Source organism: Mycobacterium sp. ZZG, from assembly GCF_054786995.1.
Genome location: NZ_JBTBFV010000002.1, coordinates 113,299 through 226,681, shown reverse-complemented (window position 1 = coordinate 226,681; position 113,383 = coordinate 113,299). Strand labels below are relative to the sequence as shown.

At 69.2% G+C, this 113,383-nt stretch carries 108 protein-coding genes, 1 tRNA gene and 1 pseudogene (2 of these 110 running past the window's edge); 42 read left to right on the top strand and 68 right to left on the bottom strand.

Annotated features, from left to right (window positions below):
- The 3 genes in view from ipdE2 to ACXMYJ_RS02580 are tightly spaced (at most 51 nt apart) and all read left to right on the top strand, a layout consistent with a single transcriptional unit that may run on beyond the window.
- Nucleotides 1–830, top strand: partial view of an acyl-CoA dehydrogenase IpdE2 gene (ipdE2, locus tag ACXMYJ_RS02590; RefSeq protein ID WP_260755546.1) — the 3' portion only. 112 nt of this gene lie to the left of the window's left edge; only the last 830 of its 942 coding nucleotides appear in the window; its start codon lies beyond the left edge, outside the window; the stop codon is at nt 828–830.
- Nucleotides 831–881: 51 nt separating this feature from the next.
- Nucleotides 882–1,994 carry a pyridoxal phosphate-dependent aminotransferase gene (locus tag ACXMYJ_RS02585; RefSeq protein ID WP_460353805.1) on the top strand — a complete coding sequence of 371 codons (1,113 nt, stop codon included), beginning with the start codon at nt 882–884 and terminating at the stop codon, nt 1,992–1,994.
- On the top strand, nt 1,982–3,157 hold the full coding sequence (locus ACXMYJ_RS02580) for an MFS transporter (protein WP_460353763.1): 1,176 nt from the start codon (nt 1,982–1,984) through the stop codon (nt 3,155–3,157). The genes ACXMYJ_RS02585 and ACXMYJ_RS02580 overlap by 13 nt, the downstream gene beginning before the upstream one ends.
- 262 nt (nt 3,158–3,419) lie before the next feature.
- Here ACXMYJ_RS02580 and ACXMYJ_RS02575 read toward each other — a convergent pair whose 3' ends face one another.
- Complete coding sequence (locus ACXMYJ_RS02575; RefSeq protein WP_260755548.1) at nt 3,420–3,653, bottom strand: polysaccharide deacetylase family protein; 234 nt, start codon at nt 3,651–3,653, stop codon at nt 3,420–3,422.
- A gap of 596 nt (nt 3,654–4,249) precedes the next feature.
- Between ACXMYJ_RS02575 and ACXMYJ_RS02570 the strand changes: the two genes are divergently transcribed.
- From ACXMYJ_RS02570 to ACXMYJ_RS02560, 3 genes are read left to right on the top strand one after another with little or no spacing between them, the layout of a single operon-like run.
- On the top strand, nt 4,250–4,951 hold the full coding sequence (locus ACXMYJ_RS02570) for a hypothetical protein (protein ID WP_260755549.1): 702 nt from the start codon (nt 4,250–4,252) through the stop codon (nt 4,949–4,951).
- 1 nt (nt 4,952) lies between these two features.
- Nucleotides 4,953–6,347 carry a xylulokinase gene (locus tag ACXMYJ_RS02565; RefSeq protein ID WP_443188306.1) on the top strand — a complete coding sequence of 465 codons (1,395 nt, stop codon included), beginning with the start codon at nt 4,953–4,955 and terminating at the stop codon, nt 6,345–6,347.
- Between the two features lie 59 nt (nt 6,348–6,406).
- A complete protein-coding gene (locus ACXMYJ_RS02560; protein ID WP_460353760.1) occupies nt 6,407–7,702 on the top strand; it encodes an HNH endonuclease signature motif containing protein in 1,296 nt (431 codons plus the stop codon).
- On the opposite strand, the gene ACXMYJ_RS02555 is transcribed toward ACXMYJ_RS02560, so the two are convergent.
- Genes ACXMYJ_RS02555 through ACXMYJ_RS02545 form a run of 3 tightly spaced genes read right to left on the bottom strand, consistent with a single transcriptional unit; the run spans nt 7,683 to nt 11,691 of the window.
- Complete coding sequence (locus ACXMYJ_RS02555; protein ID WP_460353757.1) at nt 7,683–9,593, bottom strand: acetoacetate--CoA ligase; 1,911 nt, start codon at nt 9,591–9,593, stop codon at nt 7,683–7,685. The two genes, ACXMYJ_RS02560 and ACXMYJ_RS02555, sit on opposite strands and share 20 nt — an antisense overlap.
- The gene (locus ACXMYJ_RS02550; protein WP_260755553.1) at nt 9,578–10,324 is read right to left on the bottom strand and encodes a 3-hydroxybutyrate dehydrogenase; all 747 of its coding nucleotides are present in this window, start codon (nt 10,322–10,324) and stop codon (nt 9,578–9,580) included. Before ACXMYJ_RS02550 ends, ACXMYJ_RS02555 begins: the two co-directional genes overlap by 16 nt.
- Nucleotides 10,321–11,691 carry an MFS transporter gene (locus ACXMYJ_RS02545; RefSeq protein ID WP_313901345.1) on the bottom strand — a complete coding sequence of 457 codons (1,371 nt, stop codon included), beginning with the start codon at nt 11,689–11,691 and terminating at the stop codon, nt 10,321–10,323. The genes ACXMYJ_RS02550 and ACXMYJ_RS02545 overlap by 4 nt, the downstream gene beginning before the upstream one ends.
- Before the next feature lie 69 nt (nt 11,692–11,760).
- Between ACXMYJ_RS02545 and ACXMYJ_RS02540 the strand changes: the two genes are divergently transcribed.
- Complete coding sequence (locus tag ACXMYJ_RS02540) at nt 11,761–12,714, top strand: LysR family transcriptional regulator (RefSeq protein WP_460353753.1); 954 nt, start codon at nt 11,761–11,763, stop codon at nt 12,712–12,714.
- Nucleotides 12,715–12,801: 87 nt separating this feature from the next.
- Here ACXMYJ_RS02540 and hsaB read toward each other — a convergent pair whose 3' ends face one another.
- Genes hsaB through hsaA form a run of 4 tightly spaced genes read right to left on the bottom strand, consistent with a single transcriptional unit; the run spans nt 12,802 to nt 16,398 of the window.
- Nucleotides 12,802–13,368 carry a 3-hydroxy-9,10-secoandrosta-1,3,5(10)-triene-9,17-dione monooxygenase reductase subunit gene (gene hsaB, locus ACXMYJ_RS02535; RefSeq protein ID WP_260755554.1) on the bottom strand — a complete coding sequence of 189 codons (567 nt, stop codon included), beginning with the start codon at nt 13,366–13,368 and terminating at the stop codon, nt 12,802–12,804.
- A gap of 32 nt (nt 13,369–13,400) precedes the next feature.
- Nucleotides 13,401–14,303: an iron-dependent extradiol dioxygenase HsaC gene (hsaC, locus tag ACXMYJ_RS02530; RefSeq protein WP_460353751.1), complete on the bottom strand. Its 903-nt coding sequence runs from the start codon at nt 14,301–14,303 to the stop codon at nt 13,401–13,403.
- Nucleotides 14,300–15,214: a 4,5:9,10-diseco-3-hydroxy-5,9,17-trioxoandrosta-1(10),2-diene-4-oate hydrolase gene (gene hsaD, locus ACXMYJ_RS02525; RefSeq protein WP_260755556.1), complete on the bottom strand. Its 915-nt coding sequence runs from the start codon at nt 15,212–15,214 to the stop codon at nt 14,300–14,302. The genes hsaC and hsaD overlap by 4 nt, the downstream gene beginning before the upstream one ends.
- A complete protein-coding gene (gene hsaA, locus ACXMYJ_RS02520) occupies nt 15,214–16,398 on the bottom strand; it encodes a 3-hydroxy-9,10-secoandrosta-1,3,5(10)-triene-9,17-dione monooxygenase oxygenase subunit (RefSeq protein WP_260755557.1) in 1,185 nt (394 codons plus the stop codon). Before hsaA ends, hsaD begins: the two co-directional genes overlap by 1 nt.
- A gap of 161 nt (nt 16,399–16,559) precedes the next feature.
- Between hsaA and ACXMYJ_RS02515 the strand changes: the two genes are divergently transcribed.
- Nucleotides 16,560–17,630 carry a ferredoxin--NADP reductase gene (locus ACXMYJ_RS02515; protein ID WP_260755558.1) on the top strand — a complete coding sequence of 357 codons (1,071 nt, stop codon included), beginning with the start codon at nt 16,560–16,562 and terminating at the stop codon, nt 17,628–17,630.
- A gap of 22 nt (nt 17,631–17,652) precedes the next feature.
- Nucleotides 17,653–18,231 (top strand): hypothetical protein, encoded by a 579-nt coding sequence (locus ACXMYJ_RS02510; protein ID WP_460353747.1) that lies wholly within the window; start codon nt 17,653–17,655, stop codon nt 18,229–18,231.
- Nucleotides 18,232–18,237: 6 nt separating this feature from the next.
- Here the strand turns inward: ACXMYJ_RS02510 and ACXMYJ_RS02505 are convergent, their stop codons facing one another.
- Nucleotides 18,238–20,361: an acyl-CoA dehydrogenase family protein gene (locus ACXMYJ_RS02505; RefSeq protein WP_460353744.1), complete on the bottom strand. Its 2,124-nt coding sequence runs from the start codon at nt 20,359–20,361 to the stop codon at nt 18,238–18,240.
- A gap of 194 nt (nt 20,362–20,555) precedes the next feature.
- Here ACXMYJ_RS02505 and kstR point away from each other — a divergent pair, with 194 nt between their 5' ends.
- Together kstR and otsB are read left to right on the top strand one after the other, a co-directional pair.
- Nucleotides 20,556–21,263 carry a cholesterol catabolism transcriptional regulator KstR gene (gene kstR / locus ACXMYJ_RS02500; RefSeq protein WP_460353742.1) on the top strand — a complete coding sequence of 236 codons (708 nt, stop codon included), beginning with the start codon at nt 20,556–20,558 and terminating at the stop codon, nt 21,261–21,263.
- Nucleotides 21,264–21,266: 3 nt separating this feature from the next.
- The gene (gene otsB, locus ACXMYJ_RS02495; protein WP_260755562.1) at nt 21,267–22,028 is read left to right on the top strand and encodes a trehalose-phosphatase; all 762 of its coding nucleotides are present in this window, start codon (nt 21,267–21,269) and stop codon (nt 22,026–22,028) included.
- 10 nt (nt 22,029–22,038) lie between these two features.
- Here otsB and ACXMYJ_RS02490 read toward each other — a convergent pair whose 3' ends face one another.
- From ACXMYJ_RS02490 to ACXMYJ_RS02475, 4 genes are read right to left on the bottom strand one after another with little or no spacing between them, the layout of a single operon-like run.
- Complete coding sequence (locus ACXMYJ_RS02490) at nt 22,039–23,139, bottom strand: LacI family DNA-binding transcriptional regulator (RefSeq protein WP_260755563.1); 1,101 nt, start codon at nt 23,137–23,139, stop codon at nt 22,039–22,041.
- 11 nt (nt 23,140–23,150) lie between these two features.
- Entirely contained in the window at nt 23,151–24,023 is an 873-nt protein-coding gene (locus ACXMYJ_RS02485) for a metal ABC transporter permease (protein ID WP_260755564.1), read from the bottom strand.
- Complete coding sequence (locus ACXMYJ_RS02480; protein ID WP_260755565.1) at nt 24,020–24,805, bottom strand: metal ABC transporter ATP-binding protein; 786 nt, start codon at nt 24,803–24,805, stop codon at nt 24,020–24,022. Before ACXMYJ_RS02480 ends, ACXMYJ_RS02485 begins: the two co-directional genes overlap by 4 nt.
- Nucleotides 24,792–25,745: a metal ABC transporter solute-binding protein, Zn/Mn family gene (locus ACXMYJ_RS02475; RefSeq protein ID WP_460353738.1), complete on the bottom strand. Its 954-nt coding sequence runs from the start codon at nt 25,743–25,745 to the stop codon at nt 24,792–24,794. Before ACXMYJ_RS02475 ends, ACXMYJ_RS02480 begins: the two co-directional genes overlap by 14 nt.
- A 97-nt stretch (nt 25,746–25,842) precedes the next feature.
- On the opposite strand from ACXMYJ_RS02475, the gene ACXMYJ_RS02470 reads away from it, so the two are divergent.
- The 4 genes from ACXMYJ_RS02470 to ACXMYJ_RS02455 all read left to right on the top strand — a co-directional run bounded on the left by ACXMYJ_RS02470 (nt 25,843) and on the right by ACXMYJ_RS02455 (nt 30,070).
- Nucleotides 25,843–26,607: a LamB/YcsF family protein gene (locus ACXMYJ_RS02470; RefSeq protein ID WP_260755567.1), complete on the top strand. Its 765-nt coding sequence runs from the start codon at nt 25,843–25,845 to the stop codon at nt 26,605–26,607.
- Nucleotides 26,608–26,705: 98 nt separating this feature from the next.
- Entirely contained in the window at nt 26,706–27,914 is a 1,209-nt protein-coding gene (locus tag ACXMYJ_RS02465) for an MFS transporter (RefSeq protein ID WP_260755568.1), read from the top strand.
- A 9-nt stretch (nt 27,915–27,923) separates the two neighbouring features.
- On the top strand, nt 27,924–28,838 hold the full coding sequence (locus ACXMYJ_RS02460) for an MBL fold metallo-hydrolase (protein WP_460353735.1): 915 nt from the start codon (nt 27,924–27,926) through the stop codon (nt 28,836–28,838).
- A complete protein-coding gene (locus ACXMYJ_RS02455) occupies nt 28,829–30,070 on the top strand; it encodes an SLC13 family permease (protein WP_460353731.1) in 1,242 nt (413 codons plus the stop codon). The genes ACXMYJ_RS02460 and ACXMYJ_RS02455 overlap by 10 nt, the downstream gene beginning before the upstream one ends.
- A 10-nt stretch (nt 30,071–30,080) precedes the next feature.
- Here the strand turns inward: ACXMYJ_RS02455 and rlmB are convergent, their stop codons facing one another.
- The 4 genes from rlmB to carD are packed head-to-tail and all read right to left on the bottom strand — an operon-like array spanning nt 30,081 to nt 33,461.
- Complete coding sequence (gene rlmB, locus ACXMYJ_RS02450) at nt 30,081–31,022, bottom strand: 23S rRNA (guanosine(2251)-2'-O)-methyltransferase RlmB (RefSeq protein ID WP_460353728.1); 942 nt, start codon at nt 31,020–31,022, stop codon at nt 30,081–30,083.
- On the bottom strand, nt 31,022–32,413 hold the full coding sequence (cysS, locus tag ACXMYJ_RS02445) for a cysteine--tRNA ligase (protein WP_460353803.1): 1,392 nt from the start codon (nt 32,411–32,413) through the stop codon (nt 31,022–31,024). Before cysS ends, rlmB begins: the two co-directional genes overlap by 1 nt.
- A gap of 47 nt (nt 32,414–32,460) precedes the next feature.
- Nucleotides 32,461–32,949, bottom strand: a complete 489-nt coding sequence (gene ispF / locus ACXMYJ_RS02440; protein WP_460353800.1) for a 2-C-methyl-D-erythritol 2,4-cyclodiphosphate synthase — start codon at nt 32,947–32,949, stop codon at nt 32,461–32,463.
- A 23-nt stretch (nt 32,950–32,972) separates the two neighbouring features.
- Nucleotides 32,973–33,461 (bottom strand): RNA polymerase-binding transcription factor CarD, encoded by a 489-nt coding sequence (gene carD / locus ACXMYJ_RS02435; protein WP_067954270.1) that lies wholly within the window; start codon nt 33,459–33,461, stop codon nt 32,973–32,975.
- A 260-nt stretch (nt 33,462–33,721) separates the two neighbouring features.
- Here carD and ACXMYJ_RS02430 point away from each other — a divergent pair, with 260 nt between their 5' ends.
- The 3 genes from ACXMYJ_RS02430 to disA all read left to right on the top strand — a co-directional run bounded on the left by ACXMYJ_RS02430 (nt 33,722) and on the right by disA (nt 36,916).
- Entirely contained in the window at nt 33,722–34,309 is a 588-nt protein-coding gene (locus ACXMYJ_RS02430; protein ID WP_443187185.1) for a hypothetical protein, read from the top strand.
- Between the two features lie 69 nt (nt 34,310–34,378).
- Nucleotides 34,379–35,767, top strand: a complete 1,389-nt coding sequence (gene radA, locus ACXMYJ_RS02425; RefSeq protein WP_443187186.1) for a DNA repair protein RadA — start codon at nt 34,379–34,381, stop codon at nt 35,765–35,767.
- A 69-nt stretch (nt 35,768–35,836) separates the two neighbouring features.
- Nucleotides 35,837–36,916 carry a DNA integrity scanning diadenylate cyclase DisA gene (gene disA / locus ACXMYJ_RS02420; protein WP_396885337.1) on the top strand — a complete coding sequence of 360 codons (1,080 nt, stop codon included), beginning with the start codon at nt 35,837–35,839 and terminating at the stop codon, nt 36,914–36,916.
- 18 nt (nt 36,917–36,934) lie between these two features.
- On the opposite strand, the gene ACXMYJ_RS02415 is transcribed toward disA, so the two are convergent.
- Together ACXMYJ_RS02415 and ACXMYJ_RS02410 are read right to left on the bottom strand one after the other, a co-directional pair.
- Entirely contained in the window at nt 36,935–37,708 is a 774-nt protein-coding gene (locus tag ACXMYJ_RS02415) for a hypothetical protein (RefSeq protein ID WP_260755576.1), read from the bottom strand.
- 59 nt (nt 37,709–37,767) lie between these two features.
- Entirely contained in the window at nt 37,768–38,388 is a 621-nt protein-coding gene (locus ACXMYJ_RS02410) for a carbonic anhydrase (protein WP_260755577.1), read from the bottom strand.
- Between ACXMYJ_RS02410 and ACXMYJ_RS02405 the strand changes: the two genes are divergently transcribed.
- Complete coding sequence (locus ACXMYJ_RS02405) at nt 38,387–39,289, top strand: A/G-specific adenine glycosylase (RefSeq protein ID WP_313901346.1); 903 nt, start codon at nt 38,387–38,389, stop codon at nt 39,287–39,289. The two genes, ACXMYJ_RS02410 and ACXMYJ_RS02405, sit on opposite strands and share 2 nt — an antisense overlap.
- Nucleotides 39,290–39,298: 9 nt before the next feature.
- On the opposite strand, the gene ACXMYJ_RS02400 is transcribed toward ACXMYJ_RS02405, so the two are convergent.
- Complete coding sequence (locus ACXMYJ_RS02400) at nt 39,299–40,279, bottom strand: GlxA family transcriptional regulator (protein ID WP_260755578.1); 981 nt, start codon at nt 40,277–40,279, stop codon at nt 39,299–39,301.
- A gap of 72 nt (nt 40,280–40,351) precedes the next feature.
- On the opposite strand from ACXMYJ_RS02400, the gene ACXMYJ_RS02395 reads away from it, so the two are divergent.
- The gene (locus ACXMYJ_RS02395) at nt 40,352–40,603 is read left to right on the top strand and encodes a hypothetical protein (RefSeq protein ID WP_443187187.1); all 252 of its coding nucleotides are present in this window, start codon (nt 40,352–40,354) and stop codon (nt 40,601–40,603) included.
- Here ACXMYJ_RS02395 and ACXMYJ_RS02390 read toward each other — a convergent pair.
- Nucleotides 40,586–41,341 carry an alpha/beta fold hydrolase gene (locus tag ACXMYJ_RS02390; protein WP_460353722.1) on the bottom strand — a complete coding sequence of 252 codons (756 nt, stop codon included), beginning with the start codon at nt 41,339–41,341 and terminating at the stop codon, nt 40,586–40,588. The genes ACXMYJ_RS02395 and ACXMYJ_RS02390 overlap by 18 nt on opposite strands.
- 39 nt (nt 41,342–41,380) lie before the next feature.
- Here ACXMYJ_RS02390 and mhuD point away from each other — a divergent pair, with 39 nt between their 5' ends.
- Together mhuD and ACXMYJ_RS02380 are read left to right on the top strand one after the other, a co-directional pair.
- On the top strand, nt 41,381–41,701 hold the full coding sequence (gene mhuD / locus ACXMYJ_RS02385; protein WP_260755581.1) for a mycobilin-forming heme oxygenase MhuD: 321 nt from the start codon (nt 41,381–41,383) through the stop codon (nt 41,699–41,701).
- A complete protein-coding gene (locus ACXMYJ_RS02380; protein WP_260755582.1) occupies nt 41,685–43,046 on the top strand; it encodes a serine hydrolase in 1,362 nt (453 codons plus the stop codon). Before mhuD ends, ACXMYJ_RS02380 begins: the two co-directional genes overlap by 17 nt.
- Nucleotides 43,047–43,056: 10 nt before the next feature.
- Here ACXMYJ_RS02380 and ACXMYJ_RS02375 read toward each other — a convergent pair whose 3' ends face one another.
- The 6 genes from ACXMYJ_RS02375 to lysS form a co-directional block, all read right to left on the bottom strand.
- On the bottom strand, nt 43,057–43,611 hold the full coding sequence (locus ACXMYJ_RS02375; RefSeq protein ID WP_260755583.1) for a histidine phosphatase family protein: 555 nt from the start codon (nt 43,609–43,611) through the stop codon (nt 43,057–43,059).
- Nucleotides 43,612–43,617: 6 nt separating this feature from the next.
- Entirely contained in the window at nt 43,618–44,409 is a 792-nt protein-coding gene (locus ACXMYJ_RS02370) for a CbtA family protein (protein ID WP_260755584.1), read from the bottom strand.
- Nucleotides 44,410–44,432: 23 nt separating this feature from the next.
- Nucleotides 44,433–44,648 (bottom strand): CbtB-domain containing protein, encoded by a 216-nt coding sequence (locus ACXMYJ_RS02365; RefSeq protein ID WP_260755585.1) that lies wholly within the window; start codon nt 44,646–44,648, stop codon nt 44,433–44,435.
- Nucleotides 44,649–44,849: 201 nt separating this feature from the next.
- Nucleotides 44,850–47,393: an ATP-dependent protease ATP-binding subunit ClpC gene (gene clpC1, locus ACXMYJ_RS02360; protein WP_443187188.1), complete on the bottom strand. Its 2,544-nt coding sequence runs from the start codon at nt 47,391–47,393 to the stop codon at nt 44,850–44,852.
- A 289-nt stretch (nt 47,394–47,682) separates the two neighbouring features.
- Nucleotides 47,683–48,024 (bottom strand): histone-like nucleoid-structuring protein Lsr2, encoded by a 342-nt coding sequence (gene lsr2, locus ACXMYJ_RS02355; protein WP_260755587.1) that lies wholly within the window; start codon nt 48,022–48,024, stop codon nt 47,683–47,685.
- Between the two features lie 107 nt (nt 48,025–48,131).
- Nucleotides 48,132–49,637 carry a lysine--tRNA ligase gene (gene lysS / locus ACXMYJ_RS02350; protein WP_443187189.1) on the bottom strand — a complete coding sequence of 502 codons (1,506 nt, stop codon included), beginning with the start codon at nt 49,635–49,637 and terminating at the stop codon, nt 48,132–48,134.
- Nucleotides 49,638–49,660: 23 nt separating this feature from the next.
- On the opposite strand from lysS, the gene ACXMYJ_RS02345 reads away from it, so the two are divergent.
- Nucleotides 49,661–50,929: an amino acid deaminase gene (locus tag ACXMYJ_RS02345; protein ID WP_460353716.1), complete on the top strand. Its 1,269-nt coding sequence runs from the start codon at nt 49,661–49,663 to the stop codon at nt 50,927–50,929.
- Here ACXMYJ_RS02345 and ACXMYJ_RS02340 read toward each other — a convergent pair.
- From ACXMYJ_RS02340 to ftsH, 11 genes are all read right to left on the bottom strand, one after another.
- Entirely contained in the window at nt 50,926–51,735 is an 810-nt protein-coding gene (locus ACXMYJ_RS02340; RefSeq protein WP_260755590.1) for a type III pantothenate kinase, read from the bottom strand. The genes ACXMYJ_RS02345 and ACXMYJ_RS02340 overlap by 4 nt on opposite strands.
- A 4-nt stretch (nt 51,736–51,739) precedes the next feature.
- Nucleotides 51,740–52,147, bottom strand: a complete 408-nt coding sequence (panD, locus tag ACXMYJ_RS02335; protein WP_260755591.1) for an aspartate 1-decarboxylase — start codon at nt 52,145–52,147, stop codon at nt 51,740–51,742.
- Nucleotides 52,147–53,088 (bottom strand): pantoate--beta-alanine ligase, encoded by a 942-nt coding sequence (panC, locus tag ACXMYJ_RS02330; protein ID WP_443187192.1) that lies wholly within the window; start codon nt 53,086–53,088, stop codon nt 52,147–52,149. The genes panD and panC overlap by 1 nt, the downstream gene beginning before the upstream one ends.
- Nucleotides 53,085–54,032, bottom strand: a complete 948-nt coding sequence (locus tag ACXMYJ_RS02325) for a Rossmann-like and DUF2520 domain-containing protein (protein WP_260755593.1) — start codon at nt 54,030–54,032, stop codon at nt 53,085–53,087. Before ACXMYJ_RS02325 ends, panC begins: the two co-directional genes overlap by 4 nt.
- A 77-nt stretch (nt 54,033–54,109) precedes the next feature.
- On the bottom strand, nt 54,110–55,264 hold the full coding sequence (locus ACXMYJ_RS02320; RefSeq protein ID WP_443187193.1) for a DUF6779 domain-containing protein: 1,155 nt from the start codon (nt 55,262–55,264) through the stop codon (nt 54,110–54,112).
- A 73-nt stretch (nt 55,265–55,337) separates the two neighbouring features.
- On the bottom strand, nt 55,338–55,814 hold the full coding sequence (locus ACXMYJ_RS02315) for a DUF3180 domain-containing protein (protein ID WP_460353711.1): 477 nt from the start codon (nt 55,812–55,814) through the stop codon (nt 55,338–55,340).
- A complete protein-coding gene (gene folK, locus ACXMYJ_RS02310) occupies nt 55,814–56,344 on the bottom strand; it encodes a 2-amino-4-hydroxy-6-hydroxymethyldihydropteridine diphosphokinase (RefSeq protein WP_443187195.1) in 531 nt (176 codons plus the stop codon). The genes ACXMYJ_RS02315 and folK overlap by 1 nt, the downstream gene beginning before the upstream one ends.
- On the bottom strand, nt 56,341–56,748 hold the full coding sequence (gene folB, locus ACXMYJ_RS02305) for a dihydroneopterin aldolase (RefSeq protein WP_260755596.1): 408 nt from the start codon (nt 56,746–56,748) through the stop codon (nt 56,341–56,343). Before folB ends, folK begins: the two co-directional genes overlap by 4 nt.
- Nucleotides 56,741–57,547: a dihydropteroate synthase gene (folP, locus tag ACXMYJ_RS02300; protein ID WP_260757832.1), complete on the bottom strand. Its 807-nt coding sequence runs from the start codon at nt 57,545–57,547 to the stop codon at nt 56,741–56,743. Before folP ends, folB begins: the two co-directional genes overlap by 8 nt.
- A gap of 44 nt (nt 57,548–57,591) precedes the next feature.
- Nucleotides 57,592–58,200, bottom strand: a complete 609-nt coding sequence (gene folE / locus ACXMYJ_RS02295) for a GTP cyclohydrolase I FolE (protein WP_260755597.1) — start codon at nt 58,198–58,200, stop codon at nt 57,592–57,594.
- 18 nt (nt 58,201–58,218) lie between these two features.
- The gene (gene ftsH / locus ACXMYJ_RS02290; protein WP_460353707.1) at nt 58,219–60,576 is read right to left on the bottom strand and encodes an ATP-dependent zinc metalloprotease FtsH; all 2,358 of its coding nucleotides are present in this window, start codon (nt 60,574–60,576) and stop codon (nt 58,219–58,221) included.
- A 208-nt stretch (nt 60,577–60,784) separates the two neighbouring features.
- On the opposite strand from ftsH, the gene ACXMYJ_RS02285 reads away from it, so the two are divergent.
- From ACXMYJ_RS02285 to ACXMYJ_RS02275, 3 genes are all read left to right on the top strand, one after another.
- Entirely contained in the window at nt 60,785–61,735 is a 951-nt protein-coding gene (locus tag ACXMYJ_RS02285) for an alpha/beta fold hydrolase (protein ID WP_460353703.1), read from the top strand.
- Between the two features lie 61 nt (nt 61,736–61,796).
- Entirely contained in the window at nt 61,797–63,209 is a 1,413-nt protein-coding gene (locus tag ACXMYJ_RS02280) for a PE-PPE domain-containing protein (RefSeq protein ID WP_460353700.1), read from the top strand.
- 72 nt (nt 63,210–63,281) lie between these two features.
- Complete coding sequence (locus ACXMYJ_RS02275; protein ID WP_443187199.1) at nt 63,282–64,019, top strand: SIMPL domain-containing protein; 738 nt, start codon at nt 63,282–63,284, stop codon at nt 64,017–64,019.
- Between the two features lie 6 nt (nt 64,020–64,025).
- Here ACXMYJ_RS02275 and ACXMYJ_RS02270 read toward each other — a convergent pair whose 3' ends face one another.
- Genes ACXMYJ_RS02270 through dacB form a run of 5 tightly spaced genes read right to left on the bottom strand, consistent with a single transcriptional unit; the run spans nt 64,026 to nt 70,236 of the window.
- A complete protein-coding gene (locus ACXMYJ_RS02270) occupies nt 64,026–66,248 on the bottom strand; it encodes a molybdopterin-dependent oxidoreductase (protein ID WP_443187200.1) in 2,223 nt (740 codons plus the stop codon).
- A 15-nt stretch (nt 66,249–66,263) separates the two neighbouring features.
- A complete protein-coding gene (gene hpt, locus ACXMYJ_RS02265; protein ID WP_260755602.1) occupies nt 66,264–66,848 on the bottom strand; it encodes a hypoxanthine phosphoribosyltransferase in 585 nt (194 codons plus the stop codon).
- Nucleotides 66,849–66,851: 3 nt separating this feature from the next.
- Nucleotides 66,852–67,826, bottom strand: a complete 975-nt coding sequence (tilS, locus tag ACXMYJ_RS02260; RefSeq protein WP_443187201.1) for a tRNA lysidine(34) synthetase TilS — start codon at nt 67,824–67,826, stop codon at nt 66,852–66,854.
- The gene (locus tag ACXMYJ_RS02255; RefSeq protein ID WP_443187202.1) at nt 67,805–68,866 is read right to left on the bottom strand and encodes a zinc-dependent metalloprotease; all 1,062 of its coding nucleotides are present in this window, start codon (nt 68,864–68,866) and stop codon (nt 67,805–67,807) included. Before ACXMYJ_RS02255 ends, tilS begins: the two co-directional genes overlap by 22 nt.
- Entirely contained in the window at nt 68,863–70,236 is a 1,374-nt protein-coding gene (dacB, locus tag ACXMYJ_RS02250) for a D-alanyl-D-alanine carboxypeptidase/D-alanyl-D-alanine endopeptidase (protein ID WP_460353696.1), read from the bottom strand. Before dacB ends, ACXMYJ_RS02255 begins: the two co-directional genes overlap by 4 nt.
- 118 nt (nt 70,237–70,354) lie before the next feature.
- On the opposite strand from dacB, the gene ACXMYJ_RS02245 reads away from it, so the two are divergent.
- The 3 genes and pseudogenes from ACXMYJ_RS02245 (at nt 70,355) to ACXMYJ_RS02235 (ending at nt 72,718) form a co-directional block, all read left to right on the top strand.
- The gene (locus ACXMYJ_RS02245) at nt 70,355–70,840 is read left to right on the top strand and encodes an inorganic diphosphatase (RefSeq protein WP_260755606.1); all 486 of its coding nucleotides are present in this window, start codon (nt 70,355–70,357) and stop codon (nt 70,838–70,840) included.
- 156 nt (nt 70,841–70,996) lie between these two features.
- Complete coding sequence (locus ACXMYJ_RS02240) at nt 70,997–71,518, top strand: 2-oxo-4-hydroxy-4-carboxy-5-ureidoimidazoline decarboxylase (protein ID WP_260755607.1); 522 nt, start codon at nt 70,997–70,999, stop codon at nt 71,516–71,518.
- A gap of 40 nt (nt 71,519–71,558) precedes the next feature.
- Nucleotides 71,559–72,718: pseudogene (locus tag ACXMYJ_RS02235) on the top strand (serine hydrolase domain-containing protein).
- Here the strand turns inward: ACXMYJ_RS02235 and ACXMYJ_RS02230 are convergent.
- Both ACXMYJ_RS02230 and ACXMYJ_RS02225 read right to left on the bottom strand, forming a co-directional pair.
- Nucleotides 72,700–73,065 (bottom strand): hypothetical protein, encoded by a 366-nt coding sequence (locus tag ACXMYJ_RS02230; protein ID WP_443187204.1) that lies wholly within the window; start codon nt 73,063–73,065, stop codon nt 72,700–72,702. The pseudogene ACXMYJ_RS02235 and the gene ACXMYJ_RS02230 overlap by 19 nt on opposite strands.
- A gap of 101 nt (nt 73,066–73,166) precedes the next feature.
- Nucleotides 73,167–74,204: a TerC family protein gene (locus ACXMYJ_RS02225; RefSeq protein ID WP_260755609.1), complete on the bottom strand. Its 1,038-nt coding sequence runs from the start codon at nt 74,202–74,204 to the stop codon at nt 73,167–73,169.
- A 220-nt stretch (nt 74,205–74,424) separates the two neighbouring features.
- Between ACXMYJ_RS02225 and ACXMYJ_RS02220 the strand changes: the two genes are divergently transcribed.
- The 5 genes from ACXMYJ_RS02220 to ACXMYJ_RS02200 are packed head-to-tail and all read left to right on the top strand — an operon-like array spanning nt 74,425 to nt 83,765.
- On the top strand, nt 74,425–78,384 hold the full coding sequence (locus ACXMYJ_RS02220) for a Pls/PosA family non-ribosomal peptide synthetase (RefSeq protein ID WP_460353691.1): 3,960 nt from the start codon (nt 74,425–74,427) through the stop codon (nt 78,382–78,384).
- The gene (locus ACXMYJ_RS02215) at nt 78,381–79,727 is read left to right on the top strand and encodes a M1 family metallopeptidase (RefSeq protein WP_460353688.1); all 1,347 of its coding nucleotides are present in this window, start codon (nt 78,381–78,383) and stop codon (nt 79,725–79,727) included. Before ACXMYJ_RS02220 ends, ACXMYJ_RS02215 begins: the two co-directional genes overlap by 4 nt.
- Complete coding sequence (locus ACXMYJ_RS02210) at nt 79,724–81,004, top strand: polysaccharide biosynthesis protein (protein ID WP_460353685.1); 1,281 nt, start codon at nt 79,724–79,726, stop codon at nt 81,002–81,004. The genes ACXMYJ_RS02215 and ACXMYJ_RS02210 overlap by 4 nt, the downstream gene beginning before the upstream one ends.
- Nucleotides 81,001–81,993: a UDP-glucose 4-epimerase GalE gene (galE, locus tag ACXMYJ_RS02205; protein WP_260755613.1), complete on the top strand. Its 993-nt coding sequence runs from the start codon at nt 81,001–81,003 to the stop codon at nt 81,991–81,993. Before ACXMYJ_RS02210 ends, galE begins: the two co-directional genes overlap by 4 nt.
- The gene (locus ACXMYJ_RS02200) at nt 81,990–83,765 is read left to right on the top strand and encodes a hypothetical protein (protein WP_460353797.1); all 1,776 of its coding nucleotides are present in this window, start codon (nt 81,990–81,992) and stop codon (nt 83,763–83,765) included. The genes galE and ACXMYJ_RS02200 overlap by 4 nt, the downstream gene beginning before the upstream one ends.
- A 28-nt stretch (nt 83,766–83,793) precedes the next feature.
- Here ACXMYJ_RS02200 and ACXMYJ_RS02195 read toward each other — a convergent pair.
- Nucleotides 83,794–83,869 (bottom strand) — tRNA-Thr (locus ACXMYJ_RS02195).
- Nucleotides 83,870–83,916: 47 nt separating this feature from the next.
- Entirely contained in the window at nt 83,917–85,140 is a 1,224-nt protein-coding gene (locus ACXMYJ_RS02190) for a DNA polymerase III subunit delta' (RefSeq protein WP_460353682.1), read from the bottom strand.
- An 81-nt stretch (nt 85,141–85,221) separates the two neighbouring features.
- Between ACXMYJ_RS02190 and ACXMYJ_RS02185 the strand changes: the two genes are divergently transcribed.
- The gene (locus ACXMYJ_RS02185; RefSeq protein ID WP_460353680.1) at nt 85,222–86,823 is read left to right on the top strand and encodes an adenylate/guanylate cyclase domain-containing protein; all 1,602 of its coding nucleotides are present in this window, start codon (nt 85,222–85,224) and stop codon (nt 86,821–86,823) included.
- 15 nt (nt 86,824–86,838) lie between these two features.
- Here ACXMYJ_RS02185 and topA read toward each other — a convergent pair whose 3' ends face one another.
- The 3 genes from topA to ACXMYJ_RS02170 form a co-directional block, all read right to left on the bottom strand.
- Nucleotides 86,839–89,643, bottom strand: a complete 2,805-nt coding sequence (gene topA, locus ACXMYJ_RS02180) for a type I DNA topoisomerase (protein ID WP_460353678.1) — start codon at nt 89,641–89,643, stop codon at nt 86,839–86,841.
- Between the two features lie 134 nt (nt 89,644–89,777).
- Complete coding sequence (locus ACXMYJ_RS02175) at nt 89,778–90,368, bottom strand: hypothetical protein (protein WP_460353676.1); 591 nt, start codon at nt 90,366–90,368, stop codon at nt 89,778–89,780.
- 131 nt (nt 90,369–90,499) lie between these two features.
- The gene (locus tag ACXMYJ_RS02170) at nt 90,500–90,703 is read right to left on the bottom strand and encodes a cold-shock protein (RefSeq protein WP_003882601.1); all 204 of its coding nucleotides are present in this window, start codon (nt 90,701–90,703) and stop codon (nt 90,500–90,502) included.
- A 279-nt stretch (nt 90,704–90,982) separates the two neighbouring features.
- Here ACXMYJ_RS02170 and ACXMYJ_RS02165 point away from each other — a divergent pair, with 279 nt between their 5' ends.
- Nucleotides 90,983–93,331, top strand: coding sequence for a DEAD/DEAH box helicase (locus ACXMYJ_RS02165; RefSeq protein WP_460353673.1), 2,349 nt, complete (start codon nt 90,983–90,985; stop codon nt 93,329–93,331).
- Between the two features lie 84 nt (nt 93,332–93,415).
- On the top strand, nt 93,416–94,501 hold the full coding sequence (locus ACXMYJ_RS02160) for a PAS domain-containing protein (protein WP_460353671.1): 1,086 nt from the start codon (nt 93,416–93,418) through the stop codon (nt 94,499–94,501).
- Between the two features lie 19 nt (nt 94,502–94,520).
- On the opposite strand, the gene ACXMYJ_RS02155 is transcribed toward ACXMYJ_RS02160, so the two are convergent.
- From ACXMYJ_RS02155 to ACXMYJ_RS02085, 15 genes are all read right to left on the bottom strand, one after another.
- Nucleotides 94,521–95,750: a serine/threonine-protein kinase gene (locus ACXMYJ_RS02155; protein ID WP_460353668.1), complete on the bottom strand. Its 1,230-nt coding sequence runs from the start codon at nt 95,748–95,750 to the stop codon at nt 94,521–94,523.
- Nucleotides 95,751–95,805: 55 nt separating this feature from the next.
- Nucleotides 95,806–96,243 (bottom strand): Rv3654c family TadE-like protein, encoded by a 438-nt coding sequence (locus ACXMYJ_RS02150; protein ID WP_396884655.1) that lies wholly within the window; start codon nt 96,241–96,243, stop codon nt 95,806–95,808.
- On the bottom strand, nt 96,143–96,457 hold the full coding sequence (locus ACXMYJ_RS02145; protein WP_460353795.1) for a TadE family type IV pilus minor pilin: 315 nt from the start codon (nt 96,455–96,457) through the stop codon (nt 96,143–96,145). Before ACXMYJ_RS02145 ends, ACXMYJ_RS02150 begins: the two co-directional genes overlap by 101 nt.
- 14 nt (nt 96,458–96,471) lie before the next feature.
- Nucleotides 96,472–96,675, bottom strand: coding sequence for a DUF4244 domain-containing protein (locus ACXMYJ_RS02140; protein ID WP_443187210.1), 204 nt, complete (start codon nt 96,673–96,675; stop codon nt 96,472–96,474).
- A gap of 24 nt (nt 96,676–96,699) precedes the next feature.
- Nucleotides 96,700–97,272 carry a type II secretion system F family protein gene (locus tag ACXMYJ_RS02135; RefSeq protein ID WP_460353665.1) on the bottom strand — a complete coding sequence of 191 codons (573 nt, stop codon included), beginning with the start codon at nt 97,270–97,272 and terminating at the stop codon, nt 96,700–96,702.
- The gene (locus tag ACXMYJ_RS02130) at nt 97,269–98,051 is read right to left on the bottom strand and encodes a type II secretion system F family protein (protein WP_460353663.1); all 783 of its coding nucleotides are present in this window, start codon (nt 98,049–98,051) and stop codon (nt 97,269–97,271) included. Before ACXMYJ_RS02130 ends, ACXMYJ_RS02135 begins: the two co-directional genes overlap by 4 nt.
- Nucleotides 98,048–98,224, bottom strand: coding sequence for a conjugal transfer protein TrbB (locus ACXMYJ_RS02125; RefSeq protein ID WP_460353660.1), 177 nt, complete (start codon nt 98,222–98,224; stop codon nt 98,048–98,050). Before ACXMYJ_RS02125 ends, ACXMYJ_RS02130 begins: the two co-directional genes overlap by 4 nt.
- A gap of 103 nt (nt 98,225–98,327) precedes the next feature.
- Nucleotides 98,328–98,762 carry a DUF6262 family protein gene (locus tag ACXMYJ_RS02120; RefSeq protein ID WP_011782546.1) on the bottom strand — a complete coding sequence of 145 codons (435 nt, stop codon included), beginning with the start codon at nt 98,760–98,762 and terminating at the stop codon, nt 98,328–98,330.
- A complete protein-coding gene (locus tag ACXMYJ_RS02115; protein WP_011777823.1) occupies nt 98,759–100,984 on the bottom strand; it encodes a tyrosine-type recombinase/integrase in 2,226 nt (741 codons plus the stop codon). The genes ACXMYJ_RS02120 and ACXMYJ_RS02115 overlap by 4 nt, the downstream gene beginning before the upstream one ends.
- An 8-nt stretch (nt 100,985–100,992) precedes the next feature.
- Nucleotides 100,993–102,192, bottom strand: coding sequence for a tyrosine-type recombinase/integrase (locus tag ACXMYJ_RS02110; protein WP_460353657.1), 1,200 nt, complete (start codon nt 102,190–102,192; stop codon nt 100,993–100,995).
- 22 nt (nt 102,193–102,214) lie between these two features.
- A complete protein-coding gene (locus ACXMYJ_RS02105; RefSeq protein WP_308212981.1) occupies nt 102,215–103,462 on the bottom strand; it encodes an ImmA/IrrE family metallo-endopeptidase in 1,248 nt (415 codons plus the stop codon).
- Nucleotides 103,463–103,508: 46 nt separating this feature from the next.
- Nucleotides 103,509–104,231, bottom strand: a complete 723-nt coding sequence (locus ACXMYJ_RS02100) for a hypothetical protein (protein WP_011777820.1) — start codon at nt 104,229–104,231, stop codon at nt 103,509–103,511.
- Nucleotides 104,232–104,653: 422 nt separating this feature from the next.
- Nucleotides 104,654–105,061, bottom strand: coding sequence for a hypothetical protein (locus ACXMYJ_RS02095; RefSeq protein ID WP_011777819.1), 408 nt, complete (start codon nt 105,059–105,061; stop codon nt 104,654–104,656).
- A gap of 12 nt (nt 105,062–105,073) precedes the next feature.
- A complete protein-coding gene (locus tag ACXMYJ_RS02090) occupies nt 105,074–105,853 on the bottom strand; it encodes a hypothetical protein (protein ID WP_011777818.1) in 780 nt (259 codons plus the stop codon).
- 5 nt (nt 105,854–105,858) lie between these two features.
- Entirely contained in the window at nt 105,859–106,122 is a 264-nt protein-coding gene (locus ACXMYJ_RS02085; protein ID WP_011777817.1) for an SHOCT domain-containing protein, read from the bottom strand.
- Nucleotides 106,123–106,276: 154 nt separating this feature from the next.
- Between ACXMYJ_RS02085 and ACXMYJ_RS02080 the strand changes: the two genes are divergently transcribed.
- The 4 genes from ACXMYJ_RS02080 to ACXMYJ_RS02065 all read left to right on the top strand — a co-directional run bounded on the left by ACXMYJ_RS02080 (nt 106,277) and on the right by ACXMYJ_RS02065 (nt 109,461).
- Nucleotides 106,277–106,654 carry an ArsR/SmtB family transcription factor gene (locus ACXMYJ_RS02080; protein ID WP_011782545.1) on the top strand — a complete coding sequence of 126 codons (378 nt, stop codon included), beginning with the start codon at nt 106,277–106,279 and terminating at the stop codon, nt 106,652–106,654.
- Nucleotides 106,647–108,629, top strand: a complete 1,983-nt coding sequence (locus ACXMYJ_RS02075; RefSeq protein WP_011777815.1) for a heavy metal translocating P-type ATPase — start codon at nt 106,647–106,649, stop codon at nt 108,627–108,629. The genes ACXMYJ_RS02080 and ACXMYJ_RS02075 overlap by 8 nt, the downstream gene beginning before the upstream one ends.
- 17 nt (nt 108,630–108,646) lie before the next feature.
- A complete protein-coding gene (locus ACXMYJ_RS02070; protein WP_011777814.1) occupies nt 108,647–109,054 on the top strand; it encodes a DUF302 domain-containing protein in 408 nt (135 codons plus the stop codon).
- A 176-nt stretch (nt 109,055–109,230) separates the two neighbouring features.
- Entirely contained in the window at nt 109,231–109,461 is a 231-nt protein-coding gene (locus ACXMYJ_RS02065; RefSeq protein ID WP_233209490.1) for a hypothetical protein, read from the top strand.
- A 73-nt stretch (nt 109,462–109,534) separates the two neighbouring features.
- On the opposite strand, the gene ACXMYJ_RS02060 is transcribed toward ACXMYJ_RS02065, so the two are convergent.
- The 3 genes from ACXMYJ_RS02060 to ssd form a co-directional block, all read right to left on the bottom strand.
- Nucleotides 109,535–110,011, bottom strand: a complete 477-nt coding sequence (locus ACXMYJ_RS02060) for a hypothetical protein (protein WP_011777812.1) — start codon at nt 110,009–110,011, stop codon at nt 109,535–109,537.
- A gap of 244 nt (nt 110,012–110,255) precedes the next feature.
- Complete coding sequence (locus ACXMYJ_RS02055; RefSeq protein WP_460353650.1) at nt 110,256–111,359, bottom strand: TadA family conjugal transfer-associated ATPase; 1,104 nt, start codon at nt 111,357–111,359, stop codon at nt 110,256–110,258.
- Nucleotides 111,356–112,456, bottom strand: a complete 1,101-nt coding sequence (ssd, locus tag ACXMYJ_RS02050) for a septum site-determining protein Ssd (protein ID WP_460353647.1) — start codon at nt 112,454–112,456, stop codon at nt 111,356–111,358. Before ssd ends, ACXMYJ_RS02055 begins: the two co-directional genes overlap by 4 nt.
- 456 nt (nt 112,457–112,912) lie before the next feature.
- Here ssd and ACXMYJ_RS02045 point away from each other — a divergent pair, with 456 nt between their 5' ends.
- On the top strand, nt 112,913–113,383 hold the 5' portion of the coding sequence (locus ACXMYJ_RS02045; protein ID WP_460353644.1) for an HAD-IB family hydrolase. It continues 387 nt past the right edge of the window; 471 of the gene's 858 nt are visible here — the first part of the coding sequence; the start codon lies at nt 112,913–112,915; the stop codon falls past the right edge of the window.

Below are 113,383 nucleotides of genomic sequence, written 5' to 3'. Positions count from 1 at the left end.
CGCTGTGGAGGATGCTCTGCGAACAGGTTGGAGCCGCCGCGCTGGTGGTTCCCGAGGAGCTCGGCGGCGCCGGAGGCGAATTGGGCGATGCCGCAGCAGTTCTCGAAGAGCTGGGGAAGGGTCTGGTGCCGACGCCGCTGCTCGGCACCACGCTCGCGGAACTGGCGCTGCTCTCGGTCGACGAGCCGGACGCCGATCTCCTGGAGGGGCTTGCCGAGGGGTCGGCGATCGGGACGGTCGTCTTCGACCCCGGGTATGTGATCAACGGTAACGTCGCCGATGTCGTGATCGCAGCCGACGGCCAGACGCTGACCCGTTGGACGTCGTTCACCGCCACGCCCGCGGTGGCCATGGACATCACGCGGCCGCTGGCCTCCGTCGAGGCCGGCGACACGGCACCGCTGGGTGCCGATCCCGGGCTGGCCGACACGGCGGCCATCCTGCTGGCCGCCGAACAGGTCGGCGCCGCGACCCGCTGTCTTGAGCTCACCGTGCAGTACACCAAGGACCGCGTGCAGTTCGGCAGGCCGATCGGCAGTTTTCAGGCGCTCAAGCATCGGATGGCCGACCTCTTCGTGGCCGTGCAGTCGGCCAAGGCCGTGGTCGACGAAGCGGTGTCCGAGCCGACCCCGGCCGCTGCGACGTTGGCGCGGCTGGCGGCGAGCGAGGCGTTCTGCAAGGTCGCGGCCGAGGCCGTCCAGATGCACGGCGGCATCGCGATCACCTGGGAGAGCGACATCCAGCTGTATTTCAAACGCGCGCACGGCAGTGCCGCGCTGCTGGGACCGCCGAGGGAGCAGCTCCACCGGCTCGAAGCCGAGGTGTTCTAGCCTGGCGAGGTGACTCCTTCGCTGCGATCGGGTATCCCGCCCTTCTATGTGATGGACGTGTGGCTGGCCGCAGCCGAACGCCAGCGCACCCATGGTGACCTGGTGAATCTGTCGGCCGGCCAGCCCAGCGCCGGGGCTCCGTCGGCGGTCCGCGACGCGGCCGTCGCGGCGTTGCACCGCAACGATCTCGGCTACACCGTCGCGCTGGGCATTCCTGAGCTGCGCGCCGCCATCGCCGATTCGTACTCGACGCGGCACGGACTCGCGGTCGATCCCGGCGACGTCGTGGTGACGACCGGGTCGTCGGGCGGGTTCCTGCTGGCGTTTCTGGCCTGCTTCGACGCAGGGGACCGGGTTGCCATCGCCAGCCCCGGCTACCCGTGTTACCGCAACATCCTGTCGGCGCTGGGCTGCGAGGTCGTCGAGCTGCCCTGTGGGCCCGAGACGCGGTTCCAGCCGACGCTGCAGATGCTGCAGGACCTCGCTCCTCCGGTGGCCGGCGTCATCGTGGCCAGCCCGGCCAACCCGACCGGCACGGTGATCGCGCCCGAGGAACTCGCGGCGATCGCGTCGTGGTGCGAGTCTTCGGGGGTGCGCCTGATCAGCGATGAGGTGTACCACGGGCTGGTCTATCCGGGTGCGCCGCAGACCAGCTGCGCATGGCAGACTTCTCGGGAATCCGTTGTGGTGAACAGTTTCTCGAAGTACTTCGCGATGACGGGGTGGCGCCTCGGTTGGCTGCTCGTACCGGACGAGCTCAAACGTGCGGTGGACCGCCTGACCGGCAACTTCACCATCTGCCCACCCGCACTGCCGCAGATCGCCGCCGTGTCGGCGTTCACTCCCGAAGCCGTCGCCGAAGCCGAATCGCTGCTGCACGGCTACGCCGCCAACCGCGCGCTGTTGCTGGACGGTCTACCGAAGATCGGCATCGACCGGCTGGCCCCTGCCGACGGCGCTTTCTACGTGTACGCCGACGTGTCTGATCTGACCACCGACTCGTTGTCGTTCTGTTCGAAGTTGTTGGACGACACCGGGGTTGCGATCGCGCCGGGAGTCGACTTCGACACCGTGCGCGGCGGAGCCTTCGTGCGACTGTCGTTCGCCGGTCCGTCCTCGGACCTCGACGAGGCGCTGCGCCGCATCGGGGCATGGCTGGCCTGAGGCCCGCAACTGCGCGGGCGCCGCTGCTGGCCGCCGGTTTCACGACCGCGTTCGGCGCGCACGCCGTCGCGGGCACCCTCGGCACCACCACGACGGGTACAGCGGCTTCGCTGCTGACGCTCGGTGCGCTCCTGGCGATCTACGACGGCGCCGAAGTGGTGCTCAAACCGGTGTTCGGCTCGCTGGCCGATCGGATCGGGGCGCGCAAGGTGCTGATCGCCGGTCTGGTGATGTTCGCGACGGCCTCGGCGGCCTACGCGGTGGCCGACGACACCGCATGGCTGTGGGCGGGACGGTTCGGCCAGGGTATCGGCGCGGCGGCGTTCTCCCCCGCCGCGTCGGCGCTCGTGGCGATGCTCGCCCCGCCCGGCGGACACGGCGGCGCGTTCGGCACCTACGGCTCGTACAAATCCGTCGGCTACACCCTGGGGCCGCTGCTCGGCGGTGCCATCGTCGCGCTGGGCGGTATGCGCTCGTTGTTCGCCGTGATGGCCGTATTGGCGGCTGTCGTCGCGGTGTGGGCCGCCGTCGCGGTGCCGGTGGTGACGCCGCTGCCGCGGCCCCGGCAGACCCTACTCGACACGGTGCGCCGCTTCTCCGAATCATCGTTCGTGACACCGACACTCGCGCTGGCAGCCGCCACCGCGGCGTTATCGGTCGGGGTCGGGTTCCTGCCGGTGTTGGGCACTGCGGCCGGGCTGTCACCGGTCGTCACCGGGGCTGTCGTCTCGGTGCTGGCCCTTACCACCGCGATCGTGCAGCCCGCCGCCGGACGGGCTCTGGACGCGGGGCGCATCACCGTCACCGGGGGCATCACCAGCGGGATTGCGGTCACCGCGGTGGGTTTGGCGACCGCTTTGATCCCCGGTGTGGCGGGCCTTCTGTGCGCCGCGGTGGTCATCGGCGCCGGGTGCGGGCTGATCACTCCGCTGGCGTTCACCATGCTGGCGCGGTCGACACCGCAGGAGCGGCTGGGCCAGACCATGGGGGCCGCCGAGGTCGGCCGTGAATGCGGCGACGCGGCGGGCCCTCTCATGGTGGCGGCCATCGCCGCGGCGGCCGGGGTGCCGTGGGGCTTCATCGGGCTGGCGGCGGTCGTGGCGGTATCGGGGGTGGCGACCCGCGGAGTCAGTCGAGCTCGCGGCCGTACCGAACCTCTCTGACGGATGTATCGCCGATGACCTCGACGCGTGCCGCGCCGTCGAGTGCCGCCCGTCGGATTCATAGAACCTGGCACCTTCGTTGCGTTCCATGCCCAACAGCGTCGCTACATGGAAATCGCTGTCCATCAGGTGTTTCCGCGCTGCCACGACCAGCGCGCCGCCCAGACCCGACCGCGAGGATCGCACGGGGGCGGTCCGGCAGCATCCGGTCGAAGGTGTACCGGCCCGCCCGCTGATGATGATGGCGGCGACCCGGCCCGGTCTACACCGAGGAGTACATCTGGCCCGGCGGCTTAAGCGCGAGCAGTTCACTGACGGTGATAAATCGGTAGCCGTCGGACTGCAACCGGTCAATGATGTCCGGCACGGCAGCGCGTGACGCAGCGCGGCCTTCAGCCATAACATGCAGCAAGATGATCGAGCCTGGGCGGACACTCTCTGCGGTGTCCTGCACGATGTGGTCGGCGCTACGAGCACCGACGGAATCTGATTCCACATCCCAGGTGTCCGCATGGCGTCCGTGTCTACCAGAGCGCTACACGCTTGGCACGAATCAAGATCGAGGCGCCCGGCCGAAGGCTCACACAGACCCTGACACAGCAAGCCTGACGTCATTCAAGGTGGCGGCGCACCTGGGGGATCTCCTCGTCGACGCGGGATCGAGCAGCGTCGGCATCGACACAGCGGGCGGGGCCCAAGATGAGGGTGTCGTCGTCGTCGCACTGGACGGGCGTCAGTGGCCACCAGTCGTTGGAACCGTCGATCGCCGATTACCCTTCGAGGACCCCACAGGCGGCGGCCGAGGCGAGGACGGCGACGACGCCGGTTTCGACAGCACCGGTCGTGGTAGAGGACGTGCGGAAGATAAGCGGTGGGGGGTCACCTGATCGTCGTGCGGGTCGGGTCGGGCACCCACTTCGGCGCGGCTGCGGGCGCCGATGCGCTTGCCAAGTCCCGAAGGAGATCTTTTCCGCACGCTGGGGGCGGCGCTTCGAACGCGGGACGCTGGACTGCAATACAGTCATCGGGAGGCTCCCAACAACAGGAGCTGGTTTTTGTTTCCCGTGCGAACATAAGAGGTGGTCTGCGCCAGTGCCAAGGCTTGATACGAAGGGGTATCGCGGGGTCAGAGACGAGCGAAGCCCGCGGACCGCGACGGCGGGCACCAACACCGACGACGTCCGCCGCCGCAACCTGTCCAGGGTGCTCACGCTGGTGGATCGTCGGCGCTGCGTCAGCCGAGCCGAATTGACCCGTCACACCCGACTGTCGCGCTCCATCACCAAGGACCTCGTCGAAGAGCTGATCGCTCGCGATCTGGTCGAAGAGTCGCCGGCACCGCCGCCGTCTCAGGTCGGTCGCCCCAGTCCTGTTGTGCGGCCGACTGATTCACTACTTGCGCTGTCAGTGGCCCGCGAAGTGGACGCCATCACGATGGGTGTGGTGTCCATGGGCGGCGTCGTCCGTGAGGCGGTGCGGATACCGAACGCCCAGGTGCCGAGCCCTTCGGAAACCGTGCGAACCGCCGACCAGGCGATCGGCCGCATCCGTGACGGCTTGGAGTCGACGGCAGCAGGCAATGTCACTGCGGCAGCGTGGGATGCCTGGAGACCTAGGTGGTCCAGAGGCGGCTGGCAGGACTGTTCGCCGATCTCGACGGACCCGCGCCGTTCCATGGCGGCGCCGCGGGATCTGGTGCGCGTCGTCCCCGCCACGCTGGGTGCGGACACCTTGGTCATCAGGGTGGCCGGGCTGGCTTTCGCCCCTGCACTCGCCGACCCGGGACGGTGCTGACATGACGCTCGTCGCCGGAGTCGACTCATCGACGCAATCGTGCAAGGTGGTCGTCTGCGACGCCGCCACAGGCCGGCCGGTGCGCTGGGCGACGACGCCGCACCCCGGCGGCACCGAGGTCGATCCCGAGTTGTGGTGGGGCGCACTGCAAGACGCGATCACCGCTGCGGGCGGACTCGACGACGTGGACGCAGTCTCTGTGGGGGCACAGCAGCACGGCATGATCTGCCTGGACGACGCCGGCCGGGTGGTCCGAGACGCGTTGCTGTGGAATGACACCCGATCCGCGGGCGCTGCGGCGCAACTCATCGACGAGCTGGGTGGTGCCGCGGCATGGGCCGAGCGGGTCGGCGTCGTTCCGGTGGCTGCCATCACCGCGGCCAAGCTGCGGTGGCTGGCCGATCACGAACCGCGCCATGCCGAGGCCACCGCGGCGGTGTGCCTACCCCATGACTGGCTGACGTGGCGGCTGCGCGGCTCATCGGAGATCGCCGACCTGCACACCGACCGCAGCGATGCCAGCGGGACAGGGTACTTCTCGGCTCGGACCGACACATATCACCACGACCTGCTCGAGCTTGCGCTGCGGGGACGGCGGCCGATGGTGCCCCAGGTGTTGGGACCTTCCGCACCGGCGGGCACGTCGCCGCGGGGCTTCACCCTGGGACCGGGAGCAGGCGACAACGCCGCTGCCGCACTGGGTTTGGGGGCGTCTACGGGCGACTGTGTGGTGTCCCTCGGGACATCGGGCGTGGTGAGCGCGGTGGGTTCCGTCGGTGCGCGGGATCCCGAGGGGATAGTCGCCGGCTTCGCCGACGCGACCGGACGCCAGCTGCCGTTGGTGTGCACCCTCAACGGCGCGCCGGTACTGGCCGCGGTCGCGAACATGCTGCGGGTGGAGTTCGACGAGTTCGACCGGCTCGCACTGTCGGCGCCTGCCGGCGCCGAAGGCTTGGTTCTGGTGCCCTACTTCGAGGGCGAACGCTCCCCTAATCTGCCTGACGCCACCGGCGCCCTCCACGGCGTCACGACGCGTAACTTCAGCTCCGCCAACATCGCCCGTGCCGCCGTCGAAGGATTGCTCTGCTCGATTGCCTTCTGCATGGACAAGATCCGTGAACAGGGAGTCGATGCGCAGCGCATCATCCTCGTGGGAGGCGCGGCCCGATCAGAGGCGGTCCGGCAGATCGCACCGGCAGTGCTGGGTGCGGCGGTGGATGTACCGGCGCCTGCCGAGTATGTGGCGCTCGGTGCGGCGCGGCAGGCGGCCTGGGTGCTCTCCAGGCAGGACGCACCACCGCCGTGGTCGAGCGCAGGCCGCGCGCGATACGAGGCCGACCCAACACCACACGTTCGCGATCAATATGAGATGGCAGCGCCGCTGACCTTGCGATAGATCAGCGGATTTCGGTTGGTGGGGCGGGGTTGTCAGAGGCGCGGGGTAGCGTCGGGTTTATGTTCGAAAGTGTGTTCGATATCGATTTCGATGTTGATGAGGGGGCGTCGCAGGCCGAGTTGCGGGCGGTGGTCGAGCGGTGTGAAGCACTGAAATCGGCCGCGGCCGCCGCCCAGGCCCGCGCGACCGCGTTGTGGGCGGCCAAACGCCGCGCCGCCGAGGACGCCGCCGGGATCCGCGCCGATCGGCGCGGTAAAGGGTTGGCCTCCGAGATCGCGCTGGCCCGCCGTGATGCCCCGGTGTGCGGGGGACGCCATCTCGGGTTCGCCCAGGCCCTGGTCGAGGAGATGCCCTACACGTTGGCCGCGCTGGCGTGCGGGGCGCTCTCGGAATGGCGGGCCACCCTGATCGTGCGGGAATCCGCCTGCCTGAGTGTGCAACATCGCCGCCAACTCGATGAAGAACTGTGTGCCGATCCGTCGCGGTTGACGGGGTGGGGCAACAAGCGCGTGGAGGCCGAGGCCAAGAAGATCACCGCCCGCCTGGACGCCGCGGCGGTGGTGGCACGGATCAACCGCAGCGCCGCTGATTGTGCGGTGTCCTGTCGGCCCGCCCCCAACACCATGGTCTATGTCACGGTGCGGCTGCCGCTGGCCCAAGGGGTCGGGCTGTACGCGGCGTGCAAACGCGCCGCCGACACCAGCGGTGACGGGCGCCCGCGCGGGCAGGTGATGGCCGAGACGATCTATGAACGCGTCACCGGACATCCCGCTGCCGGGCCGGTGCCGATCGCACTGAATCTGGTGATGGCCGACACCACCCTGGCCGGCGATGACGACGAGCTGGGCTGGCTGGACGGGTACGGCCCGGTCCCGGCCGGGTTCTGCCGGGCCTTGACCGCCGATGCGGTTGCTGATGCCCAACCCAAAGCCAGCCTGCGCCGGCTCTACCGCCATCCCGACAGTGGGCAGTTGGTGGCGATGGAATCGGCCGCCCGGATCTTCCCGAAAGGACTGGCGCAGCTGCTCGAGCGCCGCGACCGCACCTGCCGGACCCCGTACTGCAACGCCGTGATCCGCCACCACGACCACGCCATACCCGATCGGGCCGGCGGGCCGACCAGCGCACGCAACGGCCTCGGGATGTGCGAGGCCTGCAATTACGCCAAAGAAGCCCCCGGCTGGCAGGTCAACACCACCGATACCGACGGTGAACACACCGCCGAATTCACCACCCCCACCGCAGCGATCTACCGCACCAGCGCACCCCAACTACCCGGCCCACCCGTCCGCCGCCGCCTCAGCCTCCTCGAAGGCAAACTCACCATCGACCTCATCACCTTCGACGCCGCCTGACATACCAGTCGAGCAACGCGGGGTCATCGACCGCGCTGCGCTCGACGACCTTCGCCGGGTCCCCGCCCTGGAACAGCTTCTTGATCGGGACCTCGAGCTTCTTTCCGGTGCGAGTGTGCGGAATCGCCGGCGCGACGATGATCTCGTCGGGAACGTGACGCGGCGACACCTCGGTGCGAATGATGCCGTTGATGCGTTCACGCAGGGCGTCGGTGAGTTCGACGCCGTCGGCGAGCACGACGAACAACGGCATCCAGTACCCGCCGTCGGCTTGCTCGGCGCCGATCACCAGTGCTTCGGCCACCTCAGGAAGGCTCTCGACGGCCTGGTAGATGTCGGCGCTGCCCATCCGGATGCCATTGCGGTTGAGGGTGGAATCGGAACGGCCGTGCACGATCACGCTGCCGTGCTCGGTGAGGGTGATCCAGTCACCGTGCCGCCACACGCCCGGGAAGGTGTCGAAATAGGCTGCGCGGTAGCGGCTTCCGTCAGGGTCGTTCCAGAACGCGACCGGCATCGACGGCATCGGCTTGGTCACGACGAGCTCTCCGACCTCACCTCGCACCGGGTGTCCCGATTCGTCCCATGCGTCAAGCGCGACACCGAGATACGGGGCCGACAGCTCGCCCGGCCACACCGGCACGGTGCGGACGCCGCCGATGAACGCCGACACCACGTCGGTGCCGCCACTGATCGAGGCGACCTGCGCGCCCACGTGATCGCGCAGCCACAGCGACGACGACGGCGGAAGCGAGGAACCGGTGATCCCCACGCATCGCAGTGCCGAAAGATCGTGCGTGCGACCTGGTTGGACATCGGCCTTGATGCAGCCGAGAACGTAACCGGGGCTGGTGCCGAGCACGGTGGCTCGAACTCGGGCGGCGATGTCCCACAATGAATCTGGTTGCGGCACGTTCGGACTGCCCTCGTAACAGACGATGGTCGCACCCACCAGCAGCCCCGCGACCTGGAAGTTCCACATCATCCAGCTCGGGCTCGTGTACCAGAAGAAGGTGTCGTCGCGCCCGATGTCCGACTGCAGCGCCACGGCTTTGAGATGTTCGAGCACCACCCCGCCGTGGCCGTGCATGATGCCCTTCGGCAGACCGGTGGTGCCGGAGGAGAACAGGATCCACAGCGGATGCTCGAACGGCACACCGACCGGGTCGAGCGCACCGTCGCTGCGTTCGGCGAGATCTGCGGCGGAGAACGTCGCCTCCAATGTCGGGAGACCGGCGGCCACGGCCTGCACGTCGTCGCGCTTGTCGCGGTACTTCCCGCCGAACACGTAGCCGTCTGCCGCGACCAGCACCTTCGGCTCCAGCTGGCCCAGCCGGTCCAACGCGGCCTTGGCGGAGTAGTCCTGACCGCAAGCACTCCACACCGCGCCGACGCTGGCCGTCGCGAGGAACGCGATCACCGCCTCGGGGATATTGGGCAGGTAGCCCACCACACGGTCCCCGGCCCCGACCCCGACGGCCCGCAATCGCTCGGCGAATGCCGTGGTGCGTCCCAGCAGTTCGGCCCACGACACCTCGCGGTCGGGCCCGTCCTCACTGACGTGGATGATTGCCGGCCGATCGGTACGCGCGTTGCGCACGACCTGGTCGACGTAATTCAGCGAGGTGCCCGGAAACCATCTGGCGCCGGGCATCTCCGAGCCTTCGAGCACACCGTGGTGCTCACCGAGGTCGAAGTAGTCCCACAGCGCACCCCAGAATGCCTCGATGTCGTCGACCGACCACTGCCACAGCGCGTGGTAGTCGGCGAAGGTCCGTCCGGTGCGCTGCTCGACGAATCGCGTGAACGCCGTGACCTGCGCCCGGGCGATGTCCTCGTCGGTGGGTTCCCACTGCGCCGCATCGGTCGTCACCGTCACCGCGCGCTCCATCCGCCGTCCATCGTGTACGACGCTCCGGTGACCATGCCCGCCACGGGCGATGCCAGCCATGCGACCAACGCACCAACCTCCTCCGGCTCGACGAGACGCTTCACTGCGCTCTCCTTGAGCAGGATGTCAGATACCACCTGTTCTTCACCGATGTTGTGGGTCCTGGCCTGGTCGGCGATCTGCTTGGTCACCAGTGGGGTGCGCACATAGCCGGGGTTGATGCAGTTGCTCGTGACGCCGTGCGGACCGCCCTCCAGCGCCGTCACCTTCGACAGACCTTCCAGCGCGTGCTTGGCGGTCACGTAGGCGACCTTGAACGGCGATGCACGCAGCCCGTGGATCGACGAGATGTTGATGACACGCCCGAACTCGTTGCGGTACATGTGCGGAAGCGCGGCCCGGATCAAGAGGAACGGCGCCTCGACCATCAACGTCAACATCGCGCGAAATTTGTCGGGAGGGAACTCGGTGATCGGATTGATGTTCTGTATGCCGGCGTTGTTGACCAGGATGTCGACGTCCAACGCCAGGTTCGCCAGCGCGTCGACGTCGAGAAGGTCTAGCGCCCAGGCGGTTCCGCCGATCTCCTCTGCGACGGCCTTGGCGCCGGCGTCGTCGATGTCGGCCACGGTGACCGTGACGCCCTGATCGGCCAGCGCCCGCGCGCATGCGGCGCCGATGCCGCCCGCGCCGCCGGTGACCAGCGCGGTGCGGCCACTGCGCTCACTCATACCAGCCCCGCCTTGGCCAGCTGTTCGCGGTCGGCTTCGTCGAGCGAGTGCAGATCGATGCCATTGGTCTCCCGGGTGAACCACGCCGCGACGAGCGTGATCACCGCGGCGCCGGCCAGGTAGATGGCGATGGGCACCCAGGTGCCGAACCTGTCGAGCAGCCAGGTGGCGATCGCCGGTGCCAGCGAACCGGCGACGATGGATGTCACCTGATAACCAAGGGACACACCCGAATACCGCATCCTGGTCGGGAACATCTCGGCCATGATCGCCGGCTGGGGAGCGTACATCAGGGCGTGGATGATCAGGCCGAGGATGACCGCTCCCATGATCATCAGATAGTCGCCGGTGTTCATCATCGGGAACGCGAAAAAGCCCCACGTGGCCGCCAGAGTCGCGCCAACGATGTACACCGGCCGCCGCCCGTACCGGTCGGCCAGTCGACCCACCTGAGGAACCACGATGAAGTGCACCGCGTGCGCCGCCAGCAGGTACCAGAGGATGTCGCTGGTGTCAGTGCCCACGTGGGTCTTCAGGTAGACGATGGAGAACGTCACCACGAGGTAGTACATGATGTTCTCCGCAAAGCGCAGTCCCATCGCGGTGAAAACGCCGCGGGGGTAACGCTTGAGCACCTCGACCACGCCGTAGGACACGGACTTGACCCGCTCGACCTCTTCCTGCGCGGCGACGAAGATGGGCGCGTCGGTGACCTTGGTCCGGATGTAGTACCCGATGAGCACCACCACCGCCGACAGCCAGAACGCCACACGCCAGCCCCAGGATAGAAACGCCTCCTCGGACAGCACCCCGGTCAGCACCAGCAACACGACGGTCGCCAGCATGTTGCCGACCGGCACCGCCGCCTGCGGCCAACTGGACCAGAACGCGCGTTCCTTGTTCGGGCTGTGTTCGGCGACGAGCAGGACCGCTCCACCCCATTCTCCGCCGACCGCGAAGCCCTGCAGGAATCGCAGAGCAACCAGCAGGATCGGCGCCCACACCCCGATCTGAGCGTAGGTGGGCAGACACCCCATCAGGAAAGTCACGGCACCGACGAGCAGGATCGCGAACTGCAACAGCTTCTTGCGGCCGTACTTGTCGCCGAAGTGCCCGAACACGATGCCGCCCAGCGGTCGCGCGACGAATCCGACGGCGTAGGTCAACAGCGCGGCGATGAGCCCGGCCGCCTCGCTCGTGCCCTCGGCGAAGAACACCTTGTTGAACACCAGCGTCGCCGCGGTGGCGTACAGGAAGAACTCGTACCACTCGACGACCGTGCCGGCCATGGAGGCGACGACCACCCGTTTGAGCCCCGTCGTGATCGAACCCGTCTGGTCCGGCGTCCCGTTTTGTTGCGTGCTCATCGCACACCCCTCCCTTGTGATGGCCACCACAGACGACAGTGAGTATTCATGCAGCTACCCCGCCCAGCAATGGCCAAAACCGCACCATGCATCTGCGAAAATGCAGAGATGCCGTCGCCCGCCCGTCGCCCCAGTGCCGACGACCTGCTGGTCCTGCTGGCGGTCGGCCGGACCGGCCGGTATACGACGGCGGCCGACGAACTCGGACTCAACCACACCACGATCAGCCGCCGGATCGCCGCTCTGGAGCGTGCCATGGGCGGGCGGGTGCTGGCGCGGGTCGGCGGCGGCTGGGAGCTCACCGACCTGGGCCGGGAAGCACTCGCCGCGGCTGAGGCCGTCGAGAACGCGGTGCGGTCGCTGGCCACAGACGCGACCGGACGGCGGGCACTGGAAGGGGTGGTGCGGATCTCGGCCACCGACGGGTTCTCTGCCTACATCGCGGCGCCGGCCGCCGCCACGGTGCAGCGCAGCCACCCGAAAGTCGCCGTCGAGATCGTGGCCACCACCCGCCGCGCGACACAGCAACGGTCGGGAATGGACATCGAGGTGGTGGTCGGCGAGCCCAAGGTCCACCGAGCCGAGGCACTGCGGCTCGGCGATTACTGCCTGGGCCTGTACGGCTCTCGCGACTACCTGACCGAGCACGGCGGGCCGACCGACGTGGACCACCTGCGGCACTTCCCACTCATCTATTTCATCGATTCGATGCTGCAGGTCGACGACCTGGACCTCGCGACGAGCTTCGCCCCGTCGACCATGAGGGAGTCGGTCACGTCGACCAACGTGTTCGTGCACGTCGAGGCGACCCGGGCGTCAGCCGGTCTGGGTCTACTGCCGTGCTTCATGGCCGACCGGCACCCCGACCTGGTGCGCGTGCTGCCCGACCACGTGTCGATCAGGCTCGCCTATTGGCTGGTCACCCGGGCCGAGACACTGCGTCGTCCCGAAGTCGCCGCGGTCGTCGACGCGATCCGGGACCGGGTGCGTGAGCAACACGATGTGCTGCTCGGCCGGGGCTGACGTCGACCGGGGAGTTATCCACAAGTGTTATCCCCAGTGTGGATGAATCACATGCGTGTGATTCATCCGCGCGGCGCATCGGTGGGCCTAGAGCCAGGTGTCGTCGGTGGTGGCGGTCAGGAACGCTTCAAGGTCGTTGCGCCAGTCGGCCGGGGTGTTCTTCTCGGGCTCGATACCGGTGTACTGCCCCTGGTAGAAGAGCAGCGGCCGCGGCTTCTTGGTCGGGATGTCCGACAGTGAGTGCACGGCGCCGAACACCACGAAGTGGTCACCGCCGTCGTGCACCGAGTGCACTGTGCAGTCGATGTGGGCAAGGTTGCCGGTGATGACCGGCGAGCCGAGCTCGGACGGCGTCCAGTCCATGCCGGCGAACTTGTCCGGCTCCCGGGACCCGAAACGGGCCGACACGTGCTGCTGGTCCTCGTGCAGGACGTTGACGCAGAACCGGCCGCTGGCCTCGATCGCCGCCCACGAGCGCGAGAGTTTCGTCGGGCAGAACAGCACCAGCGGCGGATCCAGCGACAGCGCCGCGAACGACTGGCAGGCGAAACCAACGGGCTGGTCCTCGTGCACCGTCGTGATCACCGTGATACCCGTGCAGAACTGGCCGAGCACATTACGGAAGGTGCGGGGGTCGATCGCAGGCTCGGACACCGGTGCTTGATCTCCCGCGTCAGCGCTCGACACTAGTCCTTGAAACCCACGCTGAAGTCGTGGCCCCACAGCGAGACGGCGGTGCTCTCCCGAGCGACCCAGTTGCTGTCGTCGACTTCGAGCCCTTCACAACCGAATTCGATGTCGAACCCGCCGGGGGTCTTCATGTAGAAGGACAGCATCTTGTCGTTGACGTGACGCCCCAGGGTGGCCGACATCTTCACCTTGCGCCGCAGGGCGCGGTCCAGGCACAGGCCGACGTCGTCGGAGTTCTCCACCTCGACCATCAGATGCACGATGCCACTGGGCGTTTCACCCGGCATGAACGCCAGGCTGTGGTGACGTGGATTCACCCCGAGGAAGCGCAGCCACGCAGGCGCTCCGTCTGCGGGCCGGCCCACCAGTTGCGGCGGGAGTTTCATCGAGTCGCGCAAGTAGAAGCCCAAAAGGTCGCGGTAGAAGCGCAGCGTCTCGGCGTCGTCCCGGGTGGTCAGCACGACATGGCCGAGTCCCTGCTCGTCGGTGACGAACTTGTGGCCGTACGGGCTGACCACCCGACGGTGCTCCAGCGCGACCCCGTGGAACACCTCCAGGGTGTTGCTCGACGGGTCGTCGAAGGTGATCATCTCGTCGACTCGCCGCTCGGCCAGCTCGGCGGCCGTGGCCTCCTTGTACGGAGTGCCCTCGATCTCCAGCCTCTTCCGGATGTCCTGCAGCTGCGCGGCGTTCGCCGTTTCCCAGCCGGAGACCAGCAGCCGGTCGTGCTCACCGGGCACGATCACCAGACGCGCCGGAAACTCGTCCATGCGCAGGTACAGGGCACCCTCGGTGCTCCCGGAACCCTCCACCATGCCGAGCACCTTGAGGCCGTACTCGCGCCAAGCAGCGACATCGGTGGACTCGATGCGCAGGTAGCCCAGGGAACGGATGCTCATGACTTTGCCTCCTTGGCTCCGCCGTTGAGAAAGTCGATGGTCAGCTTGTTGAACTCGTCGAACTTCTCCAGTTGCGCCCAGTGGCCGCACTGGCCGAACACGTGCAGTTGCACCCGCGGAATCTGCTTGAGCGCCACCAGAGCGCCGTCGAGCGGGTTGACCCGGTCCTCGCGACCCCAGATCAGCAGCACCCGTTGACGCAGCTTGTACACGTCGCGCCACATCATGCCCAACTCGAAATCAGCCCCGGCGAACGACTTTCCCATCGCCTTGGTCGCGGCCAGCGATTCCGGCGTGCTCGCGATCCGGAACCGCTCCTCGACCAGTTCGGGGGTGATCAGGCTCTGGTCCCAGACCATGATGCGCAGGAACTTCTCGATGTTCTCCCGCGTCGGTTCGGCGGCGAACTTGCCGAGCAGCTTCACACCTTCGGTCGGGTCCGGCGCGAACAGGTTGACACTCAGACCCCCGGGACCCATCAGCACCAGCCGGCCGGCCCGCTTGGGGTTGTCCAGCGCGAACCGCACAGCGGTGCCACCGCCGAGCGAATTACCCACCAGCGCAGCACGTTCGATACCGAGATGGTCGAACAGGTTCAGCAGCGCGGTCGCGCTGTAACGGTTGTACTGCTCGTGCTCGGTGTGCTTGTCGGAGTGCCCGTAGCCGGGCTGGTCGACGGCCAGCACGTGGAAGTGCTGAGCGAGCACCGGGATGTTCTTCGAGAAGTTCGACCAGCTCGACGCACCCGGACCCCCGCCGTGCAGCAGCACGACCGTGCCTGCCGTCTCGCGGTGCACGGCGCCGGCCTCGTGGTAATGCAGGCGCATGTCCTCACGGACCTGTGCGTAGCGCGAGGTCGACTCGAACGTGATCTCCTGCTGCTGAGCAGCTTCCGCGGCGAAGGACGTCATCACACCATCGTGTCCTGCGGCGGCAGGCCGAACGCGTCGTTGCCGAAGATCAGGTACGCGCGCTCGGGCTCGTTGGCCGCGTGCACCCGGCCGGCATGGGCGTCACGCCAGAACCGCTGCACGGGCTGATCGAGCTGCAGCGCGGTGGCACCGGAGGCCTCGAACAGCAGGTCGATCGACGCGATCGCACGTGCGGTGGCACGGACCTGGTCGCGCCGGGCCGCCGCACGTAACGAGAACGGGATCTCCTCGCCGGCCTGGAGTAGCCGATACTCGTCGCGGACGTTGCCGATCAGCTGACGCCAGCCGGCGTCGATGTCGCTGGCGGCCTCGGCGATGCGGATCTTCGCGAACGGGTCGTCCTTGGACTTCTCTCCGGCGAACGCCGCGCGGACACGCTTGCCCTGGTGCTCGACGTGGGCTTCGTAGGCGCCGTAGGCCATTCCCATGATCGGGGCGCTGATAGTCGTGGGATGCATTGTGCCCCAAGGCATCTTGTACACCGGCGCCGTGTTCGTCCGGTAGCCGCCCGCGGTGCCGTCGTTCATCGCCTTGTACGACAGGAACCGGTGGCGCGGGACGAAGACGTCCTTGACCACCACGGTGTTGCTACCGGTGGCCTTCAGGCCGACAACGTTCCAGACGTCGTCGATGCGGTAGTCGGTGCGCGGGATCAGGAAGCTGCCGAAGTCGACCGGCTTGCCGTCCTTGATCACCGGTCCGCCGAGGAATGCCCAGGTGGCATGGTCACAACCCGATGACCACTGCCAGGCCCCGCTGACCAGGTAGCCGCCGTCGACGACGGTGCCCGCACCCATCGGCGCGTACGACGACGACACACGCACCGTCGGATCACTTCCCCACACGTCTTCCTGGGCCTGCTGGTCGAACAACGCCAGATGCCAGTTGTGCACCCCGATGATCGACGACACCCAGCCGGTGGATCCGCACGCGCTCGCGATACGTCGGACGGCCTCGTAGAAGATCGTGGGATCACACTGCAGGCCGCCCCACTGCTCGGGCTGGAGCAGCTTGAAAAAACCGACCTCATCGAGCTCGGTCACGGTCTCGTCGGGCAGTCGGCGCAACTCTTCAGCGGCTTGGGAACGCTTGGCGATCCGCGGCAGCAGGTCGTCGATACCGGCGAGAACCGACTGCGCGTCGCGCTGTTCAATGGACGTCACTGGTGTGCCTCCCGAGGCGTGCGAAGTAACCTACAAGAGATTAGAACACGTTACGATTTGTGTCGAGTAGCGGTGTCCTGCAGCGGCTGGACCTGCGCACATGCATTTCTGTAACCTGTTCTAGTTATGACCGATCGCGGCGCGAAGAGAGGGCTCATCTTGTGACGGACGTAGCCGCCGACGAACCGCTGGGCGCGCATGTGCTCGAGCTGGAGATCGCCGACGTCATCGACGAGACGCCGGACGCGCGCTCGCTGGTGTTCAAATCCCCCGCCGACGCTCCCGTTGCGCCGGAGAAACTCCGGTATTCGCCGGGGCAGTTCCTCACCCTGCGGGTGCCCAGTGACCGCACCGGGTCGGTGGCCCGCTGCTACTCGCTGTGCAGCTCACCGTTCACCGGCGACCCGTTGACCGTCACGGTCAAACGCACCGCCAACGGGTACGCGTCGAACTGGTTGTGCGACAACGCCCATGCCGGAATGAAGATCCACGTGCTGGCCCCGTCGGGCACTTTCGTGCCGAAGAATTTGGACACCGACTTTCTGCTCCTCGCGGCCGGTAGCGGCATCACCCCGATGCTGGCGATCCTGAAATCGGCCCTGTCCGAGGGCAGCGGCAAGGTCACGCTGGTCTATGCCAATCGCGACGAGCAGTCCGTGATCTTCGCCGAGGCACTGCGTGATCTGGCGGGCAAGTACCCGGACCGGCTGACCGCGATCCACTGGCTGGAGTCGGTCCAGGGTCTTCCGAGCGTGTCCGCCCTGGCTGAGCTGTTCGCCCCCTACACCTCCCGCGAGGCGTTCATCTGCGGCCCCGGTCCATTCATGGCCGCCGCCGAGGAGGCCCTGACGACGGCGGGCCTGCCCGCCGAGCGCATCCACATCGAGGTGTTCAAGTCGCTGGAATCCGACCCGTTCGCGGCGGTGAAACTCGAACCCGACGACAGCGACGAGGGGCCCGCGACGGCGGTCGTGACGCTGGACGGACAAACCCACGAGGTGTCCTGGCCGCGCCGGGCAAAACTGCTCGACGTGCTGCTGGACAAGGGCCTCGACGCGCCGTTCTCCTGCCGCGAAGGGCACTGCGGCGCCTGCGCGGTGGTGAAGAAGTCCGGCGACACCGAGATGGAGGTCAATGACGTCCTGGAACAGCAGGACCTCGACGAGGGCCTGATCCTGGCCTGCCAGGCGCATCCGCGCTCGGATTCGGTCGAAGTCACCTATGACGAGTAGCAGGGGGATTACCTTCATCACGATGAACCGGCTCGCAGCGGCAAGTGCGGTCGCGCTGGCGGCGTTGGCTTTCGCCCACCCTCCGACGGCGACGGCCGCGTCCAACACCTCGATGTCCTCGATTCACGTCGACCCGGCCACACAGATCGAAATGCACGTCACCGCGAACTGCGAAGCGGCGCAGAACAGGTGCTTCTACCGGACCACGGCGAATCTGCTCACCCCCAACGGGCCGACCGGTTTCCCCGGTGACACCTGGGCGCGTCAGACCATCACACTGCGCAGCGACTCGCAGAACGTCTGGCAGGAAGCCTGGTACAGCGCGCCGGCGGGCACCCCGCGTGAACTCAAGGGGGCCAACCACGAGAACGTACTGTCACGCATGCTGAAATCGCTGCGCGATGTCGAGGTGTCGGTGACCTACTTCGGCGGCGGGCCGATCGAGCGCTTCACCACCGACGGTGACTCGGTGCCGACCGAGTGGACCACCGGGCAGCCGGCCAAGGGCTCGCAGTTCATCGCGTGCTCGCAGATCCAGGTGGTCTACGGCGGGGTGAACCTCACGACGCCCAGCGCATGCGCGCAGACGACGTTCGAGTAACACGGGTCAGCGGGGCAGGCCGAGCAGCCTCTCTCCCGCCATGGTCAGCAGGATCTGCTCAGTGCCGCCGGCGATCGTCAGGCAGCGGGTGTTGAGGAAGTCGTGCACCTGCGGGTTGACCACCGCGCCGGCGCCCTCAGACAGATCCATCCGGAACTCGGCCAGCGTCTGGCGGTACCGCACGCCGATGAGCTTGCGCGCGCTGGCCTGTGCGCCCGGGTCCTGACCCTCGACCGCGAGCTGAGCGATCCGCTGGTCCAGCAGCGAGCCGACCTGCGCAGTGACGATCAGCTGACCGAGCTGGTCCTGTTGCGCCCCATCGACTTCGAGCTCGGCCACCACGCGCAGCAGTTCCTCCATCGGGTTGCCCAGGGCGGTGCCCTGCGCCATCGCGACGCGCTCGTTGGCCAGCGTCGTGCGGGCCAGCCGCCATCCGTCGTTGACTTGACCGACCACCATCTCGTCGGGAACGAACACGTCGTCGAAGAACACCTCGTTGAACAGCTCGTCGCCGGTGATCTCGCGCAGCGGGCGGATCACGATGCCCGGGCTCTTCATGTCGACGAGGAAGTACGTGATGCCCTTGTGCTTCGGTGCGTCGGCGTCCGTCCTTGCCAGGCACACACCCCAATGCGCCTTCTGCGCCGCCGAGGTCCACACCTTCTGCCCGGTGAGCTTCCAACCTCCTTCGGCGCGAACGGCTTTGGTGCGCAGTGCCGCCAGGTCCGAACCGGCGCCGGGCTCGCTGAACAGCTGGCACCAGGCCAGCTCGCCGCGCAGGGTCGGCGGAACGAACTGCTCGACCTGTTCCGGGCTGCCGTGCTCCAAGATGGTCGGCACCGCCCACCAGCCGATCACCAGATCGGGACGCGTCACCCCTGCCGCGGCCAGCTCCTGGTCGATCAGCAACTGCTCGGCGGGTCCGGCGGCGCGGCCGTGGGGACGCGGCCAGTGCGGCGCCAGCAGCCCGGTCTCGGCGAACGCGACCTGACGCTCGTTCTCCGGCGCGGCGGCGATTTCGGCCACCGCGGAGGCGATTTCGGGACGCAGATCTGCGACCGACTCCAAGTCGATGTGCAGTTCCCGGCGCACACCCTGCTGCGTCAGGGCCGCCACCCGCCGCAGCCAGCGCGACCGTCCGCCCAGGAACTGCGCGATGCCGTAGGCCCGCCGCAGGTACAAATGCGCATCGTGTTCCCATGTGATGCCGATGCCGCCGAGCACCTGGATGCAGTCCTTGGCGTTGGCCTTGGCGGCGTCGATCGCGACCGACGCCGCCAGCGCCGCAGCGATTGACAGCTGATCGGCGTCCGGTTCGCCGGCCGCGCGGGCGGCGTCGGCGGCGGCGACGGAGACCTGCTCGGACCGCAACAGCATCTCGGCGCACATGTGCTTGATCGCCTGGAAACTCCCGATCGGCTTGCCGAACTGCTCCCGCACCTTCGCGTATTCGGTGGCGGTGTTCAGCAGCCAACGAGCCAGACCGGCCGCCTCGGCGGCCAGCAGCGTCGCGACCAGGTCGACGACCCGCTGCGCGGGCACTTCCAGTGCCTCGGCCGCCGCACCGTCGAGGACGACGCGGGCCAGCGGACGGGAGAAGTCGGTGGCGTCGAGCGATTCGACCGTCACCCCCTCGGAGGTGCCGTCGACCAGCAGCCAGGTGTCACCGGCGGGTAGCAGCAGCACTCCCGCCGGCTCCGCGCCGAGCACATACGGCGCGGTGCCCGACACCAGGCCGTCGGCGAAGTCCAGGTCGGCGGTCAGCGTGAGGCCCGCCGTGCGCTCACCGCCGGCCAGCGCCTCCAGCAGGCCGGCGTGCGAACCCGAGAGCACCAACGTGGCCAGCGCGGTGGTGACCACCGGTCCCGGCACCAGCGCCGCGGCCGCCTCGTCGAGCATCGCGGCCAGATCCGACACCGTGCCGTCGGCCCCGCCGTGTTCCTCGGGGAGTGCGACGCCGAAGATCCCTAGTTCGGCCAGACCGCCGTATGGTGAACGCCACGCGTCGCTGTTGCCCTGCTCTACATCACGCGCGGCCTCGGTGGCGCGTGACGCTGCGGCCCAGGTCCGGACCAGTTCCCGTGCGGCGGACTGGTCGTCGGTGGTGGGAGCGGACGTTGAAGCCGACACCGTGTCTCCTAGCGATTGGGCGAGAAGACGATGCTTCTCACTAGAACGTGTTCTAATAGTGACAGCGTTCGACCGTCAAGTCGACCGCCTTCGCTGCAGGGCCCACGCGCGCGCCTGTGGCACGGAGAAGAGAAACGGGACCGGGATGCGTATCGTTCTCACCGGGGACGCATCACGAAGGAGCCATTCGCCGCATGTCGGGGACGTCGGAGTTCACAGCTGACAAAGCGCAGACGTCTGCGCGCGTCGCGTCGGGCGCAGGCTCTGAGTCCCGACCCCGCCAGGTGACGAACGTCGCGGTGCTCGCCGAATCCGAACTCGGCTCCGAAGCGCAGCGTGAACGGCGTAAGCGCATCCTGGACGCCACCCTGGCGATCGCGTCGAAGGGCGGCTACGAAGCCGTCCAGATGCGCGCGGTAGCCGAACGCGCCGACGTCGCGGTGGGCACGTTGTACCGCTACTTCCCGTCGAAGGTGCATCTGCTGGTATCGGCGCTGGGCCGCGAGTTCGAGCGCATCGATGCCAAGACCGACCGGTCGGCGTTTCCCACCGGAGCCTCCGCCTATCAGCGGCTCAACATCATGGTCGGCAAGCTCAACCGCGCCATGCAGCGCAACCCGCTGCTGACCGAGGCCATGACGCGCGCATTCGTGTTCGCCGACGCGTCCGCTGCCGGCGAGGTCGACCACGTCGGCAAGCTGATGGACTCGATGTTCGCCCGGGCGATGAGCGACGGTGAGCCCACCGAGGACCAGTACCACATCGCCCGGGTGATCTCCGACGTGTGGCTGTCCAATCTGCTGGCCTGGCTGACCCGGCGCGCGTCGGCCACCGACGTCGCCAAGCGGTTGGACCTGGCTGTGCGGTTACTCATCGGCGACGGTGAGCAGCCTAAGATCTGAGGGGTGGACCTCCCGCCCGAGCTTGTTCGCGCACTCTCCTCTGTGGCGGACACCCCGCGTCTCCTGGTCACCTCGGATTTCGACGGCACGCTCGCGCCGATCGTGAACAACCCGGCCGACGCGCGGCCGCTGCCGCCGGCCGCCGAGGCCCTCGTCGCACTGTCCGAATTGCCCTCGACGGCAACGGCGTTGATCTCGGGACGGGACCTCGACACGCTGCGCGCGTTGTCGTCGATGCCCGCGTCGGTGCATCTGGTGGGCAGCCACGGCGCGCAGTTCGCCTCCGGCTTCGCCCACGACATTGACCGCGAGCTCCTGAACGCCATCACCGACAGACTGCGTGAGATCGCCTCGGGCAGAACTGGTGTGCACGTCGAGACCAAACCGGCCAGTGTCGCTCTGCACGTCCGCAACGCGGCCCCCGCCGACGCCGACGCCGCCCTGGCGCAAGCATGGGAGTCAGCGCCGCAGTGGAACGCGCACGTGACCACGGGCAAGGCGGTGCTCGAGTTCGCCGTCATCTCGACCGACAAGGGAGAGGCGATCGACATCCTGCGCGCCGAACACGACGCGACGGCCGTGGTGTTCCTCGGTGACGACGTGACCGACGAGAAGGCGTTCACCCGGCTGCGGGATGCCGACGTCGGTGTCAAGGTGGGCCCGGGTGACACCGCCGCCCGCTACCGGGTGGACTCCCCCGATGACGTCACCCTCGTGCTGCAGCACCTCGTGAACCAGCGGCGGTCACACCCGCGCCTCACCTGAGCGGGGGTGATCAGGCGGGCGGCCCCGACGTGCGCCCGCGCACGACCTGCGTTTCGAGCACCTCGATGACCGGCAATCCCGACCGCGGCGGCTCGTGCAGCAGTTCGCCTGCCCGCCTTCCTTTTTCAATGCTCGGCTGCAGCACGGTGGTCAGGCCCCGGCGTCGCGCCTCGGGCACGCCGTCGAACCCCGTCACCGTCATCTGCCCCGGCACATAGACGCCCCGCGCGCGCAGATGGTCCATCGCGGACAACGCCAGCACGTCGGCGGTGCACATCAGCGCGGTGATCCGCGGGTTGGCGGCGAGCGCGACGTCCGCAGCCGATCCACCGGAGGTGGGCAGGTGCTCGTAACTCTCCACGACGGTCAACGATTCCGGATCCAGGCCCGCCGCCGACATCGCGTCACATAATCCGCGGATGCGCTCACCCTGAACGTGGAAGTGCGGGCTGCGCAGTCGTTCCGGGTCGGCCAGCACCGGGCCGGGTCCGCCCCGGGGCCAGTCGCGACCGAGCCGCATGGTCAGCAAGCCGATCTCGCGGTGCCCGAGCTCGATGACGTGTTCGGCGAGCCGCCGCATCGCGGCACGGTCGTCGATGCCCACGTGCGAGGCCCCGGGCACGTCCCGCGGCTGGTCGACCACCACGACCGGTAGATGGCGCTCGAGCACCGCGGGCAGATACGGGTCGTCGTCGGATGCGGAGTACACCGCGAACCCGTCCACGCCGGCGGCAAGCACCGCGGCCGAGCCCTCGGCCACACTGCGGTTGGGGCCCACCGCGACCAGCAGCAGGCCCTGGCCCACCGCCTCGCACGACTCAGCCAGCCCGGCGACGAAGTCGAGCGCGGCGGGGTCGCTGAAGGAATAGTTGAGCGGTTCGGTGATCACCAGACCCACCGCGCCTGCCTTGCGGGTGCGCAGCGAGCGTGCCACCGGGTCGGGTCCCGGATAGCCCAGCCGTTTGGCGGTGGAAAGCACACGCTCGCGCAACTCGGCCGAGAGCTGGTCGGGTCTGTTGTACGCATTGGAGACGGTGGTGCGCGACACCTTGAGTTCGGCGGCCAGCGAGGCCAGGGTCGCGCGCCGTCGGGGCGTCGGACTCCTGGTCATGCTCCCCGACGTTAGTGGATGGCGCCCGTCGCCGACCTACGACTCGGTCGCGGCGCCCGGCAACCGGCCCACACCGCCAGCCACACCGCGCACGCGATCGACACGATCACGAAGCTGGGCGGCAGGTTGAACATCGCCGAGAACGTCAGGCCGACCCACACCGAGACCAGGCCGATCACCGCCGACGCCGCCATCGCGGCGACCGGGCGCGCCGTGAGCATCAGCGCCGTCGCGGCCGGGGTCACCACCAACGCGAACAGCAGCAGCGTGCCCACCGCCTGCACTGCCATCGTCACCGTCAGTCCGAGCAGCACCATGAACGCGATAGACAAGGCGCGCACCGGAATGCCCTTGGCTTCAGCGACTTTGCCGTTGACCGAGCTGAACAGCAGCGGCCGGAAGATGAACGAGATACCCAGGGCGGTCAGCACCAGGAGCGTGAGGAATGACAGCAGCTGTTCGGTGCTGATCGCCAGCAGGTTGCCGAACAGCACGTTGGTCAGCGTGGAGGAATTGCGGGTGGCCAGCGAGTTGAAGAACAACCCCAGACCGGTGGCGAACGCCAGCACGGTGCCGGTGGCGACCTCCCGTTCGGCGGCTCGTTTCCCCAGCGCGCCGATCACCAGCGCACCGCCGACGCAGAACACCCCCAGCCCCACCGCAGCGGGCAGGCCGATGAGCACGGCACCCGTGGCGCCCGGCAGACCGATGTGGGCCAGTGCGTGCGCGGCGAACGCGATGTGACGCACCACGATGAAGTACCCCATCAAGCCGGCCGCGAGAGCGACGATGGTGCCGCCCAGCCACGCGTTGCGCATGAAGGACGAACCCAGGATGTGCAGCCAGTTGTCCTGATACCCCAGCGCTACGACGGTGTGGGTCACTGCCCGCTCCGCATGTAGAGCTCACCCTGCAGGGTGTGGGCGACCTGGATGCTGGTCCCGTACATGTGGGTGAGCAGTGCGGAATCGACGACGCGGTCCAGCGGCGCGTGGTGGGCGTGCCCGTCGAGCAGGTAGATCGCGCTGTCGAGGACCGTCAGCAGCGGGTTGAGGTCGTGTGCCACCACCAAGACGGTCACGCCGAGCTCGCGCTTGAGCCGGCCCAGCACCGCGACGATCTCGTGCTGGTTGCGCAGGTCGAGGGAGGCCAGCGGCTCATCGAGGATCAGCATCCGCGGCCGGGCCACCAATGCACCGGCCAGCGCGATCCGCTGCCGCTGCCCACCGGACAGGTCCGAGAGGCGGCGATCGGCGATCTCGAGGCCGTCGACCCAGCCCAGCGCCTCGTCGACGCGCGCGCGATCGGCGGCGCCGGTGCGCCCGAAACCCCACCGCCGGCCGGTAAGGCCGAGCAGCACCGCATCGCGGGCACGGATCGCCTCGTTGGCATTGGCATCGTAATTCTGTGGGACGTAACCGATCTCGTCGTTGACCGCACCCGGGCGACGGCCGTACACCCGGACTTCGCCCGATGAGGGGGCGAGCAAACCGAGGATCACCTGCAGCAGCGTGGTCTTGCCCGACCCGTTGGGCCCGATGACGGCCACGAACCGGCCCGCATCGACGCGGAACGTCGACTCGCTCCACACCGTGCGCCCACCCCGTTCGACGCTGACGTCGTCGAAGGTCAGCGCCGGGACGGCGGCCGGCTCAGGTTCCGACACCGAGCGCCCCGGCCAGAGAATTCAGTTGCGCCACCTGCCAATCCTGAAACGAATCGGCGTCGTCGGGAAGTGTTTCGGTGACCTCGACCACGGCGATCCCGGCGCCCTCGGCCGCAGAGCGGATCTGTTCGGGTACCGATCCCTCGGTCTGGACGTTGTAGATCAGCACGTCGGCGCCCCGGTCGGCGAGCAACTGCAGGAATGCGTCGAGATCAGCCGGCGACGGCTCGCTCTCGTTGGCGGCTGCGGCCCGGTAGCCGCGCGGGGTTCGGTCGACCAGCCCCAGCGCGGTCGCCATGTCGTCGAACACGCTCTCGGTGGTCACGTAGGTCTTTCCGGCGGCGCCGGCCCTGATTGCGGCGATCGCGTCGCGGTACGGAGTCATCGACGCATCGAATTCGGCCCGGCGCTCGACGAAGTAGTCCGTCGCCGCCGACGACAGCGTCGTCAGCTCGGCGGTCACTGCGTCGGCGACCTCGGTCACCGCGTCGGGGTTGTACCAGACGTGCGGGTTGCCCTCGTGATCGTGATCGTGCCCGTGGTCGTGGCCCGCCTCCTCACCGTGCCCGCCACTGAGCTCGACCGCATTGACGACCGGCGCATCGGCGGCCGAGGTCGCGGCGAGTTTGGTCGCCCACTCGTCGTAGTGGCCGCCGTTGACGACCACCAGTTGCGCGCCCTCGAACGCGACCGCATCCGACGGGGCCGGTTCGTAGTCGTGCGGGTCGACCGACGAGCCGGCCAGCACCGTGGTCACCGAAGCGCACGCGCCGCCGAGCTGGGAGACGATGTCGCCCCATTGGTCGACGCTGACGACGACGTTCACCGGTTCGGTCGGGCACTCCGGGCCCTGCGCCTCAGGCGACGACGTGTCCCCACCGCCGCACGCGGACAGGGCGAAGGGAAGACAGGCGACGAGGGACGCGGCGAGCGCACGCATATTCCGGGACGTACCAAACACATCGCAACGATAACCGTTTTCAATAACGAGTGCACATCGTCGTGGCGACCGTCACGCGGACACTAGGCTCGACGTCATGGCACCGGTCTCCGTTGACCTCAACGCCGACCTCGGTGAGGGCTTCGGGGTCTGGACCCTCGGTGACGACGACGCGATGCTCGAGATCGTCACATCGGCCAACGTGGCGTGCGGATTCCATGCCGGCGACCCCGCCACGCTGCTCAAGGTGTGCCGCGCCGCCGCGGCCCGTGGGGTGAGGATCGGCGCCCAGGTCAGCTACCGCGACCTGGCCGGTTTCGGCAGGCGCTTCATCGACGTCAGTACCGAGGACCTGGTCGCCGACGTGATGTACCAGATCGGGGCGCTGTCGGCGCTGGCCGCCGCCGCCGGCTCCACCGTGTCCTACGTCAAACCGCACGGGGCGCTGTACAACTCGATCGTCACCCACCGCGCGCAGGCACAGGCCGTCGCGCAAGCCGTGCATGCCGTCGACCCGGCGCTGCCGGTGCTCGGCCTGGCCGGCTCGGTGTTCTTCACCGCCGCCGACGAACTCGGGCTGCGCACCGTGCCCGAGGCGTTCGCCGACCGGGCCTACCGGCCCGACGGACAGCTGGTCTCGCGCCGCGAGCGCAATGCGGTGCTGCACGACCTCGACGAGATCGCCGACCGGGTGATCTCCATGGTCACCGCCGGACGGGTGACCGCGGTCGACGGTTCGACGATCCCGATCACCGTCGAGTCGGTGTGCGTCCACGGCGACTCGCCCGGCGCGGTGCGCATCGCCACGGCGGTGCGTGAACGGCTGACAGGCGACGGTGTGACACTGGCCCCGTTCACCTGAGGGCCCCGGGAATATCCCCCACCCCGCCGGGTTTGTGTCTGGCGGACTCCGACGTAACCTCGTCGGGTTCGGCACACGTCAATCAGCCGTCGGAGGTGATGAGGATCGTCGCGTTCGACCCTCCGGCGACTCCCCCACAGCGGTGGGCCTACCCGCTGCTGCTCGTGCTCAGCGGGGTGGCGCTCGGGGTGTCCGGGCTGCCGGCGCCGCTGTACGGCATTTACGAGACCCACTGGCACCTCTCGCCGCTGGCCACCACGGTCGTGTTCGCGGTGTACGCCGTCGCCGCGCTGGCGGCGGTACTGGTCTCGGGTCGGATCTCCGACGTGGTGGGCCGCAAACCGGTACTCGTCGCCGCGCTGCTCGCGCTGATGGTGGGGCTCGGGGTGTTCCTGGTCGCCGACAGCATGGGGATGCTGCTGCTGGCCCGCACCATCCACGGCGCGGCGGTGGGTTCCATCGTCGTCGCCGGCGCTGCGGCGCTGCTGGACCTGCGGCCCGACCACGGTGTGCGCGCCGGGCAGCTCAGCGGCGTCAGCTTCAACATCGGCATGACCGTGGCGATCCTCGGGTCCGCGCTGCTCGCGCAATACGCCCCTCATCCACTGAGGACGCCGTACGCGGTGGTCGCGGTGATCTGCCTGGCCGTCGGCGTCGGCCTGCTGGCCCTGCGCGAGACCCACACCACCCGCACCCGCGGCCCCATCCGGATCGCCAAACCCGCGGTACCGCAGCAGATCCGGGGCGACTTCTGGTTCTCCGCACTCGGCGCGATGGCTTCCTGGTCGGTGCTCGGGGTGCTGCTGTCGCTGTACCCGTCGCTTGCCGCGCGCCAGACCCACATCGACAACCTGGTGTTCGGCGGCGCCGTCGTCGGCACCACGGCCTTCGCCGCCGCACTGGCGCAGTTGGCCGCCACCCGCATCCCGGCCAGGTACGCCGCGATCACCGGTGACACCGGCATGGCCGCTGCGCTGCTGCTCACGATCCCGGTGCTGCTGACCCATCAGTGGCAGCTGGTGTTCGTCGCGGCGGCGCTGCTCGGCGCGACCTTCGGACTCGGCTTCGGCGGCTCGTTGCGGCACCTGTCGGACGTCGTCCCCGCTGACCGGCGTGGCGAGACGATGTCGGCGTTCTATCTGCTGGCCTATACCGCGATGGCGGTACCCACCCTGATCGCGGGCTGGGCCGCCACACGCTGGGATCTGGCCGCGGTGTTCCCGTGGTTCGCAGGCACAGTGGCCGCGGCCTGCCTGGGTGCCGCGATCGCCGGGCTGCGCAGCATCAGGGCGGCCCGCACCGCTTAGGGTGGCGTCATGCGCCTGAAGGCCGGGCGGCCTGACCTGCAGGCCTACTCCGCGTATTTCGATCTGCCGGCAGCGGCACCGTCGGCCTCGGTGACCGTGACGTGGGCTGGGGTGACCACCCTGCTCATCGACGACGGCCGGTCGGCGGTGCTGACCGACGGCTTCTTCTCCCGGCCGGGACTGCTCATCGTCGCCACCCGGCCGCTGCGCCCGTCGCGCCGCCGCATCGACGACGCGCTGTCACGGCTCGGCGTGCGTCGCCTGGAGGCTGTCACCCCGGTGCACACCCACTACGACCATGCGATGGATTCCGCACTCGTCGCCGAACTGACCGGTGCCCGGTTGATCGGCGGGACATCGGCGGCGCACCTCGGCCGCGGGCACGGACTGGACCGGGTCGAGGTCGTCACCCCCGGTGAGACCGTCACCGCGGGCAACTTTGAGCTCACCCTCATCCAGGGCAACCACTGCCCGCCGGACCGGTTCCCCGGCAGCATCACCGCACCGGTGAAGCCGCCGGCCCGCGCGTCGGCCTACCGGTGCGGCGAAGCGTGGTCAGCCGTCGTGCACCATCGCCCCAGCGGTCTCGGACTGCTGGTCGTCGGCAGCGCGGGATTCCTGCCGGGCGCGCTTGCCGGCCGTCGCGCCGACGTGGTGTATCTCGGTGTCGGGCAGCTGGGTCTGCAACCGGAAAGCTATCTGGTCGAGTACTGGGCGCAGACGGTACGGACCGTCGGGGCACGCCAGGTGGTGCTGATTCACTGGGACGACTTCTTCCGCCCACTGCACAAACCGTTGCGCGCGTTGCCGTTCGCTGCCGACGACCTCGATGCGTCGATGCGCGTGCTGTCCCGGCTGGCCGCCGAGGACGGCGTCGGACTGCACCTGCCCACGCTGTGGCGGCCGGCCGCTCCGTGGAACTGACCGTCTCCGTCGCGGCGCTGGCCGCGGTGCTCGGCTTCGCGCTGCTCCGGCCGCACCGCTGGCCTGAGGCCGTGGTGGCGGTCCCCGCAGCCGGTGTGGTGATCGCCGCCGGCGCCATCTCCCCAGACGACGCGATCACCGAGGTCGCCCGGCTGGCACCGGTGGTCGGCTTCCTGGCCGCGGTGCTGGTGCTGGCCCGGTTGTGTGATGACGTGGGATTGTTCCACGCGGCCGGGCAGCTGATGGCCCGTGCCACCACAGGCGGCCAGAACCGGCTGCTGGCCTCTGTTTTCGCGATCGCCGCCGGGGTGACCGCGGTCCTGAGCCTGGACGCCACGGTGGTATTGCTGACGCCCGTCGTGCTGGCCACCGCACGCACGCTCGCGGTGCCGGCCCGACCCCACGTCTATGCCACCGCGCATCTGGCCAACACCGCGTCACTGCTGCTGCCGGTGTCGAACCTGACCAATCTGCTGGCCTTCAGCGCGGCCGGATTGTCGTTCCTGCATTTCGCGGCGGCCATGTCGCTGCCCTGGATGGCCGCAATTCTCGTCGAATTCGCGCTGCTGCGTTGGATTTTCGCCAAAGACCTGGCGGTGCGGCCGCGGCGGCAGCCGCCGACCATTCCCGTCGAGATGCCGCTGTTCGCGCTGGTGGTGGTCGGACTGACGCTGCTCGGTTTTGCCGTCACCTCGCTGCTGGGACTCTCACCGGCGTGGGCGGCACTGGCGGGCGGCGCGGTGCTCGGTGTGCGGGCGCTGGTCGAGCACCGCACCACAGTCCCAAGGATCGCCGCCGCCGCCGACGTGCCGTTCCTGGCATTCGTGCTGTGCCTGGGTGTTGTGGTCGCCGCGGTGATGCGCAGCGGTCTGGAGCCGGCGATGCACCGGCTGCTCCCGGACGGTCAGGGGTTCGCGGCGCTGCTCGGGATCGCGGCGGTGGCCGCTGTGCTGTCCAACGTCGTCAACAATCTGCCGGCGGTCCTGGTGCTGCTGCCGTTGGTGACCGCGGCCGGTCCGGCCGCCGTGCTCGCGGTGCTGATCGGGGTCAACATCGGACCCAACCTCACCTACGTCGGCTCATTGGCGAACCTGTTGTGGCGCAACGTGGTCCGGCGCGACATGAAGGCCGGCTTCGCCGAGTTCAGCCGCGTCGGCGTGTGCACCGCACCGCTGACCCTGCTCGCCGCGGTGCTGGGGCTGTGGGTGTGGATCCAGCTGTTCGGGCTGTAGGCCCATCGGCTCAGCCGCGGCGCTGCCTGGCGATCTCGGCGAGCACCACGCCCGCTGCGACCGACGCGTTGAGCGATTCGGTGGGCCCGGCCATCGGGATGGACACGATCGCGTCACAGTTCTCCCGGACCAGCCGGGAAAGTCCCTTGCCCTCGGAACCGACCACCATCACGATCGGACCGTCGGCGTCGAGCTGGTCGATCGTGGTGTCGCCGTCGGCGTCGAGGCCGACGACCTGCAGGCCCGCGTCGGCCCACTGCTTCAGTGTGCGGTTCAGGTTGGTGGCCCGCGCGACGGGCAGGCGCGCCGCCGCGCCCGCGCTGGTGCGCCACGCCACCGCGGTGACCGACGCAGAGCGGCGTTGCGGGATGAGCACACCGTGGCCGCCGAACGCGGCGACCGACCGAACGATCGCGCCGAGGTTGCGCGGATCGGAGATGTTGTCCAGAGCGACCATCAGCGGCGGCGCCGCATCGGCCTTGGCCTCGGCGAGCAGATCGTCGGGATGGGCGTAGTTGTATGGGGGCACCTGCAGCGCCAGACCCTGGTGCATGCCGTTGGACGCGATCCGGTCCAGGTCGTGTCGCGGCACCTCCAGGATCGAGATGCCCTTGTCCGCGGCGATCTGCACGGCCTCGGTGAGCCGCTCGTCGGAATCGGCGCCCAGCGCCACGTACAACGCCGTGGCGGGCACCCCGGCGCGCAGGCACTCGAGGACCGGGTTGCGCCCGAGCACGATCTCGGTGTCGTCGGTCTTCTTGTGCCTGCCCTGAGCCTGCCGCGCCGCCTTCGCGGCCCGCTTGCCGGCGGGATGGTGCGGTCGCTGATGCGCCGGCGGGGTCGCGCCCTTGCCCTCCAGCCCGCGCCTGCGCTGACCGCCGGACCCGACGGTCGGCCCCTTCTTGGTTCCGGCCTTGCGCACCGCACCGCGGCGCTGTGAATTGCCCGCCATTACTTGTCCGTTCCGTCCAGTAGTGACCACTGGGGACCGTCAGCGGTGTCGGTCACCTCGATCCCCGCCTCCTTGAGGCGATCGCGGATGGCATCGGCCTCGGCCCAGTCACGCCGGGCGCGAGCCTCCCCACGGCGGCGCACCTCCGCCTGGACCAGCACGTCGACCGCGGCCAGCGCCGCCGAGGTCTCGTCCCGGGACTCCCAGCGCTCGTCGAGCGGGTCGGCGCCGAGAATGCCCATCATCGCCCGGATCGACATGGCGTGGTCGAGTGCCGCGTCGTGGTCCCCGGCGTCGAGCGCCCGGTTGCCTTCCGCGCGTGCGGCGTGCACCTCGGCCAGCGCCATCGGCACGGCGAGGTCGTCATCGAGCGCGGCACCGAACTTCGGCGTCCACTGTCCCGGCACCACCGCGCCCACGCGGGTGCGCACCCGGTGCAAAAAATCCTCGATGCCGGTGTAGGCCTTGGCCGCGTCCTGCAGGGCGGTCTCGGAGAACTCCAGCATGGACCGGTAGTGGGCGCTGCCCAGGTAGTAGCGCAGCTCGGCCGCCCGAACCCGTTGCAGGACAGCGGGAATCGCAAGCACGTTGCCCAGCGACTTACTCATCTTCTCGCCGCCCATGGTGACCCAGCCGTTGTGCAGCCAGAACCGGGCGAAACCGTCGCCGGCAGCCTCGGCCTGCGCGATCTCGTTCTCATGGTGCGGGAACACCAGATCCATACCGCCGGCGTGAATGTCGAACTCCGACCCGAGGTAGGACTCGCACATCGCGACGCATTCGGTGTGCCAGCCGGGACGGCCGCGGCCCCACGGCGTCGGCCACGACGGCTCACCGGGTTTGGCGCCCTTCCACAGCGTGAAGTCACGCTGGTCGCGCTTGCCCGTCGCGACGCCCTCGCCCTGGTGGACATCGTCGATCCTGTGGCCGGACAGCTTGCCGTAATCGGGCAGCGTGGACACGTCGAAGTACACGTCGCCGTCACCGGTGTAGGCGTGGCCGCGCTCGATCAGCCGCCCGATCAACTCGACCATCTGGGTGATGTGCCCGGTTGCGCGCGGTTCGGCAGACGGCGGGAGCACCCCGAGCGCGTCGTAGGCGGCGCTGAACGCGCGTTCGTAGGTGGCGGCCCACTCCCACCAAGGGCGGCCCGCGTCGGCGGCCTTGGTAAGGATTTTGTCGTCGATGTCGGTGACGTTGCGGATAAACGCGACGTCGAAGCCTTTGGCGGTGAGCCAGCGTCGCAGCACGTCGAACGCGACACCGCTGCGCACATGACCGATGTGAGGCAGGCCCTGCACCGTAGCGCCGCACAGGTAGATGGAGACGTGGCCGGGCCGCAGTGGCGCGAAGTCGCGCACACCGCCAGACAACGTGTCATAGAGCCGCATGACAGCTGCGGGGCTTTCGGTCACGACCGGCCAGCTTACCGGCAGGTTCAGGCTGAACCCGCATCGCGGATCACCAGGGCCGTCGCTATCGCCGCCAGACCCTCGCCCCGGCCGGTCAGACCCAGGCCGTCGGTGGTGGTCGCCGACACCGACACCGGCGCACCGAGCAGTTCGGAGAGTAGCTTCTGAGACTCGGCGCGGCGCGGGCCGATCTTGGGCCGGTTCCCGATCACCTGCACGGCAGCGTTGCCGACGCGCAGGTCTGCGGCGGCCAACAGAGAATGCACGTGCCGAAGCATGTCGGCACCGCTGACTCCCCGCCATTGTGGCCGGTCGGTGCCGAACACTTCGCCGATGTCGCCCATGCCCGCTGCGGACAGCAGCGCGTCGCAGAGAGCATGGGCGGCCACGTCACCGTCCGAGTGGCCGGCGCAACCGTCTGCGTCATCGAACAGCAGACCCAGCAGCCAGCACGGACGACCGGATTCGATGGGATGTACGTCAGTGCCGAGCCCGACGCGGATGCTCGGCGGTATCACAGCCGCATCAACAGGTGCGACTAGGACGCTGCGGCGAGGACTTCGTCCAGAATCGTCGCGGCCTTGGCGTCATCGGTGTTCTCGGCAAGCGCGAGTTCACCCACCAGGATCTGGCGAGCCTTGGCCAACATGCGCTTCTCACCCGCAGAAAGGCCGCGCTCCTGATCGCGACGCCACAGGTCGCGAACGACCTCGGCGACCTTGTTCACGTCACCGGAGGCCAGCTTCTCCAGATTGGCCTTGTACCGCCGCGACCAGTTGGTCGGCTCCTCGGTATGCGGTGCCCGCAACACCTGGAAGACCTTGTCCAGGCCCTCCTGCCCGACAACATCGCGCACGCCCACGTATTCGGCGTTGTCTGCGGGTACTCGAACGGTGAGATCACCCTGGGCGACCTTCAGGACGAGATACTCCTTCTGCTCGCCTTTGATGGTCCGGGTTTCGATCGCCTCGATCAACGCAGCACCGTGGTGTGGATAGACGACGGTGTCTCCGACCTTGAAAATCATCAGTTTCGAGCCCCTTTCACCCCTCGATCTTAACACGGGCCGTTATCCGGTGCGGATCAACGATGCAGGTCAGGGGCACCGATGGTCTGCGCCAGGGGTTGACACCACAGCGAATCCGTGCATCGCCACGCCCCGATCGCGGGCGTGACGGGAGCGGCCCCGACCTCCGCTACCGCGGCAATTCATCACCTACTACTCTGCATAGTCGAACCACGGTGCCCGGCGGGAAATGTCACCGCCGGCTAAGCAGGAGGCCCCCAGTGAACCCCTTCAAACGGCGCTCTTCTGTCGTCGCCGCGCTGGCGACTTGCGGTGTGGCCGCGTCGGTCGTGCTCAGCGGCTGCGGCGCCGGGCAGGTCTCCCAGACCGCGACCCAGGAGCCCGCGGTCAACGGCACGAGTGGCAACGTCGGCAGCATTGCGCTGCGCAACGTCCACCTCCGCGCCCCTCAGACCACCGACTACGTACAGCCCGGCACCGAGGTCGAGTTGCTGTTCGTCGCGGCGAACGCCTCGGCCGACGTCCCCGACAAGCTGGTCAAGATCACCTCCGACATCGGCGAGGTCACCCTGACCGGCGACGGCGCCGTGCCGGTGAACGGTTCACTCCTGGTCGGCGCACCCGATGGCCAGATCTCGGCGCTGGAAAGCGTGGAACCGGCCGACGCGGCCGAGGCCACCGTGGAGTTGAACAAGCCGATCACCAACGGCCTCACCTACGACTTCACCTTCACCTTCCAGAACGCCGGCGAGACGACCGTGCCGGTGCCGATCTCGGCCGGTGAGACCCCGCGCCGGGACGCCGGGGGCGGCGGCGGAGCCACCCACGGCGGTGGCGGCGGACACTAGAGCGCCGTCCGGCGCGACACGGTTGCGCGCCACCGACGTTCTGTCGGGGCCGGCGGCTACGGTCAGCGCGTGGCCCGGACAAATTCGAAAGTACGTTCGCAGTATCGTTGTTCGGAGTGCCATCACGTCACCCCGAAATGGGTGGGCCGATGCCCGGAATGCGGCACCTGGGGCACGGTCAACGAGGTGGCGCTGAGCGCGGTCGGCGGTTCGGCGGCCCGGCGTCCGGTCGCGCCGGCCTCCCCGGCCGTGCCGATCAGCTCGATCGACCCGGGCAGCACCCGGCACTTCCACACCGGTATCAGCGAGCTCGACCGGGTGCTCGGCGGCGGCGTGGTCCCCGGCTCGGTGACCCTGCTCGCCGGAGATCCCGGGGTCGGCAAATCGACCCTGCTGCTGGAGGTCGCCCACCGCTGGGCGTCGACCGGCCGCAGGGCGCTGTACCTGTCGGGCGAGGAGTCGGCCGGGCAGATCAGACTGCGCGCCGAGCGCACCGGCTGCACCCACGACGAGGTCTACCTCGCCGCCGAGTCCGACCTGCAGACTGCGCTCGGCCACATCGACGTCGTGGCACCCAGCCTGGTCGTCGTCGACTCTGTGCAGACCATGTCGACCACCGAGGCCGACGGGGTGACCGGCGGAGTCACCCAGGTCCGCGCCGTCACCACCGCACTGACCATGACGGCCAAGACGACCGGTGTCGCGATGCTGCTCGTCGGACACGTCACCAAGGACGGCGCGATCGCGGGGCCGCGGTCCCTGGAGCACCTCGTCGACGTCGTCCTGCACTTCGAGGGCGACCGCGCGTCCGCGCTGCGCATGGTCCGCGGCATCAAGAACCGTTTCGGCGCCGCCGACGAGGTCGGGTGTTTCCTGTTGCACGACAACGGAATCGAATGCGTATCCGATCCATCCGGGTTGTTCCTCGACCAGCGGCCCAAGCCGGTGTCGGGCACCGCGGTCACGGTCACGCTCGACGGCAAGCGGCCCATGATCGGAGAGGTGCAGGCCCTCATCGGCGCGCCGGCCAGCGGCAGCCCCCGGCGGGCCGTCAGTGGCATCGACTCGTCCCGCGCGGCGATGATCACCGCGGTGCTGGAGAAGCGGGCGCGGCTGCCGGTCGGCACCAACGACATCTACCTGTCCACCGTCGGCGGCATGCGACTGACCGACTCCTCCTCGGACCTGGCCGTTGCCCTGGCGATCGCGTCGGCCTACACCGATCTCGCGCTGCCCACCACCGCGATTGCGATCGGCGAGGTCGGCCTGGCCGGGGATCTGCGCCGGGTGACGGGCATGGACCGCAGGCTGGCCGAGGCGGCCAGGCTCGGGTTCACCTGCGCGGTCGTCCCGGCCGGGGTGGCGTCGGCGCCGCCCGGGCTGCAGGTGCTGTCGGCGGACAACATCACCTCGGCATTGCAGGTGCTGCGGCGCATCAGCCAGAATGGCGCGAACTGACAGTCCAGCGCAGACCGTGGAGACGATGTGGCCGTGAAGTCGACGACAGCCCGGGCTCCGCGCACGGTCGTGCCACTGGTACGCCCGACGCTGCGTGAAACGATCGCGCGCCTGGCCCCCGGGACGCCACTGCGCGACGGCCTGGAACGCATCCTGCGCGGCCGCACCGGCGCGCTGATAGTGATCGGCTACGACGACAGCGTGGAGGCCATCTGCGACGGTGGCTTCTCCCTGGATGTGCGGTACGCGCCGACGCGGCTGCGGGAGCTGTCGAAGATGGACGGGGCAGTGGTGCTGTCCAGCGACGGCAGCCGCATCCTGCGGGCCAACGTCCAGCTGGTACCCGATCCGTCCATCCCCACCGAAGAGTCCGGAACCAGGCACCGGTCCGCCGAGCGCACCGCGATCCAGACCGGCTACCCGGTGATCTCGGTGAGTCACTCGATGAGCATCGTGACCGTCTACGTCGCCGGCGAGCGCCACGTGGTGCCCGAGTCGGCGACCATCCTGTCGCGCGCGAACCAGACCATCGACACGCTCGAGCGCTACAAGACGCGTCTCGACGAGGTCAGCCGGCAGCTGTCGATGGCCGAGATCGAGGACTTCGTGACGCTGCGGGACGTGATGACCGTCGTGCAGCGATTGGAGATGGTGCGCCGGATCAGCCTGGAGATCGACTCCGACGTGGTCGAACTCGGCACCGACGGGCGTCAGCTCAAGCTGCAGCTCGACGAACTGGTCGGCGACAACGACACCGAGCGCGAGCTGATCGTTCGCGACTACCACGCCAACCCCGACCCGCCCACGTCGGCGCAGGTGACCGCGACGCTGGAGGAGCTCGACGCGCTGTCGGACAACGAGCTGCTGGACTTCACCACACTCGCGCGGGTTTTCGGCTACCCGTCGACGGCCGAAGCGCAGGACTCGGCGATGAGCTCACGCGGCTACCGGGCGATGGCGGGTATCCCGCGGCTGCAGTTCGCGCATGTCGACCTGCTCGTCCGCAATTTCGGCTCGCTGCAGGGGCTGCTCGCGGCCAGCGCCAGCGACCTGCAGTCGGTCGAAGGCATCGGCTCGATGTGGGCCCGCCACATCAGAGAGGGCCTGTCTCAGCTGGCCGAGTCCACGATCGCCGACCGGCTCGCCTGAGCCGACCGGCCGCCTGGCTCAGCCGATGGGTCCGGGCGGCTGCCCGGGGCCCTGGGGGGGAAGGTTGCCCGGCGCGGCCGCGGGCTGGGCCAGGATGAACGGCACCGTCGCCGACCGCAGATTGCCCAGCTGCACGACGAGGTTGTAGGTGCCGGGGCCGATGGGTTGCCGCGGCAGCGGGCAATTCGGCGCCGAACCCATGCCGGTCCAGGTGACCTCGGTGGTGACCTGCTCGCCCGGCTGGAAGGTCTTGATCAGCGTCTCGTTGGACGGCGCGCAGTCGAGGTTCGACCACAGCCGCTCGTTGTTCAGCGAATACACGTAGGCCGCGAGCACGGCCGCCCCGACATCACGCTGGCAGGCGACCAGACCGATGTTGGTGACCACCATCGTGAATTTCGGCTGATCGCCCACGATGTACTGCGGCTGGTTGGTGATGCCCTTGACGGCGAGCGTGGAATCCGGGCAGTCGTCGCCCTCTTTCAGGATGGGCGGCGGTACCACCGCGGCCGTCGGGGTTGGGGTCGGCGGCGGGGCCTGCTGCGCCGGCGGCTGGATCGGCGTCTTGACGTTGGGATCCTCACCCGGCAGCGGCGGTGGCGGGGCTGCCTCGGCGCTGGGCGCCTCCGACTCGTTGGCCGTCGGCTGCTCACTGCTGGTGCTGTTCATCACGACGACCGCGACCACAGCGGCGACGATCGCGATGACCAGCACGGCGATGCCGGCCGCGAGCGCCCTGCGGCGCCAGTAAATCTGCCTGGGCAGCGGCCCATGTGGTTCTAGATCCAGCACATCATCACGGTAAGGCCAGGTCACGCCGCCTTGTCCGACGTGCCCCGGCGTGTCGCGCCTCAGGCTTCGCCGATGTCCCCGATATGGTCACGCAAGACCACCTGACCGTCGGCCAGGTGATAGGTCAGCCCCACGATCGCCAGTTTCCCGTCCCGCACCGCCTCGGAGATCGCGGTGGAGCGGCTCAGCAGCTGCCTGCCGGTCTCGGTGACGTGGCGGGCCTCGAACTCGTCGACCCGAGTCAACCCGTCGCGGCGGCCCAACAGGATCGACGGCGTCACCCGCTCCACGACGTCGCGGACGTACCCGGACGGCACGACTCCTTCGTCGAGCGCCGACAGTGTCGCTCCGACCGCGCCGCAGCTGTCGTGGCCGAGCACCACGATCAGCGGAACGCTGAGCACGGTGACGGCGTACTCGATGGAGCCCAGCACTGCGCCGTCGATCACGTGGCCGGCCGTGCGGACGACGAACATGTCGCCGAGGCCCTGGTCGAAGATGATCTCGGCGGCGACCCGGCTGTCCGCACAGCCGAACACCACCGCGGTCGGCTTCTGCGCGGCCGCCAGCTTGGCTCGGTGCTCGATGCTCTGACTCGGGTGCTCGGGACGCCCGGCAACGAAACGCTCGTTACCCTCTTTGAGTGCTTTCCAGGCGGTCAACGGGCTCGTGTTCGGCATGGCCGTCATTCTGCCTGAGCCGGTCGCGATGATCGATCCCGAGGACCTGATCAACTGGTATGAGGATGCCCAGCGGGACCTGCCGTGGCGCAGGCCGGGCGTCTCGGCGTGGCAGATCCTGGTCAGCGAGTTCATGCTGCAGCAGACCCCGGTGGCGCGGGTGCAGCCGATCTGGGTGGCCTGGATCGAGCGCTGGCCGACACCCTCGGCGACCGCCGCCGCGGGCGCCGCCGAGGTGCTGCGCGCGTGGGGCAAGCTCGGCTATCCGCGGCGGGCCAAGCGGCTCCACGAATGCGCCACGGTGATCGCCGCCGAACACGGCGACGTGGTGCCCGCCGATGTCGACACGCTGCTGTCGCTGCCGGGCATCGGGACCTATACCGCGCGAGCTGTGGCCTGTTTCGCCTACGGGCAGCGAGTTCCGGTCGTGGACACCAACGTTCGCCGTGTGGTGGCCCGCACCGTGCACGGCCTCGCCGACGCCGGCTCCCCGTCGACGCGCGACCTCGCCGACGTCGAGGCACTGCTGCCCGGTCACGACAGGGCGGCCCGATTCTCGGTGGCGCTCATGGAGTTCGGCGCGACGGTGTGCACGGCCAGGGCCCCCCGGTGCGGGGTGTGCCCGCTGCCACGGTGTGCGTGGCGCTCGCGCGGTTTCCCTGCGGGCAGCGGCCCGGCCAAGCGGGTGCAGAAGTATGCCGGCACCGACCGGCAGGTGCGTGGCCGCCTCCTGGATGTGTTGCGCGCCAGCGTTTCTCCGGTGTCACGTGAGCAGCTCGACCTCGCGTGGACGACCGACACCGCGCAGCGCGATCGGGCCCTGGACTCGCTGCTGGTCGACGGGCTGGTGGAGCAGACCGCGGACGGCCGCTTCGCGCTGTGCGGCGAGGGCAGTTGTTGAGGATGGCCGCTACGCCAGCACGGCCACCTTCGCTTCGGATTCCGCGGAGTTGAACTGCCGGCGGTAGTCCGACGGCGTCACCCCGATGATGCGGCGGAAGTGGTGGCGTAACAGCGTCGAGGTGCCGAAGCCGGACCGTTCGGCGATGCTGTCGACGTCCAGCGTGGTCTCTTCGAGCAGGCGGCGTGCGTAGAGCACCCGCTGGTCGGTCACCCATTGCATCGGGGTGCGGCCGGTCTCCTCGACGAAGCGGCGCGCGAACGTGCGCCCCGACATGTGGGCCCGCCGCGCGAGCGTGGTGACGGTGTGCGGCTTGTCCAGGTTGGCCAGGATCCAGTCCAAGTGGGGGGCGAACCGTTCGGAACACTTCACCGGGATCGGCTGCTCGATGTACTGCCGTTGCCCGCCGTCGCGCTGGGGTGGCACCACCATGCGGCGGGCGATGGTGTTGGTGACCTCGCTGCCGAGCTCGCGGCGCACCAGGTGCAGGCACGCGTCGATGCCGGCGGCGGTGCCCGCGCTGGTGATGAGGTTGCCGTCGTCGACGAACAGCACGTTGCGGTCGACCCGGGCAGTCGGATACAGCTGCGCGAGCTCGTCGGCGTGCATCCAGTGCGTGGTGCACGGACGCCCGTCGAGCAGACCTGCGGCGCCGGCGACGAATGCCCCCGAGCACACGGTGAGGATGATCGACCCCGCGTCGGCCGCGCGCCGCACCGCGTCGAGCGCCTCAGGCAGGTAATCGGCGCCGCCGATGGCCGGTATCGCCACCAGATCAGCCCCGAGCAGGTCGTCGAGGCCGTGGTCAGGGGTGAGCGAGGCCCCCACCGAGGTCCGCAGCGGCTTACCCGGCTCCGGACCGCACACCTTAAAGTCGAAGTTCGGCACCCCGTCGCCGGAGCGGTCGATGCCGAAGACCTCGCAGATGACCCCGAACTCGAACACCGCGAGGTTGTCGAGCACCAGCGCCGACACACTTTTCAACGTCATGGCAGTATCTTATCGTCAGATGTCACTTCTGCCACTATTGGCCGGATATTGCCTGAACGCACTATTGCTGCCATGAGTATCGCATTGCCCTATCTGATGCTGTTTTCTCCGTTCGCGCTGGCAGCGGTCCTGGGTTGGGCCGCCCACCGCTCCGGCACCCTCCGTGTGCACCTCGACCAGTTCCGCTGGGCAGCACCGATGGCCGGGCTGTTGTTCCCCGACCGCGACCGCGACCGGGAACAGCACGACCTCGACGCGATCCGCACCAGGTTCGAGGAGCACCCGAGTTGGCCTGTCCCGAGCGCGTCAGGCGAACGTCGTTAGAAACTCCGTCACGGCGTCCCGATATTTCCGCGCGGCGTCGTCGTGGATGAGGTGCCCGGCGCCGGGCACATGCAGAAACCGGGCCGCCGGCGACATCTCGGCCATCGCGCACATCTGCCCCGGCGGGGCCACCGACGCCTCCGCCTCCATCAGCAGGGCCGGCACCGCGACTGCCCGCCACTGGTCCCAATAGTCCCGTCTCCCCCACTCCGCGGCGATCTCGATCCACTTGGCGGGGTGGCCGTGCAACCGCCAGCCCGTGGCCGTCCGGTCGAACGCCTCCAGGAAGTACTGCCCGGCCACCGGCCCGAACTCGGCGTACACCTGATCTGCCGAGCCGAACTCGACCGGCAGGGCGTGCACCCACGGTTCCCACGGGCCCGTCGTCCGGCCCCGGAAGTCCGGCGCCATGTCCTCCACGACCAGCGCCGCGACCAGATCCGGACGCTCGGCCGCCAGACACCACGAGTGCAGCGCTCCCATCGAATGCCCCACCATGACAGCGGGCTCGTCGAGTTGCGTGACCGCGTCGCCGAGATCGGCCACGAACCGTTCGGTGCAGATCGGATGCGGATCGGCGACATCCCGGCCCCGGTGCCATGGCGCATCGTAGGTGTACACCCGGCCCAGCTGCGTCAGCCACGGCAGCTGCCTCGGCCAGGTGCTGCCCCGGCCCATCAGGCCGTGCACCAGGACCAGTGGACGCCCGCGACCACCGTGGAAGGTGAGCAGATCCATCAATCCATCATGCCGACGGGGCGCGGTAGCCTGAACGCCATGTCCACCAAGACCCCTGTGGTGAAGATCAACGCAATCGAGGTCCCGGCGGGCGCCGGCCCAGAGCTGGAGAAGCGGTTCGCCCACCGCGCCCACGCCGTCGACAACCAGCCCGGCTTCCTGGGCTTCCAGCTGCTGCGCCCGGTCAAGGGCGAGGACCGCTACTTCGTCGTCACCCAGTGGGAGTCCGACGAGGCGTTCCAGGCCTGGGCCACCGGCCCGGCCATCGAGGCGCACGCCGGTGAGCGCGCCAACCCTGTGGCCAAGGGTGCCTCACTGCTGGAGTTCGAGGTCGTGCTCGACGTTGCGGGGACTGACTAACAGGGCGCAGGCAGGCCGGACCCGACGCAGAGCGGCCACGCTGGTGGTCGCCCTGGTCAGTGTCGCCTCCCTGGCCTGCGGGTGTGCAGCCACGCACCCGGCTCCGGCCGACGCCGCGTACGGCGCGCCCATCCAGATCAACACGCCCCAGGGTCTGCGGGCCAAGCAGACCATGGACATGCTCAACAGCGACTGGCCGATCGGCGAGGTCGGCGTCCGCACGCTGGCCGCCCCGCAGGCCGTCGAGCACGTCGGCGTCACGCTCGACCGGATGTGGTGGGACAGGCCGTTCACCGTGACCGACGTCGACGTCGGGGCCGGGCACGCGAAGCTCGACGTGCTCACGTCCTATGGCGTCGCCCAGACGATCGAGCTGCGCACCGATGACGCCGGCATGGTGGACCGGTTCAACGTCGAATTGGTGCCTCCGGTCGTCGAGGAGTGGTCCGACATCGACGAACTGCTGACCGGGGCGGGAGCGCGTTACTCCTACCAGGTGGCCAAGGTCGACGACGGGCGGTGCGTCAAAGTGGCGGGTTCCAACACCGACATGTCCCTGCCACTGGCGTCGATCTTCAAGCTCTACGTGCTGCTCGCCGTCGCCGACGCGGTCAAGGCGGACACCCTGGAGTGGACGGACACCCTGACGATCACCGAGGACGCCAAGGCCGTCGGTTCGTCGGCGTTCGACGACCTTGACCCCGGCGCCACGGTCTCGGTACGCGAGGCCGCCCAGCAGATGATCTCGGCCAGCGACAACATGGCCACCGACCTGCTGATCGAACGGCTCGGACCCGGAGCCATCGAGCGGGCGCTGGTCGCGGCCGGACATCACGATCCGGCGAGCATGACGCCGTTCCCGACGATGCACGAGCTCTTCTCGGTCGGCTGGGGCACCCCGGATCTGCGCGAGCAGTGGAAGCAGGCCTCGCGTGAGGGCCGCGCGCAGCTGCTGCAGCAGACGAATTCCCGCCCCTACGAACCGGACCCGAAGCGCACTCACGAGCCCGCGTCGGACATCGGCGCCGAATGGTACGGCAGCGCCGCCGACATCTGCCGGCTGCACGCCGCGCTGCAGAAAGGCGCGGTGGGTGAGGCGGCCCCGGTGAAGGACATCCTGTCGGCGGTCCCCGGCATCGATCTGGACCGCCGGGAGTGGCCCTACATCGGTGCCAAGGCGGGCAATCTGCCCGGCGACCTGACGTTCAGCTGGTACGCCGTCGACGCGTCCGGTCAGCCGTGGGTGGTCAGCCTGCAGTCGAACTGGCCGGAGTTCCGCAGCCAGACAGCTGCGGCGTGGCTGATGTCGATCGCCCGGCAGACCTTCGAGCTGATCCCGAACTGAGCAGCGGGCCTCACATCGTCCGCAGGGTCCACGCGTGCCCGCGGAAATGCATGGCCGTGCAGCTGACCGGCGCGACGTCGACGCGCCAGAACGACTTCGCCGGTGCGTCGAGCGCGGCCAGGATCGCGGCCCGGACCACCGCCGGATGGGTGACGGCCACGACGCGGCCGGGCTCGGACGTCACCGCGGCCAGCCAGCGGCCCGTCCGGGCGATCAGGTCGGCCACCGATTCGCCGCCGTGCGGGGCACTCGCCGCATCGGTGAGCCAGACCGCCATCTGATCGGGGGCCACGGCGCTGAGCGCATCCCCCTGCCACCGGCCGCAGTCCAGGTCGGCCAGCAACGGCTCGACGGCCGGGGCCAGGCCCAGCAGCTCGGCCGTCTGCCGGGCCCGCGCCTCGGGACCGCAGAACACCCGCCCCGCCCCGGCAAGGTCGATTCGGCCGACGCGGGCGATCTGGTCTCGTCCGAGCCGGTTCACCGGCTCGTCGCGGGGAAACCGTCCGGCCGACATCGCGTCGGTCATCGCGTGCGACACGAGCGTCAGCCGGACGACTTCACTCACCGCGAGTCACCCCGAGACGGGCTGCTTACGCTCCCCGAGCACTCGCGAGATCATCGCGGCGAACACCAGACCGATCGTCGCGTAGATGACCACCTGGGTGCCCAGCGAGTACAGGCGGAACTCGTAGAGCACATCGGCCGGGAATCCCTCGTACACAATGACGCCCGCATCATCGATCAACGGCCCTGGGGTTTCCTCGATCGACGGCAGCACCAGCATCACGACGGCGATGGCGACCAGGTACGCAGCCCCGGCGGCGACCGTCGCGTTCCAGGCGCCGAGCCTGACCGCCCACCGCCTACCGAGGTACACCGCGCCGACCAGCAGAGCGGCCGACAGCACGACGACGGCCAGGTAGAGCAGCGTGCGCTGCCGGATCGTCTCGTCCAGGCTCAGTGCCGGCGGGCTCGCCGGATATTTCAGCGACGGAACCACGTAGAGGCTCAACAGCATTCCGCCCGCGACGTACAGCGACAGCAATCGCGCCGAGATGTCGCCGACCCGGCCGTAGGCCACCGCGAACGCGACGGCGAACAACGCGCCGATGGCCAGGCTGAACAACAGCACACCCAGCCCCATGCCGATGTTCATCTGGACACCGCGCGTGAATCCGCCGCCGTCGCCGTGGCTGTGGCCGTGACCGCCGTGCTCGAGCGCCTCATGCGCGGCGCCCACACCCTCTTCGTATCCGATGGCGCGTTCGATCTGCGGCTCGACGAAGATCCTGGCGAACAGGAACGCGAGCATGCCTGCGATGGCGCCGGCCAGGAGGCCGCGCCCGATGATCTGCTTCTCCATGTTCGGTTATGCCTCCCGAGCCTCTAGTGGCAGGGGAAGCCGAGGAGATGGCGGGCGTCGTGCACGAACTCGTGGATGTAGGTGTTGCTGCCGAAGACCGACGTCGCCCCCTGATCCATGCCGACGAAGTACAGGACGACGAGCGCGAAGAACGCGGTCAGCGAGAGCCACACCGCGGCCCTGGTTCCTGAGAAGTCGATGGCGCCTGCGGAGGTCCTGCTCAGCTCGGGTGACGTCATGGTGGTTCCTTTCCGGGATTTCGCGTCCCTGCCAGATGTGCGACGGATCCGGGTCTGACTGTCACAGTGGCGCGACCGTTCTGGAATTCCACCAGGTTCCGGTGCCCGTCGATTACTCGAGCATCGTAAGCCAGACGGGGCGGCCACCCTCCCCCGGTTCGAGAATTGGGAAAGGTGACCGCCCCGTCTGGGTTGTCGCTGTTACTCGGCTGCGGCTGCCCCGCCACCGGCTCCGGCGCCGGAGAGCTCCGGTTCCGCACCGGCGGCCGGCTTGCGGGCGCCGGAGAACGTGAACACCGCGTCCTCGCCCTGACCCTCGCCGTCCCAGTTCTCGACGTCGACGGTGACGAGCTGACCGGGTCCGACCTCCTCGAAGAGGATCTTCTCCGACAGGGCGTCCTCGATCTCGCGCTGGATGGTCCGTCGCAGCGGGCGGGCGCCCAGCACCGGATCGAAACCGCGCTTGGCCAGCAGCGCCTTGGCCTTGTCGGTCAGCACCATCTCCATGTCCTTGGCCTTCAGCTGCTTGGACACCCGGCCGATCATCAGGTCGACCATCTTGATGATCTCGTCCTGCGTCAGCTGGTGGAACACGATGATGTCGTCGATACGGTTGAGGAACTCCGGACGGAAGTGCTTCTTCAGTTCGTCGTGAACCTTCTGCTTCATCCGCTCGTAGTTGTTCTCGCCGCCACCCTGGGTGAAGCCCAGACCGACCGCCTTGCTGATGTCGCTGGTGCCGAGGTTCGAGGTGAAGATCAGCACCGTGTTCTTGAAGTCGACCGTGCGGCCCTGACCGTCGGTCAGGCGGCCGTCCTCGAGCACCTGCAGGAGGCTGTTGTAGATCTCCTGGTGTGCCTTCTCGATCTCGTCGAACAGCACGACCGAGAACGGCTTGCGGCGCACCTTCTCGGTGAGCTGGCCGCCCTCTTCGTAGCCGACGTACCCCGGAGGGGCACCGAACAGCCGCGACGCGGTGAAGCGGTCGTGGAACTCGCCCATGTCGATCTGGATGAGCGCGTCGTCGTCGCCGAACAGGAAGTTGGCCAGCGCCTTGGACAGCTCGGTCTTACCGACACCGGACGGGCCGGCGAAGATGAACGAACCGGACGGGCGCTTCGGATCCTTCAGACCCGCACGGGTACGGCGGATCGCCTTCGAGACGGCCTTGACGGCGTCCTCCTGGCCGATGATCCGCTTGTGCAGCTCGTCTTCCATGCGGAGCAGACGGGTGGTCTCCTCCTCGGTCAGCTTGAAGACCGGGATTCCGGTCCAGTTGCCCAGCACCTCGGCGATCTGCTCGTCGTCGACCTCGGCCACGACATCGAGATCACCTGAGCGCCACTGCTTCTCACGCTCAGCGCGCTGCGCGACCAGCTGCTTCTCCTTGTCGCGCAGGCTCGCGGCCTTCTCGAAGTCCTGCGCGTCGATCGCGGACTCCTTCTCCCGGCGCGCGTCGGCGATCTTCTCGTCGAACTCGCGAAGGTCCGGCGGCGCGGTCATCCGGCGGATGCGCATCCGGGCGCCGGCCTCGTCGATGAGGTCGATCGCCTTGTCCGGCAGGAACCGGTCGTTGATGTAGCGGTCGGCCAGCGTGGCCGCGGCGGCGATCGCACCGTCGGTGATGGACACCCGGTGGTGCGCCTCGTAGCGGTCGCGCAGACCCTTGAGGATCTCGATCGTGTGCTCGACCGTCGGCTCGCCGACCTGGACGGGCTGGAAGCGGCGCTCCAGCGCGGCGTCCTTCTCGATGTACTTGCGGTACTCGTCGAGGGTGGTCGCACCGATGGTCTGCAGCTCACCGCGGGCCAGCTTCGGCTTGAGGATGGACGCGGCGTCGATCGCGCCCTCGGCGGCACCCGCGCCGACGAGCGTGTGCAGCTCGTCGATGAACAGGATGATGTCGCCGCGGGTGTTGATCTCCTTGAGCACCTTCTTCAGGCGTTCCTCGAAATCACCCCGGTAGCGGCTGCCCGCGACCAGCGACCCGAGGTCCAGCGTGTAGAGCTGCTTGTCCTTCAGCGTCTCGGGCACGTCGCCGTGCACGATCGCCTGGGCCAGGCCCTCCACGACGGCGGTCTTGCCGACACCGGGCTCGCCGATCAGCACCGGGTTGTTCTTGGTGCGGCGGCTCAGCACCTGCATGACCCGCTCGATTTCCTTCTCACGGCCGATGACCGGATCGAGCTTGCCCTCCATCGCGGCGGCGGTCAGGTTGCGGCCGAACTGGTCGAGCACGAGCGAGGTGGACGGGTTGCCCGCCTCGCCGCCCCGGCCTCCGGTGCCCGCCTCGGCGGTCTCCTTGCCCTGGTAGCCGCTCAGCAGCTGGATGACCTGCTGGCGCACCCGGGTCAGCTCGGCTCCGAGCTTGACGAGCACCTGCGCGGCGACGCCCTCACCCTCGCGGATGAGACCGAGCAGGATGTGCTCGGTGCCGATGTAGTTGTGGCCGAGCTGCAACGCCTCACGAAGGCTGAGCTCCAGCACCTTCTTGGCTCGGGGGGTGAAAGGGATGTGCCCGGACGGCGCCTGCTGACCCTGGCCGATGATCTCTTCGACCTGGCTGCGCACGCCCTCCAGGGAGATGCCCAGCGACTCGAGCGACTTGGCGGCTACGCCTTCACCTTCGTGAATGAGGCCCAGCAGGATGTGCTCGGTGCCGATGTAGTTGTGGTTGAGCATCCGGGCCTCTTCTTGAGCCAGGACGACAACCCGACGCGCACGGTCGGTGAATCTTTCGAACATCCGTGGTTACCTGCTCTCCATCGCATATATGAGGTGGTCTGCACTGATGCGCCCTGACGGCGGTGTCGCTCCAGTGCTTTGCACCTACGCCGTCCACTCTAATGGTCGGCGGCTCCGGGTGCCCCGCCTGCCGGTCCCCGAAGGGATTGACACATGAACCGCGGAAGGCAACTACCCGGTGCTGATAGAACCAACGCGAGGTAGCCGCAATTCGTTTCCGGATCCGCGCCGCCGGCGGTTCGCCACCAGCGAACGCGATACCGGCTCCTGTCGAACCGGCAATGCGCCGTTACGTTGCTGCGTGGAACGCGTCGATGACGTCGGCCGGGATCCGGCCGCGGGTCGAGACGTTGTGCCCGTTGCGGCGCGCCCACTCACGGATGGCCGCGCTCTGTTCCCGATCGATGGCAGCACGACCGCGTCCGGTCCCCACCGCGCGTCCGCGGCGCCGGCCGCCGACCCGACGGCCCGCATCGACCCATTGCTTCAGCTCATTACGGAGCTTTGCGGCGTTCTTGGCAGAGAGATCGATCTCATAACTGACACCGTCGAGACCGAATTCCACCGTCTCGTCAGCGGCACCCTCACCGTCGAAATCGTCGACCAACGTGACGGTGACTTTCTTAGCCATTACCCCACTGCCCTTCTCACGTCTCAGATGGGCGGATATGGCCCCATCTCGGACACCAATCTGCCATAAAGGGGCGGGCCATTCAACAACGTGAGATTCACGGCAGTTCAGTTGCCGTGTCGGCGAACAATCGGGAACAAAACCGTCTCCCTAATCGACAGTCCTGTCAGCGCCATCAACAAGCGATCGATGCCCATTCCGGTGCCTGTGGTGGGCGGCATACCGTACTCAAGGGCGGCCAGGAAATCCTCATCGAGCGCCATTGCCTCGTCATCTCCGGCGGCGGCCGCGCGCGCCTGGGCCTCAAAACGTTCGCGCTGAATCACGGGATCGATCAACTCCGAGTAGCCGGTCGCCAACTCGAAGTGACGAACATAAAGATCCCATTTCTCCGTCACGCCGTCGACACTGCGGTGCGGGCGCGTCAGCGGCGTGGTCTCGACCGGGAAGTCCCGTACAAACGTAGGCGCCCACAACTTGTCGCCCACGGTGAATTCCCACAGTTCCTCGACCAATTTCCCGTGCCCATAACCGCGGTCACGGGCAATCTCCACGCCCAAACGGTCCGCGATCCGCCACAGATGCTGCACACTGGTCTGCGGGGTGATCTCTTCACCCAGCGCTTCGGACAATGACGGATACATTTCAATGGTGTCCCATTCACCGTCGAGGTCGTAGACAGACCCGTCGGCCAATGGCACCTGTCGAGTGCCGATCGCTTCGTCGGCGACCTCCTGAATAAGTTCACGCGTGACGATCGCGGAATCGTCGTAGGTCCCGTACGCCTGATATGTCTCCAACATCGCGAATTCCGGCGAATGTGTGGAATCCGCGCCTTCGTTTCTGAAGTTTCGATTCAGCTCGAAGACCCGGTCGAATCCACCCACCACACAGCGCTTCAGAAACAGTTCCGGAGCGATGCGTAGGTAAAGGTCGGCATCGAGCGCATTGGAGTGCGTCACAAAAGGACGGGCGGCAGCGCCGCCGGCCAGTGTCTGCAGCATGGGGGTCTCCACTTCCAGGAACCCGCGCCGCTCGAGCGCCGACCGCACGGCCCGCACCACCGCCACCCGCTGCCGGGCGATCGCGCGCGCCTCCGGCCGCACGATCAGGTCGACGTAGCGCTGCCGCACCCGGGACTCTTCGCTCATCTCCTTGTGCGCGACCGGGAGCGGCCGCAGCGCCTTGGAGGCGATTTGCCAAGAGTCGGCGAGCACAGACAGTTCGCCCCGCCGCGAGCTGATCACTTCGCCGTGAACGAACACGATGTCACCGAGGTCGACGTCGGCCTTCCACGCGTCCAGCGATTCCTGACCGACCTGATCGAGGCTGATCATCGCCTGCAGCTGGGTGCCCTCCCCCTCCTGCAGGGTGGCGAAGCAGAGCTTGCCCGAGTTGCGGGCGAAGATGACGCGGCCGGCGACGCCGACCTTCTCACCGGTCTTGGTGTCGGCGGCGAGGTCCGGATACGCCGCACGCAGATCGGCAAGGGTGTGGGTGCGGTCGACCTTGACCGGGTACGGGTCGCGCCCCTCGCTCAGCAGCCGTTCACGCTTGCCCTGCCGGATGCGGAACTGCTCGGGGATGTCGTCAACAGAATCGGGGGACGTCACGACGAGCCAGCTTAAATGAACAGATGACCGTGCCCGCCAACGCGCCGATCGACGAGGCAGGCTACGCCGCGGGCGTACGCCCCCTGCTCGACCAGCCGCTGGACTGGAGCTTCAAGGGCGTCCCGCCGCAGTGGTGGGGACGCACGCCCGCACAGATCGTCGCGCAGCGCCCGGGACTGTTCGACTCGGGCCTCAGCGGTCCCGTCTGTGTGCTTCGCGCCGAGGCGTTGCAGCACAACATCGACGCGATGGCCGGCTGGTGCCGCGACCGGGGGGTTCAGCTCGCCCCGCACGGCAAGACGCACATGTCGCCACAGCTGGCCGCCCGTCAGCTGGCTGCGGGCGCGTACGGAATCACCGTCGCCACCGTCGGCCAGGCCGCGGTCTACCGCGCGTTCGGCGTGACGAATCTGCTGCTGGCCAACGAGCTGGTGGACGAGGCAGGGCTGCGCTGGGTGGCCGCAGAGCTGGACCGCGATCCCGGGCTGGGCTTCGTGTGCTGGGTGGACTCGGTGCGCGGGGTGGAGCTGATGACGCGCGCCCTCACCGGCACCGGGCGGCCGGTCGACGTGTGCATCGACATCGGCATGCCCGGCGGCCGGACCGGGTGCCGGGCCCCGGCGATCGCCGACGAGGTCGCCCGCGCCGCGGCCGCGTCCCCGCGGCTGCGCCTGGTCGGGGTCGCCGGGTACGAGGCTGCGGTGGCACAGGCGCTGACCGACGACGCGGTGGCCGCCGCCGCAGCCCACCTGCAGGACCTGCGTACGGCCGCCATTGCGCTTGCCCCGCTGTTCGAGACCGACGACGTGCTCGTCACCGCCGGGGGCAGCACATACTTCGACGTCGTCGCCGACGCGCTGACCGGCTGGCCGTCGGGTCTGCGGGCGCGCACCGTACTGCGCAGCGGCTGTTACGTAACGCACGACCACGGGCTCTACGCGCGGACCTCACCGCTGACCCGGGACGGGGCCACCGGCCTGCGACCGGCGTTGGAGGTGTACGCCCAGGTGGTGTCCCGGCCGGAACCCGACCTGGCGATTCTGACCATGGGCCGGCGCGACGTGTCCTTCGACCAAGGCCTGCCCGTCGCGCTGGAGCTTCCGGCCGCGACGGTGACCAAGCTCAACGACCAGCACGCCTACCTGCGGCTCGGCGCCGGCGAGGACGCGGAGGTCGGCCGTTGGCTGCGGTTCGGAATCTCCCATCCGTGCACCGTCTTCGACAAATGGCGGCTGCTTCCGGTGCTCGACGCGCAGGACCGCGTCGTCGATCTGATCCGGACGTTCTTCTAGCGCTTGACCTTCCCCCGCTGGTTGTCCCGGTTGCGTTCGTAAACCAGCCGCAGTCCGTCGAGCGTGAGGTGCGGGTCGTAGTGCGCCACGGTGTGCAGGTCGGCCAGCATCAGCGGCGCGGAGTGGCCGGTCGCGATCACGTTGACGTCGTCGCCGGCGAAACCGTCGACGTCCTCTCGCACCCGGTTCACCAGGCCGTCCACCAGCCCGGCGAAACCGAACACCGCGCCCGCCTGCATGCACTCGACGGTGTTCTTGCCGACCACCGAGCGCGGCCTGGTGAGCTCGACACGCCGCAACGCCGCCGACCGGGCGGCCGCCGCGTCCGAAGACACCTGCACGCCGGGGGCGATCGCGCCGCCGAGGAACTCCCCCTTGGCCGAGACCACATCGACGCAGATCGACGAGCCGAAGTCGACGACGATCGCCGCGGTGCCGAATTTCTGGTACGCGGCAAGGCAATTCACGATCCGGTCGGCCCCGACCTCTTTGGGGTTGTCGACCAGCAGCGGGATACCGGTGCGCACGCCCGGCTCGATCAGCACGTGTGGGACCGCCGGCCAGTACTGGTCGAGCATCACCCGCACCTCGTGCAGCACCGAGGGCACGGTCGACAATCCGACCGCGCCGGTGAGCACTTCGGCGTCGTCACCGATCAGGCCGTCGATCGTCAACGCGAGTTCGTCGGCCGTCACCTCGGGTTCGGTGCGGATCCGCCAGTGCTGCGCGACCTTCGCATGGTCCCCGGACCCCGCGATCAGCCCGACCACCGTGTGGGTGTTGCGGACGTCGATGGCTAGCAGCACGACATCACCTCGGCGACACCAGCTCGGTGGCGCCCGGCGGGACGAAGGCCGGGTCCGCGCCGAGGTCGACCGGCCGGTTCTGCGCGTCGACGAAAACCACCCGAGGCCGGTAGGACCTGGCCTCGGCGTCGTCCATCGTCGCGTACGCGATCAGGATCACCAGATCGCCGGGATGCACCAGATGCGCTGCGGCGCCGTTGATTCCGATCACGCCGCTCCCACGCTCGCCGGTGATGACATAGGTGACCAGCCGGGCGCCGTTCTCGATGTCGACGATCGTGACCTGCTCGCCTTCGAGCAGGTCGGCGGCTTCCATCAGGTCGGCGTCGACCGTCACCGAGCCGACGTAGTGCAGGTTCGCCTGGGTGACGGTGGCGCGATGGATCTTGGACTTGAGCATCGTCCGTAACATCAGTTCCTCCAGGGAAGTTCGTGGTTCTCGCCGGCGGTGCGCGGATGGCCGTCGAGACCCGCGCTCGCCCCGATGTCCACGGCGATGTTGTCCAACAGCCGGGTGCGGCCCAGGCGGGCGGCGATCAGCATGCGTGCCGCGCCCTCGGCGGGGGCCGGCCCCAGCATCGGATCGCGGACCTCCAGATAGTCCAGTTCCAGCGCAGGCACCTCGTCGAGCACCGCCCGGGCGGCGTCCAGTGCCGCGCCCACCCCGGTGGACGCGGCGTACATCCCGGCCAGCAGCGCCGCGGACAGCGCCCCGGCCTGCTCGCGCTGGACCTCGTCGAGGTAGCGGTTGCGCGACGACATCGCCAGACCGTCGGCTTCCCGCACGATCGGCACGCCCTGGATCTCGATGTCGAGATCGAGGTCGGTCACCATCTGCTTGATCAGCGCGAGCTGCTGGAAGTCCTTCTCGCCGAAGTAGGCCCGGTCCGGGCGCACGGTGTTGAACAGCTTCAGCACCACCGTCAGAACCCCGGCGAAATGCGTTGGGCGCGAGGCACCTTCGAGCTCAGCGCCGAGGGGCCCGGGGTGCACCGTGGTGCGCATGCCGTTCGGGTACATGTCCTCGGCGGTCGGGGTGAACGCGATGTCGACGCCCTCGGCGCGCAGCGCGTCCATATCGTCGTCGAGGGTGCGCGGATAGGCGCCCAGGTCCTCGTTCGCGGCGAACTGCAGTGGGTTGACGAAGATCGACACCACGACCGCCGCACCGGGTACCCGCTTGGCGGCGCGGACCAGCGCCAGGTGACCGTCGTGCAGCGCACCCATCGTCGGCACCAGCACGATCCGCCGCCCGGTGGCCCGCAGCGCCCTCGTCACACCGGCGACGTCCTTCGGCCCGCGGTACACATTCAGCTGTCCGCCGGTGAATTTCGGGGCATCCCGCCTGATCATGACTGTCCTGCTTCCGCCAGCACGTCGAAGACTTCCTTCGGGGCGTGCGCACGCTGGGCCGTGCGCCACGAGTTCGTCCGATACGCCTGCGCCAGATCGGGGTTCACCTCGCCGAACGCCTGCAGGTGGCCGGCGACCGCCGCCGCGTCCCCGCGCGCGACCGGACCCGTCAGCGCGGCCTGCCCGCGCTGGAGCGCGTTGTCCAGCGCCGCCCGCGCCAACGGGCCGATGATCCGTTCGGGCAGCCCGCCCGGGGTGTCGTCGACGGGCTCCTGGCCGAGCAGCTCCTGGCCCCACAGTGCCGAGCGCAGCGCGTCGACCGCGTCGAGCAGCACGGTGACGACGTGGTTGCCGGCGTGTGCCAGCGCCGCGTGATACAGCGTCCTGGCGTCCTCGCGGACCCGGAACGGTTCGCCGCCGATCTCCAGCACCAGCGACTGTGCGATGGCGTAGCCGATCTCGTCGCCGGCGGTCACCCCGAAGCAGGTGCCGCGGAGCCGGTCGACGTCCTCGTCGGTTCCGGCGAACGTCATCGCCGGATGGATCGCCAGCGTGATGCAGCCCTGCTCGGCCAGCGGGGCCAGAATTCCGATGCCGTTGGCGCCCGAGGTGTGCGCGACGATGGTGTTCGGGCGCACCGCACCGGTGGCGGCCAGGCCGTTCACCAGCGCGCGCAGCTCGGCGTCGGGCACGGCCAGCAGCAACAGTTCGGCGCGCGCGGCGACGTCGTCGACGGCCAGCACGGCAGTGTCCGGCAACCAGCGCTGCGCGCGGGCGCGGGAGGCCGCCGATACTGCGCTGCAGCCGACGACGACGTGTTCGGCGCGTTCCAGTGCGACGCCGAGGGCGGTGCCGACCCGGCCGGCGGAGATGATCCCGATCGTGAGCCGGGCAGGGCGGAGTCCGTCGTGCGGGATGTCACCGCCGGCGGGGGGCTGCACCATCGCAGTCGACCTCGCAGATTCTCATGGCTTCGTTCCGGTCCCGCGGCGCGGGTACCGGACGGTCGCCACGAGCCTACTCAATCCTCCCGGCGCCTTCGCCGCCCACCACCCGACGGCGTCGCCTGCAGCCGGGCCAGCAGCTCGGCCACCGACTGCCCGCCGGTGTGGGCGCCACCGTCGGCGTCCTCCTCGACCTGCTCCTCTGCCGGAGCGGGAGGCTCCTCCTGCTCCTCACCGGACGCGGAGTGCTTACCGCGCGGCGGCTCTTCCGTTTCGACCTCCGGCTCGGGAGCCCGGCGCCTACCGACGTACTCGTCGTGCGCGTCCCCGTCGGCTGAGGGTTCCCAGTTGCTTCCGGGCTGGCCCGCCGGAACCCACCGCCCCTCGGCAGGTGCGGGCTGCCACTGGGCACCGGCCGGGGCCGCCTGCGGCGGCGGGGGCGCAGGCAGCCACGGGAACTGCGGTGACGGGGCGCTCGGTGGCACCGGCGGTGGCGGCGGGGGTGGCGGCGGCGGGGGTGGCGGCGGAGCCCACGGCGGCTGCTGTGCTACGGCCTGCTCCCCGCGGTGCCGGCGACCGCCGGTCTGCTCGGCCGAGCGGCGGTGCGCGCCACCGGGTTCGCCGGGCTGCGCCCACTCACTCTCGGGCGGGTGCGGCTCGACGGGCACATCGATGATCGGGCTCTCGTCGGTCTCGGGGGCGTACGGGTCCGGGGCGACCGCGAATTCGTCCTCGGTGTCGATCCGGCTGCTGCTGACGCGCCCCGCGGTGCGTTCGGTCTCCAGGGCCGGGCGATGGGACAGGTCGGCGTCGAACAGGTATTCCAGATTGGCCCGCAGCGCGGCCAACTCGGCCCGCAGTGCCGCCACCTCGTCGGCCGACTGCGCCTGCAGTTCCGAGGCCAGCTCACGGCGCAGCTGAGATTCGACGGCCAACTCGTATTCGCGGCGCGCCGAGATCTCGCGGTCCAGTTGCAGGTCGTACACCAGCTTGAGGTCGCGCACCTTGGCCTGGTCGGCGTCGCTCTGCCTGCGGTAGATGACCGAGACGAATGCGGCGACCACGGCCGCCCACAACGCGAGAATGACGGCGAGCTTTAGCAATTCGACCCGGTTGGTGAAAACCAGCGCTGAACTGGCACCGATCGCCAGCACCAGCAACACCGTCATCAGGAACCAACCCGGCCTGCGGCCGCTGCGCCGCAGACGGGCGCCCCGGGTCGGATCGGTCATGGGGCGACTGTACCGTCACAGGTCATTTCGCGTGTCGACCTCTGCGGCGATTCGGCCCGGGTACGCGAACAGGTCAGCCCGGCGCCGCATCGACGTCCTGCGACTGGTCCTCGGGCGACTTGCAGCAATGCTGCAACCACATCGCCGCGACGACCAGGGCCAGCGCGCACAGTCCCGCCACCACCGCGCCGGGGGTGTCCTCGGCGGCGACCCGCATGCTGCCTCTGCGCGGCAGCAGGTAAACCACCACCGCCAGCCACCAGCCGAAGACGACGCTGCCCATCCACGCCGAGGCCTTCGCGATCACCACCGACCGGGCCACCGCCAGCGGGTGCAGACGGCCCTGCCCGACCCCGATCTCACCGTCCCTGATCCGGGCCCGCACATAGAACCCCCAGCCGGCGACCGCCGCCGCGACACCGAGCAGAGACACCCCGGCCCACACGTCGATCGGCGGAAACCAGCGGTAGATCAGGTGCACCAGTACGTAACCTGCGATCGCGGCCGCGGCCGCGGCGATCACCAGGTCGCGTTTACGGGTCGGCCCCATCAGCTCCCCTCCCCGATCCGCAGCGTGAGTTCTGTCCTGCGCACACCGGTGCGCTCGGCGGCGTCGACCGCCGCCAGGTGCACCGCGATCGGGTCGGTGCGGCCCGCCACGGTCAGGGTCGCCTCGGGTTGCACCTCAAGCCACGGCACCAGGACGAAAGCGCGCACATGCGCGTACGGATGCGGCAGGGTCAGGTCGTGGTCGCGCAGCGTCACCTCCCCGTCCGGTCCGTGACACTGCACCAGGTCGACGTCGAGCGTCCGAGGTCCCCAGTGCTGCTCGCGCATCCGGCCGGCGGCGTTCTCCAGCTCCTGGGCGCGCCGAAGCCAGCCGTGCGCATCGAGGTCCTGATCCTCGGCCAGCACAACGGCATTGAGGAACGGCCCCTGCTCGACCCCACCCCACGCCGCGGTCTCGTAGACCGGGGATACCGCTGTGGCGGCGGCGCCGAGCCCGTCGAGCACCGACTGCAGATGCGCCAACCGGTCCCCGACGTTGGACCCGATGGACAGCACGATGCGCGTGGTCACGGGGCGGCGCCCCGCCCACCGCGCCGGAAGCGTCGTACGACCACGGCGACATCGTTGAACTGCAATGGAATCGGGGCCGACGGTTTGTGCACCACCACCTCCACGGCATACACCCGGGCGTCACGCACGACGTCCTCGGCGATCTCCCCAGCCACGGTCTCGATCAGCTGCCGGGCCGGTCCGGCGACGATGTCGGCGGCCCGCTGGGCCAGCACGCCGTAATCGAGGGTTTCGGCGAGGTCGTCACTGGCGGCCGCCGCTGCCAGGTCGACCCACACCGTGATGTCCACGACGAAGTCCTGCCCGTCGCGGCGTTCGTGCTCGAAAACGCCGTGGTTACCGCGGACCCGCAAGCCGCGCAGCTCGATCCGATCAGTCGTCGGGTTCAGCCCGGTATCACCCATCGCCACCTGCCTGCCACGCTCTGACCACCGCCAGCGCATCGACCGACGCGCGGACATCGTGCACCCGCACACCCCACACGTGATGCCAGGCGGCCAGCGCCGAGATCACCGCGGTGGCGGTCTCGCGTCCGGCGGGCGGGCGCAGTTCTCCGTCGGCGCCGGCGAGCAGACTGCCCAGGAACCGTTTGCGTGAGGCACCGACCAGCACCGGGATACCGGTGGTGACGAATTCCGGCAACGCACGCAGCAGCGCCCAATTGTGTTGTGCGGTCTTGGCGAAACCCAGACCCGGGTCGATGATCAGCTTCGCCGGGTCCACCCCGGCGGCCACCGCGGCGTCGACGCCTGCCATCAGCTCGTCCCTGACCTCGACGACCACGTCCCGGTACGGCGGCACCTCGTGCGGCCGGTCACTGTCCACGGAACGCCAATGCATCAACACCCACGGCGCTCCGGCGTCGGCGACAACCCGGACCATGTCGGGATCGGCCTGACCGCCGGACACGTCATTGACGATCTGCGCGCCGTTCTCGAGCGCGGCCCGTGCCACCGCAGCGTGCATGGTATCGATGCTGACCGTGATGCCTTGCCGGGCAAGCTCTCTGACCACGGGAAGCACCCGCGCAGATTCGACCTTCTGGTCTATGCGTGTGGCGCCCGGCCGCGTCGACTCACCGCCGACATCGACGATCGCCGCGCCCAGGCGCGCCAGTTCCAGCCCGTGAGCCACCGCCCGCTCCCGGTCCAGGAACTGACCGCCATCGGAGAACGAGTCGTCGGTGACGTTGACGACGCCCATCACCTGCACGGCCGGCGGTGCGGCGGGCGGATCGCTGGCAGGACTCACCTCCGCAAGATCAGTTCCAGGGCTTCGGCGCGAGAGGCCTTGTCGGTCTTGAACTGTCCGCGCACCGCCGACGTCGTGGTGACCGCGCCGGGTTTGCGGATGCCGCGCATCGCCATGCACAGGTGCTCTGCCTCCACCACGACGATCACACCGCGCGGGTCCAGCCGGCGCATCAGCGCGTCGGCGATCTGCACGGTAAGGCGTTCCTGCACCTGCGGCCGCTTGGCGTACAGGTCCACAACGCGGGCCAGCTTCGACAGGCCGGTGACGCGGCCGTCCTCACCGGGGATGTACCCGACATGGGCCACCCCGTGGAACGACACCAGATGGTGCTCGCACGTCGAGTACATGGGGATGTCTTTGACCAGCACGAGCTCGTCGTGCTGCTCGTCGAACATGGTCTTGAGGACCTCATCGGGGTCGACGTACAAGCCCGCGAAGATCTCCTGGTATGCCCGGGCCACCCGGGCCGGGGTGTCCCGCAGCCCTTCCCGGTCCGGGTCCTCCCCGATCGCGATGAGCAGTTCGCGCACAGCTGCCTCGGCGCGCGCCTGATCGAAACCGGGGGTGGTGATCGTCGCCGAATTGTTGGACGACCGCGTCATCGAGATCTCCGTTCCGTGTCAGCCGTTCGAAGGCGGAGCGCTCCGCCCGTTCTCCCCGCCGCTGTCGTGGCCGGGATCCTCCTTCGGAGTCGGTGCGGGTGCACCGCCATGCGGAGAATGCTGCCCGGGCTGCGGGTACGGCTGATACGGGGGATACCCCGGATACGTCGGAGCGGGCGGCGGTCCGCCCTGCCACCCCGGCTGCGCCGGGGGCGGGTACCAGTAGCCCTGCGGCTGCTGCTGCCCGGGCGCGCCGGGCCGGGGCGGCCAGCCGGGGGCGTGCCAGCCGGCCGGAGCGCCGTAATCGGGCTGGGTAGGACCGCCGGGCGCCCCGTTGGCGGCATGGGAAGCCTGAGCTCCATTGCCTCCGTTATTGTGCACGCGCTCGGCGGCAGCCTTGGACGCCTGCGCGATCGCGGCCTTGAACGCGGGCTCGGGGACCGGCTTGGGCCACGGTTCGCCGCGTTCGATGGCGAGCTCGCCCGGCGTCTTGATCGGCGGCTTGTCCGACGGCACGCGACCGCCGAAGTCGTCGAACATCGTCAGGCGTGGGCGCTTCTTCACGTCGCCGAAGATCGCCTCCAGCTCGACGCGGTGCAGCGTCTCCTTTTCCAGCAGTTCGCCGGCAAGAGTGTCGAGCACGTCGCGGTACTCGGTGAGGATCTCCCACGCCTCGGTGTGGGCGGCTTCGATGAGCTTGCGGACCTCGTCGTCGATGATCTGGGCGACCTCGTGGCTGTAGTCGGCCTGGGTGCCCATCGTGCGGCCCAGGAACGGGTCGCCGTGCTCGGTGCCGTAGCGGACCGCGCCGAGCTTGGAACTCATGCCGTACTCGGTGACCATCGCACGCGCGATCTTGGTGGCCTGCTCGATGTCGGAGACCGCGCCCGTGGTCGGCTCGCGGAAGACCAGTTCCTCGGCGGCGCGGCCGCCCATCGCGAACACCAGGCGCGCGATCATCTCCGAGCGCGTCATCAACCCCTTGTCGTCCTCGGGCACCGCGACGGCGTGGCCGCCGGTGCGCCCGCGCGCCAGGATGGTGACCTTGTAGATGGGCTCGATGTCGGGCATCGCCCACGCGGCGAGGGTGTGCCCACCCTCGTGGTAGGCGGTGATCTTCTTCTCCTGCTCGCTGATGATGCGGCCCTTGCGGCGCGGCCCGCCGACCACCCGGTCGACGGCCTCCTCGAGCGCGGGGGCGGTGATGATGGTGCCGTTCTCACGGGCGGTGAGCAGCGCCGCCTCGTTGATGACGTTGGCCAGGTCGGCGCCGGACATTCCGACGGTGCGCTTGGCCAAGCCGTCGAGGTCGGCATCGTCGGCGATCGGCTTGCCCGCCGAGTGCACCTTGAGCACCGCGCGCCGGCCGGCCAGGTCGGGGCTGGACACCGGGATCTGGCGGTCGAAACGGCCCGGACGCAGCAGCGCGGGGTCGAGGATGTCGGGCCGGTTGGTGGCGGCGATCAGGATGACGCCCTGCCGGTCGCCGAAGCCGTCCATCTCGACGAGCAACTGGTTGAGGGTCTGCTCGCGTTCGTCGTGGCCACCCCCGAGGCCTGCCCCGCGCTGGCGGCCCACCGCGTCGATCTCGTCGACGAAGATGATGCACGGGCTGTTCTGCTTGGCCTGCTCGAACAGGTCGCGCACGCGGGATGCGCCGACGCCGACGAACATCTCGACGAAGTCCGAGCCGGAGATCGTGAAGAACGGGACGCCGGCCTCGCCGGCAACGGCGCGTGCGAGCAGCGTCTTGCCGGTGCCGGGCGGGCCGTAGAGCAGCACGCCGCGCGGGATCTTCGCGCCGAGGGCCTGGTAGCGGCTGGGGTTCTGCAGGAAGTCCTTGATCTCGTAGAGCTCCTCGACCGCCTCGTCGACGCCTGCGACGTCGGCGAACGTGGTCTTGGGCATGTCCTTGGACAGCTGCTTGGCCCGTGACTTTCCGAAACCGAAGCCCATCCGGCCGCCGGTCTGCATCCGGGAGAACATCACGAAGAGGCCGACAAGCAGCAGCAACGGCAGCATGTAGATCAGCAGCGTGCCGAGGATGCTGCTCTGGTTGACCACGGTGTTGGTCTTGACGTTCTTGTCCTGCAGCGCCTCGAACAGCGTCGCGCCGTACCCGGTCGGGTACTTGGTGATGATCTGCTTGCTGTCCTCGGTGTCGCCGTTACCGTTCTTCAGCTCCAGCCTGAGCTGCTGTTCGCGGTCGTCGATCTGAGCGCTGTCGACGTTGTCGCCGTTGATCTGCGCTATCGCGATGGACGTGTCGACGGGCTTGTACCCGCGGGTGTCGTCGCTGAAATAGAAGAACGACCAACCCAGCAGCAGCACCACGGCGATCACCGTGAGTGTGCGGATCACGTTTTTTCGGTTCATGAGGGAAGTCGGTCCATGCCGGGGTTGCGGTCCATCTCGGGTGTCCGGTTCATCAATTATGTGTACGGCCGTCGTTCGGTTCGCCGGCCAATCCTTCCAATACGTGCAGCTGGAATAGTCAAGGCTACCGCTAGACCAACGTTCGGCAGTTCCCGACGTTCACGCAAGCGACGATCAGGCCGGCAACGATCTGGGCGAAAGTGGGGCCATGCGGACGCGGCAGGTGCGGACCAACGGTGTGACGCTGAGGGTGACTGAGGCCGGGGACCCCGGCGCGCCGGTGGTCGTGCTCTTACACGGCTTCCCCGAGCTGGCGTTCACCTGGCGCCACCAGGTGCGCGCGCTGGCCGACGCCGGATATCACGTGCTGGCCCCTGACCAGCGTGGTTACGGTGGCTCGGATCGGCCATCGGCCGTGGCGGCCTACACCGTCGCCGAGCTCACCGCCGATGTCGTGGGACTGCTCGACGATGTCGGTGCCCAACGGGCGGCACTCGTCGGCCACGACTTCGGCGCCGTCGTGGCGTGGGGCGCGCCGTTACTGCGGCCGGAGCGCTTCTCGGCGGTCGCCGGGCTCAGTCTGCCGCCGGTGCCCCGGCCGAAGGTGCCGACCACCCAGGCGTTCCGGCGGATCTTCGGCGATCGCTTCTTCTACATCCTGTACTTCCAGGAGCCCGGCCCCGCCGACGCCGAGCTGGCCCGAGATCCCGCCGCGACGTTCCGCAAGCTGTTCACCATGTCGGCCACGGGCACGGCCGAAACCGGGGGCCAGGGATTCCTCGACCGCATCCCAGACCCCGGGCGGATACCCGACTGGATCAGCCACCCGGACTTCGACGTCTACGTCGACGAGTTCACCCGCGGCGGATTCACCGCGCCGCTGAACTGGTACCGGTGCTTCGATCGGAACTGGGAACTGACCGCCGATCCGGCGGCGACGACGATCGACGTTCCGGCACTGTTCGTCGGCGGTACCGAGGACCCGACGCTGGCCTACACACCACGCCACCGCGCCCGGGAACTGGTCGCCGGCGACTACCGCGAGGTGATGATCGACGGCGCCGGCCACTGGCTGCCCGAGGAGCGTCCCGACGACGTGTCGCGCGTGTTGCTGGAATTTCTCGCCGGTCTCGGCCAGCAACCCCGCCAACAGGTGTGAGCCGGATCACTTCCGGGTAATCCGCGCGCGTCAATATCCGGTCACACCGCGGAGGCGCCACGTGAAACGACTCAAGCGGACCACCGGTGACCGGGCCGAGTCGCCCACCGCGCTGATCGCCGCGGCGCGTGCCGCCCTGGGCGACATCGGTCCCGACGCCGGCATGGAGGACATCGCTCGCCATGCCGGCTGCGGAGTCGATGTGCTGTACCGGCACTTCACCGACCGGGACGAGCTGATCGACGCGGTGCTCGCCGACCTCGTCGCGTCCGTCGGCGACGACGACCACCGTGAGGCGGCCGGCGACGCGGCATCCCGCGGTCGTTCCGGTCTCAGGTACGCGGTCGCGCCGTTGGCTGCGCTGGCGGCGGTGACGCCGGTGGCGGCTCCGACGGGCATGCCGATGACACCCGCGCCGGCCGCGGCGGCGGCCGTCACCGAACCTGTGGCAGCCGCTGAGTCGCCGGTCCCCACGGTGCTGACGCTCACCCCGCTGTGGCCGGTGTGGCCGCTGGAGTTTGCGCTGCAGGGGTCGCTGTGCCAGTCCGGCGGCTGCGACGCCGTGCCGTATCTGCCGTTTTCGACCGCAGCCGGCGTCAGCCTGCTCAACACACGCCTTTCCTCCCCTACAGACGCCGGCCGCCTCGCGAGCGACACCGGCACGGTCGTGTTCGGCTACAGCCACGGCGCGGTGGTGGCCGGTCGATGGCTGGCCGAGTACGCCGACCAATCCTGGGCTCCCCCGGCCGACCGGCTGTCGTTCGTGTTGATCGGGAATCCGATGCGCGCCCACGGCGGCACGAAGCCTGCGCTGCCACACACCCGGTACCGCGTCGTCGACGTCGTCCGCCAGTACGATCCGGTGGCCGACTTCCCCGACAACCCGTTCAACCTGTTCGCGATGCTCAACATCGGCGCCGGAATCCTGTCGTCGGTGCACCTCGACTACACCGGCGTGGACATCGACGATCCGCGGAACACGGTGTGGACCGAGGACAACATCACGTATGTGTTCGTGCCGACCCAGAACCTTCCGCTGCTCACGCCGCTGCGGCTGATCGGGCTGGGCCGGCTGGCCGATGCGCTGAACGAACCGCTCAAAGAGCTCGTGGAGCAGGCGTATGACCGCCCGTATCTGGCAAAGACGGAAGCGACCGATCCGGCCGACACCTCGTTCGCCGAGCCCGCTGCCGAGGCCGGCGTGGCCGACACGCAGGCGCGGGCGGACCGTGACGCCGGCGCTGCGGCCGACGATCCCGACGTTCTCGGCGAACACTCCGCGCCGATCGGTGAGCAGACCTCCGCCCTCGAGGAGGACTCGGCTGATGCCGAACCACCGCCGGAGGACCCAGAGGTGCACGCCGACGACCCCGACGTCACCGCCGGGGAGACCGCGGCTCAGGACACGCCGGAGGGTCCGGGAGCGGTGGAAGCGGAGGCTCCGCGCACCACGGACAACACCGTCGGAAGCTGATCCGGCCGGTCCGGGATCGCCGGACCGCGTGGTTACCTCTGACGGCGCGACCTACGCGCTAGGGTGCGACCCATGCTTACCGCAGCGCGCGCGAACAGAGTCAGGAACATGCTGGTCACGGTCGCCGCGACGGGATTGGCGGCCGCCGGGCTGACCGCATGCGACGCGCAGAGTTCGACGTCGTTGGAGCCGGGGGCCGACAGCCGCCAGGTCACCGTGGTCGGCTCCGGCGAGGTGCAGGGCACCCCCGACACCTTGACGGTGAACGCATCGATGGAGACCCTCGGCCCCGACGCGACCTCGGCGATGAGCCAGACCAACGACCTGCAGCAGACCGTGATCGACGCGCTGACCAGCCTGGGCATCGAGCGCGGGGACATCGCCACCACGGCGGCGGACCTGCAGCCGCAGTACGGCAACGACAACACCTCGATCTCGACCTACCGAGCCACCAACTCGATCAACCTGACGATCCGTGACCTGAACCTGGCCTCGGAAGCGATCGGCCTCATCGTCGACACCGGCGGCAATGCCACCCGGATCAACTCGATCAGCTACTCCATCGAGGACGATTCGCAGCTGGTGCGCGACGCCAGGGCCCGCGCGTTCGAGGACGCCAAGGACCGGGCCGGCCAGTACGCGCAGCTGTCGGGGCTCAACCTCGGCAAGGTCATCTCGATCTCCGAGTCCACGGCGCCCGCCCCGCCGATCCCGATGCAGGCGCCACGCGCGATGGAGGCCGCCGTGCCGCTGGAGCCCGGTCAGCAGACGGTCGGGTTCTCGGTGACGGTGATCTGGGAGCTGACCTGACCGACCTCAGCCCTGACCGGGCCCGACCACCACCGGGATGCCGTTGAGCACGGCGGTGCCCGACAGCGGGTCCAGCGCCGATCCGTCGTTGAGCTGGTTGGCGTTGACTCCGGGCGCCTCGGCGGCCAGCCGCTGGCCGGTGCCGTCACGGTCGTGACCCCAGCCGTGCGGCAGGGACAGCACCCCGCGCCGGATGCCGTCGGTGATCTCGACCGGCACCACCAGCTCACCGCCGGGCCCCTTCACGACGGCCGTGTCGGTCACGCCGAGCTCGGCGGCGTCGTCGGGGTGCATCCTCAGCGTGCAGCGGTTGCTGCCCCCGGCCAGCGCCGGCAGATTGTGCATCCAGCTGTTGTTGGAGCGCAGGTGCCGTCGGCCGATCAGCACAAACCCGTCGCCGCGCCGGCCCAGCGCGGCACGCAGCCGCGCGGCGTCGGCGATCAGCTGCGGCGGCGTGAGCTCGACCCTGCCGGACGGGGTGCGCAGCACCTCCGGCAGCCGCGGCTGCAGCGGCCCCAGGTCGATGCCGTGCGGGGCGTCCTTGAGTTTCTGCAGGGTGAGGCCGTCGGGCCGGGCGCCGAACGCGTCGCCGTAGGCGCCGAGCCGCAGCATCATGTCCAGGCGGCGTTCATAACCCGGACCGTCGGCCAGCATCGCGGTCAGCTCCTCGACGGCTCGCCCGGCCACCGGGGATCCGGCGTCGGCACTCTCCTTGGCCAGGGTCGCCGCGATCACCTGCTGGTCGACCAGGTCCGGGTCGGCGCCGGGACCGGCGCCGTAGAGCACCAGCGCGATCCGCGACAGGATCTCGGCCTCGTCGGGCCTGCCGTCGAGTGGCAGCGCCGGCGGGGAGTACCGGGCGTTGTTGCGGACAGCGAGGTTGTTCAGCGCGAAATCGAAGTGCGGGCTACGTGACGGCGGCGGGGGCGGCAGGATCACGTCGGCGTGCCGGGTGGTCTCGTTCAGGTACGGGTCGACACAGAGGATGAAGTCCACCCCGGCCAACGCCCGGTCGAGCCGGTCGCCGTTCGGCGCCGACAGCACCGGGTTCCCGGCGATGGTGATCATCGCGCGGATCTGCCCGTCGCCGGGGGTCTCGATCTCTTCGGCCAGGGCCGCGGCCGGCAGTTCGGAGAGCACCTCCGGGTGACCGGACACCCGACTGTGCCAGCGGCCGGTGCGCCAGCCCCGGCCCGGCCGGTGGCCGCGCGGCGCGGGCGCCACCGGGGACAGCGGGAACATCACGCCGCCCGGCCGGTCCAGGTTGCCGGTCAGCACGTTGACGACGTCGACGAGCCAGCTGCCCAGCGTCCCGAATTCGACGGTCGAGGTGCCGATCCGTCCGTACACTGCCGCGGTGGGCGCCGCTGCCAGCTCGCGGGCCAGGATCTGGATGTCCTCGGCGGCCACGCCGCAGTACCCGGCCACCTGCCTAGGATCGAAATCTGCTGCGAGAGTGCGGATGTCATCGACGCCGGTGACGTACTCGGCGGCTGCGCCGAGATCCACCAGATGCTCGGCGAACAGCACGTGCACCACGGCCAGCAGCAGCGCGGCATCGGTGCCCGGCCGCGGCGCGAGATGCCGGTCGGCCAGTTCGGCGGTGCGGGTGCGGGCCGGGTCGATCACGACGAGCCGTCCACCGCGTCTGCGTAGTGCGCGTAGCTTGCCCGGGAAATCTGCCGCGGTGGCGAGGCTTCCGTTGGACACCAGCGGGTTGGCGCCGATCACCACCAGGTAGTCGGTGCGATCCAGGTCGGGGACGGTGAACGCGACCGGGCTGCCGAACATCAGCCCGAGCGACACATGCTTGGGCATCTGGTCCAGCGTGCTCGCCGAATAGACCTGCCTGGTGCCGAGCGCGCGGATGATCAGCGGCGGATACAGCGCACCGGCGACGGTGTGGGCGTTCGGGTTGCCCAGATACACCCCGACCGATGCCCCGCCGTGGTCGCGCACCGCTGCGCCGAGGCCCTCGGCCACGGCGGCGAACGCCTCGTCCCACGTCGCCTCGGTCAGCACGCCGCCCCGGCGGACAAGAGGGGCACTCAACCGGTCCGGGTCGTTGTCGAGCTCACCGAAGCTCGCGCCCTTGGGACAGATGAAGCCGGCGGAGAACACGTCGTCCCGGTCGCCGCGCGCACCGACGACCCGTCCGTCGTCGACGGTCAGCGTCAGACCACAGGTCGCTTCACAGAGCGGGCAGATGCGTAACGCGGTCTCGGCCATGCCTGCATTCTGCGCTCAGGAGTTCTCGTAGACCTTCGGATCGAGCGTGCCGATGTAGGGCAGGTCGCGGTAGCGCTCGGCGTAGTCGAGGCCGTACCCGACGACGAACTCGTTCGGGATGTCGAACCCGATGTACTGGATGTCGACGTCGGCACGCACCGCGTCGGGTTTGCGCAGCAACGTGCACACCCGCAGCGACCGCGGCCGCCGCGTCGCGAGGTTGCGCAGCAGCCAGGACAGCGTGAGCCCGGAGTCGACGATGTCCTCGACGATCAGCACGTCGCGGTCGTTGATGTCGCGGTCGAGGTCCTTGAGGATGCGGACCACACCCGAGGACGACGTCGACGAGCCGTACGAGCTGACGGCCATGAACTCCAGTTGCGTGGGCACCGGAATCGCCCGGGCGAGATCAGTGACGAACATGACCGCGCCCTTGAGCACGGTGATCAGCAGCAGGTCCTGGCCGGATCCCGACACCTCATAGTCGACGGCGATCTGCGCGGCCATCTCGGCGGTCTTGGCTTTGATCTGTTCTTCCGACAGCAACACCGATTTGATGTCCCCGGGATACAAGTCCGCAGCATGCGCAGGCACGCCCACAGCCTAGCGGTGCCGCTCGGCGACCGGTTCGCGGTACAGGGTCAGCACGTCGCGGCGGCGGCCGGCGAACAACCGTTCGCGGGGAACTCCGCCGGGCACCGCCACGCCGCCCTGCCCGCGCCAGTCGGTGACCAGCGCGTCGACGGCGCGGATCTGCTTGTCGGTGAGCTCGCACGCGCCCCCTGCGAGCAGCCAGCGCCGGATCACCCTGCGCCGCACCGCAGCGGGCAGCGGCGTCAGCGCGGCGACGGGCAGGCCGGCGCCGCCCGCGGCGACGAAGGTCTGCGCCGCGAGGTTGTCGAGGGCGTCGGTGTCCTCACGCAGCGCGGTGGCCGTGCGGGCCAGCGCTTCGGCCACGCCGCCGCCGAGCACGTCCTCCAGCAGCGGAAGCACCTCGGCGCGCAGCCGCACCCGGGTGTAGCGGGGGTCGCTGTTGTGCGGGTCCTGCCACGCGGGCAGGCCGAGCTCGTCGCACGCCCGGTGGGTGACCTCGCGCCGGATCCCCAGCAGCGGCCGGCACCACGGCGGGTCGTAGCGGCGCATCCCCGCCAGGGAGCGGGCGCCCGAGCCCCGGCCCAGACCGAGCAGCACCGTCTCGGCCTGGTCGTCGAGCGTGTGCGCGAGCAGTACCGGCGCGCCGTGCCGAGCGGTGTCGAGCGCGGCGTACCGGGCGGCGCGGGCCGCGCCCTCCGGACCGCCGTGCGTGCCGACGTCGACCGGGAGAACCTGTGCCCCAACACATCCCAGGCTCAGCGCCTGACCGCGCGCTGTCGCCGCGACGCGGTCGGAATCCGGCTGCAGCCGGTGATCGACGATCAACGCCGTGGTCGGCCGCAGAGCCGCCGCGACCGCCGTCAGAGCCAGCGAATCGGGGCCGCCGGACAAGGCGACGCACCACGGCCCGGACACGTCAGGATGGTCACCGAGGAAACCGGTCAGCGCGGTGCGCAGCGCGGCTACAGCACCCTGTCGATCCATCGCTGCGGTTCGTCGATCTCGGTGGGCAGCGGCAGGCTTTCGGCGTCGGTCCAGACCGCGTTGAAGCGGGCCATACCGACCCTGCCCACCACGTGGTCGACGAACGCCTTGCCCCTGGTGTACTGACTCAGTTTCGCGTCGACACCCAGCAGTGCGCGCAGCAGTCGTTGCAGCGGTGGCTGTTTGCGTTGCCTGCGCTGATCGAACCGGTGCCGGATCGAGGCCACCGACGGCACCACGGCAGGGCCGACGGCGTCCATCACGTGTTCGGCGTGCCCTTCGAGCAGGGTGCCCAGCACCAGCAGACGGTCCAGCGCCTGCCGCTGCGGCTCGGATTGCACGGCCCGCAGAAGGCCGAGAATCCCACCCGAATTCGGTTCCTGCTCATCGGCTTTGGTGCGGCGGTCACGCACGTACTCGGCGAGCCGGCCCGCCATCTGGGGCAGGTCGTCGCCGGCGTCCTCGGTCAGCACCGCCAGCGCCTTCGACATGTGGTCGGCCAGCCACGGATTGGCCCGGAATTGCACCCGGTGGGTAACCTCGTGCAGACACACCCACATCCGGAAGTCCTTGGGCAGCACCCGAAGTTGACGCTCGACGGCGATCACGTTCGGGTACACCAGCAACAGTTCGCCGCCGCCGGCCGCAAACGGGTCGTACTGGCCGAGGATCCCCGACGACACGAAGGCCAGCACCGCCCCGGTCTGCGCGCCGGCGATGCGGCCGGTCAGCACGTGGGGTCTGACGTCGTCGCCCTGCCCGCCTGTCATCACCCGCATCGACTGCGCCGCAGCGCGGATCCACTCGGGACGGTTGAGCACCCGGGCCTCGGGGATCTCGCCGCCCTCGATCAGGCCGGTCGTCTCCCGCACCGGCAGCTCGGAGGCGCGGGCCGCCTCGGCGAGCTGGTCGACGACCTGCCTGCGGGTGTACTCGGTGGCCGGCGGCTCAGGACGGGCCAATTTGCCGCCGAGCGCGGCGGCCAGCTTCCAGTCCACCGCGCGACCGACGGTGAGCCCGGACTTCGACGCCGCGCTCATGAGCGGCATCCGCAGGTCCGCAGCGTCGCGGCGAACGCGTCGAGGGCGGTGCGCCCCGTCGGGCCGGCGTCGTTGGACAGCAGCGCGAAGGTCAGCACCCGCCCGCTCTCTCCGGTCACGATCCCGGCCAGTGAGTTGGTGCCGGTCAGCGAGCCCGTCTTGGCCCGCAGGTATCCCGCTGCGGCGCGGCCGTCCTCGCTGTCGAGGTACCGGTTGGACAGGGTGCCGCTGCCTCCGGCGATGGGCAGCAGGTCCACGAGCGGGCGCAGCGCGGGCTCGTCGTCACCCGCCGCGGCCTGCACCACTTCGTCGAGCGTCTCGGCGGTCAGCCGGTCGTCGACCGACAGACCGCTGGAGTCCAGCAGCCGCGCGCCGGCGGTGTCGATACCGGCGTCTTCCAGGGCGCCCAGCACTGCGCGAGACGCGCCGGCGAAGCTCTGCGGCTCACCGGTCGCGGCGGCGACCTCGCGGCCGATCGATTCGGCCATCACGTTGTCGGAGAAGTTCATCATGTCGCGCAGCCGTTGCATCAGAGGCGGCGACTGCACCGATGCGATCTCGGTGCCGCGGGACGCCGAGGTCGTCACCGTGACCTTGGCCGGATCGAGCCGCAGCGCCACGGCCAGCGCCCGGCCCGCGTCCAACGCCGGTGTCCTGGACCGCCGCGATTCGACACTCACCGGCTGTGTCCGGCCACCGTCGAGCATGATCGACTCGATCGGCGCGATGTCGCCGCCGTCGATGTCCAGCGGGTCCCAGCCGGGCGCCATGGTCGGTCCGGTGTAGGCGCTGACGTCGACCTGGACGGTCGTGACGTCGACGCCGCTGCGGCGCACCTGGTCGGCCAAATCGACGATCCGCGCCGCGTCGCGATACCAGGTGTCGACGTTGCGGGGCGCGGCCGACAGGGTCTGGTCGCCGCCGCCGACGAGTACCACCACGCCCGGCGTCGTGGAGAGCACGCGCGTGGTCAACCTGACGTCGCGGTCCAGGGTCAGCAGCGCTGCTGCCGCGGTCAGCAGCTTGTTCGTCGACGCGGGCTGCATCGGCACCCCGGCGCCCTGCGCCCACAGCTGCTCACCGGTCAGCGCGTCGGTGATGCGTCCGGTGAACCTGCCCAGATCGGGATTGGCGAGCACCTCGCGCAGCGCGCGGGTCAGGCCCTCAGGCGTGGGTTTGTCGGCGGAATCCGAGACCGGTTCGACGGCCGGTGCCGCGGTCGCAGGGGCGGGCGCCGGCTCGACGGCGACCTGGTCGGCCCCCTGCCGGGTGGCCACCAACGCGGCGGCAGCGACGACCACGACGACGAGCAGCAGAACCACCGCCCCGACGACCACATACGTGGATCGCCGCCACCGCGTGGGCCGCATGTTTCTCCTGATCTCGATCGTCTGGCCGAGCCACCCCTGTAGAGCAGCGTATCCCTCGTTTAGGGTTAACCCGCGTCGTCAGCCGACGCCCCCGCCCCAGCACAGTAGGAGTCACGGCGTGCAGTTCGATGTCCTCATCGAGATCCAGAAGGGTTCCCGCAACAAGTACGAGGTGGACCACGACAGCGGCAAGGTGAAGCTGGACCGCTACCTGTTCACCTCGTTCGGCTATCCGACGGACTACGGCTACATCGAGGACACCCTCGGCGAGGACGGCGATCCGTTGGACGCGCTGGTGTTGCTGCCCGAGCCGGTGTTCCCGGGGTGCATCGTCGAGGCCCGTCCCGTCGGCATGTTCCGGATGGAAGACGAGAAGGGCGGCGACGACAAGGTGCTGTGCGTGCTCGCCGATCCCCGCTGGGACCACATCCAGGACATCGGCGACGTGTCGGACTTCGAGCTCGACGCGATCAAGCACTTCTTCGTGCACTACAAGGACCTGGAGCCGGGCAAGTTCGTCAAGGCCGCCGACTGGGTGGGCCGCGAGGAGGCCGAGGCCGAGGTACAGCGCTCAATCGAGCGCTTCAAGGCCGAAGGGCACTGACCTCCCCCTCGCGAGCAGACACAAACTCGCACCATTGGACCCGATTTCGTGCGATTTTGTGTCTGCTCGCGCAGGTGTGGCGGCGCCCCTGCGCGAATTTGCGTGGCTGTAACACGGTGTAACGCCTGCGCCGCTTGACCGGCCGATCATTGCGGTGTGTTGCTGCATCAGGGGATCGGGCTGGACGCTTTCAACGCCCTTCCGATGCGCCGCGCCGTCCACGCGGTCTTCGAATGCTGTTACAGCGTGCCGCTGGCCGCCGACCTGGCCCGCGCCCGGCCGTTCGACACCCACGACCGGTTGTTCCGCTTCGCCGACACCCTGCTGTTCGGGCTGAGCGAGGAGTCGATCGACTCGATCCTGCAGGCCTACCCGGACGTGGGCAGACGGCCGGGCAGCGAGAAGTCCCAAGCCGAGCAGTGTGCGATCACCGACGAACGTCCCGAGGTGATGGCCGAACTCGCGACCGCGTCGAAGAAGTACCTCAATCATTTCGGGTTCGGCTTCGTGATGTTCATCAACGGCTACGGCGCCGACGTGGTTCTTGAGACCATGCGGGACCGGCTACACAACGACTACGAGACCGAACGCAAGGTGGTCCGCAACGAGCTGGCGCGGATCAACCGGACCCGGCTCGAGCGCATGCTGGGCCCTGAGGGCGGTTACGACAACTGGTGAGCTCGCCCCAGGCCCGGCGGGTGCGCCTAATGTCTCTGCCATGGGTGAGGTGTCCGGCCGCTGGAATCCCCGCTTCGACGCGCTGGCCGAGGCGTTGGCCGACGAGGTCGCCGCCGGGGAGGAGCTCGGGGCGTCGATCGCCGTCGACGTCGACGGCGAACTGGTCGCCGACATGTGGGCCGGCCACGCCGACCGGGCGAAAACCGTTGACTGGCAACAAGATACGATCGTCAACTTCTGGTCCTGCACCAAGACGCTGACCGCGCTGGCGGCGCTGATGCTCGTCGACCGCGGCGAACTCGACCCTTTCTCCCCCGTCGCCCGCTACTGGCCGGAGTTCGCCGCCAACGGCAAGGCCAGCATCGAGGTGCGCCACCTGCTGTCCCACACGTCCGGGGTGTCGGGGTGGCAGACACCGTTTGGGGTGGAGGACATCTACGACTGGGCCACGGCGACGGCGCACCTGGCCGCGCAGGCGCCGTGGTGGCCGCCGGGGACCGCGTCGGGCTACCACGCCATGAACTACGGCCACCTGATCGGCGAGCTGGTGCGCCGTATCACCGGCACGACACTGAAGGATTTCGTCGCCGAGCAGATCGCGGCGCCGCTGTCGGCCGACGTGCAGATCGGGGCGCGGCCCGAGGACGCGTCCCGTATCGCCGAGTTGGTCGCCCCCCACCGCGCGACCGCGGCGTGGGCAAGCTGCCGCCCGACCACCCGGCGGTCAGGACGTTCGCGGCGTTCCCGCCCGGCGCGTACGGCGTGGCCCACGCCGAGACCGACGCGTGGCGACGGGCCGACATCGGCGGCGCCAACGGCCACGGCAACGCCCGCGGGCTGGTCCGTGCGTTGACTCCGGTCTCGCTGGGCGGCAGTGCGCACGGGGTCCGGCTGCTCGGCCCGAGCACCATCGAGCTGATCTTCACCGAACAGTCCCACGGCATGGATCAGGTGCTGTTCGTGCCGCTGCGCTTCGGCATCGGATTCGGCCTGCCCACGCCCGAGCGCGTGCGGGCTGTCCCGGCCGGCACCGTCTGCTGGTGGGGCGGCTGGGGCGGTTCCCTGGTGGTGATGGACCTCGACCGGCGGGCGACGTTCGCCTACGTGATGAACAAGATGGGCGAGGGCACCACCGGCACCGCCCGCACGGTGCGCTACGCGGCGCTGATCGACGCCGCGCTTCAGGACGCGCGCGGCTGATCGCGCGCGGCGAGGCGGCCGAGCACGTCGCGGCCCACCGTGCCGAGATCCTGACGGGGAGTGGCCGGAATCAGAGTCACGCCGTCGGCCACCTCCGCCGACGCGATGTCGGCGATCAGTCCTGCCAGACCGTCCACGGTGCCGGCGTAGTGCACCGTCCCGGAATCGGCCGGACCCAGCACCTGCTGCGCCGACCGGAAATCGCCTGCGACGGCGACGGTGACGTCCAGGATCACCGCGACGTCGTCGGCGCCGGCGCGGATCCGGGCCCGCACCCGCCGGGCGTGCTGCAGGTCCTTGGCCGCCACCCGGACGATCTGCTGGTCGCCGTCGGTCAGCTCGCTCACGCCACCGTCATCTGCCACGAATAGCCGCACCCGGCCACGCTATCCAGCGCTGCCGGGCGCGACCCAGCGTTGTGATCAGCGAGAGTGCAACAATCGCACGCTCAGCGGCTCGGGTCGTGATGCGGATCCGGCACGGCCTTCTCCTCGGAGACCCCGTTTGAGCTGCCGTTCTTGCGTACGTCGTGCACGCGGGTCTTGTACAGGCTGGCCGCAGTCGTGATCAGCAGCGTGACCACGATCACGCCGAGGGACAGCAGTGTCGGGATCTCCGGCACCGGCACGTGCTCGCCGCCGTTGATGAACGGCAACTCGTTCTCGTGCAGCGCGTGCAACAGCAGCTTGATCCCGATGAAGCCCAGGATGAACGCCAGCCCCTGCGAAAGGTACACCAGCCGCTTGAGCATGTCGCCGAGCAGGAAGTACAGCTGCCGCAGCCCCATCAGGGCGAACACATTGGCGGTGAACACCAGGTACGGCTCGCGGGTCAGACCGTAGATCGCCGGGATGGAATCGAGCGCGAACAGCAGGTCGGTGGTACCCAACGCGACGATGACCAGGAACATCGGCGTCATCAGCCGCTGGCCGTTCTCTTTCACCCACAACCGCAGGCCGTCCCACTGGTCGGTGAACTTCATCCGCTTCTGCGCGAAGCGCACCACCGCGTTGTCGGCGTCGTCGTCGTGGTCGGTGTCCTTGACCAGCTTGATCGCGGTGTAGAGCAGGAACGCGCCGAAGATGTAGAACACCCACGAGAACTGGTTGATGGCCACCGCGCCGAGCGCGATGAAGATGCCGCGGAAGATCAGCGCCAGGATGATGCCGACGAGCAGCGCCTGCTGCTGGTAGATCTTCGGCACGTTGAAGCTGGCCATGATGATCAGAAAGATGAACAGGTTGTCCACCGACAGGCTGTATTCGGTGAGCCAGCCCGCGAAGAACTCCACACCGTACTGGCTGCCGTGGAAGAACCAGGTCCACAGCCCGAACGCGATCGCCAGGCCGACATAAAACGTCAGGGCCGTGGCCGTCTCACGCCGAGGCGGCTCGTGGGGGCGACGCCCGATCACGATCACGTCGAACAGCAGGATCGCGATTGTCACGGTGAGCGTGATGCCCCACTCGAGACCACTTACGTTCATCAAACCTCCGGTCGTCGTCAAACGCCGGAGGTCTCTTCCACCACCGCCTGCGGCGGTAGGCCCACGGCACCGGTCATCCCAGGTGGGACGACGTGATGACGACACCGTGGCGAAGGAATACTCCCCTCCAAGCGGCTCATTGTGCCAGTCGGTCGCCCGACACGCGAAATGAGCGGCCCAGGGGCGTGAGGCGACTCCGAACGCTGAGTAGTTTGTACCCGTGACGGCCGCGGATCGAACTCCTGAGATCCCCACTCAATACCTGCTGTCGGAGTTCGCTCCCCCGCCCCGCACGCTCATCGACATCCTCTACGACACCGCGCGCCGGTACCCCGACGCGCCGGCGCTCGATGACGGGACCGTGCAGCTCACCTACGCCGAGCTCGTCGCCGACGTCGAGGACAGCGTGGCCTGGCTGGGGGCCCGCGGGATCGGCCGCGGCGACCGCATCGGGATCCGGATGCCGTCCGGCAGTTACGCGCTCTACGTCGCGATCCTGGCGACCCTGGCCACCGGCGCGGCGTACGTGCCCGTCGACGCCGACGATCCGCAGGAGCGCGCCGACCTGGTCTTCACCGAGGCCCAGGTGGTCGCGGTGATCACCGAACGCGGCCTGGTGCGCGGGCCCGGCTCGTCGCGCGGCTGGCGCGCGACGGCGCCACTGACCCGCGACGACGCATGGATCATCTTCACGTCGGGTTCGACCGGCACGCCCAAGGGGGTGGCCGTCACCCACCGCAGCGCGGCGGCATTCGTCGACGCCGAGGCGCAGATGTTCCTCAAGGACAATCCGCTCGGCCCGGGCGACCGGGTGCTGGCGGGCCTGTCGGTGGCGTTCGACGCGTCGTGCGAGGAGATGTGGCTGGCATGGCGGCACGGGGCCTGTCTGGTGCCCGCGCCCCGGTCGCTGGTGCGCAGCGGGATGGACCTCGGACCGTGGCTGGTGTCCCGGGACATCACCGTCGTGTCGACGGTGCCGACGCTGGCGGCGCTGTGGCCGGCCGAGGCACTGGAGTCGGTGCGGCTGCTGATCTTCGGGGGCGAGGCCTGTCCGCCCGAACTCGCCGAGCGGCTCGCCGCCGGCCCCGACTCGGCCGGCCGCGAGGTGTGGAACACCTACGGGCCGACCGAGGCGACCGTCGTAGCGTGTGCGGCACGTCTGGACGGTTCCGGCGGGCAGGTCAGCATCGGGCTGCCGCTTCCCGGCTGGGACCTGGCCGTGGTCGACAAGGACGGCCGGCCGGTCGGCCTCGGCGAGGTCGGCGAGCTCGTCATCGGCGGTGTCGGCCTGGCCCGCTATCTCGACCAGGACAAGGACTCCGAGAAATACGCGCCCATGCCCACTCTGGCCGGACACGGGCATTGGAGTCGCGCGTACCGCAGCGGGGACCTGGTGCGGCTGGAACCGGACGGTCTGTATTTCGTCGGCCGCGCCGACGACCAGGTCAAGGTCGGCGGCCGCCGCATCGAGCTCGGCGAAGTGGACACCGCGCTGGTGCACCTGCCCGGGGTCACCGGCGGCGCCGCGGCGGTGCGGCGCACCGCGTCCGGGACACCGCTGCTGGTCGGCTACATCGCGGTCGCCCCGGATCTGGACGGCGAGTTCGACGTCGCCACCGCGCGGGCCCGGCTGGCGGAGTCCCTGCCCGCGGCGCTGGTTCCGCGTCTGGTGGTGGTCGACGAACTGCCCACCCGCACGTCCGGCAAGGTCGACCGCGACGCGCTGCCCTGGCCCGTCGGCGACGCGGACGCCGAGCAGGGTACCGACTTGGGCGGCGGCACGCTCGGCTGGCTGGCCGGGGTGTGGCGGGAGGTGCTCGCGGCGCCCGTCGACGGGCCCGAGGCGGATTTCTACGCCCTCGGCGGCGGTTCGCTGTCGGCTGCCCAGCTGGTCGCCGCGCTGCGACAACGCTATCCGCAGGTCACCGTCGCCGACGTCTACGACCATCCGCGACTGGGATCGCTGGCCGGTTACCTCGACGAGTTGGAGCCGCCCCCGGCGGTCACCACCCGCGAGGTCGCGCCGGTGCCTCGGCTGACGCAGGCCGCGCAGGTGGCGCTGACCGTGCCGCTGGCGCTGCTGACCGGCATGCAGTGGATGGTGTGGCTGGCCGTCGCCAACAACGCCGCGGCGGCGCTGCACCTCGCCGACTGGGTGCGTCCGGTCAGCTGGTGGTGGATCCTGGCCGGCTTCCTGCTGTTCGTGACCCCGCCGGGCCGGATGAGCATCGCGGTGTTCGGCGCGCGGGTGCTGATCGGCAACCTGCAACCCGGCACCTACCGGCGCGGCGGGCCCACCCATCTGCGGGTGTGGCTGGCCGAACGACTGGCCGAGGCCAGCGGCGCGGAGAACATGGCCGGGGCGCCGTGGCTGGTCTACTACGCCCGGGCGCTGGGCAACAGCGTCGGCAACGGCGTCGACCTGCACTCGGCGCCGCCGGTGACGGGCATGCTGACCCTCGGACACCGCTGTTCCATCGAGCCCGAGGTGGACCTGGCCGGACACTGGATCGACGGCGACCAGTTCCACGTCGGCCCGATCACCGTCGGCAACGACGCGACCGTCGGGGCGCGGACCACGCTGCTGCCCGGGGCCGTGGTCGGCAAGAACGCCGACGTCGCACCCGGTTCGGCCGTGGTCGGCAAGGTGAAGAACGGCCAGTACTGGAAAGGCTCGCCGGCGGTGAAATCGGGCAAGGCCAGGCATCCGTGGCCGGATCACCGCCCGCCCAGGGCGCCGCTGTGGGTGGCCGTGTACGGCGTGACGTCGGTGCTGCTGGCTGCGTTGCCGCTGGCGGCGATGGCCGCCGGGCTGGCCGTGATCGGCTGGGGTGTGCGCGGCACCGCGACGGTGACGGCGGCGATCGGGCCGGCACTGCTGTGGCTGGTGCCGGCCACCGCGGCGGCGCTGCTGGTGTACGCGGTACTCACCGTGCTGGGGGTGCGGATGCTGTCGGTCGGGCTCGACGACGGCTACCACCCGGTGCGCAGCCGCCCGGGCTGGCAGCTGTGGGCGATCGAACGTCTGATGGACGGCGCGCGCAACTACCTGTTCCCGATCTACGCCAGTCTGCTGACCCCGTGGTGGCTTCGACTGCTCGGCGCGAAGGTCGGCAAGGGCACCGAGATCTCGACGGCGCTGGTGATCCCGAAGTTCACCGTGGTCGAGGACGGCGCGTTCCTGGCCGATGACACCATGGTCGGGTCCTACGAACTCGGCGGCGGCTGGATCCACGTCGCCCCCGCCACCGTCGGCAAGAGGGCGTTCCTGGGCAACTCGGGGATCACCCAGCCCGGGCGCCGCGTGCCCGACGACGGTCTGGTGGCCGTGCTGTCGGCCACCCCGCACAAGGCCAAGGCCGGTTCGTCGTGGCTGGGCAGCCCGCCGGTGCGGTTGCGCCGCAAGCCGACCGCGGCCGACGCGCTGCGCACGTTCCATCCGTCGGCGCGGCTGAAAGTGCTGCGCGCCGTCGTGGAGACGTTCCGATTCGTGCCGCTGGTGGTGACCTTCGCGATCGGGATCGCGGTGCTGCTGGTGCTGCAGTATCTGGTGGTGACGTTCGGATGGGTGTGGGCGGCGTTGGCCACCGCACCGGTCCTGCTGGGCGCCGGCGCGGTCGCCGGAGCTGTCGCCGTACTCGCGAAATGGCTTGTGCTGGGCCGGATCGGCGCGATCGAGCACCCGCTGTGGTCGCCGTTCGTGTGGCGCAACGAGGTCTCGGACACCTTCGTCGAGACGGTGGCGGCACCGTGGTTCGCGCGCGCGGCATCGGGTACGCCGGTGATGAACCTGTGGTTGCGGGCCCTGGGCGCGAAGATCGGACGTGGCGTGTGGTGTGAGACGTACTGGCTGCCCGAGGCCGATCTGGTGACCCTGGCCGACGGCGCCACCGTCAACCGCGGCTGCGTGGTGCAGACCCATCTGTTCCACGACCGGATCATGCGGATGGACACCGTAGTGCTGGATCGGGGTGCGACGCTCGGGCCGCACTGCGTCGCGTTGCCGGCGGCGCGCATCGGGGCCGGCGCCACCGTCGGGCCCGCGTCGCTGGTGATGCGCGGCGACGAGGTGCCCCCGTCGACCCGGTGGCAGGGCAATCCGATCGCTCCGTGGCTGCCGTCACGCAAGAAGCGTTCGGAGACTTCGGAATCCAAGTCCAAGAAGTCTACGGCCGCGTGACGGCACGCAAGAGGGCCGCCAAGAAGGGCACCGCGCCGGTCATCGACCCGTACCTGCCCGGCTCGGGCAACTTCGGCTACCGGGTGTCGCGCTACGAGCTCGAGCTGGAGTACAAGGTGGCGATCAACCGGCTCTCGGGCACGGCCACCATCACCGCGGTCACGCTGGCCGAGCTCAAGACGTTCACCCTGGACCTGTCCGACGCGCTGTCGGTCGCGAAGGTCACCGTGAACGGCAAACGGCCGGCCCAGTTCCGGGCCTCGCGCGGCAAGCTGCACATCAGCCTCAGCGACCGTCTGCCCGCGGGGGCGGCGATGACCGTCGGAGTGCGTTACGGCGGCACCCCGCGGCCCATCCGATCCCTGTGGGGCGAGGTCGGTTTCGAGGAGCTCACCGAAGGGGTGCTGGTCGCCGGCCAGCCCAACGGTGCGTCCTCGTGGTTCCCGTGCGACGACCATCCCAGCGCCAAGGCCAGCTTCCGCATCCAAATCGCCACCGAGAGCCCCTATTTCGCGCTGGCCAACGGCAAGCTGCTGGACCGTCGGGCCCGTGCGGGCATGACCACCTGGGTCTATGAACAGGCCGAGCCGACCTCGACATACCTGATCACGTTGCAGGTCGGCATGTACGGGCGGCACCGCATGGCCAAGAACGGCGTGGAGATGTTCGCGGTGCTGCCCGACCGGCTGCGCGAGGAGTTCGACCACGACTTCGGTCGCCAACCGCAGATGATGAAGCTGTTCACCAAGCTGTTCGGGCCATACCCCCTGGCCACCGGCTACACCGTGGTGGTCACCGATGACGACCTCGAGATGCCCCTTGAAGCACAGGGCATTTCGATCTTCGGTGCCAACCACTGCGACGGCAACCGCAGATCCGAGCGGTTGATCGCCCACGAGCTGGCGCACCAGTGGTTCGGCAACTCGGTCACCGTGCAACGCTGGCGCCACATCTGGTTGCACGAAGGCTTCGCCTGCTACGCCGAATGGCTGTGGTCCGAGCACAGTGGTGACCGCACGGCCGATCAGTGGGCCCGCCACTACCACGACCGGCTCAAGAACTCTCCGCAGAACCTGGTGCTGGCCGACCCCGGCCCGCGCGACATGTTCGACGACCGCGTCTACAAGCGCGGCGCGCTGACCCTGCACGCGTTGCGCCGCCGCCTCGGCGACACGGCTTTCTTTGCGCTGCTGAAGGATTGGGCGAATCGGTACCGGCACGCCAGCGTCGTCACCGACGACTTCGTGGGCCTGGCCGCCCAGTACACCGACGATTCGCTGCGCCCGCTGTGGACGGCGTGGCTGTACACACCGGAGGTCCCTGCGCTGGACGCCGGGACGTGACCGACGCGACGGCTGGACCTTCCGGCGCGGTCACCCGGGGCAGCGTGGTCCGGGTGGGGGTCGCGACGGCGCTGTCGGCGCTGTGCGGCTACGCGGTGCTGTATCTGGCGGCCCGAGACCTCGAACCCGCCGGGTTCTCGGTGTTCGGGGTGTTCTGGGGCGCGTTCGGGCTCGTGAGCGGCGCCGCGTTCGGGCTGCTGCAGGAGACCACCCGCGAGGTGCGGTCACCGTCGGCGGCCCCGGACGGCAAGCGCACCCACCCGATGCGGGTCGCTGCGGGCGTCGGGCTCGGGGCCGCCGCGGTGATCGCGGTGACGGCGCCGGTGTGGTCCGGTCACGTGTTCGCCGACGCGCGGACGGTGAGCGTGCTGCTGCTCACTGCGGGCCTGGCCGGCTTCTGCCTGCACACCACGCTGCTGGGCGCGCTGGCCGGGATGAACCGCTGGTCGGAGTACGGCGCGCTGATGGTCGCCGACGCGGTGCTGCGGGTGGTGGTCGCCGCGGCGACCTTCGCGCTGGGCTGGGGCCTTGGCGGTTATCTGTGGGCGACGGTCGCCGGGGCGTTCGCCTGGCTGCTGATGCTGCCGGTGTCCCCGGGCGCCCGGGCGGCGGCCCGGCTGCTGACACCCGGAGGGACGGTCACCTTCCTGCGCGGCGCCGGACACTCGATCGCCGCGGCCGGCGCCAGCGCGGTGCTGGTGATGGGTTTCCCGGTGCTGCTCAAGGCCACCTCCGGCGACCTCGGCGCCGCCGGCGGAGTGGTGATCCTGGCGGTGACCCTGACGCGGGCGCCGCTGCTGGTCCCGCTGACCGCGATGCAGGGCAATCTGATCGCCCACTTCGTCGACCAGCGCGCCCACCGGCTCAGGGCGCTCGTCGCCCCGTCAGCGGCGGTCGCCACGCTGGGGGCCGTCGGCGTCGTGCTGGCGGGCGCGTTCGGGCCGTGGCTGCTGCGCGAGGCGTTCGGGCCCCAGTACCACGCCGACGGCAGCCTGCTGGCCTGGTTGACCGCGGCGGCGGTCGCGATCGCGCTGTTGACGCTGACGGGAGCGGCCACTGTGGCAGCGGCGCTGCACCGCGCCTATGCCGCCGGGTGGGTGATCGCGACGGTGGCGTCGGCGCTGTTGCTGCTGCTCCCGCTCGATCTGGAGGTGCGCACGGTGGTGGCGCTGTTGTGCGGTCCGCTGCTGGGCATCGCCGTGCATCTGGGCGCACTCGTTACGGTGGCATACCGACCACTCGATTCCCCGCGAGCGACGACGAAGGAGACACCGTGACCTGGTTGGTGACCGGCGGCGCCGGATACATCGGCGCACATGTGGTGCGGGCACTGCGCGGCGCCGGGCTGGGCGTCGTCGTGATCGACGACCTGTCTACCGGCCTCGCACAGTTCGTCCCGGACGGGGTGCCGTTCGTGCAGGCGAACCTGCTCGACGCGGCTGCGGTGCGGGCGACGCTGGCCGAGTACGGCGTGAGCGGAATCATTCACATCGCCGGCTACAAGTACGCCGGCGAGTCGGTGCACCGGCCGCTGCACACCTATCAGCAGAATGTGTCCGCGATGGTCACGCTGCTGGACGCGGCCACGGCCGCCGGAATCGAGAAGGTGGTGTTCTCCTCGAGCGCGGCGACCTACGGGACCCCGGACACCGAGGTCGTCGACGAGACCACCGCCACCCGGCCGGAGTCGCCCTACGGGGAGAGCAAGCTGATCGGCGAGTGGCTGCTGCGCGACATCGGCATCGCCACCGCATTGCGCCACACCAGCCTGCGCTACTTCAACGTCGTCGGGTCCGGTTCCGACGACGTATTCGATGTCAGCCCGTTCAACCTGTTCCCGAAGGTGTTCGACATGCTGTTGAGCGGCCAGACCCCGCGGATCAACGGCGACGACTACCCCACCCCGGACGGCACCTGCGTGCGCGACTACGTCCACGTCTGCGACATCGCCGCCGCCCATGTCGCGGCCGCCCGCCGCCTCGACGACGGGCAATCCGTCGAGCCGGTCTACAACCTCGGCAGCGGGTCGGGGACCTCGGTGCGGGAGATCATGACCACGATGCGCGCGGTGACCGGCGTCGACTTCGAGCCTGAGGTCGCGCCGCGCCGGCCCGGTGACCCGGCCCGCATCGTCGCGGTCGGCGAGCTGGCCGCGCGCGATCTGGACTGGCGGATGCGGCATTCGCTGACCGACATGGTGGCGTCGGCGTGGTCAGCACGCCGGGCAGCCGGGCCGGCGTATCCCACTGCCGGGGCGGTCTCCTGACAGCCGCGCACAATTGGGTCGCCCGCACCGCGGTGGCGCTGATCGCGCTGCAGTTGGTGATCCGGGCGGTGCTGGCGTTCGGCGGCTACTTCTACTGGGACGACCTCATTCTCGTGGGGCGGGCGGGCACCCAGCCGCTGTGGTCGCCGGGCTACCTCTTCGACGACCACGACGGGCACGTGATGCCCGGGGCGTTCCTGGTCGCCGGGGTGATCACCCGCCTGTCGCCGCTGAACTGGATCTGGCCGGCAGTGAGCCTGGTCGTCCTCGCGTTGCTGGCCTCGCTGGCACTGCTGCGCGCGCTGTATGTGATCCTGGGCTGGCGCCCGGTGTTACTGGTGCCGTTGACGTTCGCGTTGTTCACCCCGCTGGCGATACCCGGATTCGCGTGGTGGGCCGCGGGGCTGAACTCGCTGCCGATGCTGGCCGGGATGTCGTGGGTGTGCGCCGAGGCGATCCTGTTGGTGCGCACCGGAGACCGGCGCCACGCGTGGTCCGGCGCGATCGTGTTCCTGGGTGCGCTGCTGTTCTTCGAGAAGTCGGCGATCATCCCGTTCGTCGCGTTCGTGGTCGTGGCGCTGTACGGATATGTGACGGCCACGGCCACGGTCCGCGAGGTGTGGCGCCGCGGCCTGGCGCTGTGGACCGCGACGGCCGCGCTGACCGTGGCCTGGATCGGGGTCTATCTGCTGGTGGTCGACCAGCAGCGGTGGAGCTTCGACCTCGCGATGACGTGGGATCTGTTGTCCCGCTCCTTCACCCACGGCATCGTGCCCGGTCTGGTCGGCGGGCCGTGGGACTGGCAGCGGTGGGCTCCGGCGTCGCCGTGGGCGACGCCGCCGGTGACGGTGATGGTGCTCGGCTGGCTGGCCCTCGGCGCGGTGGTCGCGGTGTCGCTGTCACGCAAGCGGCGCCTCGGCCCGGTGTGGTTGGCCGCGCTGGGCTACGCGGTGGTCTGCCAGGTGCCGATCTATCTGATGCGCTCGTCGCGGTTCACCGCGCTGGAGTTGGCCCAGACGTTGCGGTACCTGCCCGATCTGGTCGTGGTGCTGGCGCTGCTGGCCGCCGTCGGGCTGTGCGCGCCCAACCGGGAGAGCCCGCGCGGGCTCGACCACTCCACCCGCCGAACCGTCATAACAGTTTGTGCGGCAACGGTTTTCGTGGCCAGCAGCCTGTACTCGACATCGACCTTTCTGACCAGCTGGCGTGACAACCCCGCGCAGCCGTATCTGCAGAACGCGCGGGCCGGGTTGGCGCAGGCGCGGGCGTCATCGGACGCGCCGATGCTCGATCAGGAGGTGGACCCGCTGGTGCTGCAGCGGGTGGCCTGGCCGGAGAACCTGGTCTCGCACATGTTCGCGCTGCTGCCCGACCGTCCCGAGTTCGCTTCGGCCACCACCGATCTACGCATGCTCGATGTCCACGGGAATCTCGTCGACGCGCTGGTGACGTGGGTCCGCAGCATCCGTCAGGGACCCGACCCGCAGTGCGGATATCTGGTGCAGCCCGATTTCCCGGTCCGTATGCCGCTGGACGGACCGCTGCTGCCCGCCGACTGGACGGTCGAACTGAATTACCTGGGCAACAGCGACGGCTCGATCACGGTGTCACTGTCGGAGGGGGAGGACGTCAAGGTCCCGGTACGGCCGGGACTCAACCGGGTCTACGTGCGGGTGCCCGGCGCCGGCGACGCGATCACCGTCAGCGCCAACACCGCGGCCCTGTCGGTGTGTGTGGCCTCGGGCCCGGTCGGGTTCGTCGCGCCGGTCTGACCCGGTGCGCTGAAGCGCGAGTGGTACGTGGAGCCGCCTGGGGGAATCGAACCCCCGACCTATTCATTACGAGTGAATCGCTCTACCGACTGAGCTAAGGCGGCGCTGTCGGGCGGGATGAGTCTACGGCAGGGCCTCCCGGCGACCCAACTCAGCTGCGCAGCGCCTGCCCGACGGTGCCGACCATCGCGTCGACCGCGAACTTAGGCTTGACGTTGACCGCGAGCGCCTCGCGGCATTCGAGCACGGCCTCGATGCAGCGCAGCAGCTTGTCCGGCGAGGCGTGCGCGGCCATCGCGGCCACCTTGTCGGCCATGTCCGGGTGGTTGGGGGCCACGTCGGTGGCACCGGAAGCCACCAGCAGGGCGTCCCGGAAGTACGTCGCGAGGTCGATCAGCGCCCGGTCCAGCGCGTCGCGCGACGCCCGCGTCTGCCGGGACTTCTGGCGTTTCTCCAAGTCTTTGAGTGCGCCGGCGGCGCCGCGCATGGTGCCGGCGGTGCCCTTGCCGGTTCCGCCCGCACCCAGCGCGGTGCGCAGCTCCTCGGCCTCGGCCTCGTTGCGACCCTCGGTCAGCGCCTTCGCCTCGGCTTCGGCGGTGGCCACCAACTCCTCGGCCGCCGCGTACGCCCGCGACGGCGTCGCCGCGTCCCGCGCCAGCCCGAGGGCGCGTTTGCGTCGATCCCGGGCCTGGTCGTCGGTGGCCAGCCGGCGCGCCCGGCCGACGTGGCCGCCACTGACCGACGCGGCCCACACCGCGTCGCGCTCCGGCAGCCCGTCGGCTTCCATCAGCACCTTGGCGATGGCCTCCACGGGCGGGGTGACCAGCGCGACGTGGCGGCAGCGCGACCGCAGCGTGATCGCGATGTCCTCGGGATCCACCGACGGCGCGCACAACAGGAACACCGTCGACGGCGGGGGCTCCTCGACCACCTTCAGCAGCGCGTTGGCCGCGCCCTCGGTCAAGCGGTCGGCGTCCTCGATCACCACGATCTGCCAGCGGCCCGTCCCGGGACGGCGCGAAGCGATCTGCACGATCGTGCGCATCGCGTCCACGCCGATGGACAGGCCCTCCGGGATGATGCGGCGCACGTCGGCGTGGGTGCCGGCCATCGTGGTCGAACACGCCCGGCACTCGCCGCATCCGGGGGTGCCGTCGGAGGTGCACTGCAGCGCTGCGGCGAAGCACAGCGCCGCGACCGACCGGCCGGACCCAGGCGGACCTGTGATCAACCACGCGTGCGTCATCGTCCCGGGCGCGGCGCTCACATCGTTACCGGCGATGTGAGCGGAATCACCGCGTGCCGCGCGAGCAGCCGCGATCAACTCCTGCTCCACAGCGTCCTGACCCACCAGTCGCGAGAAAACCCCGGCCATCGCGATAACAGTAATGCTGCGAACCGACACGTCCGTCCCAGACGCCCCTTCCGCGTCAGGAGAGCCCGATACGGTATTCGGGTGGCCGCCGAACCGATCGAAGTGGGACGAATCAGTGCATTCGTCCGCTGGGTCGCGCGTACACCGTGGCCGGTGTTCACGCTGGGCATGCTGCAGGCCGACATCATCGGCGCTCTGCTGGTCCTGGGCTTCCTGCGGTTCGGGCTCCCTCCGGAGGACCGCATCCAGCTGCAGGACCTGCCCGCCTACAACCTGGCGATCTTCCTCGGCTACCTGTTCATCTCGTTCACCGTGGCCTCGTACCTGACCCTGCGCATGCTGATCCCGGTGATGCGCTGGCAGCGCCGCGACATGCTGCTCGGCGACCGGGACCCCGCCGAAACCGAGGTCGCCCGCATGCGGGCGCTGAAGATGCCGTTCTACCGGTCGGTGATCAGCGCGACGAACTGGCTGCTCGGCTCGGTGGTCTTCATCGTGGCCAGCTGGCCGGTCGCCAGCAAGTCCGCGCCGGTGGTGGCGGTCGCGACGGGCCTGGGCGCCACGGCCACCGCGATCATCGGCTATCTGCAGTCCGAGCGGGTGCTGCGGCCGGTCGCGGTAGCCGCGCTGCGCGGCGGCGTGCCGGAGACCTTCCGGGCGCCCGGCGTCATCCTGCGCCAGGTCCTGACGTGGGTGCTGTCCACCGGCGTTCCGGTCCTGGCCATCCTGCTGGCGCTGGTCGCAAGCAAGTTCGACGTGCTCACCGCTCCCGCCGACCGGCTGAGCACCACGATCCTGCTGCTGGCGATCGTGGCGCTGGTCATCGGGCTGTCGAGCACCGTGCTGGTCGCGATGTCGATCGCCGACCCGCTGCGCCAGCTCCGCTGGGCTCTCGGCGAGGTGCAGCGCGGCAACTACAACGCCCACATGCAGATCTACGACGCCAGCGAGCTGGGCCTGCTGCAGGCCGGCTTCAACGACATGGTGCGCGACCTGGCCGAACGGCAACGCCTGCGCGACCTGTTCGGCCGCTACGTCGGTGAGGACGTCGCCCGCCGGGCCCTGGAGCGGGGCACCGAGCTCGGCGGTCAGGAACGCGACGTCGCGGTGCTGTTCGTCGACCTGGTGGGATCAACCCACTTGGCCGCGACCCGGCCCGCCGCCGAGGTGGTGAACCTGCTCAACGACTTCTTCCGCGTCGTCGTCGACACGGTCAACCGGCACGGCGGCTTCGTCAACAAGTTCCAGGGCGACGCGGCGCTGGCCATCTTCGGCGCGCCGATCGAACATCCCGACGCCTCCGGGGCGGCGCTGGCGGCCTCCCGCGAGCTGCACGACGAACTGATCCGGGTGCTCGGTGAGACCGAATTCGGCATCGGGGTGTCCGCGGGCCGGGCGATCGCCGGCCACATCGGCGCGCAGGCGCGCTTCGAGTACACCGTGATCGGCGACCCCGTCAACGAGGCCGCCCGGCTCACCGAGCTGGCCAAACTCGAACCCGGGCACGTGCTGGCATCGTCGATCGCCGTCGCCGACGCGCTCGACGCCGAAGCGCTGTGCTGGGATGTCGGCGAGATCGTCGAGTTGCGCGGTCGTACCGCCCCGACCCAGCTCGCCCGCCCGCTCAACCTGATCTCGCCGCAGGACGTCGGCCAGGAAGTCGCCAGCGACGTCTCGCAGTAACCCGCCGACAGAGGCTCAGGCCTTCTTCGCCGCGGCCTTCTTCGCCGGGGTCTTCTTGGCCGTCTTCTTCGCCGGGGCCTTCTTGGTGGCCTTCTTCTTCACCGGGCCCCGGGCGCGGCGGTCCGCCAGCAGCTCGGAGGCCCGCTCATCGGTGATCGACATGACGTCGTCGCCCTTGCGCAGGCTCGCGTTGGTCTCGCCGTCGGTGACGTACGGCCCGAAACGGCCGTCCTTGATCACCATCGGTTTCTCCGACACCGGGTCGACACCCAGCTCGCGCAGCGGCGGTGTGGCCGCGCCCTGGCGGCCGCGCCGTTTGGGCTCGGCATAGATCTTCAGCGCCTCGTCGAGGGTGATCGAGAAGATCTGGTCTTCGGTGGCCAGCGATCGGGAGTCAGTGCCCTTCTTCAGATACGGGCCGTAGCGGCCGTTCTGCGCGGTGATCTCCTCGCCGCTGGCCGGATCGACACCGACCACCCGCGGCAGCGACAGCAGCTTGAGCGCGTCCTGCAGCGTCACCGTCTCCAGATCCATGCTCCGGAGCAGTGACCCGGTGCGCGGCTTCGGCCCGGTCGGCTTCTTGCCCTTCTTGGCCGTCGCACCGGCGTCGCCGTCGTCTCCAGGTCCGGGTTCGGGCAGCACCTCGGTCACGTACGGTCCGTAGCGGCCGTCCTTGGCGACGATCTCGTGCCCGGTCTCCGGGTCGACACCCAGCGATCGACCCTCTTGCGGGGTGGCGAACAGCTTTTCGGCCAGCTCCAGGGTCAGCTCGTCCGGCGTCAGCTCGTCTTTGAGGTTGGCCCGCTGTGGGGTCGGCTCGCCGTCCTCACCGACGATCATGCGCTCCAGGTAGGCGCCGTTACGGCCCACCCGGACGTTGACCGCGCGGCCTTCGGCGTCGTCGAAGAGTTTGATGGAGTTGACTTCTCGCGCGTCGATCTCTTCCAGGTTGCCGCCGACAAGCTTCTTGAGCCCGCCCTCCCTGGCGATCGATCCGTCGACGCCGTGTTCGCCGCCGAAGTAGAAGTTGTTGAGCCAGTTGGTGCGTCGCTCGTTACCGGCAGCGATCTCGTCGAGTTCGTCTTCCATCGCGGCGGTGAAGTCGTAATCGACCAGGCGCGCGAAATGCTGCTCGAGCAGACCGATGACCGCGAACGCCACCCACGACGGGACAAGCGCGCTGCCCCTCTTGTGCACGTAGCCGCGGTCCTGGATGGTCTTGATGATCGAGCTGTAGGTCGACGGCCTGCCGATCCCGAGGTCTTCGAGCGCCTTGATCAGCGACGCCTCGGTGTAGCGCGCCGGCGGCGAGGTGCTGTGCCCGTCGGCGGTCAGATCCTTGGCGTCGACGCGCTGCCCCTGGGTCAGGTTCGGCAGCCTGCTCTCGGCGTCGTCGGCCTCCCCACCGGCCTGCTCGTCGAGGCTCTCGACGTAAGCCTTCAGGAAGCCCGGGAACGTGATGGTGCGGCCGCTGGCGTTGAACACGACCTGCTCGCCGGAACGGGCATTCCCGCCGATCCGCAGGCTCAGCGTGGTGCCGCGCGCGTCGGCCATCTGGCTGGCGACGGTGCGCTGCCAGATCAGCTCGTAGAGGCGGAACTCGTCCGTGTCGAGCTGGCTGTGCAGCTGACCGGGGGTCTGGAACACGTCGCCGGCGGGGCGGATCGCCTCATGCGCCTCCTGCGCGTTCTTCACCTTGCGGGTGTACTGCCGAGGCGTCGGATGCACGTACTCCTCGCCGTAGAGCTGGCGAGCCTGATTGCGTGCGGCTTCCACAGCGCTGGCCGACAACGTGGTCGAGTCGGTACGCATATACGTGATGTAGCCGTTCTCGTAGAGCCGCTGAGCGATGCTCATCGTGCGCTCCGACGAGAACCGCAGCTTGCGGCCCGCCTCCTGCTGCAGTGTCGAGGTCATGAACGGCGCGTACGGCTTGCGGGTGTAGGGCTTCTGCTCGACCGACGTGACGGCCAGCTGCGCGCCGCGCAGGCCGGTGGCCAGCGCGTTGGCGCCGGCCTCGTCCAGGACGAGCACCTCGTTGGGCTTCTTGACCGCGCCGAGGGAGTCGAAGTCACGGCCGGTGGCCACCCGACGACCGTCGACGGTGTTGAGCTTGGCGGTGAAGGTCGGCGGGCTGGCCGAAGCGTCGGAGACGCTGGCGTCCAGCTCGGCGGTGACGTCCCAGTAGTCGGCGGAACGGAAGGCCATCCGCTCCCGCTCGCGCTGCACGATGATGCGGGTCGCCACGGACTGCACCCGGCCGGCCGACAGTTTCGGCGCGACCTTCTTCCACAGCACGGGGCTGACCTCGTAGCCGTAGAGACGGTCGAGGATGCGACGGGTCTCCTGCGCGTCGACCAGGTCGTTGTCCAGGTCGCGGGGATCCTCGGCGGCCGCCCGGATCGCGGGCTCGGTGATCTCGTGGAACACCATCCGCTTGACCGGGATGCGTGGTTTGAGCGTCTCCAGCAGGTGCCAGGCGATGGCTTCGCCCTCGCGGTCACCGTCGGTGGCCAGATAGAGCTCGTCGACGTTCTTGAGCTTGTCCTTGAGGTCTGCGACCGTGCTCTTTTTGTCCGGACTGATGATGTAGAGCGGCTCGAAATTGTGCTCCACATCGACGCCCAGGCGCGCCCAAGGCTCGGATTTGTACTTGGCCGGGACGTCGGCTGCGTTGCGCGGCAGGTCACGGATGTGCCCGCGCGAGGACTCGACGATGTAGTTCGAGCCGAGATAACCGGCAATCTTGCGCGCCTTGGTCGGCGACTCGACGATCACGAGTCGCCGCACACGTCCGCTGCCGCGGTCCTCGTCAGCCACCTTTGTCCAGCTCCAATTCTTCAGCTGCCCGCGAAATGCACTTACTCATGCGTCCCGCCCCGGCAAGTGACAATTTGGCACCCCGCGCCTGCCTACGCAAACCGTCCCCGCCCCGTCAGAGCTGTTCCGGCCGGTTACAGCCTCGGCCACTGCGACAACGCCCCATCCTGCTCCGGCGGTTCCCCCACGCTCTCTACCAGGCGCGATAGCCGTCGTCGTCCACTGATCCGCAACGCAGGATGAGCCCCCCGGGTGCCGATCAGAGTCGGTGCGATCCCGACCCTCATCATCGCCGACGCGAGCGCCGGATGCGTGTCGGGCGCGTGCGGGTCCAGCCCGAGCAGGTAGCGGTCGTCCTCGGGGCGCCCGGCGGCCAATGTCCAGGCCCGCAGCTGCCGAGGCCCGGGCAGCCACTGCGGGGGGACCGTCTTGACCGCTCCCCTGGTCCACTCGGCGGCGATTACGACCAGTCTGGCGTCGACCGCGGTGCGCACCAGCGGGGTGTTCTCGTCGGTGCGGGCGATCTCCGGGTCCAGGCCGGCCTCGGCGATCATCTCGGCCAGTCCCTCGGCCCGCCACAACGCGTCCACCACCACGGACAGCCGTGCGGCCGCTCCGGTGGCGCCGCCGACGAGCACCGCCTGTCCGGGCGCGGCCAGGATCCCCGTCAGGTCGGCGATCGCCGGGGGCACCGACTCGGCCGAGAAGAAGGACAGCTGGCTCACAGAACAGACACTAGGGCAGCCGGGCCCCACAGCCCCGTTACCCGGCCATCCCGGGCGTGCGTGAAGAGAAGAACGCCCCCGTGTCGTCCGGCAGGACGGCGCGGGGGCGTCTTGAGGTCTTGGGGGCCCGCTCAGATGGCGCGAACGCCGGTGGCCTGGGGCCCCTTGGGGCTCTGGCCGACCTCGAACTCGACCTTCTGGTTCTCCTCCAGGGTGCGGAAGCCGGAACCCTGAATTTCCGTGTAGTGGACAAAAACGTCAGCGGAGCCGTCCTCGGGGGCGATGAAGCCGAAGCCCTTCTCCGCGTTGAACCACTTCACAGTTCCCTGTGGCATCTTTCGTACTTTCCTTCTCTGTATTCACCGGGTGCGGCCCGCCGTCTTTCGGCAGGCCGGGCCCGTTCCGACCGCCATACCTTCGTGGAGTGCTCGGAACTCGACCCGACCTACAACCCTCGCAGGAACCGCGATCGCAACGTCGTTCCTGCGAGTGCTGATACACGAACACAGAAGCTGCGACCGTCGTAAGTCAATCATGTTCAGGCCAGCTGCGACAGTTCTCGCGGCCATCACGTAGTGAACAATTCACGTAGGACAACACCTGGAGGGACCGCCGTGACAGATCCGGGGCCGGATTTCGGCCGCGAACTGCTCGCGTGCGCCATCGACGGAACCGCCGCCGACGAGCATCCGCTGCGTCATGTCGCGGATCTGGCGCCCAGACGGGCCCGGCGGCAGGCGTGGCCCGCATGGGCGGACCCAGATCTGGTGGGGGCGTTCCGTGATCGCGGTGTCGAGGCGTTGTGGTCCCACCAGCTGGCGGCCGCCGAGCTGGCCCGCGACGGCCGGCACGTCGTGCTGAGCACCGGCACGGCCTCGGGCAAGTCACTGGCCTACCAACTGCCCATATTGACGGCGCTGAAGCAGAATCCGCGGGCGCGGGCGCTCTATCTGTCCCCGACCAAGGCACTCGGCCACGATCAACTGCGTGCGGCCACCGCGCTCACCGCCGCGGTGCCCGGCCTGGCCGACGTCGCGCCGAGCCCGTACGACGGCGACAGCCCCTCCGAGGTACGCCGCTTCGCCCGCGAGCGGTCCCGGTGGATCTTCTCCAACCCGGACATGATCCACCTGTCGCTGCTGCGCAACCACGCCCGCTGGGCGGTGTTCCTGCGCCATCTGCAGTACGTGGTCGTCGATGAATGCCATTACTACCGCGGCATTTTCGGGTCCAACGTGGCGATGGTGCTGCGCCGCCTGCTGCGGCTGTGCGCGCGGTACTCGGCCGCCGGCTCCGAATTCGCCGGGCCCACGGTCATCTTCGCCAGCGCCACCACCGCCCAGCCCGCCGCGACGGCGTCGGAGCTGATCGGCCAGACCGTGGTCGAGGTGACCGAGGACGGGTCGCCGCAGGGGGCCCGCACCGTCGCACTCTGGGAGCCGGCGCTGATGACCGATCTGGTCGGCGAGAACGGTGCCCCGGTGCGTCGTTCGGCGGGCGCCGAGGCGGCCCGGGTGATGGCCGACCTGATCGTCGAGGGTGCCCGGACGCTGACTTTCGTGCGTTCCCGGCGCGGCGCCGAACTCACCGCGCTCGGCGCACGGGACCGATTGGCCGACACCGCACCTGAGCTGGCGCCGCTGGTGGCGTCCTACCGCGCCGGCTATCTGGCAGAGGACCGCCGCGCGCTGGAGCGCGCGCTGACCGAGGGCGAACTGCGCGGCGTGGCGACGACGAACGCGTTGGAGCTCGGCGTGGACATCGCCGGGCTCGATGCCGTTGTGCTGGCCGGTTTTCCGGGGACGGTGGCGTCGTTCTGGCAGCAGGCCGGCCGCGCGGGCCGTCGCGGGCAGGGCGCGCTGATCGTGCTGATCGCCCGCGACGACCCGCTCGACACCTACCTGGTGCACCATCCGGCGGCCCTGCTGGACAAACCGATCGAGCGGGTGGTCATCGACCCCGGCAACCCTTACGTGCTGGGTCCGCAGTTGCTCTGCGCAGCAACTGAATTACCGCTCACCGAGACCGAGGTCCGGATGTGGGGCGCCGAGGCGGTGGCCGAATCCCTGGTCGACGACGGCCTGCTGCGCCGCCGCCCCAGCGGCTACTTCCCCGCGCCGGGCCTGGACCCGCACCCCGCGGTGGACATCCGGGGCGCCACGGGCGGACAGATCGCGATCCTGGAGGCGGACACCGGCAGGATGCTGGGCAGCACGGGCGCAGGCCAGGCGTCGTCCTCGGTGCACCCGGGTGCGGTGTATCTGCACCAGGGCGAGAGTTACGTCGTCGATTCCCTGGATTTCGAGGACGGCGTCGCGTTCGTGCACACCGAGGATCCCGGCTACACCACCTTCGCCCGGGAGCTGACCGACATCAGCGTCACCGGTCCTGGTGAGCGCACCGACTTCGGGCCGGTCACAGTGGGTCTGGTGCCGGTGTCGGTGAGCAACACCGTCACGGGGTATCTGCGGCGGCGGATGAACGGTGAAGTGATCGACTTCGTCGAACTCGACATGCCCACCCGCAGCCTGGAGACGATGGCGGTGATGTGCACCATCACACCGGAGGCGCTGCAGGACAACGGGATCGACCCGCTGCGGACACCTGGTGCGCTGCACGCGGCCGAACACGCGGCGATCGGCCTGCTGCCGCTGGTGGCCAGTTGCGACCGCGGCGACATCGGCGGGGTCTCGACCGCGATCGGCCCCGTCGACGGGCTGCCGTCGATCTTCGTCTACGACGGCCACCCCGGCGGGGCCGGGTTCGCTGCACGCGGGTTCGCCACGATGGACCGCTGGTGGGAGGCCACCGCGTCGGCGATCGAGGCGTGCGAGTGCCCGTCGGGATGCCCGTCGTGCGTGCAGTCCCCCAAGTGCGGCAACGGAAACGATCCTTTGGACAAGGACGGCGCCGTGCGGGTTCTGCGACTGGTCGTGCGACTGCTCATGGCACGGCTGGATTGAACCTGACACCAACTGGCTCGGAGATCCCGGCGCCGCGAACCTTCCCCGCCGTCGGGCGCCTGCGGCCTCGGTAGGATCACCGGCATGACCCACGACTGGCTGCTCGTGGAAACACTCGGCACCGAGCCCGCCGTCGTCGCGCATGGCGCGTACACCAAGGACCTCGTCCCGATCGGCAACTACCTGCGCCGCAACCCGTACCTGATGGCCATCCAGACCGCCATCGGTGAGACAGTCCGCGCGGGGGCGGGCCTGAGCAGCATCACCCCCAAGAACGACCGGGTCATCCGCACCGAGGTGGTCCAGATGTCCGACGGCCGGATCCACGGTGTTCAGGTGTGGGCCGGCGCACCCGACGACACCCCACCGGAACGTCCACTGGTGGGGCCGCTGCTGTGGGATCTCACCAGTGGGACCGCCACCGACACCCGCGAGTCGCTCGAGGTGGGCGGCTGGGATCCGAACAAACAGGCCACACACGGTCGTGCCTTCGCCGACGACCTGCCCCGCCGCGACCTCAATCCGAACGAGGCCGAGGTGCTCACCATGGTGATCAGACCTGAGCCGGGGGTGACGTTGTGCAACACCTGGGAGGTCACCGACTACCGGGGTCAGCCCATCACGGTCGGGTTCGTGGCCCGCTCACTTCCTGAGGTGGCCGACGACGGCAGAGAGCGGTTGATCTGCCGCGCCATGAATTGGCGCAGCGTACGCGAAGGTCCGAGCATCCAACACGACCTGTTGGCCCAGCGCATCGTCGACGGGATGCGACAGCCCGGCGTGTACAGGGCGCTGGTGGATCCGCGGCACTGGACCTTGCTGAAGTGGCTCGACGATCCGGTCCCGTTCCTCAACTGGCGCGCGCACATGTCCAGTGAGGCGACCATCCATCCGCACGACCGGGCGACCACGATGGTCGCGATGGCCGCCGACTTCGCGACCGGCGTCGCCAGCGGCGTGCTGCGCATGGTGGGCCCCGACGGGGGCTGGACGCCGGTGCACGTCACGGTGAACCGGGTCAATCTGGGCAAGAACGCCTATGCCGGCCTGGCGTCACTGCGGCTGCCGACGGCGGCCGAACTCGCCGCCGCGGGACTTGAGGGTGCGGTCGAGAGCACCGGACGCCGAACCAAGGCGCTCTCGCGCAAGGACAAAGCCGGCCGCATGTAGTCCGAGCGGCCGGTCGGCATCAGTCGTCGTCGCGACCCTTGTTGGCGCCGTTGCCTTTTCCGTTTCCCTTCCCGTGGCCGTTGTTGCCCTTCTTGTCTGGGCCCTTGACGTCGGCCGCGGGCGGCGGCTGCTGCGTCACCAGTGAGGCCGTGGGCGCGGGCGGCGGGGACGGGGGCTGTGTCGGGGGCGGAGCCGGCGTACTGGTGCTGACGGGTTGGACCGGCGTCGACGACGAGAACGGGTTCATCGCCACGGCGAGCGCCGCGACCAGGAAGGCCGCCGCAGCCGCGGCGATCAGAGCGTATCTGCGTCTCCGGGACGCAGGCCGTTGCGGCGGCGCGGCCCGGTGGTAAGCCGACGGCGGCAACGGTTCGGCGAGCACCTTGGTCGCCGGACGTGGCGGCACCCCGATCGGTGCCGCGCCGGCGCTCATCGCCGCGGCATCCCCGGCGAGTGCGGCGCGCATCTGGGCGGCGCTTCCGAAACGCAACCGGGGGTCACGGCTCATCGCGCGGTCGATGACCGCGGCGAGGACCGGATCGGCGCCGGTGTGCAGCCCGGCCAGCGGCGGTGGCGGCGCGTCCATGATCGCCCGGGCCAGCGCCACGGGATTGTCGTGCGGGAAGGCGCGGCGGCCCAGTACCGCCTCGTAGCCCATGACGCCGACCGCGTAGAGGTCGTCGGCGACCGAAGCCGGCGCGCCGGCGACGCGTTCGGGACTCATGTAACACAGCGTGCCGATGATCTGCCCGGTCATGGTGTGCGCGGTTCCGCCGCTCTTGGCGATGCCGAAGTCGGCGACCTGCATGCGGTCGCCGGTGGCCGACAGCAGGATGTTTCCAGGCTTGATGTCGCGGTGCAGCACCCCGCCGGTGTGCGCGGCGTCGAGCGCGGCGAGCACGTCGTCGAGCATGGCCCGCACCTGCGCTGCCGGCAGCGGGACCTCGGCGATGAGATCGGCCAGTGTGCGGCCCGGCAGCCGTTCCATCACAATGAACGGACGACCGTCGTGCTCGCCGAAGTCGTGGACCGCCACGATGTTGGGATGCGACAGCGCCGCCGCGGAGCGGGCCTCGTCCTGAAATCTGAGCCGGGCTCCCGGGTCGGCGTTGAGGTTCGGCAGCAGCAGTTTGACCGCCACCGGACGGTTCAGTCGCGTGTCCCAGCCGTCGCGAACCTCGGCCATGCCGCCGCACCCGAGCAGGCCCCGTAATTCATAACGGCCGGCAAGCGTCTCGCTGCCAGTCATGCCGGCAGCGTATCCGTACCCGCGGGGAGGTAAACCCACCGCGTCAGCTCCCCGATCAGCCGGCGACGGGACCGGCCCGGGCCATCGCCGACGCCGGACCCAGGACGAATCCGCCGGTGCGCACCGGGACGCCGGTACGAACCACGACGTCAAGGTCGTCGAACGCGCAGCCGGTCAGCGTCGCGCCCAAGGACCGGGCCACGTGCTCGGCGACCCCGCATGCCGCGGCCTGCCCCGCCGCGGTCCGAGACGCGGCGCTGAGCGCGGCAAGGTCGGCGGCGGCTTGCGCTCGATGGCGGGCCGTCACCGCCGACCCGATCGCCAGCCCGCCCCAGGTGAGGGTCAGCAGGACCAGCACCATCAGCGCCGCGGTGACGGTGGCGGCGCCGTCCTCATCGCTGGCCGGGCTCGGCCACCGACATCCCTTCGGCCGCGATGACGATGCCGGGCAGTACCGCCGATCCCGCGGTGACCCGGGCGACGACGAAATCACCGTCGCGGCGCACCGCGACGACCGCGTCGGGCGGCGCGATCTGCCGCGCCGCGTGGGTGGCCGACGCGTGATCCCCGCGCGCCGCCAGCCGGGCCGCCTCACGGGCGGCATCGATGCAGCGCACCTGTAGCGACACCGCGGTGAGCCCCGCGACGCAGACGACGAGCACGGCCACCAGCGCGGCGATCGCGAAAGCGGCTTCGGCGGTGGCGATTCCGGATTCACCGCTCAGATGTTGGTGTTCAGCGCCCGGCTGATGATGTTGGTCAGCGCGGACACGATCGAATCCCCGGTGACCACGGTGTACAGGATCGCGCCGAACGCCGCCGCGGCGATGGTGCCGATGGCGTATTCGACGGTGGACATGCCGTCGTCGGCGACAGCCAGCACGAGCATCCTGGTGCGAATGTCGCGGATACGGTCTTTCCACATGCTTTTCCCCTTTTTCTCTGGTGTTCACAGCACTCCCGACTGCAGGACGTCTCCGGCCAAGCCGGCGACGACCGGCACGATGCCCAGGCACAGGAACGCCGGCAGATAACACAGCCCGAGCGGCCCCGCCATCAGCACCGAGGCGCGTTCGGCCTTCGCACCGGCTGCGTCCGCGGCTTCGGCCCGGAGCTGGACGGCCAGATCCTCGACGCCGCGGGCCAGCGCCGCGCCCGACGTGGCGGAGCGGCGGGCCATCCGCAGCACCGCATTCAGGGCGTGGCCGGGGGCCGCGTCGGGACTCGACCACGCGTGCGCAGGGTCGGCGCCCAGCGCCGTCAGATCGGCCGCCCGCCGCAACAGCGCAGCCAATCCCCGCGGTGCGGACTCGGCCACCGCGGACGCCGCGGCCGACACCGCCATGCCGGAACGCAGGCACGCCGCAAGCACGTCCAGCGTGGCTGCGACGGCGAGGACGTCATCGGGCCCCGGCCGTCCGCGCACGGGCCGCGCCGGTTGCCGGCCCCGGCGGACCCTGGCCTCCGAGGCGGGGGGCAACGTCAGTACAGCGAGCGCCAGAAACAGTGCGGGCCAGGTCATGTCATGACGCCGGCCATGATGCGGTCGGACCACAGCAGTCCGGCGCAGACGAACGTCGTCCCGATCACCAGCAGCCATCCGCCCGCGCCGGACAACAGGAAGCTCAACGGATCTGCGCCTACCGCATGCCCGAGCAACACGCCGAGCACCGGCAGCCCGGCCAGGATCGCCGCGGTGGCGCGCGCACCGGCCAGACCGGCTTCGACACGGCCGCGGAAGCGTTCACGCTCGACGACATCGCACTGCGCGGCCTGAATCAGGCTGGCCACCGCCAATCCCTGCGCCTGCGCAAGACGCCAACACACCCCGAGCCGTTCCCAGTACCCCGGCAGCAGGGACCGGCGGCCCTCGGCGCGCAGACCTTCGGCGACGTCCGCCCCGAGCAGGGCTCGGGCCGCGACCGCGCCGAGCGACGTCGCCGTCCGGCCGGTGGACTCCTGCGCCGCGGCGCGCATCGCCGCGACCGGGTGGGCACCGACCCGCAGCTCGCCGAGGAGCACGTCGAGGGCGGCCTGCAGCGCCGCCGCTTCCGCCGCGCGATCCCGCCGCCGTGCGACGGCCCGGTTGCGCGCCAGCGGTGTCGCGGCCAGCAGGCCGAGGGACACCGCGGCGGCGGGCGTCGACGACACCGCCACGGCGACGCACACCCCCAACGCGCATACCGGCGCCGGGACACGCAGCCGGCGGGTCTGCGGCGCCGGGAACAGCACCGCGCGCCGGCGCGAGCGGACCGGCACCAACAACACCGCCGCAGCCAGGGTCAGCGCGGCGACGGTCATGTCCTGCTCCCCCCCTGCACGAGGTCATGCAGCGTGTCGGCGGCCGGACCGAAACCCGTGTCGGCGTGCCAGCCGGTGAGGACCTCGACGATCCCGTCGTCTCGGCGCCGCAGCACCCCCACCTCGGCCAGGCGCCGGCGCCCGGTGCGATCACGCGCCACGTGCAGCACCACCCGGATAGCTTATCTGTAACGGGTTGTGGGGTGTGTAGGACTGTCACCCACGTGGGTTTTAGATGGGGTTTTCTCGTAGGGGACACTGTTATCTGTAACGGTGTCACCGACGTTGGCTCGCGGTGGGTGTTGCTGTGTTGCGGAGGCGGTGCAGTTCGCCGTGTGCGGTGGCGAGGGCTTGTTCGAGGGTTTTGTTCTCGGCTTTGAGTTCGGCGATCTCTGTCTGGTAGCGCTGCTTTTGGGTGCGGAGTTGTTCGCGCAAGGCGGTGACGATGCTGGATTCGGTGTCGGGCTGGGGTGTCGTGGGTGCCGGGTTGAGGGTGGGTTTGGCTGATTCGGCGTGGATCTGGTCGAGCAGGTTGCTGTGGTTGTAGACGCTTTTGCGGGAAACCCGTGCGTGTTTGGCGACGGTTTGCGGGTTGATCGTGAGCCCTTTTCGGCGCATGTCCTTGATCGCTTTGGCGATCTTGTTTTCGGTGGCGGCGTAGCGCTTCTTGGCGTGGGCGACGATCGCGTCGGTGGAGCGCGGTGTGGTCATTGCTCACCGGTGCGGGGTCGGCTGGCCTTGTCGAGGGCGGATTGGTGGGCTCCGCGGGTTTGGATCTGCAGCAGCGGCAGTCGTTTGCCTGTGCCTGGGCCGGCGACGGAGTTGTCGGCGGTGGCGGCGAGGCGGTCGATGATGGCATGCAGCGAGTCGATTTCGCGGTGTCGTTCGATGATCCAGATGTTGTCGTCACCAAGTTCGCGGCCGGCGCGTTGCCGGTATTGGTCGCGCCGTGTCGCGATGAGCGCCTCGGTCGCGGCGAGCTGGGCGCGCAGTTCGTCCAGGTGTGTGGTGTCGGTGGCGAAGTGCCCGCAGCCCAGGCAGGCGTTGCCTTTGTCGCATTGTTTGAGCGGGGGCAACAGACAGACCCCGTTGGGCAGGACGCGGTCGGTGCGGGCGGCCAGCTGGGTCATCTCGTAGATGTCGTGCGGGGTGATGTCGATGTCGGCACCGTGTGCCCCGATCTTCTTGTGTTTGAGGAATTCCGCTTCGGCGGTCGCGGCCAGCGTGGCGGCGTAGCGGGCGGTCATTTCGGGGCTTTTGTGGCCGAGGTAGCGCTGCACGACGTGGAACGGAACGCCATCGTTGAGCAGTTCGGTGGCCCGGGTGTGACGCAGCCTGTGAGTTTGGGTGAATCGCAGTGCCCGCCCGGCGCTGTCGGTGAGGGTGTGGCACTTGTCGAGTTTGTCGAGCATGGCCCGGTAGGTGGTGTAGGAGCGGGGCCGTTGCCCGCGGTGCTGATTCTTCAGCCCGAGAAACAGGTATTTGGATTGCAGCTGAGGGTATTTGGTGGTGAGCCATCGTTGTTGCTCACCGATGATGTCGACGATGGCTTGCTCGACCAGGATGGTGGGGACGATCCCGTCGACTTTGGTCTGTTGATAGCGCAGCCGCGCCACGAACGCCCCGTTGTCGGGTTCGGTGCCGACGGGCCGGTCCTGGCCCGGGATCGCCTCGAGCGGGTCGTAATCGAGCATCAAGATCTCCGAGGCCCGCCTGCCGGTGAGTGCTTGCAGCAGCCAGATCCGGGCGGCTTGGGGGTCACCGAGGCCTGCGAGGACCGAGAGGTCCCCGTCGGGGCCGGTGAGCACCACTTTCTGTTTGGGTTCTGCGGCCAAAACGTCGAGGTAGGCGAGCATGCGTTGCAGGTCGGCGGTGGAATGCCAGGTGAGTTCGCGTGCGCGGCGGCGGTGTTTGGGGGCGTTGATGGGCGACCATAACGCCGTGTGGGTCAGGGTGATGTCGCGCCAGCGTGCCGTGGCGGTGGCCGTCGCTGCCTCGGCGGCGTGGTCGTGCATGAACGTGTAGAACGACTGGGTTTGGGCTTGCAGGCTAGCGACCGTGTCGGAGGTGAGCCGCTCGGAATGGGTGGCGGCCTGCGGTGAGCGCAGGTAGTCGAGGTAGTCGAGGAACACCGTGCGCAGCTGGTCGGGGTCGGTGCTGATCAAGGGGTCTTGCAGATGACCTGCGGTGGTGGCGAAGTGGCCCAGCTGCGAGCCGAGGTTGCGGGCCCGGTCAACGACCGAGGACCAGGTGAGCAGGTCGTAGGTCAGGGCGCTGCGCAGCCAGAACCGCAGGCCTTCGCGCAGCCAGTCTGGGGTGATCCCGCGCAGCCGCACCGTCTGGTCGTGGCAGGGTTCGTGCGGGCGTTGCGGGATGCGGGGATCGGCGCGCAGATCCCAGATGTCGTGGGCCCACCACGGGGTGTCGGTGCACGATACCGACACGTTCAAGTGCAGGTGTTCGATGAGGTGGCTGATGTTGCGCCGCGATCCGGGTGAGGGCAGCCGGTTGTTGCGGCGCTGAAAGCTCAACGCGGCCTGGCGGATCAGCTCGGTGGGATCGAGCTCGGCGATACTAGTGGGCGCAGCGCCGGTGCGGGTGGTGTGCTCGGAGATGGCCGCGGGCAGGGTGCGCACCAGCCACGCCAGCAGCGACGGCTCGATCTTGCGCAGCTGCTGATCCCAGCACCACCACACCCACCAAGCGATTTCCTCGGCGAATCGCGGTGGTGCGGCGGGGGTGAAGTCGTGGGCGGCCCCGGCGCGGTTGCCCCGCAGGTAGAACTGGTTGCGCAGGAACACCTCCTGGAAGGGTGCGGTGTCGATCGGATAGACGGGCTTACGCCACTGCCCGGGCACTCGGGCCCATTGGGACTGCCAGGAACTGACCGCGACCGGGGATGAGGCCGCGCCCCGGGGCGGCGGTGGGTCCATCGGTGTGGTCACGGTGTGAGTCCTTTCCAGCCGGCCACGTAGTTGCGCCATTGGGCCAGGGTGCGCATCTCGGCGTCCTCGGTGACCCACCCGTAGGTGGAGAGGGTGGTTTGGATGTCGGCGTGGCCCAGGCGGCGCATCACCACGTGTGGGGCCGCGCCGGAGAGCAGCAGCGCGGTGGCGTGGGTGTGGCGCAGCCAGTGCGGAGACCACCCCTGTGGCAGCGCCCCGGCGGCGCGGCTGGTGACCGAATCGACTTTGGCGTAGACGGTTTCAGGACGCGTCGGCGCGAACGGTGTCCCCGCGGTCAGGTTGACGAACACGAAATGAGTGGTCAGGTCCGGCACTGCCAGATCCGCGCCGTGATCGATCAGATGCCACACGTAGGAGGAATACAGCGCCTCCAGGTCGTCACCGATATAGACCCGCCGCGGGGAGAGCGTCTTGCCGCGCGCTCCGCGGGGGTGGTCTTGGCGCGCGGCGATATCGATCCACGGGGTGCCGCCAGCGCCGATGTGGAAATCGTGGTGCCGCAACGATAATGCCTCCCCCAACCGCATCCCCGTTTCGGCCAGCACCGCGAACAACAAACGGTCGCGCAGCCCCGATGCCGGCCCGGACCACTCATGGCCGGTTTGGGTGGCGCAGCCATCGAGAATGAGCCCGACCTGGGCGGGCAGCAGCACCGGGGTGGCGGCGCGATTGCCGCGGCGCACCGTGTAAGTGGGGCGGTCCTTGGCCGGCCGCGCCGCACCGACCCCGGCCAGCATCGGGATGTAACGTGACCGGCCACGTTTGCCGCGGCTGGTGTGCAGCCGCTGATACGGGCCGACGAGCCCGTGGGCGTCGGCGTGGTAGCGGTAGCAGGCCAGCACCGCCGCGGCCCGCAACGCGGTGCTGGCCGCGCCGAGCCAGCCCTCGGGGGCGCCGATGCGGGCGGTGCCCGGCAGGTCCCCGGTGCGCAGATAGGCCAGAAACTGCCCGAACAGGCTGGTGCTGATCTCACGCCAGTCGGTACCGGTGTGCTCCAGCACCGTCCACCAGGCCGCCAGCCCCGCGGCGTAGGCCTTCACCGTGTTAGGGGAGGCCTCGTCGTCGCGCAGAAACTGCAGGAACTCCTCGGCCGGGTCGATCGGCAGAAAATCCGGACCCACCACGGTGAACGTATCGGTGTCCTCGGCCAGGGCGATGCGTTGCGTGCGTGCCATCGCCGATGTCCCACGAATCCGTTCAGGCTTGCCGGCGCGACCGGAACCGCTCCGAGGCCGCCACCACCACCGTGTCACCACGGTCGGTGCCGCCCACCGGGGCCAGCGCAACATCGACCCGCGCCGGCCGCGGCGCGCTCGCCCCGCGCTGTCCGGCTAGGATGTCGGCCAGCAGATCGGCCGGGAAGATCAAATCCAATGCAGCCAGCATCTCCACCGACGTCGCGCCGTAGCAGGCCTCGACCCACTTGATCAGCAGCCGCGGCTGCTCGGGCAGGCGGGCGTCCCACCCAGGTTCGGTCTTTCCCCAGGTGCGCCCGGTCTCGGAGTTGATCCGGGTGTAGAGCTGGCGCTGCAGCATCGCCGCGCGGTGCTCATCGATCAGCTTGGATTCGCGCAGATGCATGATCAACGCGCCCAACGAAATTCCCCACTTCAACTTCACCGGCATCAGATGATTCAGGGTCGGGGCATCGGTGATCTCGGCCGCGATCGCCGCCGCCGGCGCCAAGAACTCCGACGCGAACCGCGACGCCTCGTTCTCCTGGTCATCGCTGACCTCGCCATGGCGGTGCAACACCAGATGGCCGATCTCGTGGGCGACCGTCCAGCGGCTGCGTTCCCAGGAGTCGATACTGCGCATCAACACCAGTGGGCGTTGCCGGAACTCCCCGGTCCGCGCCGAGCAGCCCAGATGCTTCTCGGTCAACCCACCGGCGGGTTCCTCGTCTTGGGTGTCCCAGTCGATGCGACCCGTGGAGCGAGAATGCTTGGTGCGCAACACCACCGGAACCCCGGCCGCTTCCAAGTCATAGGTCAGATAGCGGATCGGCTCGCACGCCTCGCGGCCCAGCCACGCCCTGGCCTTGGCCGCCGCGGTGACCACATCGGTGCCCACCGGCAACGGCTCCAGCGCCACCACGGGCCCCTTCTCCACGCCGTTGAGCTGATCGACCAGATCACCGACCACGTTGGCGAACACCGCCAAATACTCCTTCTCGGTGACCGTCGTAGCCTTGGGCGCCCGGAACAGCAGATCCCGCGCTGCGACCCGTGACACCGGTGCAGTGGTGAAAAACCGTGCCGGGAAACGCAACAACGCGACCAGCGCCTCGAACTCGAGGGCGTCCAAGGTGGCGGTCTCGGCCTGCTCCAGACGCGTCTGGCGCGGGGAACGCCACCCCATGTGCTCCATCACCGCCGTGGCGGTCATCTGCCGCAGCACCCGGGCCTGGCGGACCCGTGCGCCGAACACCTCGACCGTCATCACCGACCACCTCGTCCCCGGTAAACCCCGGCCGGTACCCCGCACTCATTTACGCGCCCGGATCCCCAGTGTCGGTGGACTTCTTGCCGAAAATCTCGTTGAAGTCCCCGTCGGGCTGGTAATCGGTGACTGCCTGCTGCTCCTCGGCCGCCGTCTTGGGCCGGATCGCCGGCGGCAACGCGGTGAACACCAGGATCCGCTCGTCGTTGGTGTTCAAGTCGGCCACCGCGGCCAGGATCGCACCCGCCACCGACGCCTTGTCCGGTGTCGGCCACCAGTAGACGATCAACTCGTATTCCTGCTCCAAGCCCGGCGGCCCCATCACCGGTTCGGCGGCACCGTCGTCGAGGAACAACTGCACCCCCGGCTTCGCCGCAGGTGTGGCCTGCGGCAGAAACAGCGCCAGACCGTCCACCACGTCGGGTGCCAGCTTGCGCACCCTGGCCATGGCCATATTCGAATCGCCAAGCCGTACCGACGTATTGGACCCCGAGGTCATCCGCAACGTGGAATCCGGGCCGCAGGACGCGCTCGTGGGCACCTCTCGCGTCGACTCGCCGGTACGGGTCAGCGCATCCATACCGTTCATCGCCAGCACGGTCGCCCGCACGTCCCCGCAGAGCATGCCCCCGGGGATCTGACGCGGGTCGGGAAACCGCCGCGCGTGCAGGGCCACCACTTCGTCGTAGGCCGCTTCGATCTCCCCGAGCAGCCGGGCGAAGGCGGAGCGATGCTGCTTCATCAGCCGCTCGACCAACTCCTGTAGGTCCATGGCTGAAATATTGCACGTCTATTCCTACATCGTCACGGAGGCGCGCCGTGTGTCGCGTGGACGATTTCTGCTGGTCAGGCACCTTCGTAGTATACATGTGTAAGAGGTGAAATGCTGTGCAAACACGGCCATTTCGACTGGTTTTAGGTGGTGCGGCGGTGTCGAATCCGCTGCAGTGAGCCGCCCCGAGCGAACCGACCCTGCGACGCTGCCGGGCGCCGAAGTCAGGGCCGCGCAGGCATCGAACACGTGTGTGAGTGTGACAGGTGAGACAGGTGTGATTGGTCAACCGGTGAGTGCGTGTCGCTCGACGCCGTCCGCATTCTCGCCGGATTCCTCGCGCCGACCGCGGATGCGCCTGGGCTTGACGTCACCGAACTCTCGGCGATCACAGCGGCTTCGGTGGTGCGACGGCAGCGCTGTTAGTAATCCCACGGCCCGGGGCCCATCATGCCCGGTCCGTACTGTCCAGGACCCCACTGTCCCGGGCCCATCATGCCTGGCCCCCACTGTCCCGGGTCCATCGTGCCCGGTCCGTATCCGCCGGGACCCATCATGCCCGGTCCGCCGTATCCGCCGGGGCCCGTCATGCCCGGTCCGTATCCGCCGGGACCCCATGGTCCGGGTCCCCAGCAATTGGGGTCCCAGCCGTTGGGTCCCCAGCACTGGTCCCATGGGCCCTGGACCGGCAGTGCGGGCCCGCTGGTCGATGAAACCCCGCCTGGGGGTTGTGCGAGGGTGGTCGTCTCGCCGCCGCTGAGCCCGATTGCGACCGATCCGGCTAGCGCGAGGATGGTCGCGGTGGTGATCGTTGCACGTCTGGTGAACATGGTTCGTCTCGCTTATTTGGGTGGGCTGGTGACGTCGAGTTCGGCATACATCCCGGCCCAGTAGTGGCCGGCGATGTTGCAGATCAGCTCGTAGCGTCCCGGGGTCAGGGTGATGGTGGTCCAGCCGGTGCCGCCAGGGCCGATGCCGTATTGGGGTGACTGTTCGTCACCTTTGTCGGCGCCGCAGGTGCGGGAGGCCTCACCTAGGCTGCCGGCCTCGTCGACCTTGCCGTCGGGACCGGTGACACGCCATCCGGGGTACTGGCCCTGTGCCAGGGGCAGCACGACGAGCTCGTGGCTCAACCCGCCGGTGTTGAGTACCCGAAACGACACCGGTCCCGCCGGAACGGAGGCCGGGGTGACGACGATGCGCATCATCCCCATGCCCGGCCATCGGTAGCCGGTTTGCCCCGGGCCATTCGGGCCGTTCCAGCCCGGCCCCATCATGCCGGGGCCCATCATGCCGCCGCGGCTCATCATGCCCGGGCCCATCATGCCGCCGGGGCCCATCATCGCTCCCATGTCGGCGAGGGTGACGTCGACCACCGCACCGGGTAGGGCGGGCGCGGAACAGGACGGCGGCGGGGCGGCCGGGTACCGCCAGGGGCCCATCATGCCCGGGCCCATCGAGCCCGGACCCCAGGCGCCTGGGGCGTTCGGGTAGGGGGCGTTGGCGACCGGTGTTTGGCGGCCGAACGGCCCGCCGGGGTGCCAGATCGCGGTGGTGGTGACCCCGAGGATCACCGATGCGATCGCGATGGCCAAGATCAGCCAGAGACGGTGGGAGCGCATCGCGGTCAACGGTGTTCACGCAGCAGGGTCATACGCCGCTGATATTCGTCTTCGTCGATCTCGCCGCGGGCGAAGCGTTCGGCGAGCAGCCCTTCCGCGCGTGCCGGCCCCGGTCCGGGCGGGTGCGCGCCGGTGTGCCGCGGACCGGTCAGGTAGCGGATGGCCAGGACCACGGCGGTGATCACCGCCGCCCAGAACAGCACCATCAGCACGGTCATCAGGATCCAGCCACCGGAGCCCATGCCGCCCCAGCCCCAGCCGTCATACATCATGGTCGTGTCCCTTTCGCCTGAAATACCAAGCCCCGCACCGGGGGCTGCTCAGGCCAGCCTGCTCGCGCAGTGCCGATGCCAGGTAGGGCCGATGGTCCTCAATGATCGGTGTCTTTCGGTATTACCAGCTAAAACACAGTATTATCGTCCAATGACGATGGATAGTGCGGGTTGTCTGGCCGGACCGGCGTCGGGTGTGGATGCGGCGGTGGCGTTGTTCCGTGGCCTCTCTGATGGCACCCGGTTGGCGATCGTGGGCCGGTTGGCTCACAGGGAGGCCCGGGTGGCCGACCTGGTTGCGGAGTTGGGGTTGGCCCAGTCGACGGTGTCGGCGCATGTGGGGTGTCTGCGCGAGTGCGGTCTGGTGGCGGGCCGTCCGCAGGGACGGCAGGTGTTCTATTCGTTGACCCGCCCGGAACTGCTCGATCTGTTGGCGGCGGCCGAAACACTGCTGGCGGCCACCGGCAACGCGGTCGCGTTGTGCCCCAATTACGGCACAGGCAGCGCATCGGGGTCTGCCTGTGAGTGACACCTGCTGCGGCCACGACGACCCCGGTGCCGAGCGCGATGAGCGCGAGCGGGGCCCGGAGAAACTGTGGCAGGTCAGCGAGATCCGGGCTGCCGCGCTGGCCGGGGTGCTGCTGCTGGCGGGTCTGATCGTGGGCTGGGCTGGCGGACCCGGGCCGGTGACGCTGGTGGCGGAGGCCGCGGCACTGGTGATCGCCGGTGTGACCTTCGTCCCGTCCACGTTGAAGCGGTTGGTGGCGGGCAAGATCGGTGTCGGCACGCTGATGACGATCGCCGCTGTCGGTGCGGTGTCCCTCGGTGAGGTCGGCGAGGCCGCGATGCTGGCGTTCTTGTTCGCGATCAGCGAAGGCCTCGAGGAGTACTCGATCACCCGCACCCGCCGGGGCTTGCGGGCGCTGCTGTCGCTGGTCCCTGCCGTCGCCACGGTGCGCCGCGGTGGGCGCGAATACCGGGTCGCCCCCACCGAACTCGCCGTGGGCGAGGTGATGGTGGTCAAACCCGGGGAGCGCATCGCCACCGACGGGGTCATCACCGCGGGCCGCAGCGCGCTGGACACCTCGGCGATCACTGGGGAGTCGGTGCCGATCGAAGCCGGCCCCGGTGATGCGGTGTTCGCCGGCTCGATCAACGGCACCGGGGTGCTCGACGTGCAGATCACCGCCACCGCCACCGACAACTCGCTGGCCCGGATCGTGGCGATTGTGGAGGCCGAGCAGGCTCGCAAGGGTTCCAGCCAACGCCTGGCCGACCGGGTCGCCAGCCCGCTGGTGCCGGCCGTCATGGTCGCCGCGGCGATCATCGCCGTGGCGGGCAGCGTGGTCGGGGATCCGCGGGTGTGGATCGAACGGGCGCTGGTGGTGCTGGTCGCGGCCTCACCGTGCGCGCTGGCGATCGCGGTGCCGGTCACCGTGGTCGCCGCGATCGGCGCCGCGAGCAAGATGGGTGTCCTCATCAAAGGCGGTGCCGCGCTGGAGGCATTGGGCCGCATCCGTGGGATCGCCCTGGACAAGACCGGCACGCTGACCCGCAACCAGCCCACCGTCATCACCGTGGTACCCGCCGACGGGGTTTCGGGCGGCGAGGTGATGGCGGTGGCCGCCGCGCTGGAGGCCCGCAGTGAACACCCGCTGGCCGCGGCCATCCTCGCCGCCACCGATCAGCTCACTCCGGCCCGCGATGTTGAATCGGTACCCGGTGCCGGGCTGTCCGGGTGGCTGGACGGGAGTCTGGTCCGGCTCGGGCGTCCCGGCTGGATCCAACCTGGCCCGCTGGCCGAGGTCATCGACCGGATGCAGCGCGCCGGGGCGACCGCGGTGCTCGTCGAACGCGACGGCGCCGTGTTGGGTGCGGTGGCGGTGCGCGACGAACTGCGACCCGAAGCCCCCGAGGTGATCGGTGGGCTGCGCGCCCACGGCTACCAGGTGGCGATGCTGACCGGGGACAACGAGCGCACCGCCCGGGCGCTGGCCGCCGACGCCGGCATCGACGACGTGCACGCTGACCTGCGGCCCGAGGACAAGGCCCGCATCATCGAGGAACTGCGCTCCCGGCGGCCCACCGCGATGGTCGGTGACGGCGTCAACGACGCCCCCGCCCTGGCCACCGCCGACCTGGGCATCGCGATGGGCGCCATGGGCACCGACGTCGCCATCGAAACCGCCGACGTCGCCCTGATGGGCCAAGACCTGCGCCACCTGCCCCAAGTGCTGTCCCACGCCCGCCGATCCCGGCGCATCATGCTGCAAAACATCGGCCTATCGTTGGCGATCATCACCATCCTGCTGCCCCTGGCCCTACTCGGTGTCCTCGGCCTGGCCGCCGTGGTGCTCGTGCACGAACTCGCCGAAATCGTCGTCATCGCCAACGGCGTCCGCGCCGGGCGCACCCAACCCCTAGCCGGGATCCCGCAACCACACGGCCGGCGGGTGAGCACCCGCCGCGCGACAGCACAGATCGGAAACGCCGCACACCGCTGAGCAGGAAAGAGACAACGATGACCAAACTGGCACTATCAACCACACTGCACACCTCCTTCGACGACGCGGTCACGCGAACCCGAAAAGCCCTGGCCGACCACGGGTTCGGGGTGCTCACCGAGATCGACGTGAAAGCCACCATGAAGGCCAAACTCGACGTCGACATGGCCGACTATCTGATCCTGGGAGCCTGCAACCCGCCCCTGGCGCATCAAGCCGTGCTCAGCGACCCCGAGATCGGGCTGCTGCTGCCCTGCAACGTCGTCGTGCGCGCCGACACCACCCACGGCAACGACACCGTCATCGTCGATGCCATCAATCCCGCGCTGATGGCCGACCTCAGCGACGCACCCGGAGTAGCACAGGTCGCCGAACAGGTCACCACCAAACTGCAAGCCGTCATCGACGCACTCGACCACACCTAACCCTCCCCCGGCCGCGTTCGCCGCGCGAACGATGACAAGTGCGTGCTGCTGGGGCGGTAGGCCACCGGCCACGCTGTTGGAGAACACCCGCAATCAAAGGCCGACCTGCACTCGTCAGGCCGGCTAATCCGATTGTCGTCGACGGCAACCCCGATCCGGAGGCGTGTTTATGCCGCTTGGATATCGCCGATGCCGTCGAATTGACCGAGCTGCTGCAGTTCGTCAACGACTGGCTCGCCTCCGACACCGGGCGCCTCGACGCATCACTGACCCACTACGTCGGTCATCCCGGCTGCACCGCCGATGAACTGCGCGCCGACCTGGACCGGTTCATCTTCCTACTCTGGCAACGACGGCGAACCACTCTTCGGACGCGCATAGCAAGAAGCACGCCGCCGATGCCCTAACGAGGTGGCTCCACCACCCTGTCGCAGCACAGCGGTAGGGGCTTGGTGCAGCCCAACCCGCGGGGTGAAAGGGCTACCGCTGAGGCGTGGTTGGGACGGCCGGAGTTGTGGTCGGCGATGGCTGCTGACCGGGGCCCATCATCCCGGGTCCCCACGATCCAGGCCCCATCATCCCGCCCGGTCCCCACGATCCAGGGCCCATCATCCCGCCGGGTCCTCCGGGGCCCATCATCCCGCCGGGTCCTCCGGGGCCCATCATCCCGCCGGGCCCCATCATCCCGCCGGGCCCCATCATCCCGCCGGGCCCCATCATCCCGCCGGGGTAAGACATTCCGCGCCCGTCGCGGTAACCGCCGCCGTACTGCTTTCCGACGAAGAACCCGGAGAAGAAGATCACCGCGACGATGAACACGACACCAGCAACGATGCCCACCCATGCCGCGCTCTGGGTGAGCCTGTTGGGACGGTCCGATCCAGGCGACAGCTCCCCGCGCCCCTGCTCGGTGGCCACCGCGGTCGGTTCAGTCCGGGATTCGGGCGTTTCGGTCATGACTCGATCATGCCGATGCCACCCAGGCGATGAATCGAAACGCCGCGTTCTTCATCGAATCTTCACTGAACCACTAGCTCACCAATACCGATCGACGATGCCCCGGATCGATCTGGAGATCATGGGCGGTCGCCATGAGCGCTACGCAGGAGCGTTCACTTCAGTGGCGCCTGACTTCTGTCGACCGCCCATTGGACAACAGATCTGTCACGCGGGGATCCAAGTCAGACCCCTGACACACGTCCTACACATGCGTACGGATTAGCAGACCTACCCGGTCGGTAGTACACATGTAACTTACGTGCCTACCAGCGGCAGCGAACGGTTTCACAGTTCCCGTTACAGATAACGCACACGCGGCGAGCTGGCTGTGCAGCGCGGCGCGGTCCAGACCGCCGAGGGCCGCCAGAGCCTCGAACCGGGCCGGCACCTCGGCGGGATTGTTCGCGTGTACGGTCCCGGCGCCGCCGTCATGGCCGGTGTTCAGGGCCGTCAGCAGGTCCACCACTTCGGCTCCACGTACCTCGCCGACGACGATGCGGTCGGGTCGCATCCGCAACGCCTGCCGGACGAGGTCACGCACGGTGACCTCACCGGCGCCCTCGACGTTCGCGCACCGCGCCACCAGTTTGACCAGATGGGGGTGCGCGGGCGCGAGCTCGGCGGCGTCCTCGACGCAGACGATGCGCTCCCGGCCCGGTACCGCGGCGAGCAGCGCCGCGAGCAAGGTGGTCTTGCCGGCACCCGTACCGCCGGAGATCACGAACGCCAGCCGCGCGCCGATCACGCCGCGCAGCAGCTCGGCCGCCTCTGGGCCGACCGCGCCCGCGGCGGCCAGCGCGTCGAGGTTCTGATTGGCCGGCCGCAGCACGCGCAGTGACAGGCAGGTGCCGCCGGCGGCGACCGGCGGCAAGACCGCGTGCAGCCGGACGTTGAGCGCGGCCCCCGGCTGTGCGGCGCCCAGTCCGCTCAGATTCCCGTCCACCCACGGTTGGGCTTCGTCGAGTCGGCGGCCGGCCGCCAGCGCCAGCCGCTGCGCGAGCCGGCGCACCGCCGCGTCGTCGGCGAACCGCAGATCGGTCCGTCGTAAGCCGGTGCCATCGTCGACCCACACCGCGTCGGGTGCGGTCACGAGCACATCCGTGACGCCGGGTGCCGACAGCAGCGGATCGAGGATGCCCGCGCCGAGCAGTTCGGTCTGAAGTTGGCGAAGGTTGGTCAGCACTTCGGCGTCGCCGAGGACACCGCCGGACTCGGCGCGGATCGCGGCGGCGACCACGCTGGGCCGAAGCGGGGACGACTGCGCGGCCAGCCGCTCCCGCACCCGGTCGATCAGCGGGGCGCTCATGCGGCGGCCTCGACGGCCGGCCCGAGTTGCGGATTCTGGCCGAGTACGGCTAACACCTCGCGGGCCGCGCGGGCCAGTGGTGAACGGGTCCGCACACGCAACCCGCCTCGCTCGAGCGAACTTTCGACACCGGGCTGCGGTCGCATCGCCGCGAGCACGGGCAGACCGACGATGCGCGCGACATCCAGCGGGCGCAGGCCGCCCGGGGACGGGCCGCGCACGACGACGCCGGCATTGGGGTTGATGGCCGTCGCCCACATCGCGGTCACAGCGGCCGCGGCGCACGAACGGACATCGGCAGGCGTGACCAACACCACCAGATCCGCCGCCGACACGGCCGTGTCGCTCGCCGGGCCGGGCCGCCGCGCCACGTCGCAGACGACGGTCAGACCGGCGCGGCTGCCGGCCTCGACCACGGCTTCCAGCGGCGCGGCATCGATGTCGTTGCTGACAGCGTCACCAGACAACACCCGACTGGCAGAGAGGATGCTCACGCCGTGCCGCGACGGGAGCGCATCGCGGAGGGCGGAGAAGGCGATCCGCCCACCTGCCGGTGAAAGATCGGGCCACCGCAAACCGGGTTCGGTCTCACTGCCCAGGACCAGATCGAGCCCACCGCCCCACGGATCCCCGTCGATCAAAAGGGATTTCGCGCCGATCTTCGCCAGCGCGGTCGCGAACACCGACGCGCCTCCCCCACCGCGGCCGGCCAGCACGGCCACCACCGGTCCTCGCGCGCCGGTGTGCCGTGCGGCGTCGGCGGCGTCGGCCAGCACGGCCATCAGCGCGCGATCATCTGCGGGCAACGTCACAACGCGTTGCACACCGACAGCCACCGCAGCCTCCCAGTCACTGCGCTCGGGCGCTGCTGCGCCGCTGATCAGAAGCACTCTGGGACGTCGGGGCAGATTACGCGCGGCACACCGGCGGGCGGCCGCGGCGTCGAGCAGCACCGCCGCCGCCCCGGACCACACCCGATGACTGGACGGATCCGCCGCGCGCACGACCTGCATGCCTGCGGCGGCGACGATCCGGTCGACATCGGTGCCCAGCAGCGGGTCGTCGACCAGAACCAGGATGGCGTCGGAGGCGGACATGACCCCAGCCTCGACCGGTTCCGCACCGCAGGCCAGGGCTCTGGAGGGTCCTGGCTACGATCTGTGGATCGACGCGAGACTGTGGATAACCGGCGGACAGCACGTCCGTGCGCAGCGAAAACAGCATTCCGCAACGTCGTTTTCGGGACATTTTCTATCCGCTTTGCGAAAGCCGCCACGACTTTGCCAATAGCCCCCACAAAAGGGACGACCCCCGCCAGGGGGGGAGGAGGCGGAGGTCGTCGTGTATCAGCCCCGGGGGGTCGGGCTGATGCACACCCGGCATAAGCCGAGTAATGACAACTATACACACGCCGGACAGGGCCGGCGCAAGTATCGAAATGGCAACAACCCGGGCAGAGACCAGGAAAGATGCAGTCGCAGACAGGTGTCGTGATCTGCCAATTTGTACGATCTGCCGCGATCTGTCACACAGCCCACGCCTATGCTGACCATGTGACGTCACCCGAGCCGGCGACCGAGGGTAGCCAGGCACCGACAGCGCCGTCTCCGTCGGAGACCCCCGTTCGCACAGCGGCCTTCTTCGATCTCGACAAAACCGTCATTGCGAAATCGAGCACTTTGGCTTTCAGCAAACCGTTCTTCAGCCAAGGGCTAATCAATCGGCGCACCGTGCTGAAGTCGTCGTATGCGCAATTCCTATTCCTTATGTCAGGGGCCGACCACGACCAGATGGACCGGATGCGCTCCTACATCGCCAACATGTGCGCGGGGTGGGATGTCGAGCAGGTGAAAGCCATCGTCGGCGAGACGCTGCACGAGATCGTCACCCCGTTGGTGTTCGCTGAGGCCGCCGAGCTGATTGCCGACCACAAGCTGTGCGGCCGCGACGTGGTGGTGGTTTCCGCGTCCGGCGAGGAGATCGTGGCACCCATCGCCCGTGCGCTGGGCGCCACCCACGCGATG

Excerpts from the sequence above, each read along its gene's own strand:
- ACXMYJ_RS02135 (WP_460353665.1), bottom strand. The coding sequence starts at position 97,272 with ATGACCTGGCCCGCACTGTTTCTGGCGCTCGCTGTACTGACGTTGCCC.
- ACXMYJ_RS02560 (WP_460353760.1), top strand. The coding sequence starts at position 6,407 with ATGTTCGAAAGTGTGTTCGATATCGATTTCGATGTTGATGAGGGGGCG.
- dacB (WP_460353696.1), bottom strand. The coding sequence starts at position 70,236 with ATGCGGCCCACGCGGTGGCGGCGATCCACGTATGTGGTCGTCGGGGCG.
- kstR (WP_460353742.1), top strand. The coding sequence starts at position 20,556 with ATGTCGGGGACGTCGGAGTTCACAGCTGACAAAGCGCAGACGTCTGCG.
- lsr2 (WP_260755587.1), bottom strand. The coding sequence starts at position 48,024 with ATGGCTAAGAAAGTCACCGTCACGTTGGTCGACGATTTCGACGGTGAG.
- ACXMYJ_RS02370 (WP_260755584.1), bottom strand. The coding sequence starts at position 44,409 with ATGGAGAAGCAGATCATCGGGCGCGGCCTCCTGGCCGGCGCCATCGCA.
- ACXMYJ_RS02490 (WP_260755563.1), bottom strand. The coding sequence starts at position 23,139 with ATGACCAGGAGTCCGACGCCCCGACGGCGCGCGACCCTGGCCTCGCTG.
- ACXMYJ_RS02510 (WP_460353747.1), top strand. The coding sequence starts at position 17,653 with ATGAACCGGCTCGCAGCGGCAAGTGCGGTCGCGCTGGCGGCGTTGGCT.
- mhuD (WP_260755581.1), top strand. The coding sequence starts at position 41,381 with ATGTCCACCAAGACCCCTGTGGTGAAGATCAACGCAATCGAGGTCCCG.
- ACXMYJ_RS02400 (WP_260755578.1), bottom strand. The coding sequence starts at position 40,279 with ATGACGTTGAAAAGTGTGTCGGCGCTGGTGCTCGACAACCTCGCGGTG.
- hsaC (WP_460353751.1), bottom strand. The coding sequence starts at position 14,303 with ATGAGCATCCGTTCCCTGGGCTACCTGCGCATCGAGTCCACCGATGTC.
- ACXMYJ_RS02120 (WP_011782546.1), bottom strand. The coding sequence starts at position 98,762 with ATGACCACACCGCGCTCCACCGACGCGATCGTCGCCCACGCCAAGAAG.
- ACXMYJ_RS02055 (WP_460353650.1), bottom strand. The coding sequence starts at position 111,359 with ATGAGCGCCCCGCTGATCGACCGGGTGCGGGAGCGGCTGGCCGCGCAG.
- ACXMYJ_RS02470 (WP_260755567.1), top strand. The coding sequence starts at position 25,843 with ATGGCACCGGTCTCCGTTGACCTCAACGCCGACCTCGGTGAGGGCTTC.
- ACXMYJ_RS02580 (WP_460353763.1), top strand. The coding sequence starts at position 1,982 with ATGGCTGGCCTGAGGCCCGCAACTGCGCGGGCGCCGCTGCTGGCCGCC.
- ACXMYJ_RS02390 (WP_460353722.1), bottom strand. The coding sequence starts at position 41,341 with ATGGATCTGCTCACCTTCCACGGTGGTCGCGGGCGTCCACTGGTCCTG.
- ACXMYJ_RS02565 (WP_443188306.1), top strand. The coding sequence starts at position 4,953 with ATGACGCTCGTCGCCGGAGTCGACTCATCGACGCAATCGTGCAAGGTG.
- ACXMYJ_RS02160 (WP_460353671.1), top strand. The coding sequence starts at position 93,416 with ATGACCCACGACTGGCTGCTCGTGGAAACACTCGGCACCGAGCCCGCC.
- ACXMYJ_RS02095 (WP_011777819.1), bottom strand. The coding sequence starts at position 105,061 with ATGTTCACCAGACGTGCAACGATCACCACCGCGACCATCCTCGCGCTA.
- ACXMYJ_RS02130 (WP_460353663.1), bottom strand. The coding sequence starts at position 98,051 with ATGACCGTCGCCGCGCTGACCCTGGCTGCGGCGGTGTTGTTGGTGCCG.
- ftsH (WP_460353707.1), bottom strand. The coding sequence starts at position 60,576 with ATGAACCGAAAAAACGTGATCCGCACACTCACGGTGATCGCCGTGGTG.
- ACXMYJ_RS02090 (WP_011777818.1), bottom strand. The coding sequence starts at position 105,853 with ATGCGCTCCCACCGTCTCTGGCTGATCTTGGCCATCGCGATCGCATCG.
- ACXMYJ_RS02555 (WP_460353757.1), bottom strand. The coding sequence starts at position 9,593 with ATGGAGCGCGCGGTGACGGTGACGACCGATGCGGCGCAGTGGGAACCC.
- ACXMYJ_RS02110 (WP_460353657.1), bottom strand. The coding sequence starts at position 102,192 with ATGGCACGCACGCAACGCATCGCCCTGGCCGAGGACACCGATACGTTC.
- ACXMYJ_RS02460 (WP_460353735.1), top strand. The coding sequence starts at position 27,924 with ATGCGCCTGAAGGCCGGGCGGCCTGACCTGCAGGCCTACTCCGCGTAT.
- ACXMYJ_RS02465 (WP_260755568.1), top strand. The coding sequence starts at position 26,706 with ATGAGGATCGTCGCGTTCGACCCTCCGGCGACTCCCCCACAGCGGTGG.
- hsaD (WP_260755556.1), bottom strand. The coding sequence starts at position 15,214 with ATGACGTCCTTCGCCGCGGAAGCTGCTCAGCAGCAGGAGATCACGTTC.
- ACXMYJ_RS02365 (WP_260755585.1), bottom strand. The coding sequence starts at position 44,648 with ATGACGTCACCCGAGCTGAGCAGGACCTCCGCAGGCGCCATCGACTTC.
- ACXMYJ_RS02475 (WP_460353738.1), bottom strand. The coding sequence starts at position 25,745 with ATGCGTGCGCTCGCCGCGTCCCTCGTCGCCTGTCTTCCCTTCGCCCTG.
- ACXMYJ_RS02115 (WP_011777823.1), bottom strand. The coding sequence starts at position 100,984 with ATGGACCCACCGCCGCCCCGGGGCGCGGCCTCATCCCCGGTCGCGGTC.
- panC (WP_443187192.1), bottom strand. The coding sequence starts at position 53,088 with ATGATCAGGCGGGATGCCCCGAAATTCACCGGCGGACAGCTGAATGTG.
- ACXMYJ_RS02395 (WP_443187187.1), top strand. The coding sequence starts at position 40,352 with ATGAGTATCGCATTGCCCTATCTGATGCTGTTTTCTCCGTTCGCGCTG.
- clpC1 (WP_443187188.1), bottom strand. The coding sequence starts at position 47,393 with ATGTTCGAAAGATTCACCGACCGTGCGCGTCGGGTTGTCGTCCTGGCT.
- ACXMYJ_RS02410 (WP_260755577.1), bottom strand. The coding sequence starts at position 38,388 with ATGCCGAACACGAGCCCGTTGACCGCCTGGAAAGCACTCAAAGAGGGT.
- folP (WP_260757832.1), bottom strand. The coding sequence starts at position 57,547 with ATGGGCGTCGTCAACGTCACCGACGACTCGTTCTCCGATGGCGGTCAG.
- ACXMYJ_RS02100 (WP_011777820.1), bottom strand. The coding sequence starts at position 104,231 with ATGGACCTACAGGAGTTGGTCGAGCGGCTGATGAAGCAGCATCGCTCC.
- panD (WP_260755591.1), bottom strand. The coding sequence starts at position 52,147 with ATGTTACGGACGATGCTCAAGTCCAAGATCCATCGCGCCACCGTCACC.
- rlmB (WP_460353728.1), bottom strand. The coding sequence starts at position 31,022 with ATGGCGGGCAATTCACAGCGCCGCGGTGCGGTGCGCAAGGCCGGAACC.
- ACXMYJ_RS02155 (WP_460353668.1), bottom strand. The coding sequence starts at position 95,750 with ATGACTGGCAGCGAGACGCTTGCCGGCCGTTATGAATTACGGGGCCTG.
- folE (WP_260755597.1), bottom strand. The coding sequence starts at position 58,200 with ATGACGCGGTCGTCCAACAATTCGGCGACGATCACCACCCCCGGTTTC.
- ACXMYJ_RS02345 (WP_460353716.1), top strand. The coding sequence starts at position 49,661 with ATGACCGTGCCCGCCAACGCGCCGATCGACGAGGCAGGCTACGCCGCG.
- ssd (WP_460353647.1), bottom strand. The coding sequence starts at position 112,456 with ATGTCCGCCTCCGACGCCATCCTGGTTCTGGTCGACGACCCGCTGCTG.
- ACXMYJ_RS02270 (WP_443187200.1), bottom strand. The coding sequence starts at position 66,248 with ATGGCCGAGACCGCGTTACGCATCTGCCCGCTCTGTGAAGCGACCTGT.
- ACXMYJ_RS02225 (WP_260755609.1), bottom strand. The coding sequence starts at position 74,204 with ATGAACGTAAGTGGTCTCGAGTGGGGCATCACGCTCACCGTGACAATC.
- ACXMYJ_RS02585 (WP_460353805.1), top strand. The coding sequence starts at position 882 with ATGGACGTGTGGCTGGCCGCAGCCGAACGCCAGCGCACCCATGGTGAC.
- ACXMYJ_RS02085 (WP_011777817.1), bottom strand. The coding sequence starts at position 106,122 with ATGTATGACGGCTGGGGCTGGGGCGGCATGGGCTCCGGTGGCTGGATC.
- ACXMYJ_RS02320 (WP_443187193.1), bottom strand. The coding sequence starts at position 55,264 with ATGACCGATCCGACCCGGGGCGCCCGTCTGCGGCGCAGCGGCCGCAGG.
- ACXMYJ_RS02070 (WP_011777814.1), top strand. The coding sequence starts at position 108,647 with ATGACCAAACTGGCACTATCAACCACACTGCACACCTCCTTCGACGAC.
- ACXMYJ_RS02315 (WP_460353711.1), bottom strand. The coding sequence starts at position 55,814 with ATGGGGCCGACCCGTAAACGCGACCTGGTGATCGCCGCGGCCGCGGCC.
- carD (WP_067954270.1), bottom strand. The coding sequence starts at position 33,461 with ATGATTTTCAAGGTCGGAGACACCGTCGTCTATCCACACCACGGTGCT.
- ACXMYJ_RS02060 (WP_011777812.1), bottom strand. The coding sequence starts at position 110,011 with ATGACCGAAACGCCCGAATCCCGGACTGAACCGACCGCGGTGGCCACC.
- folB (WP_260755596.1), bottom strand. The coding sequence starts at position 56,748 with ATGGGTGATACCGGGCTGAACCCGACGACTGATCGGATCGAGCTGCGC.
- ACXMYJ_RS02325 (WP_260755593.1), bottom strand. The coding sequence starts at position 54,032 with ATGGTGCAGCCCCCCGCCGGCGGTGACATCCCGCACGACGGACTCCGC.
- ACXMYJ_RS02275 (WP_443187199.1), top strand. The coding sequence starts at position 63,282 with ATGCTTACCGCAGCGCGCGCGAACAGAGTCAGGAACATGCTGGTCACG.
- ACXMYJ_RS02080 (WP_011782545.1), top strand. The coding sequence starts at position 106,277 with ATGACGATGGATAGTGCGGGTTGTCTGGCCGGACCGGCGTCGGGTGTG.
- ACXMYJ_RS02545 (WP_313901345.1), bottom strand. The coding sequence starts at position 11,691 with ATGAGCACGCAACAAAACGGGACGCCGGACCAGACGGGTTCGATCACG.
- ACXMYJ_RS02550 (WP_260755553.1), bottom strand. The coding sequence starts at position 10,324 with ATGAGTGAGCGCAGTGGCCGCACCGCGCTGGTCACCGGCGGCGCGGGC.
- tilS (WP_443187201.1), bottom strand. The coding sequence starts at position 67,826 with ATGGATCGACAGGGTGCTGTAGCCGCGCTGCGCACCGCGCTGACCGGT.
- ACXMYJ_RS02540 (WP_460353753.1), top strand. The coding sequence starts at position 11,761 with ATGGCCAAAACCGCACCATGCATCTGCGAAAATGCAGAGATGCCGTCG.
- ACXMYJ_RS02190 (WP_460353682.1), bottom strand. The coding sequence starts at position 85,140 with ATGGCCGGGGTTTTCTCGCGACTGGTGGGTCAGGACGCTGTGGAGCAG.
- cysS (WP_460353803.1), bottom strand. The coding sequence starts at position 32,413 with ATGCGGCTCTATGACACGTTGTCTGGCGGTGTGCGCGACTTCGCGCCA.
- ACXMYJ_RS02285 (WP_460353703.1), top strand. The coding sequence starts at position 60,785 with ATGCGGACGCGGCAGGTGCGGACCAACGGTGTGACGCTGAGGGTGACT.
- ACXMYJ_RS02140 (WP_443187210.1), bottom strand. The coding sequence starts at position 96,675 with ATGTGGAAAGACCGTATCCGCGACATTCGCACCAGGATGCTCGTGCTG.
- ACXMYJ_RS02405 (WP_313901346.1), top strand. The coding sequence starts at position 38,387 with ATGGCCGTCATTCTGCCTGAGCCGGTCGCGATGATCGATCCCGAGGAC.
- ACXMYJ_RS02255 (WP_443187202.1), bottom strand. The coding sequence starts at position 68,866 with ATGAGCGCGGCGTCGAAGTCCGGGCTCACCGTCGGTCGCGCGGTGGAC.
- ACXMYJ_RS02170 (WP_003882601.1), bottom strand. The coding sequence starts at position 90,703 with ATGCCACAGGGAACTGTGAAGTGGTTCAACGCGGAGAAGGGCTTCGGC.